This window comes from Lactococcus sp., assembly GCF_036648155.1.
Taxonomy (GTDB): domain Bacteria; phylum Bacillota; class Bacilli; order Lactobacillales; family Streptococcaceae; genus Lactococcus; species Lactococcus cremoris.
In genome coordinates this window covers 1-100806 of the sequence record NZ_JAVXIY010000002.1, presented here as the reverse complement: position 1 = coordinate 100806, position 100806 = coordinate 1, and the positions used below count along the sequence as shown (strand labels likewise).

At 33.1% G+C, this 100806-nt stretch carries 100 protein-coding genes and 5 pseudogenes; 90 read left to right on the top strand and 15 right to left on the bottom strand.

Features of this window, described 5'->3' with window-relative positions; translation table 11 throughout:
* The 8 genes and pseudogenes from RSC39_RS02375 to RSC39_RS02340 all read left to right on the top strand — a co-directional run.
* Positions 1 to 1606, top strand: a pseudogene (locus tag RSC39_RS02375) (cell wall anchor protein); the annotation flags it as partial.
* Positions 1594 to 2190, top strand: a complete 597-nt coding sequence (locus tag RSC39_RS02370; protein ID WP_332534839.1) for a hypothetical protein — start codon at positions 1594 to 1596, stop codon at positions 2188 to 2190. The pseudogene RSC39_RS02375 and the gene RSC39_RS02370, both read left to right, overlap by 13 nt.
* A pseudogene (locus tag RSC39_RS02365) lies at positions 2190 to 3079 on the top strand (cell wall anchor protein); the annotation flags it as partial. The gene RSC39_RS02370 and the pseudogene RSC39_RS02365, both read left to right, overlap by 1 nt.
* A complete protein-coding gene (locus tag RSC39_RS02360) occupies positions 3066 to 3566 on the top strand; it encodes a hypothetical protein (protein ID WP_332534837.1) in 501 nt (166 codons plus the stop codon). The pseudogene RSC39_RS02365 and the gene RSC39_RS02360, both read left to right, overlap by 14 nt.
* A gap of 16 nt (positions 3567 to 3582) precedes the next feature.
* The gene (locus RSC39_RS02355) at positions 3583 to 3825 is read left to right on the top strand and encodes a hypothetical protein (RefSeq protein WP_332534835.1); all 243 of its coding nucleotides are present in this window, start codon (positions 3583 to 3585) and stop codon (positions 3823 to 3825) included.
* Positions 3826 to 4074, top strand: coding sequence for a hypothetical protein (locus RSC39_RS02350; RefSeq protein WP_021211068.1), 249 nt, complete (start codon positions 3826 to 3828; stop codon positions 4072 to 4074).
* A 9-nt stretch (positions 4075 to 4083) separates the two neighbouring features.
* Positions 4084 to 4461: a hypothetical protein gene (locus tag RSC39_RS02345; RefSeq protein WP_310835479.1), complete on the top strand. Its 378-nt coding sequence runs from the start codon at positions 4084 to 4086 to the stop codon at positions 4459 to 4461.
* Between the two features lie 15 nt (positions 4462 to 4476).
* The gene (locus RSC39_RS02340; RefSeq protein ID WP_332534829.1) at positions 4477 to 5034 is read left to right on the top strand and encodes a DNA repair protein; all 558 of its coding nucleotides are present in this window, start codon (positions 4477 to 4479) and stop codon (positions 5032 to 5034) included.
* Positions 5035 to 5109: 75 nt separating this feature from the next.
* Here the strand turns inward: RSC39_RS02340 and RSC39_RS02335 are convergent, their stop codons facing one another.
* Positions 5110 to 7170, bottom strand: coding sequence for a heavy metal translocating P-type ATPase (locus RSC39_RS02335; protein ID WP_332534827.1), 2061 nt, complete (start codon positions 7168 to 7170; stop codon positions 5110 to 5112).
* A 201-nt stretch (positions 7171 to 7371) separates the two neighbouring features.
* Between RSC39_RS02335 and RSC39_RS02330 the strand changes: the two genes are divergently transcribed.
* From RSC39_RS02330 to RSC39_RS02235, 20 genes are all read left to right on the top strand, one after another.
* Positions 7372 to 10692: a KxYKxGKxW signal peptide domain-containing protein gene (locus RSC39_RS02330; protein ID WP_332534825.1), complete on the top strand. Its 3321-nt coding sequence runs from the start codon at positions 7372 to 7374 to the stop codon at positions 10690 to 10692.
* Between the two features lie 141 nt (positions 10693 to 10833).
* Positions 10834 to 11691 (top strand): bifunctional methylenetetrahydrofolate dehydrogenase/methenyltetrahydrofolate cyclohydrolase, encoded by an 858-nt coding sequence (locus RSC39_RS02325; protein ID WP_332534823.1) that lies wholly within the window; start codon positions 10834 to 10836, stop codon positions 11689 to 11691.
* Positions 11692 to 11861: 170 nt separating this feature from the next.
* A complete protein-coding gene (gene xseA / locus RSC39_RS02320) occupies positions 11862 to 13115 on the top strand; it encodes an exodeoxyribonuclease VII large subunit (RefSeq protein ID WP_332534821.1) in 1254 nt (417 codons plus the stop codon).
* Positions 13116 to 13117: 2 nt separating this feature from the next.
* Entirely contained in the window at positions 13118 to 13357 is a 240-nt protein-coding gene (locus tag RSC39_RS02315; protein ID WP_011835497.1) for an exodeoxyribonuclease VII small subunit, read from the top strand.
* 168 nt (positions 13358 to 13525) lie between these two features.
* Positions 13526 to 14671, top strand: a complete 1146-nt coding sequence (locus tag RSC39_RS02310; protein ID WP_332534818.1) for a glycerate kinase — start codon at positions 13526 to 13528, stop codon at positions 14669 to 14671.
* Positions 14672 to 14889: 218 nt separating this feature from the next.
* Positions 14890 to 15747, top strand: a complete 858-nt coding sequence (locus RSC39_RS02305; RefSeq protein WP_332534816.1) for a farnesyl diphosphate synthase — start codon at positions 14890 to 14892, stop codon at positions 15745 to 15747.
* Positions 15748 to 16248, top strand: coding sequence for a GNAT family N-acetyltransferase (locus RSC39_RS02300; protein ID WP_332534814.1), 501 nt, complete (start codon positions 15748 to 15750; stop codon positions 16246 to 16248).
* A 75-nt stretch (positions 16249 to 16323) separates the two neighbouring features.
* Positions 16324 to 17130: a TlyA family RNA methyltransferase gene (locus tag RSC39_RS02295; RefSeq protein ID WP_063281374.1), complete on the top strand. Its 807-nt coding sequence runs from the start codon at positions 16324 to 16326 to the stop codon at positions 17128 to 17130.
* The gene (locus RSC39_RS02290; RefSeq protein ID WP_063281373.1) at positions 17127 to 17573 is read left to right on the top strand and encodes a transcriptional regulator; all 447 of its coding nucleotides are present in this window, start codon (positions 17127 to 17129) and stop codon (positions 17571 to 17573) included. The genes RSC39_RS02295 and RSC39_RS02290 overlap by 4 nt, the downstream gene beginning before the upstream one ends.
* Positions 17574 to 17752: 179 nt before the next feature.
* Complete coding sequence (gene recN / locus RSC39_RS02285) at positions 17753 to 19420, top strand: DNA repair protein RecN (RefSeq protein WP_332534811.1); 1668 nt, start codon at positions 17753 to 17755, stop codon at positions 19418 to 19420.
* Positions 19421 to 20029: 609 nt separating this feature from the next.
* Positions 20030 to 20596, top strand: a complete 567-nt coding sequence (locus RSC39_RS02280; RefSeq protein ID WP_063281370.1) for a TMEM175 family protein — start codon at positions 20030 to 20032, stop codon at positions 20594 to 20596.
* Positions 20597 to 20691: 95 nt separating this feature from the next.
* Positions 20692 to 21213 carry a DUF805 domain-containing protein gene (locus RSC39_RS02275; RefSeq protein ID WP_332534808.1) on the top strand — a complete coding sequence of 174 codons (522 nt, stop codon included), beginning with the start codon at positions 20692 to 20694 and terminating at the stop codon, positions 21211 to 21213.
* 22 nt (positions 21214 to 21235) lie between these two features.
* Positions 21236 to 22162: a DUF805 domain-containing protein gene (locus RSC39_RS02270; RefSeq protein ID WP_332534806.1), complete on the top strand. Its 927-nt coding sequence runs from the start codon at positions 21236 to 21238 to the stop codon at positions 22160 to 22162.
* Between the two features lie 231 nt (positions 22163 to 22393).
* Positions 22394 to 23347, top strand: coding sequence for a 16S rRNA (cytosine(1402)-N(4))-methyltransferase RsmH (gene rsmH / locus RSC39_RS02265; RefSeq protein ID WP_332534804.1), 954 nt, complete (start codon positions 22394 to 22396; stop codon positions 23345 to 23347).
* Between the two features lie 154 nt (positions 23348 to 23501).
* Complete coding sequence (locus RSC39_RS02260) at positions 23502 to 23882, top strand: cell division protein FtsL (RefSeq protein ID WP_063281367.1); 381 nt, start codon at positions 23502 to 23504, stop codon at positions 23880 to 23882.
* Positions 23879 to 26176 (top strand): penicillin-binding protein, encoded by a 2298-nt coding sequence (locus tag RSC39_RS02255; protein WP_332534800.1) that lies wholly within the window; start codon positions 23879 to 23881, stop codon positions 26174 to 26176. Before RSC39_RS02260 ends, RSC39_RS02255 begins: the two co-directional genes overlap by 4 nt.
* A 74-nt stretch (positions 26177 to 26250) precedes the next feature.
* Entirely contained in the window at positions 26251 to 27240 is a 990-nt protein-coding gene (gene mraY, locus RSC39_RS02250) for a phospho-N-acetylmuramoyl-pentapeptide-transferase (RefSeq protein WP_011835486.1), read from the top strand.
* A gap of 199 nt (positions 27241 to 27439) precedes the next feature.
* Positions 27440 to 27724, top strand: a complete 285-nt coding sequence (locus RSC39_RS02245) for a hypothetical protein (RefSeq protein ID WP_011675833.1) — start codon at positions 27440 to 27442, stop codon at positions 27722 to 27724.
* Positions 27725 to 27874: 150 nt separating this feature from the next.
* Positions 27875 to 29386 (top strand): ABC transporter permease, encoded by a 1512-nt coding sequence (locus RSC39_RS02240; protein WP_332534797.1) that lies wholly within the window; start codon positions 27875 to 27877, stop codon positions 29384 to 29386.
* 107 nt (positions 29387 to 29493) lie between these two features.
* Positions 29494 to 30156, top strand: coding sequence for an ABC transporter ATP-binding protein (locus tag RSC39_RS02235; RefSeq protein ID WP_332534795.1), 663 nt, complete (start codon positions 29494 to 29496; stop codon positions 30154 to 30156).
* A gap of 107 nt (positions 30157 to 30263) precedes the next feature.
* On the opposite strand, the gene RSC39_RS02230 is transcribed toward RSC39_RS02235, so the two are convergent.
* Complete coding sequence (locus tag RSC39_RS02230) at positions 30264 to 30392, bottom strand: hypothetical protein (RefSeq protein WP_332534793.1); 129 nt, start codon at positions 30390 to 30392, stop codon at positions 30264 to 30266.
* 125 nt (positions 30393 to 30517) lie between these two features.
* On the opposite strand from RSC39_RS02230, the gene RSC39_RS02225 reads away from it, so the two are divergent.
* The 3 genes from RSC39_RS02225 (at position 30518) to rplS (ending at position 32812) form a co-directional block, all read left to right on the top strand.
* On the top strand, positions 30518 to 31405 hold the full coding sequence (locus tag RSC39_RS02225) for a LysR family transcriptional regulator (protein WP_332534791.1): 888 nt from the start codon (positions 30518 to 30520) through the stop codon (positions 31403 to 31405).
* A 228-nt stretch (positions 31406 to 31633) separates the two neighbouring features.
* Positions 31634 to 32308 carry a GTP pyrophosphokinase family protein gene (locus tag RSC39_RS02220; protein ID WP_011675837.1) on the top strand — a complete coding sequence of 225 codons (675 nt, stop codon included), beginning with the start codon at positions 31634 to 31636 and terminating at the stop codon, positions 32306 to 32308.
* Between the two features lie 159 nt (positions 32309 to 32467).
* Positions 32468 to 32812, top strand: coding sequence for a 50S ribosomal protein L19 (rplS, locus tag RSC39_RS02215; RefSeq protein ID WP_011675838.1), 345 nt, complete (start codon positions 32468 to 32470; stop codon positions 32810 to 32812).
* A gap of 174 nt (positions 32813 to 32986) precedes the next feature.
* On the opposite strand, the gene RSC39_RS02210 is transcribed toward rplS, so the two are convergent.
* Both RSC39_RS02210 and RSC39_RS02205 read right to left on the bottom strand, forming a co-directional pair.
* Complete coding sequence (locus RSC39_RS02210; protein WP_332534788.1) at positions 32987 to 33220, bottom strand: hypothetical protein; 234 nt, start codon at positions 33218 to 33220, stop codon at positions 32987 to 32989.
* Positions 33221 to 33558: 338 nt separating this feature from the next.
* Entirely contained in the window at positions 33559 to 34020 is a 462-nt protein-coding gene (locus RSC39_RS02205; protein WP_332534786.1) for a GNAT family N-acetyltransferase, read from the bottom strand.
* Between the two features lie 253 nt (positions 34021 to 34273).
* On the opposite strand from RSC39_RS02205, the gene RSC39_RS02200 reads away from it, so the two are divergent.
* From RSC39_RS02200 to RSC39_RS02190, 3 genes are all read left to right on the top strand, one after another.
* Positions 34274 to 34783, top strand: a complete 510-nt coding sequence (locus RSC39_RS02200; protein WP_332534784.1) for a cell division protein — start codon at positions 34274 to 34276, stop codon at positions 34781 to 34783.
* The gene (locus tag RSC39_RS02195; protein WP_021037018.1) at positions 34776 to 36104 is read left to right on the top strand and encodes a glycosyltransferase family 2 protein; all 1329 of its coding nucleotides are present in this window, start codon (positions 34776 to 34778) and stop codon (positions 36102 to 36104) included. Before RSC39_RS02200 ends, RSC39_RS02195 begins: the two co-directional genes overlap by 8 nt.
* Before the next feature lie 230 nt (positions 36105 to 36334).
* The gene (locus tag RSC39_RS02190) at positions 36335 to 36871 is read left to right on the top strand and encodes an HdeD family acid-resistance protein (RefSeq protein WP_021037019.1); all 537 of its coding nucleotides are present in this window, start codon (positions 36335 to 36337) and stop codon (positions 36869 to 36871) included.
* 75 nt (positions 36872 to 36946) lie between these two features.
* Here RSC39_RS02190 and RSC39_RS02185 read toward each other — a convergent pair whose 3' ends face one another.
* On the bottom strand, positions 36947 to 37192 hold the full coding sequence (locus tag RSC39_RS02185; protein ID WP_063281360.1) for a hypothetical protein: 246 nt from the start codon (positions 37190 to 37192) through the stop codon (positions 36947 to 36949).
* Between the two features lie 272 nt (positions 37193 to 37464).
* Between RSC39_RS02185 and pnuC the strand changes: the two genes are divergently transcribed.
* Entirely contained in the window at positions 37465 to 38190 is a 726-nt protein-coding gene (pnuC, locus tag RSC39_RS02180; RefSeq protein ID WP_011675845.1) for a nicotinamide riboside transporter PnuC, read from the top strand.
* Between the two features lie 142 nt (positions 38191 to 38332).
* Here the strand turns inward: pnuC and RSC39_RS02175 are convergent, their stop codons facing one another.
* On the bottom strand, positions 38333 to 38488 hold the full coding sequence (locus RSC39_RS02175; protein ID WP_011675846.1) for a hypothetical protein: 156 nt from the start codon (positions 38486 to 38488) through the stop codon (positions 38333 to 38335).
* A 254-nt stretch (positions 38489 to 38742) separates the two neighbouring features.
* Here RSC39_RS02175 and RSC39_RS02170 point away from each other — a divergent pair, with 254 nt between their 5' ends.
* The gene (locus tag RSC39_RS02170) at positions 38743 to 39168 is read left to right on the top strand and encodes a universal stress protein (protein ID WP_332534779.1); all 426 of its coding nucleotides are present in this window, start codon (positions 38743 to 38745) and stop codon (positions 39166 to 39168) included.
* Positions 39169 to 39334: 166 nt separating this feature from the next.
* The gene (locus RSC39_RS02165) at positions 39335 to 39697 is read left to right on the top strand and encodes an HU family DNA-binding protein (protein WP_021037021.1); all 363 of its coding nucleotides are present in this window, start codon (positions 39335 to 39337) and stop codon (positions 39695 to 39697) included.
* A 61-nt stretch (positions 39698 to 39758) separates the two neighbouring features.
* On the opposite strand, the gene RSC39_RS02160 is transcribed toward RSC39_RS02165, so the two are convergent.
* Positions 39759 to 40292, bottom strand: a complete 534-nt coding sequence (locus tag RSC39_RS02160) for a TetR/AcrR family transcriptional regulator (protein WP_011675849.1) — start codon at positions 40290 to 40292, stop codon at positions 39759 to 39761.
* 161 nt (positions 40293 to 40453) lie between these two features.
* Between RSC39_RS02160 and RSC39_RS02155 the strand changes: the two genes are divergently transcribed.
* The 3 genes from RSC39_RS02155 (at position 40454) to RSC39_RS02145 (ending at position 44484) form a co-directional block, all read left to right on the top strand.
* The gene (locus RSC39_RS02155) at positions 40454 to 42853 is read left to right on the top strand and encodes a YhgE/Pip domain-containing protein (protein ID WP_332534776.1); all 2400 of its coding nucleotides are present in this window, start codon (positions 40454 to 40456) and stop codon (positions 42851 to 42853) included.
* Positions 42854 to 43041: 188 nt separating this feature from the next.
* Entirely contained in the window at positions 43042 to 43374 is a 333-nt protein-coding gene (locus tag RSC39_RS02150; RefSeq protein ID WP_332534773.1) for a metal-sulfur cluster assembly factor, read from the top strand.
* 135 nt (positions 43375 to 43509) lie between these two features.
* Positions 43510 to 44484: a tyrosine-type recombinase/integrase gene (locus tag RSC39_RS02145; RefSeq protein WP_332534771.1), complete on the top strand. Its 975-nt coding sequence runs from the start codon at positions 43510 to 43512 to the stop codon at positions 44482 to 44484.
* 187 nt (positions 44485 to 44671) lie between these two features.
* Here RSC39_RS02145 and RSC39_RS02140 read toward each other — a convergent pair whose 3' ends face one another.
* Both RSC39_RS02140 and RSC39_RS02135 read right to left on the bottom strand, forming a co-directional pair.
* A complete protein-coding gene (locus RSC39_RS02140) occupies positions 44672 to 45493 on the bottom strand; it encodes an AbiH family protein (RefSeq protein ID WP_332534769.1) in 822 nt (273 codons plus the stop codon).
* Between the two features lie 2 nt (positions 45494 to 45495).
* Positions 45496 to 45951 (bottom strand): AbiH family protein, encoded by a 456-nt coding sequence (locus tag RSC39_RS02135; RefSeq protein ID WP_332534767.1) that lies wholly within the window; start codon positions 45949 to 45951, stop codon positions 45496 to 45498.
* A gap of 431 nt (positions 45952 to 46382) precedes the next feature.
* Here RSC39_RS02135 and RSC39_RS02130 point away from each other — a divergent pair, with 431 nt between their 5' ends.
* From RSC39_RS02130 to RSC39_RS02120, 3 genes are all read left to right on the top strand, one after another.
* Entirely contained in the window at positions 46383 to 46634 is a 252-nt protein-coding gene (locus RSC39_RS02130) for a hypothetical protein (RefSeq protein ID WP_332534765.1), read from the top strand.
* Between the two features lie 30 nt (positions 46635 to 46664).
* On the top strand, positions 46665 to 46823 hold the full coding sequence (locus RSC39_RS02125; RefSeq protein ID WP_332534763.1) for a hypothetical protein: 159 nt from the start codon (positions 46665 to 46667) through the stop codon (positions 46821 to 46823).
* A 559-nt stretch (positions 46824 to 47382) separates the two neighbouring features.
* The gene (locus RSC39_RS02120; RefSeq protein WP_332534760.1) at positions 47383 to 48663 is read left to right on the top strand and encodes a hypothetical protein; all 1281 of its coding nucleotides are present in this window, start codon (positions 47383 to 47385) and stop codon (positions 48661 to 48663) included.
* A 674-nt stretch (positions 48664 to 49337) separates the two neighbouring features.
* On the opposite strand, the gene RSC39_RS02115 is transcribed toward RSC39_RS02120, so the two are convergent.
* On the bottom strand, positions 49338 to 49637 hold the full coding sequence (locus RSC39_RS02115; protein ID WP_031560987.1) for a helix-turn-helix transcriptional regulator: 300 nt from the start codon (positions 49635 to 49637) through the stop codon (positions 49338 to 49340).
* 155 nt (positions 49638 to 49792) lie between these two features.
* Here RSC39_RS02115 and RSC39_RS02110 point away from each other — a divergent pair, with 155 nt between their 5' ends.
* From RSC39_RS02110 to RSC39_RS02050, 13 genes and pseudogenes are all read left to right on the top strand, one after another.
* Complete coding sequence (locus RSC39_RS02110; RefSeq protein WP_058219688.1) at positions 49793 to 50140, top strand: hypothetical protein; 348 nt, start codon at positions 49793 to 49795, stop codon at positions 50138 to 50140.
* Positions 50141 to 50174: 34 nt separating this feature from the next.
* Positions 50175 to 50789: a hypothetical protein gene (locus RSC39_RS02105; protein WP_332534757.1), complete on the top strand. Its 615-nt coding sequence runs from the start codon at positions 50175 to 50177 to the stop codon at positions 50787 to 50789.
* Between the two features lie 270 nt (positions 50790 to 51059).
* Positions 51060 to 51269, top strand: a complete 210-nt coding sequence (locus RSC39_RS02100) for a restriction endonuclease subunit S (protein ID WP_332534755.1) — start codon at positions 51060 to 51062, stop codon at positions 51267 to 51269.
* 61 nt (positions 51270 to 51330) lie between these two features.
* Positions 51331 to 52236, top strand: a complete 906-nt coding sequence (locus RSC39_RS02095) for a hypothetical protein (RefSeq protein ID WP_332534753.1) — start codon at positions 51331 to 51333, stop codon at positions 52234 to 52236.
* A 265-nt stretch (positions 52237 to 52501) separates the two neighbouring features.
* Positions 52502 to 53272: a hypothetical protein gene (locus tag RSC39_RS02090; protein WP_332534751.1), complete on the top strand. Its 771-nt coding sequence runs from the start codon at positions 52502 to 52504 to the stop codon at positions 53270 to 53272.
* A gap of 856 nt (positions 53273 to 54128) precedes the next feature.
* Positions 54129 to 55169 (top strand): S66 peptidase family protein, encoded by a 1041-nt coding sequence (locus tag RSC39_RS02085; RefSeq protein WP_332534749.1) that lies wholly within the window; start codon positions 54129 to 54131, stop codon positions 55167 to 55169.
* 238 nt (positions 55170 to 55407) lie between these two features.
* Positions 55408 to 55647: a hypothetical protein gene (locus RSC39_RS02080; RefSeq protein ID WP_058220274.1), complete on the top strand. Its 240-nt coding sequence runs from the start codon at positions 55408 to 55410 to the stop codon at positions 55645 to 55647.
* A 228-nt stretch (positions 55648 to 55875) separates the two neighbouring features.
* A complete protein-coding gene (locus RSC39_RS02075) occupies positions 55876 to 55998 on the top strand; it encodes a hypothetical protein (protein ID WP_332535135.1) in 123 nt (40 codons plus the stop codon).
* A 187-nt stretch (positions 55999 to 56185) separates the two neighbouring features.
* Entirely contained in the window at positions 56186 to 56557 is a 372-nt protein-coding gene (locus tag RSC39_RS02070; RefSeq protein WP_058220273.1) for a tyrosine-type recombinase/integrase, read from the top strand.
* Between the two features lie 109 nt (positions 56558 to 56666).
* Entirely contained in the window at positions 56667 to 58568 is a 1902-nt protein-coding gene (locus tag RSC39_RS02065) for a hypothetical protein (protein ID WP_332534743.1), read from the top strand.
* A gap of 736 nt (positions 58569 to 59304) precedes the next feature.
* Positions 59305 to 59490, top strand: coding sequence for a restriction endonuclease subunit R (locus RSC39_RS02060; protein ID WP_332534741.1), 186 nt, complete (start codon positions 59305 to 59307; stop codon positions 59488 to 59490).
* 322 nt (positions 59491 to 59812) lie between these two features.
* Complete coding sequence (locus RSC39_RS02055) at positions 59813 to 60685, top strand: hypothetical protein (RefSeq protein ID WP_332534739.1); 873 nt, start codon at positions 59813 to 59815, stop codon at positions 60683 to 60685.
* A 646-nt stretch (positions 60686 to 61331) separates the two neighbouring features.
* A pseudogene (locus RSC39_RS02050) lies at positions 61332 to 61424 on the top strand (aromatic ring hydroxylase); the annotation flags it as partial.
* A 479-nt stretch (positions 61425 to 61903) separates the two neighbouring features.
* On the opposite strand, the gene RSC39_RS02045 reads toward RSC39_RS02050, so the two are convergent.
* Genes RSC39_RS02045 through RSC39_RS02025 form a run of 5 tightly spaced genes read right to left on the bottom strand, consistent with a single transcriptional unit; the run spans position 61904 to position 66257 of the window.
* Positions 61904 to 62683, bottom strand: coding sequence for an ABC transporter ATP-binding protein (locus RSC39_RS02045; RefSeq protein ID WP_332534737.1), 780 nt, complete (start codon positions 62681 to 62683; stop codon positions 61904 to 61906).
* A gap of 18 nt (positions 62684 to 62701) precedes the next feature.
* The gene (locus RSC39_RS02040) at positions 62702 to 63451 is read right to left on the bottom strand and encodes an alpha/beta hydrolase-fold protein (protein WP_017864373.1); all 750 of its coding nucleotides are present in this window, start codon (positions 63449 to 63451) and stop codon (positions 62702 to 62704) included.
* On the bottom strand, positions 63435 to 64472 hold the full coding sequence (locus RSC39_RS02035) for an iron ABC transporter permease (RefSeq protein WP_332534734.1): 1038 nt from the start codon (positions 64470 to 64472) through the stop codon (positions 63435 to 63437). The genes RSC39_RS02040 and RSC39_RS02035 overlap by 17 nt, the downstream gene beginning before the upstream one ends.
* Entirely contained in the window at positions 64473 to 65459 is a 987-nt protein-coding gene (locus RSC39_RS02030) for an iron ABC transporter permease (RefSeq protein ID WP_017864375.1), read from the bottom strand.
* Positions 65460 to 65477: 18 nt separating this feature from the next.
* Positions 65478 to 66257 (bottom strand): iron-siderophore ABC transporter substrate-binding protein, encoded by a 780-nt coding sequence (locus RSC39_RS02025; RefSeq protein ID WP_332535133.1) that lies wholly within the window; start codon positions 66255 to 66257, stop codon positions 65478 to 65480.
* 845 nt (positions 66258 to 67102) lie between these two features.
* On the opposite strand from RSC39_RS02025, the gene RSC39_RS02020 reads away from it, so the two are divergent.
* From RSC39_RS02020 to RSC39_RS01855, 34 genes and pseudogenes are all read left to right on the top strand, one after another.
* Positions 67103 to 67678, top strand: coding sequence for an NADPH-dependent F420 reductase (locus RSC39_RS02020; RefSeq protein WP_332534731.1), 576 nt, complete (start codon positions 67103 to 67105; stop codon positions 67676 to 67678).
* A 216-nt stretch (positions 67679 to 67894) separates the two neighbouring features.
* Complete coding sequence (locus RSC39_RS02015; RefSeq protein WP_332534729.1) at positions 67895 to 69169, top strand: CHAP domain-containing protein; 1275 nt, start codon at positions 67895 to 67897, stop codon at positions 69167 to 69169.
* 331 nt (positions 69170 to 69500) lie between these two features.
* Positions 69501 to 70334: a VOC family protein gene (locus tag RSC39_RS02010; RefSeq protein ID WP_011835471.1), complete on the top strand. Its 834-nt coding sequence runs from the start codon at positions 69501 to 69503 to the stop codon at positions 70332 to 70334.
* Between the two features lie 391 nt (positions 70335 to 70725).
* Positions 70726 to 70893, top strand: a complete 168-nt coding sequence (locus tag RSC39_RS02005; protein ID WP_017864379.1) for a hypothetical protein — start codon at positions 70726 to 70728, stop codon at positions 70891 to 70893.
* 351 nt (positions 70894 to 71244) lie between these two features.
* A pseudogene (locus RSC39_RS02000) lies at positions 71245 to 71337 on the top strand (aromatic ring hydroxylase); the annotation flags it as partial.
* A gap of 146 nt (positions 71338 to 71483) precedes the next feature.
* Positions 71484 to 72110, top strand: a complete 627-nt coding sequence (gene liaF / locus RSC39_RS01995) for a cell wall-active antibiotics response protein LiaF (RefSeq protein WP_332534725.1) — start codon at positions 71484 to 71486, stop codon at positions 72108 to 72110.
* On the top strand, positions 72107 to 73105 hold the full coding sequence (locus tag RSC39_RS01990) for a sensor histidine kinase (protein ID WP_011835468.1): 999 nt from the start codon (positions 72107 to 72109) through the stop codon (positions 73103 to 73105). Before liaF ends, RSC39_RS01990 begins: the two co-directional genes overlap by 4 nt.
* A 27-nt stretch (positions 73106 to 73132) precedes the next feature.
* Positions 73133 to 73762 (top strand): response regulator transcription factor, encoded by a 630-nt coding sequence (locus RSC39_RS01985; RefSeq protein ID WP_332534722.1) that lies wholly within the window; start codon positions 73133 to 73135, stop codon positions 73760 to 73762.
* Between the two features lie 70 nt (positions 73763 to 73832).
* The gene (locus tag RSC39_RS01980; protein ID WP_332534720.1) at positions 73833 to 74639 is read left to right on the top strand and encodes a Cof-type HAD-IIB family hydrolase; all 807 of its coding nucleotides are present in this window, start codon (positions 73833 to 73835) and stop codon (positions 74637 to 74639) included.
* 99 nt (positions 74640 to 74738) lie between these two features.
* Positions 74739 to 75329, top strand: coding sequence for a peptidylprolyl isomerase (locus RSC39_RS01975; protein WP_021037027.1), 591 nt, complete (start codon positions 74739 to 74741; stop codon positions 75327 to 75329).
* Position 75330: 1 nt separating this feature from the next.
* Positions 75331 to 75765 carry a CvfD/Ygs/GSP13 family RNA-binding post-transcriptional regulator gene (locus tag RSC39_RS01970; RefSeq protein ID WP_332534717.1) on the top strand — a complete coding sequence of 145 codons (435 nt, stop codon included), beginning with the start codon at positions 75331 to 75333 and terminating at the stop codon, positions 75763 to 75765.
* Positions 75758 to 76363, top strand: coding sequence for a TVP38/TMEM64 family protein (locus tag RSC39_RS01965; protein ID WP_332534715.1), 606 nt, complete (start codon positions 75758 to 75760; stop codon positions 76361 to 76363). The genes RSC39_RS01970 and RSC39_RS01965 overlap by 8 nt, the downstream gene beginning before the upstream one ends.
* Positions 76364 to 76574: 211 nt before the next feature.
* A complete protein-coding gene (locus RSC39_RS01960) occupies positions 76575 to 77819 on the top strand; it encodes an FtsW/RodA/SpoVE family cell cycle protein (protein WP_011835464.1) in 1245 nt (414 codons plus the stop codon).
* Between the two features lie 226 nt (positions 77820 to 78045).
* A complete protein-coding gene (locus RSC39_RS01955) occupies positions 78046 to 79116 on the top strand; it encodes a 2,3-butanediol dehydrogenase (RefSeq protein ID WP_332534713.1) in 1071 nt (356 codons plus the stop codon).
* A 34-nt stretch (positions 79117 to 79150) separates the two neighbouring features.
* Complete coding sequence (locus RSC39_RS01950; protein ID WP_332534711.1) at positions 79151 to 79912, top strand: (S)-acetoin forming diacetyl reductase; 762 nt, start codon at positions 79151 to 79153, stop codon at positions 79910 to 79912.
* Positions 79913 to 80184: 272 nt separating this feature from the next.
* Positions 80185 to 80346: a hypothetical protein gene (locus tag RSC39_RS01945; RefSeq protein WP_011675863.1), complete on the top strand. Its 162-nt coding sequence runs from the start codon at positions 80185 to 80187 to the stop codon at positions 80344 to 80346.
* 110 nt (positions 80347 to 80456) lie between these two features.
* Positions 80457 to 82007, top strand: coding sequence for an ABC-F type ribosomal protection protein (gene abc-f, locus RSC39_RS01940; RefSeq protein ID WP_332534709.1), 1551 nt, complete (start codon positions 80457 to 80459; stop codon positions 82005 to 82007).
* Positions 82008 to 82421: 414 nt separating this feature from the next.
* Complete coding sequence (locus RSC39_RS01935) at positions 82422 to 84044, top strand: malolactic enzyme (RefSeq protein WP_332534707.1); 1623 nt, start codon at positions 82422 to 82424, stop codon at positions 84042 to 84044.
* 14 nt (positions 84045 to 84058) lie between these two features.
* Positions 84059 to 85336: a citrate:cation symporter gene (locus RSC39_RS01930; RefSeq protein ID WP_332534705.1), complete on the top strand. Its 1278-nt coding sequence runs from the start codon at positions 84059 to 84061 to the stop codon at positions 85334 to 85336.
* 184 nt (positions 85337 to 85520) lie between these two features.
* Positions 85521 to 86420 (top strand): DMT family transporter, encoded by a 900-nt coding sequence (locus RSC39_RS01925; RefSeq protein WP_011675866.1) that lies wholly within the window; start codon positions 85521 to 85523, stop codon positions 86418 to 86420.
* A gap of 122 nt (positions 86421 to 86542) precedes the next feature.
* Positions 86543 to 87307 (top strand): ABC transporter ATP-binding protein, encoded by a 765-nt coding sequence (locus RSC39_RS01920; protein ID WP_063281351.1) that lies wholly within the window; start codon positions 86543 to 86545, stop codon positions 87305 to 87307.
* Positions 87288 to 88868, top strand: coding sequence for an ABC transporter permease (locus RSC39_RS01915; protein ID WP_332534702.1), 1581 nt, complete (start codon positions 87288 to 87290; stop codon positions 88866 to 88868). The genes RSC39_RS01920 and RSC39_RS01915 overlap by 20 nt, the downstream gene beginning before the upstream one ends.
* Positions 88869 to 89042: 174 nt before the next feature.
* A complete protein-coding gene (locus RSC39_RS01910) occupies positions 89043 to 89888 on the top strand; it encodes a VOC family protein (protein WP_332534700.1) in 846 nt (281 codons plus the stop codon).
* Positions 89889 to 89953: 65 nt separating this feature from the next.
* Complete coding sequence (locus tag RSC39_RS01905) at positions 89954 to 90601, top strand: HAD family hydrolase (protein ID WP_332534698.1); 648 nt, start codon at positions 89954 to 89956, stop codon at positions 90599 to 90601.
* Between the two features lie 153 nt (positions 90602 to 90754).
* A complete protein-coding gene (gene gyrB, locus RSC39_RS01900; protein WP_011675870.1) occupies positions 90755 to 92710 on the top strand; it encodes a DNA topoisomerase (ATP-hydrolyzing) subunit B in 1956 nt (651 codons plus the stop codon).
* A gap of 99 nt (positions 92711 to 92809) precedes the next feature.
* The gene (locus RSC39_RS01895; RefSeq protein WP_063281347.1) at positions 92810 to 92995 is read left to right on the top strand and encodes a hypothetical protein; all 186 of its coding nucleotides are present in this window, start codon (positions 92810 to 92812) and stop codon (positions 92993 to 92995) included.
* 222 nt (positions 92996 to 93217) lie between these two features.
* The gene (locus RSC39_RS01890) at positions 93218 to 93955 is read left to right on the top strand and encodes a class I SAM-dependent methyltransferase (protein ID WP_332534696.1); all 738 of its coding nucleotides are present in this window, start codon (positions 93218 to 93220) and stop codon (positions 93953 to 93955) included.
* Between the two features lie 172 nt (positions 93956 to 94127).
* Complete coding sequence (locus RSC39_RS01885) at positions 94128 to 94769, top strand: DUF4767 domain-containing protein (RefSeq protein ID WP_332534694.1); 642 nt, start codon at positions 94128 to 94130, stop codon at positions 94767 to 94769.
* A gap of 157 nt (positions 94770 to 94926) precedes the next feature.
* The gene (locus RSC39_RS01880; protein WP_043734840.1) at positions 94927 to 95391 is read left to right on the top strand and encodes a MarR family transcriptional regulator; all 465 of its coding nucleotides are present in this window, start codon (positions 94927 to 94929) and stop codon (positions 95389 to 95391) included.
* Entirely contained in the window at positions 95384 to 96928 is a 1545-nt protein-coding gene (locus RSC39_RS01875; RefSeq protein ID WP_332534691.1) for an MDR family MFS transporter, read from the top strand. The genes RSC39_RS01880 and RSC39_RS01875 overlap by 8 nt, the downstream gene beginning before the upstream one ends.
* A complete protein-coding gene (locus tag RSC39_RS01870) occupies positions 96928 to 97647 on the top strand; it encodes a DUF4811 domain-containing protein (protein ID WP_332534689.1) in 720 nt (239 codons plus the stop codon). Before RSC39_RS01875 ends, RSC39_RS01870 begins: the two co-directional genes overlap by 1 nt.
* Positions 97648 to 97972: 325 nt before the next feature.
* Positions 97973 to 98881 carry a phosphodiester glycosidase family protein gene (locus tag RSC39_RS01865; RefSeq protein ID WP_332534687.1) on the top strand — a complete coding sequence of 303 codons (909 nt, stop codon included), beginning with the start codon at positions 97973 to 97975 and terminating at the stop codon, positions 98879 to 98881.
* Between the two features lie 66 nt (positions 98882 to 98947).
* Positions 98948 to 100390 carry an ATP-binding cassette domain-containing protein gene (locus RSC39_RS01860; protein WP_063281342.1) on the top strand — a complete coding sequence of 481 codons (1443 nt, stop codon included), beginning with the start codon at positions 98948 to 98950 and terminating at the stop codon, positions 100388 to 100390.
* A gap of 124 nt (positions 100391 to 100514) precedes the next feature.
* Positions 100515 to 100806: pseudogene (locus RSC39_RS01855) on the top strand (IS982 family transposase); the annotation flags it as partial.

The following is a 100806-nucleotide window of genomic DNA, read 5'->3' as shown; positions in this document are numbered from 1 at the left end:
CTATACTATGAATGCTGGAGATTCTGGACGAATTACCAATGTTGGAACAACCCTAGCCGGAACGAATCTAGATTTGATATACAAAGTCATCTCGACAGATGAATCAAGCTGGCAAGTCCCTAAAGAAAGTACGTCTGACTGTCCGATTGGATTGGCTTTTACAGGCGAGCAAAACATCGCTAACTCAGACGGAAACTCGATTGTTGCACTTTATTTTGGGGCAAACAATGTCAATATTAACTATCAAATCGTCGCACATAATACAGACTTTCAAGTCCCGGTCCTCGCTTCGTTTATCACAACGGATATTGATATGGCTCAAGGAGTCAAGACCAATCTTGCCAATCTCTTAACCGTCATTCCAAAGACAACCAACCTTGCGGCAGACACTAACAATATCATTTATGATACGACAAGTCCCGACACCGATTTGAATGGACAGGCCAGCTTGCCTTATGGCGGTTATCTGGGTGTTGGTTTTCTGTCAAACTTTGACTATGATTTTTACAGTCCAGCGCCCGCTCGTGTGGGAAATTCTTATCAATATTCGCAAGGGGTTCGCTATGACCTCTTTGGGTCGGCACTTCAAGCACATCTGACCACACAAGTCAGAGATATTGTTTATCTTAACTACTATGATGCGGACGAAAACAATCAATTGATTGTTCCTCAACATCAATTTATCTGGTTTCCAGGGCTTTCTTGGACAATACCAGCTAGTAAGTTCCCACACTATCAATACGGTTGGCAAAACCAAAGGACCAACGGAAATACAATTACCATTGGCGACTACTACCATATCCAAAGTACCGTTACCTATGATTATTACGGCACAGACGGTCTTTATCTAGGTCAAAAATCAACCACAGGACTTTATGGACATGCTTATTCAGTCAATGTGCCTTATAACTTTGGCAATTACTACATTGAAGGTAGCACCACACGGTCGGGACTTTATCCAAAACATGATGAAACACTTGATGTTTATTACAAATACGTCCCACCGATTGTTTATTACAATACGAGTAACCCTTATGCGACGACTTACTACGCTAATGGGTATGAGTATGTGCCAAATTATATTCCACCTGTGGTTTATTATGCGCCAACTTATGGCTATGACGGTGATTACTCTTCTGATAGTGGAAATTCTGATGGAGATTATAACTCCGCCAATAATGTTGCACAATCTCAATCCCCTCAACAAAACAATAATAAGAATTCATCTGTTCACTCACAAAAATCTAGCAGGAAATCTTATAAAACTAGGGCTACCCATGGTAGTTCTACATTAAAAGGTATTCTTAGCACAATAGTAGGTGACATAACTTCTAAATTAGGGACATGGGGGATTATGGCTGAACGTGCAACAAGCAAAGAAATTTCTGATACAATTTTTGGAACAGTATTTGATGCTTTTTTACAATTCTCTACAAATAATCCAAGTATAGCAGCACTAAAAACAGCGGTTCATTTGGGGATAACAATTTTGGTAAATATATTAGTTGATTTATTGAGTTTTGGGGCTGCTTTTCTATTAGGTTGGGTTATTGCATATTTCTTGGATACACTAGCTGATTGGGCAATAGATAAGTGGGTAAGGTAATGATGCAGAATCAAAAGAACCGACTTATTCCACTAACAACCCAAAATAAGGTTATTTATTTCATTGGAGAGCAAGACCATAAAATTTATAAAGGAGAATATCAAAATAAGTTTATTGCGACTCTTGTGACAACATCGCCAACAATCATTAGTCCTATTACTAGCCTGTCAGGGGTTTTACTCCAAAATTCGACTCGGACTTCAATATTAATTAACCTTTTAATAACAATAGCAATATTGGTTATCTCTGTTCTAGCAGGAGTGCTGGCAAATTTCCTTTCAAGTAAAATTAAATATAATTATTCTTTAACAGCTGTAAATTTAAAGATTAAATATTCTTTACTCAAGCGTGCGCAATTTTCATATCGAGTAATTGTTATTTTAATTATAATTTGGTTAATAGTAACGCTTTTTACGGGCTATCTTTTTATCGAAAGTTCGAATTTACAATTACTAATCATATATGCTGTTGTAGTTTTTGCTATCCCGGTTTTAATTTCTGGTTTTAATATCATTAAAGATAGAAATTGTATCGCAGAAGTTGTATTGAAAGAATTATTGGAGGAAAAGAGTTTAGATGATTAAGCAATTTTCCTCATTATCAATACGGTTGGCAAAACCAAAAGGCGAATGGGAACACGATAAATGTTGGTGATTATTATCATATCCAAGTACCGTCACTTATGATTACTATGGTACGGACGGTACCTATCTAGGACAACAATCAACCACAGGCCTCTATGGGCATGCTTATTCAGTGAACGTCCCTTATAACTTTGGAAATTACTATATTGAAGGTAGTACCACAGAGTCAGGCACTTATCCCAAACACGATGAAACGCTAGAGGTTTACTACAAATACGTGCCACCAATTGTCTATTACAACACAAGCAATCCTTATGCGACGACTTATTATGCCAATGGCTATGAGTATGTGCCAAATTATATTCCACCTGTGGTTTATTACTCACCGACTTATGGTGATTACAGTTATGATGGAGGTTATTCTTATTCTAGTGGTTATGGTTATTCATCAGGTGGATATAGTAGTTCTAGCGGAGCTTACTATCCAAATTATGTTCCGAAATCTGCTTATTATTCTAAAGAAGCCCAGCTAGTTGCAGAGGAAAATTATTCTTCAAGTACACAAACGAAAAAATCGTCTGGTGGGGGCTTTGGGTGGATATCAAACCAGTGGAATTTGGCAATGGAAAGTGAAAAACATTTTGATTGGGGGTTAGCTGGAGCGAGTGTTGCAACTGTAATGGTCGCCGGATTGGCAACTTTCTCTTCAATGGGGAATGGAGGTGACACGAATGTTATTACTCCATATGAAGAATATTATAAAAATGGGTCAGTTTCTCCTAAATCAGATAATTTATCTGATTTAGGTTCTCCCTTAGACTACGACTCTTTTGAAGATGATGAAGATGAAGAATATTCACCTTTAGGAGGCACCGGTGACCCAGAATAAAGAAAAGATTGATGTTTCTTCTATGAACGATTTTTTAGAAAGAAATAAAAAGTTAGAACAAGAGAAAACAGAAAAGCAAAAGCATTCAAATAAAATTCGACAATATGCTTTTTCAAATCAGGTAACTTTTGAAAGTCTAACGAAACAAAAACCTAGAAAGATTCATCACGGTAGGGCATTTAAAAAGATGTCGAAACTTATTTCAAGTTCATTGGATTCAGATGATTTATCTGATACGATACGCTTAATTTTGGAAAACACTAAAAAATATATGGACTTGAAGATATTTGATTTGCAAGATGCTAGGCGTTATCTTCAGGGGGGAATTTGGCAGTATTCTCAATCTGATAAGGACAATGAATTAACAGAATTAGAGAAGAATATATTATCGGAAATGAAAAAAAGTATATTTCTTAGAATACTTAGTTATCGAATTGTTATTCTGCTATTCATTTGTTCGATAATAATATATTTACTGTGGAGATAGAAGTTGGAGGCACCAAATGACCCAGAATAAAGAACCCGAAAGAAAACCGATAGACCCAAAAGATTTAAATAAATTTGTTAATGGGCTTAATGATTATCGTGATAATTGGATGTCTGAAATTAATGGTAAAGACTATCTAACACCAAATCGAAAAATTGAGGAAAATAAAAAAAGTAAAAAAGAACAAAACAATAGTACGAAAGCTTTACAAAAAATTGAGGACCTTTTAAATGATTCGAATAAATCTGTCGATTCATAGATGATTCTGCAAATAGCTAAAAAGAAATTAGAAAGTGGAGAGTTTAATTCAGAGGATGCAGAGGATTTTATTGTACATGATTTATTGTTATTGACTACAACACCGGGAAAACAAGGAATAACGAATAGGGAGAGAGATTATATTAATAGTCGACGAAAAAGAGGCGGTATGAGAACAGCCTTGATTTCTGTAATTGGTACTATCATAATTTTTCTAGCATGGGCAATTAAAATGGGTTTCTTCAAATAGGAGGGAAAAATGAAATCAATTACTTCCAAACAAACAGCTTTTGTCGGAAATATTTTAACTACTGTTATGGTAGCATTTATGGGCACGATAAATATCATAAATAATTTGTATTCTTTCGCTGGCTATTCTCCTTTTGTAATAGCACTAATGGGAATAGTTGCAATGTCAGTTTACCCTGCATTAGAATGGGTGGCATATAGTCGTATTGGGAGAAGGGGAGGGAAATGGTGGAAATTATTTCTGCTTGTGATGGGGATATTATCTATATTTCATAGTTATAGTAGTTTAGGAAATATTTTAGTATTTTCATTTAGAATCATTATAGGAATTTGCTACATCTTTACATTTTTTCTAAAGGATACTAAGCTTTCAAGTAACAGTAACTAAGAAAGAAGGGAGCTAATGAGTCAAAATAAAGAGATTGAAAATTTAGATGATATTTTTTTAACTAAAGATAAAAATAAATCTAAAAAAAATAAAGAAAAAACGGCTGAAGAAAAAGCCAGAGAAACTGAGCAGATTGTGGCTAACCTTAAAGAAATGCAAGAGCGCGGGAAGAAGTGGAATGAAGAACATAAAAGTGAAGTTTATTATGACAGGCGAGGGCTAGTCAGATTTGAAAGTCTTACTAAGCAAAAACCAAGAAAAATTAAGAGAGGAAGAAAGTATCAAGTATTTATGGAAAATATCGATAGCTATCTTGATTCTAATGAGATTAGATTAGAAATAAAAAAACTGCTTCAAGATACTAAAGATTATTTACTTCAAGGAATCTTTGATATTTTTGACGCTAATCGTTATCTTAGAGGTAATATTAATTTTCTAGTTCATCAAGGGAGTCAATTAAATGATTATGAACGAAAGATTCTTAAATCATTTAAAAATAAATCATATATAAAAAATATCATCACAATCATAAGCATCTGTGTGATAATATATTTAATGTTTAAGTATATTTAAATAATAAAAGGCTTCTATCAAATTTTCTTTTAATTATGGCTTGAAAAATAAAAAAATAGAAGAGCATATGCTCTTCTATTTTTTATCATACCTCAATCCCATCGCATTGATTGAAACAATCACAGTTGAGATTGACATAAGAACTGCTGCAATAAGAGGGTCAATATAAATCCCCGTAAATGGATAAAGGATTCCTGCTGCGACAGGGATAGCAATAATATTATAACCTGCCCCAAACCAGAGGTTTTGCTTCATTTTCTTAAGCATTCTTTTTGAGATATTTATCATATCTAAGACGTCACTTGGATTGGAGTTAACTAGAACAACATCAGCAGTGTTAATGGCAACGGAAGTACCTGCGCCAATTGCAAAACCAATCGTAGCTGTTGCAAGTGCTGGTGAATCATTGACACCATCACCAATGAAGAGAACACCTGCTTTCTTCTGATATTCTTTCACAATCTCTGCTTTATCTTCAGGCTTTAATTCCGCTCTAAATTCAGGAATATTTAGTGCGGTAGCAATTTTTTGAGCAGTTTCCTTGTTATCTCCTGTTAACATGACGGGTGTGATTCCTTGAGCTAACAGGCCGTTTATAAAATATTTGGCATCAGCTTTTGGAGTATCTCCTAAAGCGATGAACCCTAAAACCTTTTGTTGGTCATTGATTAAGAAGGATACAGTTAACCCAAGTTCTAAGTATTGGGCAATTTTTGATTCATCATAAGAAAGTTGATGTTCGCGAAGATATTTATAATTAACGATTTGATAAAAGTGTTGATTGACTTGACCTTTAATCCCAACCCCAGGGATATTTTCAATTGCTTCAACTTTTAGACTTTTCAGAGGTTGAGCTGCATTAACGATTGATTGAGCAATCGGATGAGTAGAACTTCCTTCAAGAGCTGCCATGATTTGTAGAATGTCCGTATCATCAGTAAAATCAATAACATTACGGACGACAAATTTACCATCAGTTAATGTGCCTGTTTTATCCATCAATGCATATTTAATCGTATTGATTTTTTCTAAAGAAGTTCTATTTTGAATAAGCAAACCATTTTTAGCCGAAATACTGGTTAAGCGTGAAACGACAAGTGGAACCGCAAGGCCTAAAGCATGTGGACATGCAATCACAAAAACAGAAACCGCAAGAAGTAAGGCAAAACTAAAGTTAGAACTAATCGTCCAAAAAATTAATGAAAATATACCGACAATAAGTGCAGCGTAGAAGAGGTATCCAGCTACCTTATCTGCCATATTTTCAAGATTAGATTTTTGGGATTGAGCTTTTTTGACTAGTTCGGCAACTTGATTAAGGAATGAATCTTTTCCAAGTGTTGTGACTTTCATTTCAAAAGGTTGATTTTGGTTCAGTGAACCACCATAAACAGAATCATTCATTTTTTTGCTAATCGCCCGACTTTCGCCAGTAATCATAGATTCATCAATAAGGGCTTCACCTAAAATTATTCCGTCAGCAGGTATTTTCTCATTTTCTTTTACTAAAAGTAAATCACCAACTTTTAATTCGGAAAGTTCCACATCTTCACCATTTTTTAAGTGAGCTTTTTTAGGAACAAGACTTGCTAAGTCTTTTAGTGCATCACCGGCACCCATGATTGCTTTCATTTCAATGAGGTGACCAATCAGCATAATGACAATTAAGGTTGCAAGTTCAAACCAGAAGTTCATTCCCATCTGTCCATTAAGACTCATGATTGTGGCATAGACTGAGTAAGCATAGGCAACGGTAATTCCCATTGTAATCAGCATCATCATGGCTGGCTTATGACTTTTTAGTTCGCCTTTAGCCCCGCTGAAAAAAGGAGTTCCAGAATAGAAGAAGATGATTGTTCCGAGAATGAGTTGGAGAATTTCACTACCGGGGAATTTAAGGATTGTAAATCCAGCAATTGGTGAAATGAGTAGAAGCGGAATCATTAGAACGATAGCAACTTTGAGCTTTTTACTCATATCGCCCATGTGCATCATGTGTCCGCCATGATTCATCATGTCCATATTTTCCATATCACCCATTGGATGTTTGTTATTTTCCATAGTCATCATTTCATGATTATGATGATTTTCATGCATCATTTCATCATGGTTTGATGAATGAGTTATTTTTGACATATCTTCCTCCTAATTGAATATTTTAAGTTTGCTTTTCTATATATAGTTTACAACTGTAAACTCACAAAGTCAAGGGAATAAGTTGTATTCTGTAAATGTTACAAAAAATAACCGAAAGGTTTCTTTTGTTTCTTAAATGTGTTATTATAATATGTGACGACAGCATACTTTTAGAAAAAGGTAGCGGTAAGGAGAGAATAAATGAAAAAGACACGTCCAGAAGTGACTACTGTTAATTCCAAATCTCATTTTCGGACTTGGAAATCGGGGAAAAGTTGGCTGTATGCTACATCAGCATTAGCTCTAATTATTGCTTCAGGAACAATTACTGAGCAAACTGTAAAAGCGGACACAGCAGTTGATAGTAGTCAGCAAATCATAACTACAGGTAGTATCGCTAATGAAGTAACAAGCCATTCAGATCTAGGTTCATCAATAAACAGTGACGTAGCCATTAGTCAAAACCAAGTTGTTTATGAACAACCTAGTGCCATAAGTTCTAATGCGACAGTTAGTTCAGAAACATCTAATAGTGAAACACCGACTCTTGTTTCTTCGGAAAATAGTAGCGCGAGCGATTCTTCAGTAAATCAAAATATTACGACTGCAACAACACAAAGCACTACAAATTCTAGCGCTTCATCAGAAATTTTAAGTTCAGCAAGTGATATCACCACAAGTGCAAGCATTACAAGTTCTGTTGTGAGCTCTTCAGCTTCGGCAGATAGCTCACTATTGTCAGACAGCTCTCAAAGTTCAGCCACTTCACTTCCAACTGAAGTGCAAAGCTCGACGGATTCATTAACCATAATAAGTAGTAGCTCAGCTCTTGATAATAATCTCCAAGCAAGTTCAATGAGTTCAAACATTAGTTCTATCGCAAGTAGTAGTACCGATAGTGCTGTTGTTTCTTCTTTCACAGCCTTACTTGCCGCTAATCCGTCTATGACAACAATGCTTACTCAAATGCTTGCTGCTAGCGCTCCTGCTACAAGTACGGCAAGCAATTCACCTATTCTAGACACGACATTGGGTGACCTTGTCAATCAAGCGATATCTACAGTTGGAATTAGTGGTTTAGAAAGTATTTTCAATACTCTAGCCGGTTTTAATATTCCGGGAATGAGTACGGCTGCAACTGCCTTAAGTGGTGTTGAACAAATCGTAAATATCGTAGGAAATATTCAAGAGGCCGCTGCTAACCCTGGAGGTTATCTGCTAAGTAGCCTAAAAACTGCGGGAATAGATGTTGCTCAAATTCCATTAGTTGGTGGAGCAATTGCTGACGCATTTAATTCTATTCCATCAATGAGTCCTGCTGATATGCTTACTTTTCTTGAAAATCCGACAATTCCAGGACTTTCAAGTATTCCTGGAGCCAGTCTTGTATTAAGTCCTGTACTTAATGCTATCAGTACTATCACAAGTGGAATTGTCAGTCAGCTCAATACAACCACCTCGGATGCTTTGGGTGGTGTCAATTTTGATTTAAATACGCTTGTATCGCTTCAAGGAAATGATCTTGTTAATTATCTTGCAGGTTTAGTGGTTAATTCAGCCATCAACCGAGTAGGTCAAGCGGCTTGGAGTCAATTGTCACCAATCATTAATGATGTTCCGGTTGTCGGCTCTGCCATCAGCAATGTCCTCGGACCAATTTTAAATAATCTTACGAATACTTCACTAGGTGAAGTTGCTAATTTAACAGGAATTTCTAGTGTAGTTGACCAAATAAATAATGCCTTGAGTAATTTAACAAGTCTTGGTTCTAATGCTTTATCAACTATCGAAAATGTAGTTCAAAACGGTTTAAGTTCTCTAGGGAACCTTCCATCAGATGCTGCAGATGCACTGAATCAGATCCTCAATCAAGTGCAAAATGCCATAAGCAATATTGTTAATAGTGTCACAAACATCGTCAACAGTTTACCAGGTCTTGGAGCAATCGAAAATGGAGCTTCAAATATTATCAATCAAATACAAAATGGCCTTGGTGGTTTTGTTAATAATGCGCTCAATGAAATAACGACGATTATCAATTCTTTAGAACCAGGCGCTTCTGCATCAACAACCAGTCCAAGTTCTGGTGCTAATAGTAATCAGACAAGTTCATCTTCAAGTAATTCAAGCAGTTCAAGCTCAACTTCAAATAATTCAAGCTTAAGCTCAAGTGAAGCAAGTAATTCGAGTTCAACATCAAGTGAGATGAGTAGTGTTGCTTCAAATTCAAGTGATTCAAATATTTCGAGTTCGTCTTCAAGTGAATCGAGCAGTGCTAATTCAGATTCATCTGATTCGAATATTTCAAGTTCAGCATCAAGTGAGATGAGTAGTGCTAATTCAGGTTCAAATGATTCGAATAATTCAAGTTCAGCATCAAGTGAGATGAGTAGTGCTAATTCAGATTCATCTGATTCGAATATTTCGAGTTCGTCATCAAGTGAGATGAGTAGTGTTGCTTCAAATTCAAGTGATTCAAATATTTCCAGTTCGTCTTCAAGTGAATCGAGCAGTGCTAATTCAGATTCATCTGATTCGAATATTTCAAGTTCAGCATCAAGTGAGATGAGTAGTGCTGGTTCAAATTCAAGTGATTCGAATATTTCGAGTTCGTCTTCAAGTGAATCGAGTAGCGCTAATTCCAGTTCATCTAATTCAAATAGTTCGAGCTCCAGTGAATCAAGCAGCGCTAATTCAAATTCAAATTCAAATGATTCGAATAATTCAAGTCCAGCATCAAGTGAGATGAGTAGTGCTAATTCAGATTCAAGTGATTCGAATAGTTCCAGTTTGAGTTCGAGTGAGATGAGTAGTGCTAATTCAGATTCAAGTGATTCGAATAGTTCCAGTTTGAGTTCGGGTGAGATGAGTAGTGCTAATTTAGATTCAAGTGATTCGAATAGTTCCAGTTTGAGTTCGAGTGAGATGAGTAGTGCTAGTTCCAATTCATCTGATTCGAGTATTTCGAGTTTGTCTTCAGGTGAGATGAGTAGTGTTGGTTCAAGCCCCAGTGATTCCAACAGTTCAAGTTCAACATCAAGTGAATCAAGCAATGCCAGTTTATCAGCTATAGATAATAATACTCCACCTATTTATAGTGAGACGAGTTCGTCTTCAAACCCAGCGAGTCACTCCAGTTCGGTTTCAAATAAATCAAGTAATGCTAATTCAACTTCAAATGATTCAAATAGTCCAAGTTCAACTTTAGTGGTGGGAATGACAAAACCTATTAACTATATGAATGTTAAAGGTGTAAATGTTAGTGATGTTACAAGTGGACAAGGAATAAAATCAAGTCCTCTATCTACTCAAAGTACCATAGTTTCTACTATGCCAAATCTTGAAAATCCTATTTCGATAAGTAGAGCAACTTTGCCGATGAGTGCGACAGTAACTACAAGTAGCACACTTCCTGATACAGGTTCTGATGATAGTTTAAGTGCTGAATTAGCGATATTGGGACTTGGACTGATTGCAACATTGACTATTGGGGAAGTTAAATATAAAAAAGTACGTAAGTAATATCTTAGAAGAAAAAGAAATTTTCCTCACCTATGAGAAAATTTCTTTTTTTATTAAAATTTACGAACAATTAAAACTAAAGCTGACAAATCCAATTTGAGGAGTTGAGGGTTGAAAGTCAGCTTATGGTATAATAGTTTTATGAACTTGATAGATGGAAAAGCACTTGCAGCTAAAATGCAAGCTGAGTTGAAAGTTAAAGTCGATAAATTAAAAGAAGCAGGCAGCGTTCCTGGACTTGCTGTTATCCTTGTGGGTGAAGACCCAGCAAGTCAAATCTATGTCCGAAATAAAGCCCGTCAAGCAACGGCAATTGGTTTGAATTCTAGCGTAGTCCGTCTACCAGAAACAGTTTCAGAAAAAGAGCTTTTGGAGCTGATTGAACAATATAATCAATCAGAACAGTGGCATGGTATTTTGGTTCAATTACCTTTACCAAAACATATTTCTGAAGAAAAAGTTTTATTAGCAATTGACCCTGAAAAGGATGTAGATGGTTTTCACCCAATGAATATGGGGCGTTTGTGGGCTGGAAATCCGTTGATGATTCCTTCAACACCAGCTGGAATTATGGAGATGTTCCGTGAATATAATGTCGAACTTTCGGGAAAACGTGCGGTGGTGATTGGGCGTTCAAACATTGTTGGAAAACCAATGGCACAGTTACTGATGATGGCAGATGCGACGGTGACAATTGCTCATTCAAGGACAAAAAACTTACGAGAATTAACTAAAGAAGCGGATATATTAGTGGTAGCCATTGGTCGTGACCGGATGATTAAAGCGGATGATGTTAAAGGTGGAGCAGTTGTCATTGATGTCGGCATGAATCGTGATGAAGACGGAAAATTGCATGGCGATGTTGATTTTGATGAAGTCAAAGAAGTTGCAAGTTTGATTACTCCTGTTCCTGGTGGAGTTGGTCCAATGACCATTACAATGTTGATGGAACAAACGGTGCGTGAGGCAACTAGAAAAATGAATGAAAATAGTAACTGATAAGAATAGATGAAAGAGTAATTAAGTTTATAAGCAAAGTTCTCCTCAATTATTGATAATAAATAATTTGTCAGGATATAAACTTTTTACTTTTTTTCGATTTTACAAAGTAGAGTAAAAATTGACAAGTTGTCAGTAAAATTAATTAGAGAAATATAAAGAGTGAGGGAATGACAGAATATTTATCAGTATCAACCTTAACAAAATATTTGAAAGCAAAATTTGAACGTGACCCGTATCTTGAGCGCGTGTATTTGACAGGGGAAATTTCAAATTTTAGAAGAAGACCTAATCATCAGTATTTTGCCCTTAAAGATGAAGGGGCTGTGATTCAAGCGACGATGTGGGCAGTACAATTTCGTAAGTTGGATTTTGAATTGGAAGAAGGGATGAAAGTACTTGCGGTTGGACGTATTAGCATTTATCCCCCTTCTGGGTCATATTCTATAAATATTGAGAGTTTAGTTCCTGATGGAGTTGGAGCGCTTGCCCTTAAGTTTGAACAATTGAAGAAAAAATTGGCGGCAGAAGGACTTTTTGACCAACGTTGGAAACAAAATCTACCACAATTTTCCAAAAAAATTGCGGTGGTCACGAGTCCATCAGGAGCAGTGATCAGAGATATTATTACAACCGTTCAACGCCGTTTTCCAATGAGTCAAATTGTCTTATATCCGACTAAAGTTCAAGGGGCTGGCGCGGCCGAAGAAATTTCTGGAAATATCCGACGCGCCAATGAACGTGGCGATTTTGATGTGATGATTATTGGTCGGGGTGGCGGCTCTATCGAGGATTTATGGGGATTTAATGAAGAGATTGTTGTTCGAGCAATTTTTGAATCACGTATTCCAATTATTTCATCAGTTGGACACGAAACTGATGTGACCTTGGCCGATTTTGTAGCTGATAGTCGTGCTGCTACACCAACTGCCGCCGCTGAATTAGCCACACCAAATACAAAAATTGACTTAATCAATTGGGCAAATGAGCAAGAAAGTCGTCTTTTCAATCGTTTAACTCATTTGATTAAAATTCGTAGAGAGCGACTTGAAAAATTAAGTCAGTCAGTGGTGTTTAGACAACCTGAACGCCTTTACGATGGACATGTACAAAAACTTGACCGATTGTGCGAACGATTGACAGTACTGACAGAAAATAAAGTTGCAACTATGAAGCACCGTTATGAGCTGTCAGCAAATAGATTGATTCCAACCTATAGTAAAATTGTTGAAAGTAAAAAAAATAAGACCGAGCAACTCTATCAGTCTTTGCTTTTATTAGATATTTCAAAAATAAAAGCGCGTGGTTTTTCCCTAATTACTGACGAAAATGGAAAAATCATTAAATCTGTAAGCGATGTAAAAAAAGGTCAGGCACTTGATGTGGAATTAACTGACGGACAAGTAAAAGTGGAGGTAAAATAAAAATGGCAACAAAAAAAGAAGAAGTAAAATTTGAAGATAATTTAGCAGAATTAGAAAATATCGTACGTAAGTTAGAATCTGGTGATGTTGCGTTGGAAGATGCAATTGCTGAATTTCAAAAAGGAATGAAAATTTCTGAGACATTGAAAAAAACACTCAATGAAGCCGAACAAACCTTAGTCAAAATCGTCGGAAAAGATGATAATGAAAGTGAATTTTCAGCTGAACAAAAAGAATATTAATAAGTGAAATTTGAATAAAAAGCTTTTGATTTGTCAAGAGTCTTTTTATTTTGTTTAAATAAAAGATTTTGCGGTTAAAATAGGTCAAAAATTCAAAGATAAAAAAGATTTATTATATACTAATATTAGATAGAATAAAGCAAAGTATTTTTAAGAAAGTGAGGAAAAATGAATAAGAAATTTGTATTAGCACCAGATTCTTTTAAAGAAAGTCTAAGTGCAAAAGAAGTTTGTTGGGCCATGGAAAGGGGAATTAAAAAGGTATTTCCAGAAGCTGAAATTATATTAGCACCAATGGCTGACGGAGGAGAAGGAACAATAGAAGCTTTGATTGATGCAACGGAGGGGCGCCGAGTATTTAAAAATGTAAGAGGACCTCTTGAAAATAGCGAAGTAGAAGCATATTTTGGTATCTTAGGAAATTCAGATACGGCAGTAATTGAAATGGCCAAGGCGAGTGGTTTAGAATTATTGGCCTTGAAAGATAGAAATCCATTGATAACTTCTACTTACGGAACAGGGCAACTTATTAAAGCAGCCATTGATGAAGGTGTGCACAAGATTATTATTGGAATTGGGGGAAGTGCAACTAATGACGGTGGCACTGGAATGGCCAGAGCTCTGGGGGCAAAATTTCTGGACGAGAAAGGAGAAGAAATTCCTAGTGGGGGCGGATTTCTAAAAAAGCTCAACCAGATTGACATGAGCAACTTTGATAAACATTTACAGGAAGTCGAAATTTTTATTGCCAGTGATGTTACGAATCCTTTAGTGGGAAAAAATGGCGCCTCTTATGTTTTTGGGCCACAAAAGGGAGCTTCAGCTAAAATGGTTGAAGAATTGGACGAAAACATGAACCATTATGCAAATATTATATATAGAGATTTAGGGAAAGATATAAAAAATAAAGCGGGAGCAGGTGCAGCTGGTGGTTTAGGAGCGGGATTGCTTGCTTTTACTGCTGCCGAGATGAAGTTAGGAATTGAATTGGTTGCCAACAATATTCATTTAGAAGATAAAATAAAAGAAGCCGATTATGTTTTTACGGGAGAAGGTGGAATGGATTATCAAACTAAGTTTGGCAAGGCTCCATTCGGTGTTTCTAAACTGGCGAAAAAATATAAAAAACCTTGCTTTGCTTTGGCGGGTCACATTGGTGAGGGGATTGAGGTTTTATATGAAGAAGGGATGACGGCTATTTTTGGGATTCAGGGAACAGCTCAGACTTTGCCAGAAGCTTTGAAAAGTGGGGCAAAAAATATTGAAAGAACCAGTGAAAATATTTCAAGAATTTTGTCCATAAGTGAATGGTGAGGACTAATTTAGAATTTAAAGAAGTTAAAAGGTTTGTAAACAGCTCATTTTGAGTTGTTTTTTTTATTTTATTCAAATAGAATCAAAAAGTCTTCTTTTATTTAACATTTGATTGATGCCAGTTATCATATAAAGCTCTAAAGCTTGAAAGCAAAGGCTTTCAATAATCAATGAGGCTTAACAGCAAAGAACACAAAATTTTTGGTATAATTAGGGTAATGGATACGAAGATATTAAAGCTAGAACATTTTTTAACTGAATTTTATGAAAGCGCTGAATTTCCAAAAGGATTAGCTGAGCCAGCAAAATATTCCTTAATGGCGGGCGGTAAACGAATTCGTCCTCTCCTTTTTTTGAATCTTTTGGAGGCTTTTGATTTGGAAGTTACAACGGCCCATTATCAAGTGGCCGCAGCGCTTGAAATGATTCATACGGGCTCGTTAATTCATGATGACTTGCCTGCGATGGACAATGATGATTATCGTCGTGGAAAGTTAACGAACCATAAAAAATTTGATGAAGCGACAGCAATTCTGGCTGGAGATACTTTATTTTTCGACCCTTTTTATGTTCTTTCAAGTAGCGATTTGTCGGCGCAAACAATTGTATCATTGACCCGCGAATTGGCTTATGCCTCGGGCTCGTATGGAATGGTTGCTGGTCAAATTTTGGATATGGCTGGTGAAGGTAAAGATTTAACTTTGACTCAGATTGAGCAAATTCATCGATTAAAAACGGGTCGACTTTTAACTTTTCCTTTTGTGGCTGCTGGAATCGTGGCCCAAAAAACAAATGAAGAAATCGAAAAACTTCGTGTAGTCGGACAAATTTTAGGATTAGCTTTTCAAATTCGTGATGACATTTTAGATGTGACGGCCACTTTTGCTGAACTGGGTAAGACACCTGGAAAGGATGTTTTAGAAGAAAAGTCGACTTATGTTGCGCATTTAGGACTTGAAGGAGCTAAAAAATCACTGACAGATAAGTTGTCAGAAGTAAAAACATTACTGACAGAGTTGAATGTTACTGACAGCTCCGAGATTTTCAAAATAATTGAACAACTGGAAGTGGAATAAATGTATTTTGAACTTAGAATCCTCACAGAGAATGATAAAAACATCATTGAGCATTTTTTTGAAGAAGCCAGTGATTATGCTATTCTTGAGAGCGGAGAGTCAAATCCTCAGCTTGAATGTGAGAGCCTTTTGAATGATTTACCGCCTGAAAAAACTAAATCCGACAAGTTTGTCTATGGCATTTTTAACGATAAGAGTATTTTGATTGGTCTTGTGGATTTAGTGAAAGATTTTCCAACAAAAGGTGAATTTATGCTAGGTTTGCTTGAGTTTGTTCCAGAAGTTCGGCATCAAGGCTTAGGTAAAGCAGTTCATGAAATTTTGGTCGAAAAAGTTCGTCATTTAGGTGCTAATAGTTTGAGAATAGGTGTATTAGAAGTCAATATTGCTGCTTTGAAATTTTGGAAATCATTAGGATACATAAAATTTAAAGAAACAGAACTAGAATTTGGAAGTAAAAAGCAAAAAATAGATGTGATGAGATTAAATCTAAGGGACTGAACCAATTTTTATATAAAAATTGATGATTATTGGTTACATTTTTAGAAAAAATACGTATAATAAAGAAAGATACAAATGAAAGAAAGAATTGACGTACTTGCCACAAATCAAGGACTTTTTGAAACACGGGAACAAGCCAAAAGAGGAGTAATGGCGGGTTTAGTTGTTGATAGTAAGTCTGGGGAACGTTATGATAAACCTGGTCAAAAAATTGATGATGGAACGGAACTCCGACTTAAAGGTGAAAAATTACGATATGTTAGTCGAGGAGGGTTAAAATTAGAAAAAGCGCTCAAAGAATTTAATATAAAAATTGAAGGAAAAATGTGTCTTGATATTGGATCATCGACGGGAGGATTTACTGATGTGATGCTCCAAAATGGAGCAAAATTAGTGTATGCTTTAGATGTTGGAACTAATCAATTGGCTTGGAAAATTCGCTCTGATGAACGAGTCGTTGTGATGGAACAATTTAATTTTCGTAATGCCCTTCTAAGCGATTTTGAGCAAGGAAGACCGGAATTTACAAGCATTGATGTCAGTTTTATCTCACTGGAGTTAATTCTCCCACCCCTTTATGAAATTTTAGAAGAAGGTGGAGAAGTAGCTGCACTTATTAAGCCGCAATTTGAAGCAGGACGTGAGCAAGTCGGAAAAAACGGAATTATCCGCGACCCAAAAGTTCACAAAATGACCATTGAAAAAGTTTTAGCAGCAGCGACTCGCCTTGGATTCTCAATAAAAGGCTTGACCTTTTCACCAATCAAGGGAGGAGCTGGAAACGTCGAATTTCTTGTCCATTTACTTAAAGATGGAAAAGCCGAAATATCTCAGCAGATTAATATTGAATCAGTTTTACAAGAAGAAAGCGAAGAACTATGAAAAGAGAAGAACGATTAAACTTTATTGCTCAATTTATCCGAGAAAATGAAATTAAAACTCAAGAAGAACTTGTGAATACCCTTTTAACTCATGGAATTGATGTCACTCAAGCAACCGTTTCGCGTGATATAAAATCACTGGCTTTAATTAAAGTTCCGGCTGAGTCGGGTGGTTACCGATATGACTTACCTAAAAATAAGGAAGTTTTACAATCAAGTCTTCACAAAGCTTTAGCTTTTGATGCAATTACAGGTGTAAAGATGAAAGATAACATGCTTTGGATCCTTGCAAACCCTGGAACAACCAGTCTTGTGAAAAATTATCTTCTGGAAGAATATGGAGACGATATTTTTTCAATTATCATTGATGACGATAGTGCCTTAGTTATCTTTGAAGCCGAAGAAGAAGCTAAAACACTTTATAATTTACTGACAGAGTTTTAAATTTACTGATTAAATATTTGATAAGTCGCCAGAAAAAAGAGTTGAGGCAGCTTATTCATTGTGAGCCAATTGTTCATAGCTGTCAGTAAAAAATATAATGATAGAGATGCCCAAAAGGACAAGTCAAGGTTGTTGGAGTACTGACAGCCTTGTTAATTATTTTTGAGAAAGGAAATTTGATGTTACAAGAGATTTCAATCAAAAATTTTGCAATTATTGAAGAAATTCATCTTTCATTTGAAAGTGGAATGACTATTTTAACTGGGGAAACAGGGGCTGGAAAATCAATTATTATTGATGCCATGTCCTTATTATTAGGTGGACGTGCATCAAGTGATTTCGTGCGTCATGGCGCTAGTAAAGCCGAAATTGAGGGTCTCTTTTTCTTTGAAAAAACACCAGAATTAAATTCTGCTTTATTAGAATTGGGCTTTGAAGAATTAGATTCTGAAATTATTTTGCGACGTGAAATTTTTGCAAATGGTCGCTCTGTCTGTCGAATTAATGGACAAATGGTCAATTTAACAAGACTTCGTCAAATTGGAGAATTTTTAGTAGACATTCATGGTCAACATGACAGTCAAGAACTGATGAATCCTAAAAGTCATCTTCGTTTATTGGATGAGTTTGGAGATGAAAATTTTGAAGTCATTAAAAATAATTACAAAAATAAATTTGAAAACTTCAAAAATCTTCGGCAACAATTGAATCTTCGTCAAAAAAATGAACAAGAATTTGCCCAAAGAATTGAAATTCTCCAATTTCAGGCTGAAGAAATTGAAGCAGCAGAAATTAATCTTGAAGAAGATGAGCTTTTAGTTAATCGCCGTGAAAAATTAAATAATATAAAAAATATTGCGGATTCTCTAAGTACGGCATATTTAGCACTAGATGATGAAGACAACGACTATTCAAGTCTGAATAACATTCGGACGACAATGACAGAATTGGATAGAATTGGCAATTTTGATAAGGATTATCAAGAACTTGCTGACAAAACTGCTGAAAGTTATTATATATTAGAAGAAGTTGCCAATCAAATTCAAAGCATCATGAGTGATTTGGAATTCAACCCAGCAGAACTCTTGCAGATTGAAGACCGTATTATGACACTGACAACTTTGAGAAAAAAATATGGACCAACACTTTCTGATGTCATCAATTATTTGGAAAAAGTTCAACTTGAACTTTCAGAACTCACAGGCTCAGAAAATGATTCCGTCAGTCTGGAAAAATCAGTTAAAAATGCCCAAGTTGAACTCCTTGAAGCGAGCCAAGAACTCAATAAAGCCCGTCATCAAATCGCCAAAGAAATTGAAAAAGATATCAAGCATGAACTTTCAGAACTTTATATGGAAAAGGCTGATTTTAAAGTCAGTTTTGATAGTGCGAAATTTTCAGCAAATGGTAATGAGCATGTCGAATTTTTCATTCAAACTAATCCAGGCGAGGGTTTCAAACCATTGGCAAAAACTGCATCCGGTGGTGAACTTTCACGTTTAATGCTTGCAATAAAATCAAGCTTTTCGAGACGTGAAAATAAAACAGCCATTGTTTTTGATGAAGTTGATACAGGAGTTTCTGGGCGTGTGGCTCAAGCAATTGCCAATAAAATACATAAAATTGCCAGTCATGGACAAGTTCTTGCGATTTCTCATCTACCCCAAGTAGTGGCAATTGCTGACAGACAATTTTATATTGAAAAAGCTTCGACTGATGATATTACAACCTCGACTGTGCGAAAATTGAATTTTGACGAACGAGTAAAAGAGATTGCAAAAATGCTTGCTGGTGAAGATTTAACTGAAGAAGCACTTGCTCAAGCAAAACGTTTGTTAACTAAGTAAATTGATCTTGACTTCTGTCAAGATTTTTTTACCATATCCAATGATAAATCATAAAAAATATAATTTTGCAACTACAAATGTGTATATACCAAAGTAAATAAATGATAAAATTAAATTGTGGTTACACTATTAAAAAAGATTATCTGGGGAGAATTGTGAAAGTAAATAAAGTCTGGTTTTTTATTATATTAATTTGTTTAGTTTTTTTTATTCACGGCGAATACTATAAAATTTATATTTCACTATTCATAGGTTTAGTAGGGATTTCTGCAAGTATCATTTGTATGTTATCTGATTTTATTTTGCAGTTTGTAAGAAATCAAAGAATAAAAAAATAATTTTATTCTTTAGTTCGTTAACAAATGTTACTGAAAAAAATGATGAATTAGCCTATAATAATTTTATTCTATGCGCCAACTTCCAAGTCAAACAGCCATAGTTAAAACGCCTTCTCCTATATAAGATAATGGCGTTTTTTTATTAAAGTTTTTTTATGAATCAAAATCAATATGTTATAATAAGATATCAACTAGATTGGGAAAAATGAGAGGAGGAGTGAAATTTTAATGACAATGTGAGTAAAGCGATTTTATAGTTTAGGAGCCAGAAATGAGTAAAACGCGTTTAGAGGCATTTACAGATGCTGTTATTGCAATTATCATGACCGTTTTGGTCTTGGAGTTAGTACGTCCAGATTCGGATAGTTTACAAAGCTTTATTGCCCTACTTCCGCATCTTGGGGTTTATCTTGTAAGTTTTTTTATCTTAGCAATTTATTGGGTCAATCATCATCATCTATTTCAAAGTATAAAGAAAATCAACGGAAAAGTCTTATGGATTAATATCAGTTTTCTTTTTGTTTTATCATTAATTCCTATTTTTTCTAACTGGGTTTCGATTTACCCCAACTCATTTATTCCAGAGCTGGGTTATGTTATTATCTTTTTCTTTGGAAATTTCATTTACCTTCTATTAACAAGAGAATTATTAAAAATTAATGGTCGACGTAAAACGTCTGAATCAACAGTTAGAAAAAATATCATAAGTGTGGTTTTTAATTTAATTAGTATCATCTTGGGATATTTTATTGCACCGGTAATTATGCTCATCGGTTCAGGATTGATCTTTTCAATGTGGGTCATACCAGACAAGAATATTGAAAAAATGTTTAAATAAGTCTCTTAATAAAAAAGAGCGAACACTTAAAAAATTGGCTAAAACGACTGACAAAAATACTGTCAGTGAATTAAATATTAATTAAGGAGAAAACAATGATTAAAGCATATATTAAATATTGGAAAAAAGCAGGCGATTTCAAAACATATTCTAGTCGTTCAGATTACTGGTGGGTTTTCTTAACGAATTTCATTATCTTTGCCATTTTAAGCTTTTTTAATTTTATGATAATGATACCAAAAGCTGTTAAAATTATGAATCAAGCAGGTGATTCATCTCAAACAGAAATCATTCGGCAAGTTACAGATTTATATGCCAAACCTACTGGCGGAGCATTAATGATTATTGTAATTACTGCTATCTTTGGTCTGGCTATTCTTATCCCTAATATCAGTTTGACTGCCCGACGCTTACGTGACGCTCGACTTCCATGGTGGATTTCTCTCATTTTTGGTTTGTCTGCTATTCATGGATTGTTGACGCTATTTATTCATCAAGGAATTCTTATACAATTGGGCTTCATTTTTAATCTTATTAGTTTTATTGTCTATATTTTATGCCTTTTCCCATCAAAATATGGAGTTGATGAAGAGGATGACTCAAGAACTTATGAGTAATATCTAAAAAGAAAGGTAAAATATGATTCAAGCTTATAAAAAATTTTGGCAAGGGACTTTTGTTTTCAATAAAAGGACCAATCGCAAAGATTTTTGGATGGCTTTATTCATTCATCTGATTATTTTTGTCATTTTACTAAAAGGTTATAATTTTTTCAACTTTTCAAGTTATTTTCAACTGCCACTCTTATGGCAAGCAATTTCCTCATTATTCCTTTGGCTTTTTTGGCTATATTTTTTAGGAAGTTTGTTAGCTTATTTGGCACTGACAGTTCGCCGATTAAATGATGCTGATTTACCATGGGGTCTAGTCTTTCTAAATCTAATTTTTGTTTTAGGAACAATTGTACTTTTGGTTCTTAATCTGTTTCCAAGCTCACTTAAAGGAGCTAAGTTCCAACCGTTTGAGTTAAAAAGAAAATCTGCTTTCATTGCTTCAGAAGAGCCTAAAGGTTTTTCAGAAATGTTTAAAGATTATTTTAAAAATTATTTTGAATTTCGAGGAAATGCTAGCAGAAGAAATTTTTGGTGGGTTCAAATTGGCTGGGGAGCCCTTACTTTAATTTTTATTATTCTGATTTATGCCAGTGGACAATTTGACCAAGTAATGTTTGGCCGTGATTTTATCGGAACAGTTTTATTAAAACTAGTATTTATCCTTTTCCTTATCGGTAGCTTTATGCCTGAACTGACCATACACGTACGTCGCTTAAGGGATGTAGGTTTAAGTGATTTAGGTCTTTCTATTCTTTTGGGAGTTACGGCAGGAATGACTATACTTTATCGTATCTTTGCAAATATGATTAAAATGACTTATAGCACAAGTCACTATCAATTATTTCAATATCTGATGTTTCTATTAGTAATGATTTGTTGGATTAGCCTCATTATTATTGAGCTAATGGCTAGTGGCGAATTAAAAAAAGTGAAAAAAATTCATTATTTATAAAAATAGACTGATTCATTTCAGTCTATTTTTAGTATTCATTGCTAAACTATAAAAAGGCTTCGTTTACACCACTTGTAAATTAAATTGACATTGAAAAAGGTAGAGATAGACCTAATCAATCTCAATGTAAGCGACTTCTTACAAAAAATCTTTACATAATCATGTAAACTACTACAAAAAAGGAAAAAAAGTGATATAATAAATTGTAAGTATACAAGGAGGACGGCGCTCTTGCCAAAAACAACAGCATTTAAGCACGATACAGTCCTATTACATGAGACTGTGGACATGCTTGAAGTCAAGCCAAATGGAATTTATGTTGATGCGACACTAGGTGGCGCAGGACATAGTGAGTATCTTCTTAGTAAACTAACTACTGGTCATCTTTATTCATTTGACCAAGATGATACCGCTCATGCAAACGCAAAAGTACGTTTGAGTGAGCAACTTGCAGAAGATAAAGTAACATTGATAAAAAGTAATTTTCGTAATCTAAAATCGGCGTTAGCTGAATTAGACATAACGAAAATCGACGGAATTCTTTATGATTTAGGTGTTTCTAGCCCCCAATTCGATGATAGTCAGCGTGGTTTCTCATATAAAAAAGAAGCTCGATTAGATATGCGAATGGATCAAAGTCAAACACTTTCTGCCTATGAAGTTGTAAATGATTATCCTTATGAAGCATTGGTTCGAATTTTTTTCCGCTATGGCGAAGATAAATTTTCTAAACAGATTGCTCGTAAGATTGAACAAAGTAGAAAAATTAAACCAATTGAGACAACAATTGAGCTTGCAGATTTGATTAAATCGGCATTACCTCAAAAAGAACTCAAGAAAAAAGGGCATCCAGCCAAACGTATATTCCAAGCTATTCGTATAGAAGTAAATGACGAGCTTGGGGCGGCAGAAGAATCAATTGAACAGGCCATTGACCTATTAAAAGTTGATGGACGAATTTCGGTAATCACTTTTCATTCTTTAGAAGATCGTCTGACGAAATCTATATTCAAAGAATATAGTACAGTCAATGTTCCTAAAGGATTACCGATGCTTCCTAAAGAAATGGAAGCAAAACTAAAATTGATTAATCGAAAGCCAGTGCTCGCTAGTGAAGAAGAACTGGAATTTAATAATCGAGCGCATAGTGCAAAATTACGAGTCGCACAAAAGCAAAGAGATTAATTAAAAATATGTTGGTCTAATAAACGGGTTTTTCCCACTTGAGGATTGATTTTGGATGTCTTATATAAGTGAATAATACTGTTCAGTTTCTCCAATTTTAAGGATTGAGAGAATGCTGAATTCCTTTAGTAAGATAAACGAGTGGAGGCAACAAATGGCAGCACAGCCAAAAGAATACTTCGATATAGAAACTGCGGCAAAAAAAGATAGCTATCTTATTGATACTGAGACTTTAGCGCCAGAAGTTCTAGCAAGTAAGTTTAAAAAATTTAGTGGTGTGGAAAAAGTATTCTACTTGACGATGGTAGTTGCTGCTTTAGTGTTGGCTGTTGGACTACTTTATGTAAAAACCAAAACGCTTGAAGTCCAAGGGAATACAATGGATTTGAGAACAAAAATTTCTCAAGAAACCACACGTAAATCCGAATATGATCAACAAATTTTAGATCTAACATCTGGTAATAGAGTGTTAGATGCAGCAAACAAAGCAAGTTTAAAAACAAATCCATCTAATGTATTGAAGGCAACGAAATGATAAAATTTTTAAGAAAACTAATTTTTTTTCCTTTTAGAAAAGTATCACGAAATGCCAGAAAAACGAATTGGAGTCCAGAAAGAAATCGTAAACGAGTAGGTAAGAGCCTGTTTTTCCTAGCTATTGCGCTGTTTACGGTTTTTATATTTCGTTTTGTCTGGTTAATTACCGTCAACCATGTCGGTGATACCAATCTTAAAGAGATGGCTAAGAGTAATTATCAGAGTACGGTACCCGTTCAAGCAAAGCGTGGAACGATTTATGATCGGACAGGAACGCCCATTGCGGTCGACTCTAGTACTTATACAATTTATGCCGTCATTGATAAAACGCAGGTTGATTCAAATGGAAACCCTCTCTATGTTAAGAAAGAGGATTTTGATAAAGTCGCTACATTTTTAAGTAGTAAACTTAAGATTGACCGTAGCTTAATTGAAAAACAACTTAATTCTAAGTTGAAACAAGTTCAATTTGGTGCAGAAGGAAGTAATATTTCCTTGCAACAGATGCAAGAGATTCAAAAGGCAGCAGAGAATGAAAAAATAGTTGGGCTTGGTTTTACGTCTAATGTGTCTCGTTCTTATCCATTTGGAAATTTTGCTTCTCAATTTATTGGAATTGCTCGTCCTAAAGATGAAAATGGTTTTCAAACCTTAAAAGGGGACATGGGCTTAGAAAAAGCCTTCGATAACGTTTTGAGTGGTGAAAATGGTCAAGAAACATACCAAAAAGATATTTACGGTCGTCCGATTCCGGGAACAACGAAAGTAGATAAAGCGGTTAAAAATGGTCAAGATGTTTATACAACTCTTGATGCTCAACTTCAAAGAAACCTTGAAGGTTATATGGACAAAGCCGCTACGGATACTGGAGCTCAACAGCTTTCAGGAACCTTGGTTGATGCCCATACCGGTGAGATTTTAGCCACAAGTCAACGTCCAACTTATACGGCAACTACAATCAATAGTGCAGAAAAACAAAAATATTTCACATGGAATAGTTTGCTTTCACAATCAGCTTTTGAACCGGGTTCAACATTTAAGACTTTCTTAATGGCCGGCGCATTAGATAGTGGTAAAGTTAATCTTAACGAAACTTATCAACGGAAACTTCAAGTTTATGATACAACGATTAATGACTGGGACGTCACGGAAAATAAAAGTTATACTTTGCCAGAAACCGTAACTTATGCTCAAGGTTTTGCTTTATCTTCAAATATTGGGATGAGTAAGATTGAAATGAATATGGGTGATGCTTTATGGGGAAGTTACCTTAATAAATTTAAATTCGGTCTAAAAGTACGGGCTGGTTTAGATGGTGAAAATCCAGGGGCGCTTCCTTCATCAAATGCGGTTTCACAAATTCAATCTTCATTTGGTCAAGGGGTTGCAGTCACGCCGCTTCAATTGATAAGAGGCTGGACTGCCATTGCTGGAAACGGAACAATGCTTGAACCGCATATTGTCAGCAAAGTAGTCGACACGAACACCAAAACAAGCTTAACTTCTAAAGCAGAAGTAGTTGGACATCCTGTTTCCAATGAAGCTGCAAGTGGGGTACGAGACTTGATGCTTACTGTAAATACTGACCCAGTTTACGGAACTTCTTATTCAACAGCAGGAGATCCTGAGCAAGATCTTGCGGCGGGACCATTGTTTATGGTAAATGGAGAACCAGCTGCAGTGAAAACGGGGACTGCCCAAATCGCAGCGACTACTGGTGGATATATGACTGGTTCTCAGGATTATCTTTATTCAGCTGTAGTGATGTATCCTGCTAAGAATCCTGATTTTATCTTTTATATGAATGTCAAAATTCCTTCAGAACCTTGGACGCTTAAATATATTGCTCGGGTAGCAAATCCTTTGTTAACAAGTGCAGAAGCAATGAAGGGTGATTTAGCGGCTACTTCTAGTACTGATTCTGATATTAAAGCAGGAAAAGTGACGATTGAGAATTACAAAGGTAAGGATTCAGGTGATACGGCGGATAACTTACGTCGTACGGTCATCAGTCCAGTTATCATTGGAACAGGTGCTAAAGTTACAGCTCAATCAATTGCTGAGGGTGAAAAGGTTGCGGCGAATACACGAATTTTACTTTTAACTAATGATAAAGATCAGGTGATGCCTGATATGTATGATTGGTCTAAAAAAGAAGTTGAACAGTTAGCAAATTGGTTTGGGATTAAAGTGACTTATGAAGGTTCAGGAAATAAAGTCTTGACCCAAAGTATTGAAACTTCAACTAATGTCAAAAAAGGTCAAACGCTCACTGTAAAAATGGGTAATTAAGTAGAATTTAAATTTATCAATTTGGGGCTCCACAAAGTTGGTCTTTGTGGAGCTTCAAAAATTAGGAGAAGAAAATGTTATTGAATGGAATAGTGGCGGCGGTAATTACAATGATTATAACAATCATTGGTATTCCTCGCTTCATTATGTTCTTCCACAAGAAAAAATTGGGTGGACAGCCAACACTTGAAGATGTGAAGCAACATGCTAGTAAAGCCGGAACTCCCACGATGGGTGGATTTGTCTTTGTGGTTGTCAGCTTGGTTGTTTCATTGGTTGCGGCTTTGGTTTTTGGAAAATTTAGTCCAGCTTTTATTACCGCTTGGTGGGTTTTTGCCATGTATGCTGTCATTGGTTTCTTGGATGACTTTTTGAAAGTCTTCAAACAAATTAATGAAGGTTTGACAGCTAAACAAAAAATGCTCGCTCAAATTTTAATTGGGATTGTTTCATATTTTATTTACAGTCATGGTGAAAAATCACATATCATTCATATTTTGAGTTGGCAAGTTAATATTGGGATTTTCTTCTCTATTTTCATTATTATTTGGCTAGTGGGCTGGTCAAATGCGGTCAATCTTACTGATGGAATTGATGGATTGGCTTCAATTACTGTCGCGATTTCACTGACAGCTTATGCAGTTATTGCTGTTGTTCATCAGCAGTATGATGTTTTACTGATTATTCTGTCAGTAATTGGTGGTCTACTTGGATTCTTCGTTTTCAATCACAAACCGGCAAAAATTTTCATGGGTGATGTGGGTTCATTAGCCTTAGGTGGATTTCTTGCTATTGTTTCAATCTTGCTTCATGCAGAATGGACCTTGCTTTTAATTGGTGCTGTCTATGTGATTGAAACACTTTCAGTGATGTTACAAGTGGCCTACTTCAAGAAAACTGGTGGTAAACGTATTTTTAGAATGACACCTATTCATCATCATTTTGAACTTGGAGGTTTTTCTGGGAAAGCTGCTGGTTGGTCAGAATGGAAAATTGACATTGTTTTCTGGCTCTTCACGGCTGTTCTGTCAGTAATCGCGCTTTGTATTTACTTCGCTTTTTAATTAATAAATTTACTGACAGAATGGTCAGTGAAAAGTCGCTCTTGTGAGCGATTTTTTTTTATTTAAAAAATCTAATAGTTTGCTGAAAGAATACTCAAGAAAATATTATTTACCTTTTAGAAAAGCTTAAGCTTGACTTGGGTTGAAATTAAGTTTTAACAATTATAATCAATTTATCAATAAAAGAAAGGATAAGAAAATGAAAAAGGTTTTTAGGCTGTTAAAGGGAAGAGAAATTATTTTTGTTTCATTATTAACATTGATTATTGGTGGAGTCGGTGGTTTTTTCATTGGTAGAAGTCAAACTAATCAGTCACAGCAAACCAATTTTCAAAAGCAAATGCAAAATCGCTTTGGACAAAATAGAGAAAATCCGGACACTAATAGTGGAGCAACGACAGGTGGCTCAAATGGTCAGTCAGGTAATACTAATAATTCAGGAACTACCCAAAATAGTGATGAGAGTGGGACAGCATCTGTTTAAAGAATTAAGTAGTTTTTAAGGACCTTGAGCCAATCATTTACACTAGTCTTTATTTTTAATCAATTGGCTGATGTGCTTAAAATCAACTTACAATAATAAAGTCTAAATCAAAATATATATTTTTAATCTAGACTTAGAAATGAGGAAAATATGGATTTTATAAGACGTGCTTGGCTTTTCACTAAAGCCAAAATTGGACGGACAATATTGTTAATCGTTGCTTTTTCGGCAATTTTAATTTTTGTTCTTTCAGGATTAATTATCAATAGTGCTGCCAATGTTTCTATTGATAATGCCAAAAAATCTGCTGGAGCAACCGTGTCACTCTCTGTTAATATGCAAAATGTTATCAAAGAAGCACAAAGTAGTGCGACATCAAGTTCAAGCAGCAGTTCTAGTTCAAGTGCTACCGCTACTGAGGGGAAACGATTTAATATTGATTTGCCAACTATTGATGAATCAACTGCTCAAAAGATTGCCAAACTTGACGGTGTTAAGTCAGCAAGTTTTACTTATCAAGCTTCAGCTTCTGCAAGTTCTGGCATTGAAAAAGTTTCCACGAGTAGCAATTCTTCAAGCTCAGATACACAAGCAGCTGGTGGTTTTGGTGGTCGTGAAGGAGGCATGGGTGGTGCTTCGCAAGAAGACTTCACAATCAGTGGGACAAATGATTTAGCCGCAAACACAACATTTACAAGTTCTTATAAAATGAGTTCAGGACGAGCAATCAAAGCTTCAGATGAAGGAACAAATAATGTTGTCATTGAATCAACTTTGGCCAGTCAAAATTCTTTAAAAGTTGGCTCTACTTTCGTTATTAAAGATAGCAATAGTAAAACTTATACGATGACTGTTGTTGGGATTTATACGACAACAAGTAGTTCGACTGAAAATTCTATCCAATACATGAATACCATGTATACAGCACTTTCTGTGGCAAATGCAATCAAAGGTACAACAGGTAAAGTATCTAATGCAACTTACAGCATGGAAAATCCCGCACAAGCAGATACTTTTGTAAAAGCTGCTAATAAATTAGTTAATGACAGTAATTTCCAAGTTTCTAAAAACGATCAAGCTTACCAAAATGTAAAATCATCATTGAATAATGTGGCAAGCTTTGCTAGAAATATTGTTCTTATTGTGGCTATTGCTGGTGCTATAATCTTGGCGCTCATCGTCATGCTCATGGTTCGTGAACGTCGCTTTGAAATTGGTGTGTTGATGAGCCTTGGAGAATCTAAAATTAAGATTATTGGACAATTTTTCTTTGAACTCTTTATGGTCATGATAGTTTCTGTCGGAATTGCTTCAGCAGCCGGAAATGTTGTCGGCAATGTCGTTGGACAACAACTTTTGAAACAAGAAACAACTCAAACAACGACGACAACCAACGCAGGGGCACCAAGTGAAAATGGTACGAGAACTCAAGGTCAAAGACCATCAGGAAATGCAGGTGGATTTGTAGGACGTGCAGGTGGTGCCTTCGGCTTTGGACAATCAAGTTCTGAAGCAAAAGCGCTTGAAAAATTGAATATTAAGACATCGGCTACTGAAATTCTATTGCTTGTTGCAATTGCAATTCTAATTACACTGATAGCTGTTGGTTTGGCAAGTATTGGAATTTTAAGATTGAATCCAAAACAAGTGTTAACGAATTGATATTTAAAAGAAGAAACAGTCAAATTATTTACTGACAGCTATCATTTTTAGCAAAAAAGCAGGTACCACATTCTGTCAGTAAATTTTAAAAGATGAGAGGAGCAAATATGACTCTAAAAGTTGAGAATTTAACTTATTATTATAGCAATCCCGATGATTATTTATTTAAAGAGGTGACCGAAAGTTTTGAAAAAGGAACAATGTATGCCATTCTCGGTCAATCAGGTTCGGGAAAGACAACTTTTCTTTCCTTGCTTGCCGGTCTTGATACTCCCAAATCTGGGACTATGTCTTACAATGATAAGCCAATCAAATCAAGTAATTTAACAAATTATCGGAAGAAAACAGTAAGTACCGTTTTTCAAGCTTATAATTTATTGACTTACATGAGTGCTTATGACAATGTTAAAACAGCCGTAAAAATCTCGTCAGTAAAATTTGAGAATGAGAAAGCAGCCATTGAAGAAGCCCTCAATAAAGTGGGGTTGACCCCAGATTTGATTTATAAACCTGTCAGTAAATTATCAGGAGGACAACAACAAAGGGTAGCCATTGCTAGAGCTTTGGTTTTAAACCATGATATCATTATTGCTGATGAACCAACAGGGAATCTTGATGAAGAAACAACGGCACAAATCGTTGACCTTTTTAAAGAAATTGCTCATACAGATAATAAAATTGTGATTCTTGTAACTCACGAAAATGATGTGGCTAAAGCCTCAGACACAGTTTATACATTAAAACATCGTAAATTTGAAAAAACAGCTTAGAAAAAACCCGTTACAATTAGAGTAACGGGTTTTTTTATTGTACTTATTAGATTTATTTATTAAGCAAAGAAGTGAGTGAGGCCTCTACCGAGGATGAAGATAAATGCTTAAGCCATTCGGTAAGACATTTGTAGCAAAGGAATCATTTCCACTAGGTTAGAAATGAAGAAAAATGCAAGATTCGCTATTTCACCACCAAAAGCGATTATACGAATGAGTTTGTTGATAAGAATCATCACTTAGGCAACGCTCCTTTAAGATGACTTTTCTTATATTCAAATCCAAAAGAGTTGATAAATATTACTTATGAAGCCAAGAATAATGATAAATTTATGTTAAAATATTTTTTAGGAGCATAACTATGAATTTAAATTTAAGAGATCTTGAGTATTTTTACCAATTGTCCAGATTACGATCTTTCACTAATGTCGCCAAATATTTTAGAGTAAGTCAACCCACCATTTCTTATGCCATTAAAAGGCTGGAAAGTTATTACGATTGTGACTTGTTTTATAAAGATTCCTCACATCAGGTGGTTGACTTGACGCCAGAAGGTGACCTTTTGGCGATGAGGACAAATGAAATTCTCTCAGAACTAAATCATACTAAAAAAGCAATCCATCGTTCTAGTATGAAGGACTTTAAAGTTGGTTTTCCTCCAATAATAAGTTCTTATCTATTATCAAAGATATTAAAAGAAGAAGAAAGTTTAAACTTTTTAAATGCTTTACATATGATTTATGGCGGTTCAAACGAATTACTGAGTCAGCTTTTAAATGGTGAAATAGATTCAAGCTTACTAGGAAGTTTAGAGAAAATTAAACATCCAGAACTAGAAATTGAAGAACTTTTTCAAAAAGAATTTTTCATTATCATGTCTGACCACCATCCATTAGCGAGCAAGAAAGAACTTGCCTTTAAAGATTTACTTAATGAAGATTTTATCTTGTTGGGCGAACATAATATTCATTTTACTGCTTTTAATTTATTAAATGAGAAATATAACCATTCGGCGAATGCTGTCTTGAAACTTGATGATGCTCATACGATAAAAGAACTGGTGAGAAAAAATTTAGGAATTAGCCTTATGGCAGATATTGGACTATCAGAAGATTTCAAACATCTGGTTAAGATTCCACTTATTGAAGCGGACAAACAATACTTCCATATTAATTATGCTTATCAAAAAATAGCGATTCTTTCTGAAAGTGAAAAAAACTTTTTAAAAATATTGAAAACTTTAAAATAAATTGTAGAAAAAAACATCATCAATATGATGCTTTTTTGAATTAATAAAAATAGGCAAGCGATACCAAAAAATATCAGGAAATGTTATAATTAAAGTATTATTTGTCTCTTTTATGAAGCAAATGATTTTGTCCAGTCAAAGAAAAATATAAGGAAACTATATTATAATTTATAAATATCAAAAATATTTATAAAAAATATGATAAGACTAGATAGGAATTAAAGTAAAATGGAAAAAGATTATTTAAAAACAAGATTCGAGCCAGAAGAGTTTGAAAAATTAAAAAAGAAACTTGTCAGATATGAATGTGCATTGGATGTTGTCAGAACTCAGCTTTCCAATTTAAACACCTATTATAATAACTTTGAAGCAATCAATCCTATTGAGCATATTAAACATCGTTTGAAATCTCCAGAGAGTATTGCAGGAAAACTTAAAAAGAAAGGCTTGCCAGTCACAGCAGAAGCTGCTGATGAGCACCTATCAGATATTGCAGGGATAAGGATTATCTGTTCTTATGCCAAAAATATCTATGAGATTGTCGAGATTATTAAAAGCCAAGAAGCCTATACGGTTGTCAGTGAAAAAGATTATTTAAGAAATGTAAAAAAGACAGGATATCGGTCTTATCATATGATTGTTGAAGTCCCTTTGGGCCACCTTTTTGGTGAAGAAACTTGCCGAGTTGAAATCCAGTTAAGAACTTCCGCAATGGATTTTTGGGCCACTCTAGAACATAAAGTACGTTATAAATATGACGGACAAATTCCCGAACAACTCAGTGGGGAACTTCAGAATTGTGCAGAACAAATTCATGCCCTTGATGAGAGAATGTACCTTATCCATAAAGTTGTGGACATGATTAATCAGTCAGAAGTTGATATTGAGAAGATTGGTTACTGACAGCATTAAGATAAAGAGTTATGAGCTAAAAATAAGAACTTGTCAAACTTCTGATAATCTGTTATACTTATTTAGTATGTTTTTGCATACTAATAAAACTGTTCATCCGCTGAGCTTAATTTGCTAAAAGCTGCTTATGATGGGCAAGAGGAGAAAAAAATGAACCTTATCGAATCTATCAACGCTGCGCAACTTCGCACTGATATCCCTGACTTCCGTCCTGGTGACACTGTACGTGTTCACGCAAAAGTTGTCGAAGGAACTCGCGAACGTATCCAGATTTTTGAAGGCGTTGTTATCGCTCGTAAAAACTCAGGAATTAACGAAACTTACACTGTTCGTAAAATCTCAAACGGTGTTGGTGTAGAACGTATCTTCCCAGTTCACACTCCACGTGTTGAAAAAATCGAAGTTATCCGTCACGGTAAAGTACGTCGTGCGAAACTTTACTACCTCCGTGCACTCACAGGTAAAAAAGCTCGTATCGCTGAACGTCGTCGTTAAGATACACCATGAAAACCGCTCTATTGAGCGGTTTTTTTGTTTTCTGATTATATTTAAAATTGTACGAGGATGTAAAAAATGCCTAGGGATGAAAAAGGAAGAATAAACAGATAAAATAAAAAATAATTAAAGTAAAAAACAATCTCAATGAAGTTGTAAGTATAGCTTTCTATTTTATTTTTCGTCAATAAGAGTTGTCCTATAAGAATTATCAAAGTAAGACGCAATTTTTATAAAAGCTGATTTAATTTGTTCTCGTCCATTCGCGAGCATGCCAGGTTTAATAACTAAAACGGCATCTTCAGTATAAAAGTTAACCAATTCATCAAATTTTTCTTGATGGATTAACTTGTCACAAGTATCAATTACTGTTTTGATTTCTTTTTCGATTAAATCTAAGTTTTGCATTCTATCTACCTCCGATGTTTGCTATTGAGTATTATATCAGACTATATTTGATTTGCCTATGAGAAACTGATTAGAGCAATGAAAAGGAAAACATTTAATCATCAGCCACTGACAGAAATTACGAAGAAAACAAGATGCCCAAAACAAAAAAGCTCCTACTAGACAACAAAAGAGTAGAAGTCTGTTCCAAAATGGGCCAGATTTTGGTTCTGAAAAGATAATGTGTAAATATATTGCAAATATAGTCAATAAAATGGTTTTTTTTTTGGTCATTTTCATTATAGCACTAGGGTGGGGAGTCAGCGTTAACAAATGGCAACCAAAAATGGAGTGGATATTCATAGTTCTTTTCGCATATTGATATCGGTAATTTGGAATCCCATTTTTTTATAGACATGCAAAGCTCTAGAATTACTTCCAAAAACGTGGAGTCCCAAAAAAGAGAATCCAAGTTCTTTTGCTTTATCGGCAACTAAATCAAGGGTTTTTGAGCCAAATCCTAGATTTTGAAATTCTTCATAAATTTCAAAATCATAGATAAATGCGCTCTGCTTATTTTCATCATCTCTGGCCAGCCAGATATATCCGATTTTTTCTTCTTTATTAAAAATTGAGTAAAAATAATGATTAGCAGTTTGAAGCCCGTCGGGAAGCAGAAGTGCATACTGTTTCTTTGAATTTGAAAGGGCATCTTTAGACTCCCATGTTCCATTATTTATTTTCTCATTAGCATAGTTTTTAATAGCGGACAACATATAATGGTCAAAGCCGTCTTGAGTCATTTTTAAAATTTTTATCATAATGCTCCTTTAACCTTTTTAGGTAGATCGTTCTTATCTGTAAATTATAGCATAAAGGAAAAGTTGATAAAAAATTAGAATCGACAGTTATCATTATAAATAATAAATATAAAGCAGTTTGATAGACAATCTGACTATTTTCTGTAGTTAAAAAAATACATACAAAATAGCTTTTATGGCCAAAAAATGAGATAATTAAAGAAAATGTATTTAATTAACTACACAAGGGCTGAAAAGTTCAGAAAGGTCGGAAATGAAACAAAACTTGAGCCGTGAAGAGGCGAAAAAATCTTTAGTTTATGACCCCTATTTTGAAAAAGGGCATTATGGGAGTAAAATATTTCAAACATTGGTAGCTATTCTGAGTTGGTTTGGGGTGCTTATTCCATTTTTTTGGATACTTTTTCCATTTGTTTTTCCTAATCGAGCGCAGTACAATCATATTGTCGTTTATTTGGAAGAAAAAACGACATTGCTTTTTCTGCTTATTTTTCTTTCCGTATCTTTTGTTTTTCTGACAATTTTATATATTCTTTTGACCTTTTGGAATAACTATCGTTTTAAACACTTTTTGCAAAAGGAAAAACAATATGATGATGAACGACTAAATAAACGGCGTGAATTATTAAATAAAGCTTATGATGAGCGCTTTGGTTCGGAAGAATTTCGGCATAAGGTTTGTTTTTATTCAGTCAAAGAGGAGCAGAATTTAGAAACAGATTTTGTCAAAAAACTTTATCAGGAAGGAGAAAAGAATGATTAGCTTTTTTCAAACAGGTAATGGTATTGTTGATCTTATTTTGACAATAATGTTTTTAATATTGGTCACCTATCCTATCTTGGGTGGTTTTGCTTGGTTCATTGGTGTTTTGTGTTATAGTTTTTTGTTTAAATATAAGCAAAAATCATGGGATGAAATTCCAGTAGAAGTTGAACCTTTTGTCACGATTATGGTCCCAGCCCATAATGAAGAAGTTGTCATTGAAGATACAATCAATTATTTAATGACGAAAATTAATTATGAAAACTATGAAGTTTTGGTTACTGACGACGGGTCAACAGATCGTACGCCAGAAATTTTAAAAAACTTACAGGAAAAATATGCAAAATTACGAGTGGTTCGTATTGAAAAAAATAAAGGAAAAGCACATGCTTTTAATATTGGACTGGCCTTTGCAAAAGGAAAATTGATTCTGAGTAATGACGCTGATACGGTTCCAGAACCTGATTCTCTCAATCGTTATATCAATTATTTTATTCGCCCAGACTCTACCAATATTTCAGCTGTAACGGCTAATATGGATGTTCAAAATCGGGCCAAGTTAATAGCGAAATCACAGACAGTTGAGTTCTCCAGTATTGTAGGAATTATTAAGCGCACTCAACTTGGTGTCTTGGGAAGTATTTATGCCTATAGTGGGGCAAATACAATGTATCGTAAAGATGCTCTGGTTGATGTTGGTTTATTTAGACAAGACCGAGCAACCGAAGATATTAGTATTGCTTGGGATCATCAAATGGATGGTTGGTTATCACTTTTTGCTCCTCAAATTATGTTTTTCATGGAAGTTCCTGAATCCTTAAAAATGCTGTATCGCCAAAGAAAACGTTGGGCTAAGGGTGGGACAGAAGTATGGTTGACAAATTTTAGAAAAGTTTTCTTGCATCCTTTTGACAATATCGGAAGGACTATTATGTTTATTGACCAAACTTTAAGTATTATTTGGTCCTTCTTTTTCTGGATTTCATCAGCACTATTTATCTACTCTATGGTTTATTTTGCTTTGGGTGGAAATCTAGAACGAATTTATCACATGCTGACAATGGCTTTTCTCTTTGTTTGTTTTGAAATGATTTCTGGAACTTTTCAATTAATTGCTTCTTTAATCGTTGATGATCGTGGCCGAAAGGTTAAATATTTACTTTTTGCTCCGTTATATATGCTTTTCTATTGGATGATGAATGCTTTAACAATTGTGACAACTTTTATTCCAGCAGTAAAAACGATACTTGGTTTAGGCTCTGGAACTTGGAAAAGTCCTGAACGCAAAGGAATAAAAGTGACTAATAAAAAAGATAAGTAATTTTAGTTGATAAATTAAAAGAAGCAGAGGAGTTTAACTACTCCTCTTTTTAAATTTCTAAATATTTGATTAGATATAAATCATATTTTATTTTATAAAAAGTAACAGTATTGACAGAAGGAGTGGATTCAAGAAATTGATTGTAATTTTTTAATCAACATAGCAAAGGAAATCTATTCATTATGTTATAATTAAATGAGAATCAATAGAATACTTTAGGAGGTAAACTTATGTTAACTGATTTTGAAAAACTTCGTCGTGGAGTTGGTTTTAGTGGAATCGTTTCAATTATTATTGGCTTATTAATTCTTTTTCTACCTACAAAGACAGCAGCAATCGTGGCTGCACTGGTGGGTGTTGCCCTTGTGATAATGGGTGTCATTTATATTGGAGCGAATCTTATTAGAAAAAGCGATAATAAAGGCAGTTTTTGGAGAATTTCTCATTTATTATTAGGCTTCATTTATCTTTTTGCAGGAATTTTCGTCTTTTCTGATTTAAATGCAGCAGCAGAATCCCTATTTGTTCTTATCGGAATATTTGTGGGAGTGAGTTGGATTATTGATGGAATCGTTACTCTTACTGTTTTGAGAGATTTTAATAGTAAATTCTGGGGAATTATTTTGAGTATTATCAGTATCATTGCTGGTTTTACCCTAGTTTTCTCTCCACTTTGGGGCGCCGTAACATTGTGGTTATTGCTCGGAATTGAATTTGTTGTTGTTGGACTCATCAAGATGATTCATTATTATAGATGGGATAAATAATAAAAAAGAGTTGATGGATAATCAACTCTTTTTTATTTTTCTACTTAAAAATTTTTAAAGTAAAAAATAAATCTCCTATTCTTTGTCAATGTTTTTATTCTTTTTCCAAAGATGTATCCCTAAATAAGGGACGAGGGAGGCAAGACTGCAATAAACAATTAGCCAGCCAAAAAGTGAGAGACCGTTGTCTCCATTAGTTTTTGCTTTCCGGTAAGCCGTTCCATAACCTAAGAAAGCTTGGACAACGATTAGTACATACCATACTAAAAGTATCAGTGTTCCGACAATACCAAATGAAAATAGAGTGCTTGTTTGATTCATAAAATCTTCCTTTCAGGACTATAATAGCACAAGCGTTAACTAAAAGTAAAATATGAAATGTTTTGTAATTCAAAAGAAACGAGAGTTTTTGCAGTTGTGCTATTTAATACATTAAAAAATAAATATTTTTTTACTGACGAAATTTCTGAAAAGTAAAATTTACTGATAGAAGAATAAAATTTAAAAAAGATATTTGGAAGCGTCGTACAATTTTTCATTCGTGATATAATTTTTAGTGGACGTTTTTTTACGTTCTTAGATTGGGGATGAGAATGAAAAATTATCTCATATGGCTCAAAGATGAGCTAAAATCAATTAATACAGCCGGAAGCATTATGCTTGCGTTTATTATAGGAGTACAGTTGGCCTTCTTTTTAACGTCAACGATTACCACACTGTCAGTTATCACGCTGATTGCTACATTAATGGGTTCAGCATGTACGGTCTACATGATGATTGGGAAGCCGATTAATGGTTTATTAGGATTGATAAGTGCTTTTGGGTACATTTACATCAACTGGACTGCAGGACACTATGCCTCAGTTTTAGACCAGATTGTTTTTGTATTACTGATTGACCTTCCATTAATTTTTACTTGGAAGACTTGGGGGCACCGGATTGAAAATGGCGTCAAGTTTATGAAACTTAGAGGCTGGGTGCTGACAATAATCAGTATGCTAATCCTTTGGTGGCCAATTACACTTATTTATACAAAATTAGGAGATACGAATCCTTTATGGGATGCACTAACTCTCATCATTGGAGCTGCTGCCTCTATTTTAGTAGTAAAAGGTTATGGTGATAGCTATTCATTATGGCTTTTATCTGATGCGGTCATGATTGTCTTATGGGCAACAGCATTAGTGGCTGGCTATTCTGCTAGTTCTTTGCCAATGTTATTGACCATCACCTTTTATTTAGTGACCTCTTTATATGGAAAATTTTTCTCTATTTGGAAAAACGACAAAAAAGAGGCTCAAGAAGTAGAAGTGGATTAATCATTATCTTTATAGATAGAAATATTAAAAGTTGCTTAAAGGCAGCTTTTTTATTTATAGTTTTGAGGGCATAACAAAAGCACCTACCCTCGAAATCAAGTAGATGCTCTAGTGCTTGGGATACTCGCCCATTTTTTTCTCCTTAAACTAATTGTTCTAAGTTTTGTACAGCTTCTTCAATTGTATCTCCGGCACCATAGATGCTTGAATCGTTTGCAAGCGATGCTCTAAAGATATTATGAGAAGTATCTAGAGTGACTGTATATTGGAAAAATTTATTTTTGTTAGTGAATGTCATAGTACATTCTCCTTTCTTTATATGTTGACGAAAGGGAACCATTAGGTTCATAACGAAATTCCAATCAAATTGTAGCATAAAGAAATCAAAATATCAAAAAAAGTGATTTAGATTTTCAAAATAAATAATTTTAGCCTTAATTATTAATAAAAAATGAGACTTTAAGAGGCAGAATGACATCTAAAAATATATTGAGTGTTTAGTTGGACTTCTTTATTCTTTTATCATAGAATATAGTAAAGGAGGCGTTTACAATGAGAGATGAATATAAAAAGATTTTAGTCGCAGTTGATGGTTCTGACCAGTCTAAAGAGGCCATTCATGAAGCAGTTGCCATTGCTAAAAGAAACAAAACTTCATTATTTGTTTTACATGTAAAAGATGAGACAAGACTTCGGGGAACTCCCTATGCTCTGGCAATTAATTTAGAAGATTTAGAAACAGAGTCTAAAGAAATCATTGCTGAGGTAGAGCAATTAATTAATGAAGAAGTTGAGTTTGAAGTTCATGCTTTTACAGGTAATCCTAAAAAAGAAATCGTTAATTTTGCTAAAGAATTTGAACTAGATTTGATTGTGGTTGGCTCGAACGGTAAAGGACTTTTAGACCGGATGTTAGTGGGTTCAACAACAACTTATGTTGTAAATCACGCTTCATGCAATGTGATGGTTGTAAAATAACCAGAAAATCTTAGCGTAAGCTGGGATTTTTTATGAAACTTTACAGGATTAATAGCAAATGAAAAACATCCCCTTACTTTAGGAGGTAGATTATTTTTAAGGCTTAATCTTCCTTATCATTAGTAAAAGAATATAAAGGACAAAAATAATAAGGAGGAATTAATAAATGGCGTCAAAACAGGAGTTAATTGATTATGTAGCAGATCGTACGGAACTTTCAAAGGTGAATGCAGCAAAAGCAATTAATGCTTTTGTTGAGGCGATTACTTACTATATTTCCGAAGGGGCAACCGTACATATTTCAAATTTTGGTACTTTTGAAGTTCGCAAACGTGCAGCCAGAATTAGTCATGATGTACATTCGCGCGAAAAAATTTTAGTAGGTGAACAAAATATCCCCGTTTTTAGAGCAGGTAAGGCTTTAAAATTAGCTACAAAACAAGAAATATCTGATGAGGATAAGCTTGTTGAACAATTAAATAATATTATTTTGGGAGTTCAACACCAAGATAAAATTGACAACTGTTAGTGTGCTATTTATTTTTGATTATTAATATTAAAAAACGCTTCTCTTAAAGAGAGGCGTTTTGTTAATTAATGAGTTCTATAAGTAAATCAGCTATTTGAGTTGGGGTTTCTTTTTGCTTGCGACGAATCCAAGATTGGGTTGTGCCAAAAATGGCATTGGCATAGTAAGTTGTTGCATAAATTTCTCCTAATTTCCCTAATTTTAGATGTTTAGATTGTGGGAAAAAAGAGCTTTGGATAAGTTCTTTGAGCTTTTGGAGCATAAATTGATGGATTTCTTTACTACTATTTTCTGAAAGTAGGGCAGCATAGATTTGATTCCCTTTTAAAAATTCAAAGGTTTCTAGCATGGTTGCATGAAGGTCACCATTGTTTTTTTCAAAAACATATTGGATAGTTTCAAAGAGTCGACGTTGATAAGCTTCAATCATATCGTATTTATCTTGATAATGAGTATAAAAACTACTTCGGCTGACTTTAGCTAGTTTTACAAGCTCTGTGGTTGAAATTTGATCAAAAGATTTTTCTCCTAAAAGTTGAATCATGGCATCTCGTAATTGAAGTTTTGTTCGATCTTTTCTGGTGTCATTAGACATAATAGGGGTCTCCGTTCTTTTTAGAATGAAAGTGCTTCAATTAGACAAATATTTAAATGTGTCCAAAAGCGAATGGATAATAATTGTCAATTTTTCTAAAAAGTTTATAATACATATTGTAACAGTTTTTGGACGTTGTGTCCATAAAGAAAGGGGGAATGATGTTAAAAAAGGAATGGCAGGCCATTTTAAAACACAAATTTTTTATTATTGTTATTATTGCTTTGGCGCTTGTACCAGCAATTTACAACTATATTTTCTTGGGGTCGATGTGGGACCCCTATGGTAAGCTAAATGACTTACCGGTAGCAGTTGTAAATTTGGACAAGACGTCTGAATTGAATGGTAAAAAATTCAAACTTGGTGATGATGTCATTGCTGAGATGAAAAAATCAAAGGATTTAGACTATCATTTCGTTTCCAAGGACAAAGCTTCTGAGGGAATAAAAAAAGGTGACTATTATATGGTCATTACTTTCCCAGAAAACTTTTCAGAAAATGCGACGACGCTGATGAATAAAGAGCCAAAAACAGTCCAGTTAGATTATCAAACAACGCGCGGTCACAATTATATTTCATCAAAAATGAGTGAAAGTGCGATGAATCAACTGAAATCAGAGGTTTCTAAAAACATTACCCAAACTTATACAAAAGAAATATTTGCTAAACTTGGTGATATGAAGTCGGGAATGAAAGAAGCTTCTGACGGCTCAAATAAATTAGCTGATGGGACTTCGTCAGCGCTGTCAGGTTCCAAAGAATTGACTAATAATTTGAACACTTTGTCCTCTTCTAGTGTAACTTTTAATGATGGCGCTGATAGTTTGAATTTTGGCCTAAATAAGTTTGTGTCAGGAGTGGATCAAGCTGCAAATGGAGGACAACAAGTTTCTTCAGGTGCTGACCAATTTGTCAGTGGAACTCAACAATTAGCTGAGGGGACCCAAACTTTGGCTGATAAATCTAAAGAGCTGTCAGCAGGAATTTCACAGATTTCTCAAAGTACAGAAGTGGTGAGTCAATTGCAATCGGGTGTGCAACAACTATCCGATGGTTTAAATCAAATGGCTCAAAAAACAACTTTATCCACAGCTCAACAGCAAAATATTAGTGCTGTGCAAAATGGTCTTACTGAATTAAATCAAGAGTTACAAAAAAATACGATTGACCCAAATTTGGCTGCTAATGTCCAAAAAAACTTGGGAGGTCTTGGAGCTACGGTCACAAATTTAGCTAAAGATCAAGTAGCAGCTTCTAAGGCAGCAGTTGAAAGTACAGAAACTTTTAAAACTTTAACCGAAAGTCAGAAAACAGATATAATAAACTCATTAGATAATTCTGTTAGTGCAGGAGCAGTTGAAGCTGATTTACTTTCAATTAATGATAATATTACAGAAGTTCAAAAAAGTCTTACAAGTCTACTGCCAATGTTTGGGAAAATTGCTGATCTTAAAAGATTAGTTCCAGAGGCAAGTCAAACAATCACTGACCTTTCTACAGGTTTAAATAGTGTGAATAGTAGATTGAATAGTCAAATTTTACCAGGAATGAATAAACTAGACACTGGTTTGACAACATTCAATGGTCAACTCACCTCTGGTGGACAAAAATTGAGTTCTGGCTTTACCCAATATGCTGACGGAGTAGCTAAGGCAAACGCTGGTGCTCAACAATTGGCAAGTAAATCAAAAGACTTGCAAAGTGGAACTCTACAATTAGTCTCAGGATTGACTCAACTACAAGCGAATGGTTCATCATTAACTTCTGGCTCAAACCAATTGGCAAGTGGTGCCAAGCAAATTTCAACGGGTTCACAACAATTGGCAAATGGTGGCTCAAGCTTAACTAATGGTTTGGGAACTTTAAATACAGGTGCTACTGATTTATCAACAGCTTTAACTAAGGCTGATGATAGTCTGTCAGCAACAAATTCTACTGACGAAAATGCTAAAAAAGTAGCCGCTCCACTGAAACTTAAACATACTGACCATGATAATGTGCCAGTAAATGGTGCTGGGATGACTCCTTATATGATTAATGTTGCACTCTTTATTGGGGCACTTGCCACTAATGTCGTAATTGGAGTTGGTTTCTCAGGAGAAAAATGGAAATCAGGACGCGAATTTATGTTTGCTAAGATTGGCACAAATGGTTTAGTTGCACTTTTGCAAGGAATCATTGTCTGGGGAGCAGTGGCACTTCTTGGTTTGAGTCCAAATCATTGGTGGGAAATGCTATTAGTCGTTCTTTTGATAAGTTTTGCTTACATGGCTATAAATACTTTCTTCTTAACGGCTTTAGGAAAAGTAGGTGAGTTTGTCATGATTGTCGTTCTTGTGTTGCAATTAGCGACAAGCGCTGGAACCTATCCATTACAATTAGCTCCTAAGATCTATCAAGTCATCAGTCCATGGTTACCAATGACCTATGGATTAAAGATGCTACGTGAAACAATTGGCTTGAATGGCGCGATTTTACCTGAAGCAATTCTCTTTGTGGTTATTATCGCCGTCTTTACATTCATGTTGAGTTTCTTCAAAAAATTCTCACGCTTTGCTTAATCTAAAAATTACTGACAGAAATTTTCTAGACTGAATTTTTACCTGTCAGTAATTTTTTGTCTAGAAATTTTAAAATAAATTTGGTAAAATAAAGCTGTAAAAAGAATTTGACAATTTGGAATCGTCCTAGAAAGCAAGCTCGTTCACCTATTAAAGGTTTGCTTTTTATGATAGCCTAAGGAGATAAAATGGCAGATAAATACACAGAAGAGCAAGTGAATGAAATCAAGGACAAAATTCTCTCTGCCCTTGAAAACGTCATTGACCCAGAGCTTGGGATTGATATTATCAACCTCGGATTAGTTTATGAAATTAGCTTTGAAGATAACGGATTTACTGAAATTAAAATGACACTGACCACAATGGGTTGTCCATTGGCAGATTTGTTGACGGAGCAAATCCATGATGCTTTGAAAGAAGTACCAGAAGTTGGTGAAATCAAAGTAAATTTGGTTTGGTATCCAGCTTGGACAGTTGATAAAATGAGTCGTTATGCCCGTGTTGCTTTGGGGATTCGATAGGCTTCTATCACTGAATTTAAGAGGGGGTTGATAGAGGTTTTAATATCTTAAAAAGTACATTTAGTACGGTATCCCAGCCGTTTTTGAAAAATTATTTATTGTTGTTAAATCTACTAAAAAATAGAGGAAAACAACATGGAAATTTCAATCCAATCAGCAATTCAAGAAATGCTTTTTGATAATAAAGCAAGAGGGCTTTCAAAAAATACAATTATATTCAGAGAAAAAACATTGAGGGTTTTCTCTGTTTTTTTGTGCCAAAATGATATTTTAAATATTAACGAAATCAAACCAATTCACATAAAAAAATATTTAGTTGATAGATTAGAATGTGGTTACTCTGAGACAACTGTTAATGGTCATTTAAGGGTTATTAGGGCGCTATTTTCATATTGTATTAATGAAGAATACATTAGGTATGAGAAAGCGCCTATACATCGTGTTAAATGGATTAAAGAGAAGAAGACGATTGTAAATACATTTACAGATTCAGAGATAAAAACAATGCTCCAATATACCAGAAAAAGAACCTTTAATACAATCAAGAAAACTGGTAAGGGACGAACTGGATTTTGTACAAAATTTGTGAAAGAGAGAAATTACTTGCTGTTACTTATACTTACAGATACTGGTATGAGGATAAATGAAGCATTGAGTCTAAAATTAGAAAATATTAATGATTCTCAAATTATCATAAAAAGTGGTAAAGGGAAAAAAGATAGAATTGTTCATTGTTCACCCCTTGTTTACAAACAATACCTGAAATATGCTAGAGCAAAAGAAAATTATTTTTCAAGTAATGGGATAATTCCCCTCGAAAATGTATTTGTAACTAAATTTGGAAAAAAATATGATTATAGGCTAGCAGAAAAAGAAATATATAAAATAGGAAAAGCAGTGAACATTCGTGACAGTATCCGTATCTCACCTCATACATTTAGACATTATTTTGCTCAAAAATTAGTACGTGAGAACGTTGATATATACATGATTCAAAAATTACTGGGACATGCTAGCATCAAGACTACTGAGATTTATCTTAGGAGTTTAAATATCGAGAATGAAATTAACAAAGTCATCAAATACAGTCCTTTACAGAATTTAGACTGAAAAAATTTTTAAATAGGGTGGATAGGATAACCTACTAGAAAACAGTAATTTTTGACTTATTATATCTATAAAACGAATATGAATTGGTTTTAAATCCTTTATATTTCAAGTACCATATTTTTTGTTAAAAATGATTAATTAGAGTGATAGAAAATTAAAAAATCCTAGTATTATCTAGGATTTTTAATTATACATTCAAAAACAATTCGTTCACAGGAATTTCTTCAATAGTTAGTCTATTCTCTAACAGCAATTTGGTAAATAGATTTCTTCCGTGGTCTTTATTTGAAAATGTTGTTCCATATTCTTCAATAAGATTTGTAACACCTTTAACAAAATCTTTGTGTATTTGTTCCTTTTCTTTATCTTTATAGTCTGACCAGAAAAACATAACTTTAGTTTTTCCATGATATAAGTCAACGGAATCAAAAATTGATTGATAATAAGAATAATCTGCTTTACCTAAACCATGACCATAAATTTTGATTATATCAATATCTGATGATATATCGAAAGTTGATGTCAAACCATTTTCCAGAACACGGTAAGATTTAGAAAACTCGATTGGTGCGTTTTTAAACTTATATTCATCATTACCAGTTCTATTATTATTTGAATTGCCCTCATTGATTTCAAAGTTTTTGTTTAGTTTATCATAATCAATTCCAAAAATAATATTTCCATTATCTAGGTCACCATGAATGTTTCTCACGTTTTCAACATCCCAAACCTTAGTATAATTGAATGTGAGTACTAGATTTTCATCACTATTTTTCTCCTTATAGATTTTTGAGAGAGTCTCATCGAATTTATTTACTAGAGAGTATTGGTTATATAAAGTTGTATCCTCCAGTTTTGATACCAAGTCTGAATTGTGAGATTCTGATGAATTACATAATTGAATATATTTATTGAGTACTTTGGATTTCATATAATATTTATAGTGAATCCCATCATCAGCATTATTCTTAGTTATACTAAGCAGATACTTTCTAAAGTCATCTTCCAATATTAACAATTGTTTTTTAAAGTTTTTTGAAGTTTTAATTCAGAGCAGACATAGTTGTTATTTAATAGATTAAATACATGAACTCTAGTATTAAACTGTGACTGACTGATTGATTTTCCACTTATATTTTCTAGTCTCTCTTTGGGAAAATTATGTCCTATTTGAGTTTCTATCCAATCTCCACTTTTTAAAAACCCTTCTTTATAAAGATATTCAATATTCTTTAGTTGAACAAGTATTTGTTCTTCGATGTCTGCCCAATTCTCAATAGTATCCTCTTTATAATTTTGGAAGATTTTATACCAAAAATTATTTGGACTAGTATTATTTACTATTTTTTGTCCATATATATAATCAAAAAAATCAGAATATGTGGATTTTAAGCCACAAGCTAAATCAAACCCATTACCTAAAACAATCAATTGTTTTAATGATTGATTTTCATTACTAAAACTCATAAATTATCTCCTTTAACTTTAGTCTTATTTTATCATATTTTAATTAAACAATAATTTATCCATATAATGTAAGTATCCAAAATTTATTTAAAAATATTCGGTAAATAAAAAAATTATGTAAGAAAAAGATATCATTGTTTTTTAGGCTTTGTCAAAAAGATGTATATGTCATTGCAAATTATTTCTAGCATAACAAAGCTTGACAAATGATACAAATTATGATATAATAGTAGTATAGTTAATTTAGAAGAAAAATTCGTCAATTAACTAAAAAACTAAATATTAACATAAAAAAACGTAAATAAACATAAAATAAAACATTTTTAGAAGTCCAGCCATCGTTGTTTGGATTTCATAAAAGTGGTTTTTTGGTTATTTATGTTTTTTTGTTTCTTGTAATTTCCATAAAAAAAAGAAAGTAGGTAAAAAATATGACAACTTGGACAGACGAGATGAAAGAATCAGTAAGCAAGAAAAAGCTTTATCCATTCATAGTTTTAGACTATAAAAATGAGATTATAAATGTCTACCGAAACAGTAAACAATGTGAAAGAGAAAATGAATTTGGTTTTTCTTCAATGGGAATAAGAAATTGTTTGAATAAAAAAACTCGAACACATCGAGGATTCAGATTTGAAAAAATTAGTATTGAACTCTATAAAGAATATATCGGTGAGGAATAATTAATTTAAATAATAAAGGAGTAATAACAAATGAAAAAATCAGGACTAGTTGTAAAAAGTTATACATTATATGACCCAAACAAAAATATTTTACTTTACCATTCTTTTAAATTCAATGAACAACAAAATAAAGCTGTGAATCGTCAAATTATGAAATACAGAAAAATTAATAATTTAAAAGTTGATTAATAATAAGGTTAAAAGATTGCGACTTGAAAAGCTGGGCTAAAGCCCTTGGGCGCTTTTCTGGCGTCGTCTACTCATTTCACGAGCCGAGCTCGTTCAAATCGTAGGACATGACTTTTCAGTTTTAAATATTTTTTAAGGTGTACTTGGTTATTACCTATTATTTAATACCTATAAGGAAAAAACTAAGTACACCTTTAAAATTAATATTTTTTAAAGTGTACCTATTAAACACCTATAAAGAATATATATAAGGAAATAAATAAGTACACTTTAAAATTAAATCTTATTAATTAAAAGAGTAACTATAACCGCTCAAGAAAAAGGACAATTTTTAAAGTGAATATATTAATTACCTATTATTTAATACCTATAAGGAAATTAATGTATTCACTTTAAAATAATTTAAAAACTCACAATAACCGTCCTACGAACTGGAACAGGCTCAGCCTGTGAAAGTTTGTAGAAAGCGTCAGAAAAGCGACAGAGTGAGCGATAGCTCACAGCTTTTCAAGCTTTGAAAAAGAACCAAATTTATATAAATAAAGGAGAGAAGAAATTAGTGAAAGATATTGAAAAAGGTCAAAATTTAGAAATTACAGTTAATGAATTGGTTGAAGAATATAGTTGGTTAATAGCAGAATCAAGTGTTCAATCAATTAAAAAACATGGAAAAATGCAAACCAAAACAAAAACATCAGTTAAAGCTCAATTAAAAGAAAAGTTTGATTCAGTTGAATATGTTGCAGGGGCAGGGAGAAGAAAAGCTAAGTTTACCTTAAATAATTACAATGGTAATAAGGAAGTCTATGAGAGAGAAAATAAAGGCGGTAGACCGTCTTTAGACTGGACAAATGAACTTCTTGTTATTCGTGAATTGATTAATCAAGAAGTAGCTTGGAATGATGAACAGTTTTATAAAGGTTTTACAGTATCTCAACTCTTAAATAAAATGTTAGGCTTTGATAAATATACAGTAGTTGCCATTGTTGAAGATGAAGTTCAAAATCATGATATTTTTACATCATCAGGAAATGTAAATGATGAAGATGGTCTCAAAGAGACTGTTAATTGTTTGATTTCTAATCAAAGACATATATATATGGCAAAGATTGAAGAAGAACTCTCAAAAACTAATCATAAGATTAATTATTTTGCTTCAAATAGAAATAATATAGATGTTGAAAAATATGAAGAATACATGATTTTTAAAAAAGAAGTAGAAACAAAAATTAAAGCTGAAAACGAAAAAATCAGAGATAAAAGAACCAAAGCTTATAGAGAGGGTTTGAATATTAAGAATTTGCCGAAATATAAAAATGAACATAAAGAGATTGAAATTGCAGTTAAAGAAAAATTTGGCTTTAAGTATGCTTATAGACAGTTTACTGTATTTGATGAGATTGAAGTTGAGGGAGAAGGAGATATTGATAAGGTCAGAGAAAATTATTTCAACCGTATTATGAAAAACGCTAATAGCTCACAGTCAAAGTACAAACAAACAGAAGAAATAAAATATTCTGAGAAACCTTTTTATAGATTAGTTCATGCTGGATTGTATGTAGAAGTGATGGAATCAATTTTCTCTAAACTAGTAAATTTTGAATCTAAGACTGAATCTAATACGGTTGATGTAGTTGATAATTCAGTTGGAGAAGACGATGAAGCATACCAAGAGTTTTTATTTAACGTTCAACAGTATGAATCAGTACAAGAAGAACACGATTATTTTTATAATCAAGATGATTATGTTGATGTTGAAAGAATTTTATATGAAATGGAAAATACATTGTCAGATGAGGAATATGAAGAGAGATATAACCAAATGGTAAATGATATTTAATGAGGAGTAGAGAATAGGAGAATAAATATAAAAAAAATACTCAAAAAAATGAAAAATGGATTGACGTAGAAATTAAAAAGGACAATATAAAATGGTCGTTAATAGAAAATAGATTAGGTGAATTAGACGGAAAGAATAATGAATAAGACAACAGGGAGGAAAAGACCTGAGAGGCTACACATACCTGAAAACCTGATAGATTCAACGTGACATTCAAGAGGCTGTCTGAGGGCTATCAGATGAGGATTTTAGACATTCTAAGCATAAGGTATTGTGAAATATTAATTGTATAGCCTAGTGGATGCTCACAGCGAAGCTGAGGGGGCAGTAACCGAGATACGTAAGGTTATGGCAGAGTAACATTTATTAAATAATGGATTGAATATTAAATAGGAGAAATACGATGAATAAACTAAAAAATTAAATAATTAAAAGAAAAAGCTGAAAACAAGCAGAATTTTTGTGTATACTTGAGCCAAGACTTGGACAAATAGAAAGTAAATAGATATAAAAAAATTCTTTTTTTAAATAGTATCGTTCTTTCTGATTTGGAATCAACCCATCGATTGGGGGATGGGTTTTTACCAAGTTAAGCAAATTTTATACTTCCAAATACTATTACCACTATGATAGTTCAACTATAAAAATAAGACAGGAAACATATAATCCCTGTCTTATTTTTCTCTATTTTGGGTAACTAAGGCTAGTAATTGTAAAAAAGGTTGCATTTCTTCATCAGTTAATCCACTCGTTTTTAAGGGGAGATCATCTGATAGTCCTAAAAGATAGTCTGATGAAGTGTCTAATAAGTTGCATATTCTAATTAGCACATCTACCCGAGGATAAGTTTTACCCTGTTCATATGCCGCGATAATACCTACAGATACATTTAATTTTTTAGCGAGCTCAGCCTGCGTTAGATTATGTGATTTTCTAACAGCTTTTAATTTAGTTGCAAAGTATTCCATTCCCATGTATAAGATTATAGAAAAAACAAGTGATAAAAAAACAACCATAACCCATCTTTAAATTGATAGTTTTTTGTTTTTTTTGATATACTTATTATTATAAATAGTAATTTAATTGGTGATAAAAATCATCTTTAAAATTAGCGATTTTTGGAGGAAAAATGAAAAAATTTACTTTATTGTTTATAGCAACATTCTCACTTATAACGTTAGGTGCATGCTCATCAGAAAAACAAAAAAACTCTGATACTGACTTAACATCTTCTAGCACTACCGTGAGTAATAGTGATTATAGTAAAAATGATAGTTCAGAAAATAATGAATTATCAAACGAGGAAAAATATTACTCCTCTACAACTGAAAGTTCGAATGAGGATTCAATCAAAGATCATGATTGGAGAGAAGATTACAATTCTAAAGGAGAGTACAAGCCAGTTGATGAAATGACGCAAGAAGAGATAAAAAAAGAACTTGAGGAAACATTGAATGATGCTTTAGGATTGGAATAAAATACCGATCTCAAAGGATAGAAAGTAAAAAGAGATGATAATATTTGTGATTGTAGTTGCTTTAGGAGCAATATTTTTTATACCTCTGATTGATTTATCTAATAATATGAACTCATTAAGACCTGAGTACAACAATATGACTCATAAAGATTTAGATAGTATATATGTAAATACAAATAGTAATATATTTTCAGTAGATACTAGTTTTAGAGAACAAGTGGGATTTGATCTTCAGAAGAAAAGATTTTTTTCAAGTACGTTTAATGGATATATTTTGGTTAATGGTTTTAAGGAACCTAGTTATAGACTAGTTAATATAATAGATTTAAACAAAGTTATTGATATTGAATTGAGAGAAGATAATGACATAGTTACCAAAGTTTCGACGGCGAGTGTTGTGGCGCGTGGAGTAGTTGGAGGAGTAGTAGCTGGTGGAATTGGAACGCTTGTTGGTGGTGCAACTGCAAAGTCTAAATCATCCAGTAATTTAAAAGAAATTTCAATAAGATTTAAATTGAGCGATATGAATAATCCCTATCAAGAAATATTAGTTGCCTTTAGTAAAGACGGGATTAGTAAAGAAAAACAACAAGAAGTTTATAAATTATTTAGCCAGTTAGAGTTATTGTTAAATGATATGAAGAAATAGTGTCAAGGGGTTGTAAATGTATAGTTTATGTTTAATTTGTTTTTAATGTGTAGTTAAATTGATATAAAGTCATAAGAGAAAAAAGTGGATTATTTATTAAATAATCCACTTTTTTGTTACAGAGTTAGTTTAAAACTATAGAAAAAGAAAAGTAGAATTTTTTTGAACATGGAGATATGTATGAATTTTGGTATAATGATGGTGATATAAACATTTAGAAAGCCCAAAGGGGATAATTTTTATTTTACTGATAGCTACATTTATAAAACTTTGAAAAAAATCAATTATGTTCCTCAAAGCCATGAACGTTATTGGATTTTAAAATTTTCAGAGTTCAAAGTTTCAGTCCCAACAATTGATGAGCAAGTCAAAATTGGAACGTTTTTTAAGAATTTAGATTCTCTTATCACCCTTCATCAGTGTAAGTTAGATTTGTTGAAAGAACAGAAAAAAGGCTACTTACAAAAAATGTTTATTTAGGCTTTAGAAAATTTACATATTGTTTTAAAAAATGATTTTAAAAGATATGAGGAGAGGGTTTATGAGATTATACTCAGAAAGAAACGGTATTAGAGCGCCACACGAAAAGACATATTCAATTAATATAGATGTTTATGCTTTGCTCTTGTATTGCTGCAAAAGATATCAAAAGAATTTAACACATATTTTTATTAAAAATTCTCATCACGATTTTACTGATAGTGACTATATTACATTTGATGAAAGTGGATTTATAACAAGAATCAAGGTGAAAATACCACTCCTCTTTCGAGATGAATATGGAAGAATTAGCATACCACAGTATGGAGATGAATACGATCAATATTCACTTTTAGACCTCATTGAGTTCTTTGCACAAAATGTTAAGGATATTTCAGAACGATGGAATAATGAGAGGTACCGAAACTATCAAACAATAGATTGCTATGATTCTTCAGATGTGTTTACAGATTTCCAAGAGGCAATAAATGAAATTTTTTTTGAGTCTGGGTTATTATATGAACTTACTGACAAAAAGATCATTGAAAGAATTGCTAATAATAGTTCATTGACAATGGAAATGGAAAATTCTTTTAAATTAGTACATGAGCAAGGCACAAAAGACTTGTTGAATGATGCAGTAGCATTATATAAAACTCCAAACCCTGCAGCTCGACAAGATTCAGTCGAAAAAATATGGGATGCATTTGAGCGATTAAAAACTTATTACACAATGCTAGACAAGAAACGATCATCAGAAAAAATTGTGAATGTCATGGCAAAAGGGGATGACAATTTTGTGGAATTGTTTAATCTTGAATTTAGAGCGCTGACAGATATTGGAAATAAATTCCGTATTCGTCACCATGAAACTAATAAGGTTGATATTGCTGATATCAGGTACTGCGATTATCTTTTTAATCGATGTCTATCACTCATCAATTTAGCAATACAATATTTAGATTAAGAACATTAGATACTTAGATAAGAAAACAATAAAAGAATAATTTTATTGTAAAGTTAAAAAATCTACGGATTCTGTGCTAAAATATTTATATAATAGCAGTTATAAGTAGGATAAATATGAATTTAATAATTATTTATTGCAAGGATTTTGATAAAAATTAAGACTTAATACAACCTATCACTATTTTTATAACTGGTTAAGTGATATTCTAAACGGCTTAAATTAAATGGGGAGATAGATATAGTAGGTACTATATCTTTATATTATGAAAAGCAGAAATAAAGTTATTGTTGTAGTGATTGTAGTTGTTATAAGTTTTGGCATATTTTTTATAAAAAAAAATATTGATCATCAAAAAGAACTTCGTGCTCAAAAATTCTATGAGAACAAAGTTACTACTGAAAAGAAAAAAATCAATGAATTGCAAAACTCAATTTCAATCAATAGTGAAAGTGCTAGTAATACTATTGTTAAAATTAAAAATTTAACTCTGACAACTAAAGAAGCACAATTGTTGAAATCAAAATATATTGAAAAAGACGTTAAAGCAATTTATGAATACCTCGAAAGTAATATAAATAAGAAAGATATTCCTAATAATGACGTACGGTTTAATAATATAAACGAACTTCAGTCAAATATTTCTACTCTTGAGAACAATGCGAAGAGTTACCAAGAGATGGAAAATATTTTTAATAAAAATAAAATAGAGTTCTTAATTAATAAAGTTAGTGAAATAACCCAAAAAGAAAAAAATCAAATCGTAAAATTACAAGCGGAAGAAACTGAAAAAGCAAGACTATTGGCTGAGGAGGAAATGGCTAAAAAAGAACAAGAACTGCTTTTGGAACAATCAGTGTCAGATCAGTTTACTCCTTCTCAAAATGCAAGCACAAATAACAACCTAAACCAAACAATAGATCCTGTTGCAGAAGCAGACGAATTTAGAAAAAACTTTAAGGAACAATACGGTAGAGAACCATCTTCAGGTGAGCTTCAAATGGATTGGCTTCGTAAGCAAGGTATTGTGAAATAAAGTAAAAGGATGTTAAAAATTTTTTGTAACTAACGGGAGCTATAAAAAGACTTAGCGCCAGAAGAAAACAAAAAAGAAAAACATAAAAAGTAATTTGAACACTTTAAATTAATTAAAAATGGCAAAAAGATTTTTTATAAACATACTCTAAACATTGTCTTCAAACATCAATTAATTTAGAATATACTACGCGCTTTTTCCCATTATATTCATTTAGTTGTAAATAACAATCTATCTCTCAACTATTCAAGGAAATATAATAAAAAGTAGTCGAAAATAATACTATGTGGTACATGGTATTTTTTATATATTTATTTATCCATATGATAATTTTTTTAATAAAAAACTGATAAAAAAAGTATGTAGCACATAGCTTTTTTTGATAACAATTTATTGAATCAAAAAAAAATTTAAAAAGTATTAGTATTTGGTAGGACTAGTAATTTTGTAGCCAGAGTTAATCAATTATTATAATGACAGATTTAACCTACAATATAATCCACCTTGAGTTAAATAGTGTTTATGTAAATATAACTAGCAATATATTTTCAGTAGATACTAGTTGTAGAGAATCCAGTTGTAAGCTGGCTAATGCAATAGATCTAAATAAAGTTATAGGTACTGGTTTAAAAGAAGAAAATGATAAAGTTACTGACATTTCTACTTCGAATGTTTGGTAGCTTGTAGTGTCTAGAAGAGGGTTATATTTTGATAATTTTTAAAAATTGTTACTCTGAGATCTTGACTTAATATCATATAGCTTTTATTCTAATTTTTTGTTAAAATTAAATATTGATAAAAAGTTAATAATATTATAGAATAGTATATAAAAATCTTAAAAATGTATAGGAGAGTTATGCAAGTAAAAAAAATTGCTATTGTTAGTCTATCTAGTGGGATACTAGGAGAAGATTTTATCCAACATGAATTTAAGTTAGGACTTGAACGGTTAAGAAATTATAATATTGATGTAAAATTTATGGATAATTCCTTAAAGGGAATAGATTTTTTAAAGAAACATCCTGAGGCTAGAGCTGATGATTTAATAGATGCTTTTAGTGATGATACAGTTGATATGATCTTGTGTGCAATTGGAGGAGATGATACCTATCGGTTGCTCCCATACTTATTTGAAAATGATAGATTAAGAAAAGCGGCTAAACAAAAAGTTTTCTTAGGATTTTCAGATACAACCATGAATCACTTTATGCTTAATAAAATAGGCATCCCTTCTTATTATGGACAAGCTTTTATACCAGATGTCTGTGAACTATCAAAAGAGATGCTTCCTTATACGAAGTTGTATTTTGAAGAATTACTAGACAAACAAATCATACAAAAGGTACAGCCGAGTAGTGAATGGTATGAAGAAAGATTAGATTATAGTAAAGAGGCTATTGGAACTCCACTAAAAAAACATATCAACAATGGATTTGAATTAATAAGAGGAGTTTCTGAATTTGAAGGAAAAATATTAGGAGGTTGCCTAGAATCTATCTTCGATATTTTTGATAATTCAAGATATGAAGATACAATTAGTTTATGTGATAAATATGAATTATTTCCTAGTCTTGAAGAATGGAAGGGGAAAATATTGCTTCTTGAGACTAGTGAAGAAAAGCCAAAACCAAACTATTTTAGAGAGATGATTATTAAACTAGAAAATTATGGATTATTTGATGTTATATCTGGAATGCTCATTGGAAAACCTCAAGACGAACTTTATTATGAGGAATATAAAGAAATCTTACTAGAAGAAATAACTAATAACAATCTGCCTATTGTCTATAATGTTAATGTGGGTCATTCTACCCCTAGGTGTATTATCCCATTTGGAATTAATGCACATGTAAACTCAAGAGAACAAAAAATAGATTTTGATTATAATAGTATATAATTTCAGTATTGAACTAGACTCAATAATTATACAGTATCTTCTATGGTTTGCATGTGTAATTATCTTTGAACAAAATTTTAATTAAAAAAATATTAATAGATATTGCATATCTATTGTTCTCACTATCTTTGCGTTTCATTATAAGCAAAAATATAATTATCAAAAACTTTGGAGCAGTTTTGTAAATGGAGTTATAAGTTATTTAACAGGAACACTTTTAACAGGGGAAAAAGGAATAATGAATAGTAATGAGATAATAAGAAATATAATAGTGTCGGTTGTAGGGGGGGGAGTAATTTTGTCGTTATTTATTTTTGAAATATTTTCTTGTGGCTTAGACATAGATTTTTATCAGATCATAATAATGGGATTTGGTTTTATTATTTTTAGCCTTCTCTTGATAGCCTCTCTTAAAGAAAGAAAAAAGAACAAGAAACTTCTTCAAGAACTTGATGTTGAATTGAAAAGTGATAACTAAACTCAAATGTTATAAAGAAATTTCGTAATAGATGATATTAAATAAGATATTTAAGTTTTAATAGATAGTAAGGGTGTTTTAGACTTTTTACAAACTTTCTTCTATTTATAATTGTATGTAAAAATACAATTACTTTTTATCTGGTCTCTGCTTTAACATACTAGACAAATATTTTTTATTTTGCTAGACTATTTTTAAACATAGAACAGGCTTTGAACGTAGTTCAGAATCTATTTAAAACCCGATACAAACCTTATCAGCAAGTATAATCAACTTTTGAGAATTGAAGACCAACTTGGGGGAATCGCTGTATATAAAGGATTGGCAGCCTTTTATAACCTTAAAAAATAAGGTTTAGGTGTTCTATTTAGTAATATTTACTAAAAACGTTCTTTCTAGTGCTAGTAGAAAGGGCGTTTTTCTTATGCAATTAGATACAATATTAAAAGAGTATTTTTTAGACTTAAAGATAAAAAATTACTCTGACAAAACTATAAGGCTCACTTAAGCAAATTTAAAGCCATTCTGAGACCTCAAATTGATATATATATCACCAAGAGATTATAAAACGTTCATTAACAAGCTGTTAAATGACGATTTAAAGCCTTCTTATATCAATGCTATATTAAAATCTCATAAAGCGTTTTGGAACTATGTTTTAGATGAAGAACTAATACATAAATCACCTATTGAAAAAATCAAGTTCTTAAAAGAAACTAAAGATGTATTGATTCATTTTAATGATGCTGAGGTTAAGAGAATGCTGAGAGTGTGGAACACTAATAAATATCTTTCTTTCCGTAATCGTGCAATCATTGCTTTACTTTTTGATACAGGAATAAGGGCAAATGAATTGATTTCAATCACAGATGATGATATATCTGACAAATATTTAGCTTGTATATTATAATAATGAGTTTGACACATTTGATTTCTCGCCATTGCAGACATTATAGAAGTACAATTTTCATTAAAACTTGGTATACTAAAACTATAGACTATGAAGGGTGATTTAAAGAATGAAAAATAATTGGATTAAGTTCTATGGCGAAAATGATTTATCAACTGAATTAAATTTAAGTAACGTAGAGACTTTTATCAATGACTTTATTTTAAATCCTATAATCAATACTCTTAATGAAGCAATTGAGATATATAATGTGTTAAAGTTTTTGGATTTGGAATTTTTTAAGAAAAGGACATCAGAAAAAATTTCTGAATGTAGAAAAAGTTGTCACCGACTATTAAACGAATATTTCGGTAAAAGAGAATTATCAGAATATATGACAGAATATAGTGATTTGTACTTCCAATATCAATCAGATTTCTGGGATATATTTGTTTGGTTCAACATAATAAAGAGGACAGAATATGTTGATTTCGAGAAAATAATTGATGGATATAAAATACCGTTTCACTTATTATTAGAACAGCAAAAAATATGTGAAAAGTATAAATTGTTTTTTAAGAAGAAACTATTGTCAAATCCTGTTTACTTTGAGGTTTTTCTTGATAAATATGATTCTCCTAATATTCAAAACATTTATTTACCAGATAACTTATCTGATGAAGAAATAAATGACTGGGCTAGGAGATATTGTGAACTTGATGAAGCCAATATTAATTACTTAGAGCGAATTTCATATTGGAGCTTACATCATGAACATAAACTTGATTCAAGAATAATTTCAAAAGCAAGAAAGAAAAGAATAGAACAAACTGAAAAGACGATGTCTCTAAAAAATGGAGTATCTTGGAAAATGGCAGTAGGTCTTAAAGAGGGCTTAAAAACAGACTTTGAAATTGTGCGAGAAGGTTCTAGAGATTTACAATTTTTGTTATCTAAAGATTGGATTGATGAAGAACATGATTACCCTACAATTTTGAATAATTTTATTTATTTTTTTGGTTTTTTTAACCAATTTTTTCAATTTTCTATGATTGATTCACCTTATGAACATGGTGGTTTGTTAGAGATATTTCAAACTAAATCAAATTATGCGTATAAGCAAACACTCATATCTGAATACCAAAAAAATTTTTATATGCTTTCTTTATTAGCGTATTTTGATTATTTAACTTTCCTAAAAATTGATTTGGAAGAAGTTTTCGCTTTTTATTACAATGAACATTTAAAGTCTGAGTATGGCTTTCCTGATTTTTTCTTTAACGCAAGTTCAAAAAACTATACTTATTATGAAAGATGTAAACTATTAATTCCAGAGCTAGATAGTTTATTAAAACAATTTGATTTTATTCAGAGATATGGTGAAATTGATTCTGATGTTTTTGAATTGGATTCAAAAAATACTAATTATCAAGAAATTAAATCATTGAGTGAAAAAAAATTTGTCTATTTTGATTCAGAAGAAAAGCTAAATTTTTGTAAATTAATATTTAACAGCCAATCGAATTTATCATTCCCAGAAAAGAAAAAAGATAGGAAGAATTTCTATGAGTATGTTGAATATGGAATTTCGATTAATGACTTCTATGAGTATCAGAAGAAAGTGATAGATTCTCTTATAGAGAATAAAGTTTTGTATATTAATTTGGTTAACCAAATAAGATTTACAAATCCTACAAGTATAAGTTTTTATTACTTGTTGTGGGAGAAAGGTTATTTATCTACCCTATACCTGTCTGAATCAGATTTAAAAGTTATTGAGGAAGAAAGTATGACAGGAAATGTTAAATATAGCAACACTTTATTTTCTGAACAAGAGAGTGATTATATTTCATATATAATGGATAATAAAAAATTTAGCAATGCATTGGCAATTCGAAACAAGATTACTCATGGTAGCTACGGGAAAAAACAAGACAGTGATTATAAGAGTTATTACTTGGAACTGCTTATGATTCTGATATTATTTACTGTTAGAATAAATGAAGAATTGGACTGTTACAAGAGAAATTAAACTTAAAATAATAAAATAACAATTATAAATTTATAAGTTATATTTTAAATGGTCTACAAATCTTCCTTCTTATATTGATGATGCTATAAAGTTCATTGTCAGACAGATACTTTTGTAATAAATATCAATCACGGACGTTGATTTATCATTATCCAAATAGACCAATATTATTAAAAGGATACTTTATGTTCAAAATTAAACAAAGTATCTTTTTTGGACTAATGTCAAATAATTAGACAGAAGGTGAGATATTTTTGGGGTTTTCTACATTTTGATCACTAAGACGTTTTGGATTATTAGTCTTGTAAGAATACTCTAAACATTGTCTTCAAACATCAATTAATTTAGAATATTGCACGCGTTTTTGTCCATTTATATTCAATTGTTTGTAAATAACCATGTTTCGCCCAACTATTTAAAAAATATAAAAAAAGTAGTCGAAAAAAAATACTATATGGTACATGGTATTTTTTATATATTTGTTTATCCATATGATAATTTTTTTAATTAAAAAACTGATAAAAACGTATGTATTACATAGGTTTTTTTGATAACTTATTTATTATTATATATAAAAGACAAATAGCATAAAAAAATGATTTAATATTATTTATTATTTTATATCATATATTATCAATTATAAAGTTATCATCTAATAAAATTTCACATAAAATTCATATAAACTGGTAAAATAAAGATAACAAAAATCGTGCATTATTGAGAGGGAGAAAATGGAATGGCAGAAGCAAAATTTGAAGCTGCTTTGATCAAAAAACTAGAAGCAGAAGGATGGAGCTATCGTAAAGATTTATCTTATGTCCCTATTAAGGTTTTAGAAGGACACTGGCGTGAGGTTCTTAATGAAATTAATGCTTATAAATTAACATTGAATACAATGGTGCAATTAACCAAGCTATGTTAGTAATTAAGCCATGTGACGGATATGATTCTCATTTTATAATGCAGTGGTTAAAGTTATAAAAGCAAAATATAAATGATAAATATTTACAAGGTGGACAAGGAAATTTATCTGGCTCAATAGTAAATAATCTAGTTTTAAATGTTCCAAATTTTGATGAACAGAAAAATTGGTGCTTTGTTCAATCAACTTGATGATGCTATCACACTTCATCAGCGACAGTTGAATTTGTTGTAAGAGCAGAAAAAAGGGTACTTACAAAAAAATTTTATATAAGGTATGTTTTCATATTAAATAATATAATAAATATAAAGTGGAGGACTATATGTCTAAACAGAAACTATCAAAAAAAGAAAAACAAAAAAAATTAGATACTCAGATAAAATTACTTCGTGAGTATGCAAAAAGTTTTGACTCTGGAATGGCTGAGATGGCTCTACCAATGGCTACACAAGTTCGTGTTTTAATACACCAAACCCAAAATTCAAACTCTTTACTAAATCAACTGGATTTAGTAAAAAAATTCAAAGTTTGGCACTCACCCACCGGTATCTTCTCTCCCAATAATTTACTAACTTCGTGGGATTTATTGGTGTTGTCAACTAACAGTAAAGGATCTTCTTACATGCCATTAGGGAGTAAGGGAGTGTTTAACAAGCGCCGAGATAGTTCTTATAATGTTATTTCAGAAGTTTTTTTACCTTTACAACAATGGTGGCAGCAAATTGTTTTTTCACGACCAAAAGAATACATTTCTCGTAGAGATATTGTATTATTCATAGCTAATAAAGATGGCGGATCTCATATAGATGAATACAATTGGCCAATTGCTTCTTATAAAGAATCGCAAATACTCGGTTTTTACGATCAAAACGGGATTTCTCCTAATGGTAATCCATTATATTCTGCTATGCGTCAGATCGTAGAAGAACTATTAGTATCATTCGAAGTGTTTCAAACTCGTAGCTCCTTAATAATTCCTGGTGGTAAATCAAAAATTCAGTTTTTAAATCTATCTGAAGATGGAATTAATGATCATTTATATTATAATTTCCTGAAAAGAATAAGCGATAAGTCAAAAGGAGAAAAAGGTTGTCAAATTAAAGAATTTGTATTTAAATATTATTATATTAGTAATTGGTCATTCCTTGAAAATGAAATGCCAAATGAAGGTATTCAGATCATTGAGGTTAAATAAATATTTAGAAAAGCATTTCAACTATCAAATATACCAGTGTATTAAAAAATGCTTAAAATGTATAATCATAGCTGCAACATTTTTAAGTTAGCAAAGTGGATCTTGATACGATCCTAAGATATGTACTTTTCAAAAATATAAAATGTTCACTTGAATTAAAATAAGAATTGTAAAAAATTTTTTCGAGTAGAGCAGTTTCATATTTAAAATAAAGCATAATTTTCCAAATTTGATATCAAGGGATACTCAGCTGGCAAGTAATTATTTTTTGTAGGTCTTATATTTTTATAACATTAGAGATTATTTCACTGGCTATTAACAAAAATACCCCAAAATAATACAACTAAAATTGGCTTGTAAATATTAATAATATAAATACAAGAATTTTACTTTATTTTTGAGCGAGTTGTAAATCTGATTTTGTTTTAAAAAAAATGGCAATGGTGAAAGTTAAAAAGACGAAATCGGATATTACTTATTACATGACACAGGTTTACTTTGATAGATAATCATAAAAATTTCCTAGAGCCAGTTACATTGCAACGATTGAAGGTATTTTATAGGTTGATTTATAGTACATTTAGTAGATGGTCCAAGCCACATATTACTTGACTTTTAAAGTTTACTAGCCTATAATCATTGGTATAACAACAAATAAAAAATAACTTTCAAAAACCATCCGGCATGGACAGTTGATAAAATGAGTCGTTATGCCCGTATTGCTTTAGGGATTCGATAGGATTTCTATCACTGAATTTATGGCTGTTTTGATAGGGGTAGTAAAGACTGGACTAATGTCAAATATTTGTATATAAAAAGATTTGGGTGGATTAATACATCCTTTATATAAATGTATTCTAAACTTTGTCTTCAAATATCAATTAATTTAGGGTGTGGCACGCGCTTTTGTCCATCTATCTCTCAACTATTCAAGGGAATATAATAAAAAGTAGTCTAAAAAAAATACTATGTGGTACATGGTATTTTTTATATATTTGTTTATACATATGATACTTTTTTTAATAAAAAAGTATGTAGCGCATAGGTTGTTTATTAATAATTAATTGAATCAAAAATAAAAAGTTTAAAAAGTACTACTCTTTGGTATGATTAGCATTTAAAAATTTTTTGTATAGCTATTAATTAAGAACAAAGTTCTATTTTTTAGAAAAATTAAGATATCACAACACTATATAGCAATAGTAACTTCAAAATAATTTATTCAAATCTTAAACAAATTGGAGTTTTATCAATAGGGTCCTTACCCATGAAAGCCTTAATTCCAAAAAGGTCTGCTAAAATTTCGGGAGTCATTACGTCGTTGGGTTTTCCTTGATAAATAACTGCTCCAGATTTCATCGCAATCATATAATCTGAGAATCTTGCGGCTAAGTTTAAATCATGTAATACCATAATGATGGTTATCCCCTTCTTTATATTTAACTCTTTTAGGAGATTTAGTATCTCTAGCTGATGACCTAAATCTAAATAAGTTGTTGGTTCGTCTAATAATATTACTTGTGTCTGTTGGCATAATGCCATGGCAATCCAAACTCTTTGTTTTTGTCCTCCTGATAATGTTTGAATGTTTTCATTAGCAATTGATTTTAAACCAGTTTCATTTAAAACATTATCAATTATTTCCTCATCTGCTTCAGTCTTTTTTTGAAATATTCCTTGATAAGGATAGCGACCTAATGCAACAATTTCTCTAACTGTTGAATCTTCTGGTGATATAGAATCTTGTGGGAGAAAAGCTAATTGTTTTGCAATTTCTTTAGTTGATAGTTCTAATATATTTTTGTTGTTTAAGAGAATATCACCATCATGTTTTAATATTCTCCCTAAACCCTTGAGTAAAGTAGACTTTCCACAACCATTAGGGCCAATGATAACTGATATATGGTTTTTCAGAAATGAAATATCTAGTGAATCTATAATTATTTTTTTTTGATAACTTAACGTCAAATTATGTGCTAAAAGTGCTTCGTCTTTCAAAATGAATCCCCCTAAATTTTAAAATGTAGCTGAGAACCACCGGAGGTAGCGACTGATTACAGTAAATACAACGGACATATGGTTTTCATCTTCTATGATATAGTGTTCACAAGATTTAATAAAATTAGATGAAGTAACTAACTTGAAAGCTTGTTTTGACAGTTCTACCATATCTCCCTCATCAGACCCAACACTTATTATCACTCTTTTTTTACATAACCTAGATTTATCATACAGGCTAATCTTATTAAAATATTCATTTTTATCCCACCATAATGAGGGACTAACGGCTAAAAAATCAGTTAAAAATGATATCTTTTCTCTTAAAAGTAACTCTAAAACACAAAGGCCTCCTAATGAATGACCAAAAATACCTACATGTTTTTTATCAATAAAAAAGTCATTCTTTATTACTTCATGAATTTGTATGAATGTGTTTATGAAACTATCGATTCCTCCACCTTTAGGCATACCAAACCTGATGTCAGCAGGATTATCCTCGTGGATTTTAGGTGGTGTAAAATCAATAAATCTTTTCTCTCTATCAAAAGGAGAAGAGTTATGGTAACCAATTCCAACAATAACCATTGGTTTAACACCTGTTTTTTTAGAATTTCTAGTTTGTAACTTGACGGCTTCTGAAATTGTTAATGCAAAAGCATCACCATCTAAAACATATAAAATAGGTAGTTTAGTTCCTTCAGCTATAACTGTTGGATAGTAAATGTCTAAATAATATTCTCCTATTTTTTTAATAACTTTTTTCAAATTTTTTTCCTCCGACTCTGTTAGAGTTATTTATAAAAATTAAAATTAAATAGGGAATCCCGATTAATCCTATCATTGAGTTTAAAGGTAATTCATTTGGTGCAAATATATTTTTTACAAATGTATCACAAAGGGTAACTAAGCTCATTCCATTGATAAATATAGCAGGAATGAGTAATTTAGAGCTACGCTTGAAAAATTTTAATGTTATATAAGGAACGATTAGCCCTACAAAAGCTACATTACCAGCGGATAGTACGCTGACACATATAAGAATTGACGCAAGTATTATAAAAAATAAGCGCCAATAACTTATTGAAAAACCAATATTTCGCAAGTGAGAGTCTGAATAGCGTAGTAATTCTAAATGCTTTTGAGAGAATAAAAGCAAAATAAAAGCTATTAAGATCCAGGGAAAAATCTGGCGAATTGATGCCCAATTTGATTGACTAATTGATCCTTGTAGCCAGTCATTTACACGAGAATAGTCATCATTACTAATTTTTAAAGAAAAATATGTAGTCATGGCAGAGAAACCCATGTTAATTCCGATGCCATTTAGAATAAATCTAGAGATACTAATTCCTGAAGTGCTCATAGAAAGTGAAAAATTTAGTAAAAGTGCAGATAGTGCTCCTAAAATTCCAAATATAATTAAAGATATATTTTGCAGCTCTTTTCCGTCAATAAAATAGCTTCCAACAATGAAATAGTAAAACACACTTCCAAAAGCTGCGCCAGAGTTAATTCCTAATAATCCAGCATCAGCAATAGGATTTCTAGTTAATGTTTGTAAAATATAACCAGCAATAGCTAATGAACCTCCAACTAATGCGGATACCACTAGTCTAGGTATTCTAAAATTCCACAAAATTAACAATGTTTGTGAGTCTGTATTTTGCTCAAATAATGACCCTATTAACTGATCATTTGAGATATGGTAAGTTCCGGAAATAAGGGAATAGTAGCAAGACATAATCAAAATTCCTATTATACAAAATAATACAAAATACTTTTTCATTTAATGAACCGTTGCTCCTCTCCTAATCAGATATAAAAATATTGGGACTCCTACTAAAGCAATAACAACACCAATTGGAGTTTCAAAAGGATAATTTATATATCTTGAAAGGTAATCGCTCATGAGTACAAATATTCCTCCAGTAAGTGGGACAAAGAAAACGGATGCAGCATATTTTTTGCCAATTGATAACTTGACTATATGGGGAATAACTAATCCTACAAAAGCAATTCTTCCTACAATAGCGACACTTACTCCTGTTAATATTACAACACAGACACTATAAAAATTTTCCCAGTGTATCCTTTCCATTCCTATGGACGTTGTAATTGAATGGCCATAAGAATAAATATCCATCTGCTTTCTCAGTAAAACTATTAAAAAAATTAGAAGTAACAGTATTGGCCAAAAATAGACAACGTCAGAAAATGAAACGCGATAAAGCCGGCTATTATACCAAGAGTTCACGGATTGAGCTATATTATAATAACTTACCAAGAATGTAGTCATACTACTTAACAGCATACTAATCACAATCCCAATCAGAGGAAAAGTTAGACGAGACTGACCTAAAAATACTATTTTATAAATATACGATATGATGATATAAGCCAAAAAAGAACCAATGACCGAAAAAATGATGCGTCCTAGCATTGTTAAATTAGGCATAAAAATCATTCCAATAACAATAGCCAACGCTGATCCATCACTTACTCCCATCAAAGTAGGATCGGCTAAATCATTTTTATATTGTAATTGCATTATAAAGCCTGCAAGTGCTAAGCTTGCCCCAACCGAAACAGCAACTAAGACACGAGCGAGGTGGGAAATGAAAATAATATGCTCTGGATTGGTCTTATCATAATTTACTATAACTTCTAAAAAAACTACTAGTGAATTTTTCATTCCAAAGGTAAGCGAAAGAAATCCGAAGATTATTAGTAAAATTAGAGCAGTTACAGTCCATAATACATACTTAAACTTCATATCTAATATTTTTTCTTTCTATTTAAAAACTTTTTCATTAAGAGCTTTTAGCATCACTTCCTTACTTAAGTATGTACCGCCCTGATAACCACCATCAACAACATTATAAAATACATTATCTTTAGCTACTGCAGGAATATTTTTCCACAAGGTGTCATTTTTTAAATCTTTTAAGGCATTTGGGAAGCCTTTATTTTCAGAAGCCATAAATTGCACAAGAATAATATCACTATTAATTTTTGAAAGCTGCTCTTTAGAAATCGTTGTTTGACCTTTAACAGCATCAAGTTCTTTAGGCATTGAGAACCCTAAGTCTTTATAAAGCATAGGATTATAGTAAAAATCTTCTCCATAGATACATAATTCACCTTCCCTTATCCGAATAATCATTATTTTTTTATTAGTTATTTCAGGATTATTTTTTTTGAAATCTTTTAGATCCTTCTCATAATTTGAAATTAAATTTTTAGCTTTTTCAAGTTTACCTGTTAAAGTTCCCATCAGCATCAAGTTTTTTTCCCAATCATCAGATTTATGTGAAACATTAATTGTAGGTGCAATTTTGGTCAAATTACTAGTTACTTTTTCATCAAATTTAGTACTCCCTAATATAATATCAGGTTTTAATGCAGCAACTGATTCAACATTTGGGCCAAATTTATCTCCGATATTAGCAACGCCTTTTCCTAATTTATTCTTTAGATACCCTGGCATTTCTTCAGATATTGTTACAGCTCCAATAGGATGAAAATTGAGGGCAACAGCATCCTCCATTGATTCAAAACTTGCTGTTACAATTTTTGAAGTTGGCGCTTTAACAGTATAATTTTTATTTAGATAATTAATAATGTTTGAAGTCGTTTTTGTTTGAGAAGTATTTTTAGATTTATTATCTGTATTTTTGGTCTGAGAGCAGCCAGATAGGAATACAGATAATAAAAGAATACTAAAAATAAAAAATTTTTTTTCATAGAAACCTCCTAATGTTTCCGATTTTGAAACTATTCCAAAAAAATATATATAAATAAAATAGTTTTGTTAATGTATAGCAGAGTAAAAAGTATAAATAATTATAAGAGTTTTAATTAGTGACAACTGTTTTAATTTTTCATACTTTCCACATGATATTATTATATCTATTTAAGTATAGCTATTTTTTTATAAAATGTAAATAGTTTTTGACATTTTTTCTTTGGTTATTAAAGGTAATAATTTTTAATATAATAGCGTATTCATTATAAATGAGCTAAAATTTTAATCATTTTTATAATTACATATAGCTTTTTAATAAATGCAGAGTAGTATTTAATGCATAACAATATATTCTTAAGTTATAGATAGTAAAACATAAATTATATATCATTTACTCTATAAAAAAACAGCCAAATCATGATAATTTGTATTCTATGAAAACAATTATGTAATGCATGATGCAACAGAAGTTCTCTATAACATATCATAGTACCGTTATAAAATTTTCCTTAATATAAGAAATGAAGATTTTGAAATTTAATTTACACTTGTAAACATATCCTTTTACATCTATTTATTATATTGTTATACTGATTATCATTAAAAATAAAAAAATTCTATTAATATTATAAAAAATAGATAAAATCTTTTCTTATACAAAGGAGACTAATATGGTAAATATAACGATTTTTGGCAAAGAAAATATGGGACAAGCTATAGGAGGAAATTTTGCCGAGACTGGTAATGTTGTGAATTACATTACAACAAAAACTACGAAACAATATTTAGGAGAAATTATTATTTTTGCTGTACCTTATTCAGCAGTCTCTAGCATTGTTGAGTTATATAAAGATGAGCTTAGAGGTAAAACTATTATTGACATAACAAACCCTGTTAATTTTGAAACTTTTGATGATTTAGTCGTGCCATCGGATTCTTCTGCAGCGGGGATTATATCTACTTTACTACCAGAATCTTTCGTCATCAAGGGATTTAACACTAATTTTGCTAATACATTATCTACTAAAAACGTTGGTGGAGAACACCCAACAACAGTATTATTAGCAGGAGATAATGAAGAAGCTAAAGAAAAAGTAATTAAAACGCTTGATGGAAGTAATTTAAATCTTTTAGATGTCGGTTCACTCAAACGAGCTCGTGAGCTAGAGTCGTTAGGTTTCTTACAAATTTCATTAGCTGGTTCAGATAAAATTTCATGGCAAAACGGTTTTGGTTTATTCGAATAGTATCTTTAAAAAATTAAAATGATAGATAAACTTATATTATAAAAGTCTGATGAGTGAAAGTTATGAAAGACATAAAAATAACTCTTATTGTAATAGTTAAGCAACACGCTGTTGGTTAAATGATAGTATAATACTTTTATTCAACCGAACTATTATCATAAAGTTAAAGAAAGAAAAAAACATATGATGAAAAAAAATATATTGTCCGCTATTCTAATGTCTACAGTCATTTTGTCTGCAGTAGCTCCTATTTCAGGTGTTAATGCTGATACTAACTCGGATATAGCAAAGCAGGATGCAACGATTTCTAGTGCCCAATCCGCACAAGCTCAGGCTCAGAAACAAGTTGATAACATTCAATCAAAAATTGGTTCTATTCAAGCAAAACAAGCTGATCTAAAGAACAAAATGGAGAAGCTCAAGGTAGAAGGAAAAAAACTCAATGCCCAAGTTTCCACGTTACGCCAAAATATTAACGAACGTAATTCTTCGCTACAAGCTCAAGCACGTAGCGCACAAGTAAATAGTTCAACTACTGGTTACTTAGATGCAGTTGTTAATTCAAAATCATTATCTGATGCGATCCAAAAAGTAACTGCTATGGCTACAGTGACATCCGCTAATAAAAATATGCTTGATCAGCAACAAAAAGATATCCAAGCTGTTCAAGCTAAATTAGCAGAAAATCAAAAAAATGATGGCATAATGGTCGCCGCGGAAAATGATTTAACCAAACAAACTAATGATCTTGCTGGGCAGGAAGCTCAACTTAAAGTTGCTCAGTTAAACTATCAATTGACCATCACAACTGCACAAGATAAAAAGCAAGAATTAGAAGCTCAAAAAGTAGCAGCGGAAAAAGCGGCAACTGAACAAGCTAATAAAACAAAGGCAGCAGCAGCAGCTGTAGCAAAAGCTAATGCAGCTCCAATCATTCAAATGCCGAAGACGGCAGTGTCTTCAAGTGTTTCAACAGCTAGTGCGGAAGATAAGACCGTTTCTTCAAGTTCAACACCTAATGTAAACCCAGCTACGCCATCAAAAGAGGTGAGTTCAACTGACACAGATATCAACAAAAATAGTACACCTACACCTAGTCCTAGTATCAATATTTCTAGCGGATATACTATCCCATCAACACACTATGGAACCAATCCTGGAACTTATGTAGCACCAACTTGTACTTTTTATGTTAAATCCGTAATGGGGAGCCGTGTCGGAGATTACTGGGGTAATGGTGAAGACTGGGCGGCTTCAGCAAGTGCAGATGGATTTACAGTTGATAATAATCCTGTAGCAGGATCTACCATAGCAGTATTTGGACCGAATGTTCGAGGTGGAAGCTATGGGCATGTGGCAGTCGTTGAGAGTGTAAACAAAGCAGCAGGAACAATGGTGATCGGAGAGGCTATTGACCTAGGGAATGGTTATTTCAACACAACCAGTACAGTAAAAATAAGTGATGCAAACTATGGCTTTATACATGTTTAAGATTAATATTTAAATAAAAAACATTTAGGATATGGAATTTATCTCACATCCTAAATGTTTTTTTCTATTCAAAGAATTATAGGTATTGCTTAAATTAATTTGCAAGTGTAACTAGAATACTTATTAAACGGCAATAATCCTCCTAAATAACAAAATGAAACAAATAAGAAGGTGAAATCAGATAATATGCTTTGTACACTTTGTTGTTATAAAAATAAGCGTTCTCAGGTTGGAAAGGCTTTTACGTTTACGGTTGTAAACGATTTTCTTTACTTAAAAAAATTTAATTGATATACTTATAAATAATAGATAAAGAATTGAAGGACTTGATATGGATACAAAACCATTTATTATAAAGAAAATAACACTGAGAGCTTCTAATATTTCTGTAATGCGAAATTTTTATGAGAATCTACTACAATTTCATGTGATAAGTGAGACTGATAGTAGTGTTTCTTACGCTTTCAGGGAAAATGAAGAAGCTTTTCTCACTCTGGAATTTGGAGGTAGACTTAGAAAGAAAAATACAGCAGGTTTATTTCACTATGCAATATTGTTTCCTGATGTATCGTCAAAGGCGACAATAGTAGATAGAATTATTAAAAACAATTATCCAATAGGAGCTGGAGATCATTTAGTAAGTGAATCATTTTATATTAATGATCCAGAGGGAAATGGCATAGAGCTATATCACGATAGAGACTCTACTGAGTGGATTTGGGAAGATGGTAAAGTTAAAATGGGGACTTTACCAGTTGATGTTCAAGCTTTATTAGATCAAAAAAATAACCATTTAGATTATCCTAAAAATATGAAAATTGGTCATCTGCATTTCACGGGTAATTCAATTGCTAAATCAGATGAATTTTTTAATGAGCTATTAAATACCGATTTGGTATCATTTGTCGGGGATACGGCTCACTTTTATTCTCAGAATCACTATCATCATCATTTTGCCACAAATATTTGGGAGGGTGAAAATATAAATAAAAGAAATTTATTAGAAAATGGTATATTAAAATGGGAATTAGAAGTATCTAAAGATTACTATGACTCAATTTCACAAAGAATAATAGAGAAAGGTATTCCATTTAAAGATGATGAAAACTCAATCTCTATAGAAGATCATGTTGGATCGAAACTTATTCTATTTAAAAAAATATAGTATATTTATCATTCAAAAAAATTATTTATTGAACTTCTTATTTTATCTCTCTTATACAACAGTGGTGAATCCAAAACTTAACTATGAAAAAGTAGCACTAACTATATAGTGCCTCAATAGCCATGCTGAACAAGAAGAGGCTAAGCATAGCAATGACATAACAAAATACAATGATTGATCCTATATCAATAAAGATTTCATAAAATATTCCTACTTCAAAAGTGCTATTAAGTCATAATTAAATCTATTAAAATAAAAACTAAATAATAAGACAATCTAAACAAAATTTATTTTTGAATAATACGAGATAATTAGGGTTTGCACGTTTGGCTTTTAGTGAATTTTGTTATAATATATTACATTATAGTCTGACATTTGAAGGAGATGATTTATGAAAGATAAACAGTTATATCAAATAGCAAGTATTTGTTTTTTTATTGCAGGTCTTATATTTTTGATATTTGGACAAAGTCAACACACTATTTTCTTATTAGGTATATTATTTATAATTTTATCCATTAGTTTTATGGTTATTAGCAGAAATACACCAAAATTATAGGAATAAAATTGGAAGGCGCGTGCAAATATTAATAATATAAATACAAGAATTTTACTTTATTTTTGAGCGAGTTATAAATCTGATTTTGTTTTAAAATAAATGGTGAAAGTAGAAAGACGAAGTCGGATATTACTTATTACATGACACAGGTTTACTTTGATAGATAGTCAAAAAGAATTTCCTAGAGCTGGTTATATTGCAATGATTGAAGGTGTTTTACATGAAAAACTTAAACCAATTTTAGGTAAAAAGTAAGAGTGTTTTATAATCTGATTTATAGTACATTCAGTAGACAGTCCATACCACATATTGCTTGACTTTTAAAGTTTACTAGCCTATAATCATTGGTATAACAACAAATAAAAAATAACTTTCAAAAACCATCCAGCTTGGACAGTAGATAAAATGAGCCGCTACGCCCGTATTGCTTTGGGGATTCGATAAACATAAATAAAGCTTTCTTTAGTAATTTTACTAAGGAAAGTTTTTTTCTGATAAAATGACTGACAGATATTCCGTCACTAATAATTAAGTAAAAATTAAGTCTTAAGTCCGATAAAAATTGCTATATTTTTTGATACAATAGACTTATGAATAAAAAATTGAAAGCAATCTTTATTATAGAAATTTTTATTGTATTAGGATTGATTTTTCATGTGATTAGTACACCGCGGATGTGGGTAGTGCTTGCCTTAGCTATCCTCTTTACGATATTGGCGACTCGTTCACGTGCGCGTGTATTACGTATCATAAGTTTCATTTTTTGGGCAATATCGGTAATGATTCTCTTCACAGTTGGCTGGTTTTGGTTAGCCATTGTTTTTCCGGCAATTGTTTGCATCGTTTTTTGGAAAAATAATCCACGAGAAGGAGGAGGAAGTTTTTCTTACGAAGATATTTCTCAAGATGAACCTGAGTCAGTCATGAATGAAAATCAAAATGATATCATTGATTTGGATGATGTTACGTTTAAACCTTCTGGCAATAGCCTTTCTATTAAAAAAATGACAGGGAATACCAAAATTATTGTCCCAGAAAATGTAGGTGTATCGCTTGATTTGACAACGAATGCTGGTTTGATTAAGATTTTTGATGAGGCAGCACAAATTAATGCAGGTAACATCCATTATTTTAGTGACAATTTAGATCAGGCAGAAAAACGGATAAAAATAACTATTCGTGTTGGTTCAGGAAATATTGAGGTGATTAGAGGATGAAAAAATCGCTTTTCACAACCTTTTTAGCAGTTTTTAGTATCATCCTTATTATGTATCTTCTTCTATTCATAATGATGAATAGTGGACAACCTTTAGGTGGTCTAAATACCGCTAATATTATTAGAGAACTTCGTGATAATTTCTATGGTTTATGGATATTTATATCAGTTGCAGGATTACTTGCGCTGATTTTTACCTTGTTTAATCATGTTGAAAACATGAGTATTCAACAAAAGTTTCAAGATGACATCAAGCTATTAGAAGAAAATCAGCAGCCCGAATCTCCTGAATTACAAGCTGTTCATGATAAAATTATGAATATGTCGGCAGAACTCCAAGAACTCTCGAAGCAAAAATCTGCTGACAAGGCTGAAATTATTGAATTAGAAAGAAAAAGGATTTCACGAGAACTCCATGATTCTGTCAGTCAGGAACTATTTGCAGCAACGATGATTTTATCTTCGGTGGCTGGTTCCACCCAAAGCTTGAGTAAAGAGCAAATCGAAACACAAACTCAATTAGTTTTGAAAGTCCTTCATTCGGCTCAAAACGAAATGCGGGCGCTCTTATTGCATCTTAGACCTGTAGAATTAGATGGTAAGAGTTTAGCAGAAGGCTTGTCAGCACTGACAGACGAATTGCAAGCAAAAATATCAGCAAATATTACTGTTAAATTAGCTGATATTGAAGCAACAAGTAATATTGAGGACAACCTTTTTCGAATGGCTCAGGAGATTTTATCGAATACTTTGCGTCATTCGCAAGCCGAACACATTGAAGTATCTTTAAGAGAAACCCAAGAAAATATTTTCTTGAAAATTGCTGACGATGGAGTTGGATTTGATGTTTCAACGAGTGATAAAACAGCGAGCTATGGTTTAGCGAATATTAAAGAGCGAGCGCTTTTAATTGGTGGAGATGCTAAAGTGATTTCAGCGCCTGGTTCGGGAACCACTGTTGAGATTATTATTCCCAAAGCTAAGCCGAGTCTTTAAAAATGAAAGATATTTAGAAAGAACAAAATGGAAAAAATCAAACTTTTAATTGTAGATGACCACCAGATGGTGCGCCTTGGTTTATCAAGTTTTATGAATATCCAACCCGATATTGAAGTGGTTGGTGAAGCTGCCGATGGCGAGTCAGGTTTTTTAAAAACAGAATTGCTTGACCCAGATGTCATTCTCATGGATTTGGTAATGGACAGACTTGATGGCATTGGGGCAACTCAGAAGATTTTAGCCAAAAATCCTGATCGAAAAATTTTGATTTTGACAAGTTTTATTGATGATGAAAAAGTTTTTCCAGCTCTGGCTGCAGGAGCAAAAGGATATATTCTTAAAACTTCACAAGCCGCAGAAATTGCAATGGCAATCAGAAAAGTTGCCAATGGCGAAGACGTTTTGTCTGACGCGGTCAAAGAAAAAATTGCCCAACAAAAGCATCGCAAGCATGAACTCTATGATGACTTATCTAAAAGAGAATTAGAAGTACTCAAAGTTCTTGCCACAGGACTTTCCAATCAAGAAATTGCTGACGAACTTTTTATCAGTTTAAAAACAGTAAAAACACATGTTTCAAATATATTCAATAAACTTGAAGTTTCGGACCGCACGCAAGCTACTATTTACGCCATTCAACATCATTTAGTTTGAACTTGAGGAAAAACAAGTTGGTTTTATGATATAATTAAAAATGAACAAATAAATCTAGAGTGAAAAATAAATGGAAAAAATATTAGAAAAAGCCCAAAAAATAAAAATCATTTTTTTTGATATTGATGATACTTTGAGGGTCAAAAATTCAGGATTTATGCCTGAATCAATCAATGAAGTATTTAAAAAACTTCATGAAAAAGGAATCATGACCGGAATTGCAACGGGAAGAAATCTTTTTGGCGTTGTTCCAGAAGTTCGTGCCTTGAAACCTGATTATTATGTCGCCATTAATGGCGCTTATGTTGAAAATGCACGTACTCAAAAAGTTTTATATAAAAATACTTTTTCCAAGGAATTAATAGAGGAAATCATTGCTTGGTTAAAAGCTGAACAAAGTGAATATTCATTTGTGTCAGCTGACAGCTTACGCGTTTCAAAATGGGATAAAATTGCAAGTGATGCCATTAGTCCAGTTTATGCTGAACTGAAAGAAAATCCTGATTATTATCAAACGGAAGAAATTTATCAAATGCTGACCATTTCGGTTCATGATGATCAGCTGAAATTACCAGAAAACTTAGCTGACAAAATTCGGCTTGTACGTTGGCATCCAAATAGCTCAGATATTGTACTGACTGGAGGCTCAAAAGCAATTGGCTGTCAGCAAGTTTTGCAAGAACTTGGTTTGAAAGCTGAAAATATGTTGAATTTTGGTGACGGACTCAATGACCGTGAACTTTTTGATTTTGCTGGCTTGTCAGTTGCGATGAAAGTTTCTCATCCAGAAATTTTGGAAAAAGCTGATTATATTACGGATTCGGTCGAAAATGATGGAATCTTAAAAGCGCTGCAAGCCTTAAAAATTATTGATTGACAAATCTGTCAGGAAAAAATAAAACTGACAGATCCGTCAGTAACTTAAACTATGAAGAAAGGAAGGCATTTTTTAAATAGAAATGCCGACTAAAAAATGATGACTTACCCACAACTTGATCTTGAAAACTACAAAGGTACCACAGCAATTATTAATACCAATCATGGTAAAATGACTGTCAAATTATTTGATAGTCTTGCTCCTAAAACAGTAAAAAACTTTATTGAGCTCAGTAAAGAAGGCTATTATGATGGTGTGATTTTCCACCGAATCATCAAAGATTTTATGATTCAAGGAGGAGATCCAACAGGAACTGGGATGGGTGGTTCTTCAATTTACGGTGAAAAATTTGAGGATGAGTTCTCAATGGATCTCTTTAACCTTCGTGGGGCTTTGTCAATGGCAAATGCCGGTCCTAATACGAACGGTAGTCAATTTTTCATCGTTCAAAATAAAAACTTGCCTTATCCAAAGGACTCTCTTATTCAAGGGGGGTGGCCTGAAGAAGTAGCAGAAACATATACTGATGGTGGAACTCCGCATCTTGACGGTCGACATACTGTTTTTGGTCAATTAGTTGATGAAGAAAGCTACAAAGTCCTTGATAAAATCGCAGCTGTACGTGTGGGTGCACAAGATAAACCAGTTGACGATGTTGTCATTGAATCAGTTGAGATTATCGAGCCATAAAATGGATAAAAAAAGTCCTAAAATCGGAGATATTGTTGAAGTTGAAATCATTGGAATGCAGGATTATGGTGCATTTGTAAAGTTTTTCCTGCAAAATCCAGAAACCAATGAGAAAATTGAACAAAAAGGTTTGATTCATATTTCTGAAATTCAATCCGGATATGTCAAGAGCATCCATGATATTGCTAAAATTGGGCAAAAAATAATGGCCCAAATCATCGATATTGATGAATACAATAGCAAAATTAGCTTGTCAATCCGAAGTCTTGAAAAAAATCCACAAGTTCATCATATCTACCGAAAAAAACATTTTACTGATTCACGAGACAAGATTGGCTTTAAAACCCTTGCTCACTCTCTACCTAGTTGGATTGAAGAAAATGAGGCCTATCTTAAAGCAAAAAAAATGCCCAAAGTGAGGATTTTCTTTGAATGATAACGTATTAAGATATGTCAAACGAGTTTTTAATGTCATTACCATCTTAGGTTTTGTGGCTACAATTGTCGGCGGAGTTTATCTGTGGCGACTGGGTGCTTTTCAAAATCAAGCCGTCTTGCAACAATTGATTGTCGCCCACCGTTTTTTGGGGCCGCTGATTTTCCTTTGTATGCAAGTTTTACAAGTAATCGTCCCAATCATACCTGGCGGAATCACAATGGCCGCCGGTGTCATGATTTTTGGGCCCGTTTGGGGATTTATTTATAATTACTTTGGAATTGTTGCGGGTTCGTTTTTGCTTTTCCACTTTGGGAAAAAATATGGCTCCTCGCTAGCTAAGACTTTCGTCAAAGAAAAAACATATAATAAATACATGGCTTGGTTAGATAAAGGACAAAAGCGCTTTAATATCGTATTTGCGCTCCTTATTTTATCACCGATTGCCCCAGACGACGCTCTAGTTTTGATTGCTAGTCAAACAAAAATGAGTTGGAAATTCTTCACTTGGATTATCTTATTATGTAAACCATTACCAATTCTTCTCTATTCATATCTTCTTATTTTTGGAGGAGATGTTCTTGGGCACTTTTTATAAAATGCTGAAAGTGTTTTCAGCGTTTTTTTGTCGAAATTTTGATAAAGAACGCCCAAATCATTCGAAAAAATTGTATAATAGAATGGATTTATGATTTTAAAAGAGAAGTCACCTCAATAATAAAGTTGTTTTAGCAGATTAAAAGGGATTTGTGATTTTTTGAAATAAATTTTTTAAGGCTAAAACAATATTAAACTGACTGGAGCTAGTTTTGAACAAAAAGAAAGTAAATAGATTTACATTTGATTCAAGAATTGATTATGGGCTGATATTACCAGCCTTTATGTTAATTTTAATTGGTCTTTACGCACTTTATGTGGCAGTAAGTCACGATCATCCGGCACAAGCCACAACTCTGGTAGTTCAACAAGGAACCTGGGTAATCGTTGGGCTTTTCGTTGCCTTAATAGTCATGCACATGGATTCAAGATTTTTATGGAATTTAACCCCATTTTTCTATCTTTTAGGTCTGATTTTGATGATTTTGCCGATATTCTTCTATGATAGAGCGACTTATGCCTCAACAGGTGCAAAAAACTGGCTTGCTTTTGGTGGACGGAATTTATTTCAGCCCTCAGAGTTTATGAAGCTTTCCTACATTCTATTTTCAGCCCGAATTGTAGTAACTTTCCAAAACAATTTGAAAAAGAGAGTCCTCAAAGACGATTTTCGCTTAATTGGACTTTTGATTCTTGAAACAATTCCTGTCGCAATCTTGTCAGTATTTCAAAAGGACTTTGGGACTTTCTTGGTATTTGCGGCAATCTTTGCTGGGATTGTCTTAGTATCTGGAGTTTCTTGGAAAATACTGGCGCCAGCTTTTCTTTTTGTAGCAGCAGTCGCAGGTGGGATTGTGGCTTTAGTTGCTTCTCCAGAAGGACAGAAGTTTCTTGAAAGTACAAGTTTTGCAAAATATCAAGTCAATCGTTTTATTGCTTGGTTACATCCCTTTGAGTATTCGCAAACCTTCAGTCTTCAACAAGCACGTTCTTTGATTTCTGTCGGAGTGGGAGGACTTTGGGGTAAAGGAATTGGCGTTGCCAATGTTAATGTTCCTGTCCGTGAATCAGATATGATTTTTACAGTTATTGCTGAGGATTTCGGATTTGTTGGTTCAGCATTCTTGATTTTCCTTTACTTCATGTTGATTTATCGAATGATTCGAGTGACTTTTAACTCAAATAATCAGTTCTATACTTATATTTCAACCGGTATTATCATGATGATTCTTTTCCACGTCTTTGAAAATATTGGAGCTGCTATTGGGGTTGTTCCATTAACGGGTATCCCTCTACCATTTATTTCCCAAGGGGGTTCGGCTTTGATGTCCAATATCATTGGATTAGGACTTGTTCTATCGATGAAATATAATCAACTCCCAGAATTCGTCAGAGAACAAAGACAGATTCCAGTCAAGGGAGATAGTCGTAAAAATCGTCGTAGAAATAGAACTTAAAAAATTCTTAGCTTTTTATAAAAAATGAAGATTACTAGCAGAAATGTTAGTAGTTTTTTTATTACCTTAAATATGTCTATAAGTCATATATAGCAAGGTGGAAAACGCTTTAATTTTTTGTAAATTTTTAAAATAAATGATAAAATAAATTTGTGAGAGAAATCTCAAAATTAAATACTATTGATTGCCTGAAACGACAACCATCCTATTCAGAGGAGGCGCTTTTATGCGCGCAGCACGTTTTTATGATCGCGGAGATATTCGCGTTGAAGAAATTAATGAACCAGCAGTAAAAGCTGGTCAAGTAGGTATAGATGTGGCTTGGTGTGGAATCTGTGGTACAGATCTGCACGAATTTTTAGATGGACCAATTTTTTGTCCATCAGCAGAACATCCCAATCCTATTACAGGTGAAGTTCCACCAGTTACTCTCGGACACGAAATGTCTGGTATTGTAAACTTTGTAGGTCAAGGGGTAAGTGGGCTCAAAGTAGGTGACCATGTCGTTGTTGAACCTTATATCGTTCCCGAAGGTACTGATACAAGTGAAACTGGACATTACAATCTCTCAGAAGGATCAAACTTTATTGGTTTGGGCGGAAATGGCGGCGGTCTGGCTGAAAAAATTTCAGTTGATGAACGTTGGGTACATAAAATTCCTGACGATTTACCATTAGATGAAGCAGCACTAATTGAACCACTTTCTGTGGGATATCATGCTGTTGAACGTGCTAATTTGAGTGAAAAGAGTACGGTACTCGTTGTTGGAGCTGGTCCAATCGGACTTTTGACAGCTGCAGTTGCCAAAGCTCAAGGGCATACAGTAATTATTAGTGAGCCTAGTGGTTTGCGTCGTAAAAAAGCTCAAGAAGCAGAAGTTGCTGATTATTTCTTTAATCCAATTGAAGATGATATTCAGGCAAAAGTTCATCAAATTAATGAAAAAGGAGTCGATGCAGCTTTTGAATGTACTTCTGTTCAACCAGGATTTGATGCGTGTTTAGATTCTATTCGCATGGGTGGAACAGTTGTTATCGTTGCAATTTGGGGTAAACCAGCTAGTGTTGACATGGCAAAATTAGTCATTAAAGAAGCTAATCTTTTAGGGACTATTGCTTATAATAATACTCATCCTAAAACAATTGATTTAGTTGCAACTGGTAAGATTAAATTGAATCAATTTATTACAGGTAAAATTGGCTTAGATGACCTGATTGATAAAGGTTTTGATACTTTGATTCATCACAATGAAACAGCAGTTAAGATTTTAGTTTCACCAACTGGAAAAGGTCTATAAATATAAATTTCACTCATTTAAAGGAGAAATAAAGATGTCTAAAGTTGCAGCAGTTACTGGGGCAGGTCAAGGAATTGGCTTTGCTATCGCAAAACGTTTATATAATGATGGGTTTAAAGTCGCAATCATTGATTACAATGAAGAAACAGCTCAACAAGCAGCTAAGGAACTTGGAGGCGAATCATTTGCTCTTAAAGCAGATGTTTCTGACCGTGACCAAGTAGTTGCCGCTTTAGAAGCTGTTGTTGAAAAATTTGGTGATTTGAATGTAGTAGTAAATAATGCAGGAATCGCCCCAACCACTCCGATTGAAACAATTACTCCTGAACAATTTCATCAAGTTTATAATATTAATGTTGGTGGAGTTTTGTGGGGAACACAGACAGCCACAGCACTTTTCCGTAAATTAGGTCATGGTGGTAAGATTATTAATGCAACTTCGCAAGCAGGTGTTGTTGGGAATCCTAACCTAATGCTTTATTCTTCTTCAAAATTCGCTGTTCGTGGAATGACACAAATTGCCGCTCGCGATCTAGCAGAAGAAGGAATTACAGTTAATGCCTATGCACCAGGGATTGTTAAAACACCAATGATGTTTGATATTGCACATCAAGTGGGGAAAAATGCAGGTAAAGATGACGAATGGGGCATGCAAACTTTTGCCAAAGATATTGCGATGAAACGTTTATCTGAGCCTGAGGACGTGGCCAACGTGGTTTCTTTCCTTGCTGGTCCTGATTCTAATTATATTACGGGTCAAACAATTATTGTTGATGGTGGAATGCAATTTCATTAATCAAAAAAGAACTGTCAAGTTTATATCTTGACAGTTCTTTTTGTTTTATGTTATAATTATCTTAAATAAATGAACGAGGTAAGGTCTATTGAAAATCTAAGTTTGGAACTTTAAAAAATATTCGTCAAATCGAGTGTTTTTGTTGCGTTCACAACTTAGAGAAAATAGGCTTTTATTATGCTTCAAATTTGGGCGTTTTGCCAGAATTTGTGTCTTTTAAAGCTCTTTTCACCTAAGTTGTGAGAAGAGCTTTTTATATAAAAGGAGAAAAAATGAATCAAAAACAAAAAGAAATGCAAGCTAGACTAGAACAAATTAAGAAAAATAAACCGCAATTTGCTGAAAAAAATACAAATGGACTGACAGCCGTAAAAGCAACCAAGCAAAATCAGCATGGAGCAAAAATTAATGCTCCACGAAAAGCGGGAATTTGAGATTCAGAGAAATAAGAGAAATTCTCAGCAATACAAATAAATATCTGTTTTACTGAGACATTTCTCCTCAAATTCAATTTCTTAATTCTCACAGATGAGAGGAGAATTAAATGTCAAATATTGAATTTAAAGATTTAACTTTTGGTTATGGAGAAAACCTAATTTTTGACCATGCCCAAATAAATATTGATGACCGCTGGAAATTAGGATTAGTTGGACGAAATGGCCGCGGGAAATCAACACTTTTAAAGCTATTAGAGGGGAAAATAATTACTGATGGCTCGATTATTACTGATAAAAATTTTGTTTACTTTCCACAACTACTGACAGAAGAAGATTTAAATGATGAAAAAATATCATCTGAATCAAGGAATCAAGAGACACTTAAGGGGGATTTTGTAGAAAGTCTGTCAGTAAATATTACTGACAGAAAGTCACAATTAACCTTTTATCTCTTAAATGAATTGGCCGAATTTGAACAATGGGAATTAGAACGTGAATTATCTCTTTTAAAAGTTGATTTAGAGGTATTATGGCGTCCTTTTGAAAGTTTATCTGGTGGAGAGCAAACAAAATGTCTATTGGCAATCTTATTTTTGGACGAAACGAATTTTCCTTTGATTGATGAGCCAACCAATCATTTGGATATGGCTAGTCGAAAAGTCGTTGCTCAGTATCTTAATAAAAAATCAGGATTCATTGTTGTTTCACACGACCGAAATTTTCTTGATGAGGTTTGTGACCATACTTTGGCGATTGAACGTCAACAAGTTATTCTCTATCAAGGAAATTATTCAACTTATGAGCAAGAAAAAAAACTGCGTGATGATTTTGAACTTGCTGAAGATGAAAGATTACGTAAAGATATTTCAAGGCTGAAAAGGACTTCGTTGGAAAAACGAGATTGGTCCAATCAACGTGAAAATGTTGCTGGTGCAACTTTTGTGGATAAAAAAGTTGCCAAGAAACAAAATCAACGAGCAAAAGCAATTGAAAAACGAATGGGACAGGAAGTTGAGAATAAAGAGAAATTACTCAAAAATATCGAAAAAACTGACCCCCTAGTCATGGATTTTCAACCCTCACACCATAGAAGGCTGATACAGTTTGAAAAATTTTCCTTGGCGTTTGACAAAAAAATACTATTTCAACCAATTGATTTTTCCTTGAAAGTAGGAGAAATTGCAGCAATTGTCGGACCAAACGGTCAAGGGAAATCAAGTATTATCAAATATTTATCTGGAAATTTTTCTGGAGAGTACAACGGATTTGTTCAACTTCCGCAAGGAATAAAAATATCATTTGTTCGTCAGATTTATGATAATCGTGGCTATCTAAAAGATTTTGCTACCGAAAATCAATTGGATTATGAATTATTTCTTTCCAACCTCAGAAAGCTAGGCATGGAGCGTAAGCAGTTTACGCAAAAAATAGAAACAATGAGTCAAGGACAACAGAAAAAAGTTGAATTAGCTCGCAGTTTGTCGCAAGAAGCAGAGCTTTATCTTTGGGATGAACCTCTTAATTATCTTGATGTTTTTAATCATGAACAGATTGTCCAACTTCTGGAAAATAGTCAGCCGACAACGCTTTTAGTTGAACATGACCAAGCCTTTGTTGAAAAAGTTTCTAATCAAATTATTAATCTAAAAGATACCTAATTTTAAAAAACAAAAGTAGAGTGATTTTACTCTACTTTTTTAGAATACTATCATATAATAGGAAATGGTAATTTAAAAAATAGGACGATTTTTCTTTAATTTAAAAAATAGGTACTTCAGATAGACAAAAATTTGCTTGACAAAAATTGTTAGTTAACTTCCGTTTGATGCCCATAAAACCTGATGATAAAGCGGTTAGGAGGAAATCATAGTTTAACGATTATAAGCTGAGTATTACTAAAAACTTTGACTAGAAATCAAATATTTTTTCATAGAACTTTTTATGTAGTCAGTTACATTATTGGTTTGTTATAAATGAAATTTATCAACACTTGGGTATTTGACTATAACGATAAAAGAAGTTTATAGTAATAAAGTAATAACATTAATTATAATTTTTATGGAGGTTGTACGATGCGTGCACATGAAATTTTAAACAATCCTTTTTTAAATAAAGGAACAGCTTTTACTATGAAAGAACGTCAAGAATTGGGGTTGATTGGTCTTCTTCCACCAACTGTTCAAACAATTGAGGAACAAGCTGAACAAACTTACGAACAATATTTGACAAAACCATCTGATTTAGAAAAACGTCATTTTTTGATGGAAATTTTCAATACAAACCGTACTTTGTTTTACTACTTATTTAATAAACATATTGTAGAATTTAATCCAGTTGTTTATGATCCAACAATTGCTGATACAATTGAAAACTACAGTCATTTATTTGTAGATCCACAATATGCTGCTTATCTTGATATTAACCACCCTGAAAACATTACTGAAACATTGAAAAATGCAGCGGGTGATAGAGATATTCGCCTTATTGTTGTAACTGATGCTGAAGGAATCCTTGGTATCGGAGACTGGGGAACTCAAGGTGTTGATATCTCAGTTGGTAAATTAATGATTTATACAGCTGCAGCAGGTATTGATCCAGCGTCTGTACTTCCAGTTGTTATTGATGCAGGAACAAATAGAAAAGAACTTTTGGAAGATCATTTGTATCTTGGAAATCACCAAGAACGTATTTACGGTGACCAATACTACAGTTTCGTTGATCAATTTGTAGAAACTGCAGAATCAATTTTCCCTAAATTGTACCTTCACTGGGAAGATTTCGGTCGTTCAAATGCTGCCACAATTTTAAATAACTACAAAACAAAAATCCCTACATTCAATGATGACATTCAAGGAACTGGTATTGTTGTTTTAGGTGGTATTTTTGGATCACTTGACATTACAGGTGAAAAATTAACTGACCAAGTATACCTTTGCTATGGTGGTGGTTCAGCCGGTGCAGGTATTGCTGGTCGTGTTCATGCAGAAATGGTTAGTGAAGGTCTTTCTGAAGAAGAAGCTTACAAACATTTCTTCATGATTGATCAACAAGGTCTACTTTTTGATGATATGGATGACCTTACACCAGCTCAAAAACCATTTGCTAAAAAACGTGCTGATTATAAAGATGCTGGAGATATGACTGATCTTCTTAATATTGTTAAGACAGTAAAACCAACTATTTTAGTAGGAACTTCAACTAATCCAGGTGCCTTTACAAAAGAAGTTGTTGAAGCGATGTGTGCTAATACAGAGCGCCCAGTAATCTTCCCTATCTCAAATCCAACTAAAAAAATGGAAGCTACTGCTGAACAAGTTATTGAGTGGTCTGATGGGAAAGCATTTGTCGCTACTGGTGTTCCTTCAGGAACAATCAACTACAAAGGTGTTGATTATCAAATCGGTCAAGCAAACAACTCACTTATCTACCCAGGTTTGGGCTTAGGAATGTTGGCATCTGAAGCAAAACTTTTGACAGATGAAATGATCGGAGCTGCTGCACACTCATTGAGCGGTTTAGTAGACCCAGGTAAACCAGGAGCTCCTGTTCTTCCTCCTTTTGAATTTGTTGCCGATGTATCAATTAAAGTTGCAGAAGCAGTTGCTAAGAAAGCACAAGAACAAGGTCTTACTGAATCTAAAGAAACTGATATGCCTAAAGCGGTTCGTGATCTTAAATGGTATCCAGAGTACTAAGGGGAATATCTTAAATGAAAAAACTTAAAGAAACGAAAATATCGGGAATTAGTCTTCCCTTGTATGCCTTTTTCGTAGCTGTCATCATAGTCGTAACACTATTGGGAAAACTTCCACTTGATATGGTAGGATTGACTCTCCTACTTGTAACATTAGGTCACCTATTATACTTCATAGGAGAAAAACTACCTATTATGAATTCATACTTAGGTGGGGGCTCTGTTTTCACATTAATTGGTGCCACTTTATTATCTTTCTTCCATATTGTTCCATCTAATGTTATTGGAGCAGTTTCAAATTTTATGGGTGGAAAATTTGGTTTTCTTGATTTCTATATAGCTGCACTTATTTGTGGATCTATTTTAGGCATGAACAGAAATCTATTAGTTAAAGCTTCGAAAAAATTTATTCCAATTGCGTTAATCACAATGGTTATTGGCTTTTTCTCAGTAGGTCTCGTAGGAATGCTCATTGGTAATGGTTTTGCAGATTCTGTAATGTATGTTTCTATGCCAATGATGTCAGGTGGTATGGGAGCCGGAATTACTCCGCTTTCTCAAATCTATGCGGCTGGTTTGGCTCATGGAAATCAGGCAGCTATCTTCTCTCAACTTGCTCCAGCAGTTACTTTTGGTAACATCCTTGCGATTATTGGTGCCTTATCTATCGCTAAAGTATTCAACAAATCTAAATATAACGGACATGGTACCCTTGTTGCAGCAACTAAAGAAGAATTAGCTAAACCTAAAATAAAATTAGATGCTCAACAAATCGGAACAGGAATGCTCTTTGCCTTTGCCCTTCTGATGGCTGGTGACATCTTGAATAAATTCTTCCCTAATATTCATCAATATGCATTTATGATTATTATTGTATTTATCTTAAAAGCTACAAATACTGTTCCTAAAGATTTAGAAGAATCTGTTGTAATGTTTAACCAAGTGATTATGACAAACCTTACTCATGCTGTTTTGGCAGGGATTGGTCTTGCTTTGATTGACTTGAATACTCTTGCTTCAGCATTTACATGGCAATTTGTAGTACTATGTTTGACTAGTGTCGTTGTAATGGGACTTGCTAGTTGGTTCTTGGCTCGTCTCTTTGGACTTTATCCGGTCGAAACTGCCATTGGTGCAGGGATGATCAATAATTCTATGGGGGGGACAGGTAACATTGCTGTCTTGTCTGCTTCAGATCGAATGGAAATGATTGCTTTTGCTCAGATGGCTAATAGACTCTGTGGTGCAATTGTCCTCATATTAGGTGGAATTCTTATACGATTCTTTTATTAAAATAACCATAACCTAAAAAAACATTTTATTTAAAATGTTTTTTTTATATATTTTCACCATAATATTTAGTTTGTATTTAACTTAGTTTTGCTTGAAACTCCTTTAGGGTTAACAATGTAATATATAAAAATATAATGATGATTGAACCCCGTGAAACCCGCTTGATATATGCTATAATATAAAAATGAATGTAAAAAAACAAATTTTTAAAGGCACGCTCTATGCAGTTGTTGCCGGTTGTATGTGGGGAATTTCTGGCATTTTTGGTCAGCTTTTTTTCCGTGACTATCATGGTAGCCCACTTTGGATTACATCAACACGTTTAACGATTGCTGGTATTATTTTACTGGCTATGTCTTATTCGCGAGACCATAAGCGTTTTTTTGATGTCTGGAAATCAAAAAAGAACATGCCAACGCTTTTTTTGTATGTTTTTGGTGGAGTTTTCTCTGTTCAGTATTTTTATTATGTTGCCATTCAATTGTCTAACAGTGCCACGGCGACAATTTTACAATATACAGCACCCGTTTTTATTATGCTTTATTTATTCATTTTCCAAAGACAAGTGCCAAAACCTAAATCGGTCTTATTTGTCATTTTAGCAATGATAGGTGTTTTTTTATTGATTACTAATGGAAATATCAAACATCTTTCAATTAGTCCACTTGCCCTTGTGACAGGCCTTCTTGCGGGTGTTGCGGTCGTAATTTATTCTATCATTCCACGTCCTTTATTGGATAAGTATGGGGCGCTAAATATGACTGGATGGGGAATGATGCTTGCGGGAATTGCTTGCAATATCTTTTATCCAGTTTGGCGGATTAATTTCCGAATTGAACCCCTCTCAATTTTTTACGTTTTGACGATTTCTATTGTGGGAACAGCATTGGCTTTTTTGTTGCTTTTAAGAGCATTCCAGCTAATATCACCTCTTGTTGTTTCGGTTGCAACGGCCACTGAACCACTAACCTCTGTCTTTTTAAGTATTCCCTTATTTGGCTTAAAATTAACACTACTAGAAATGGTGGGGATTGTTATGGTTATTGTTTCAGTTATTCTTTTATCAAAATCAGAACAAGCTTAAAAGAAACCAGTAGGTTTCTTTTTCTTATATACAAGATTTTGACTTTTTTCAGAATATTCTATGATATAATAAATTCAAAGATAGCATTTAACTTCAAAAATAAAATGAATTGAGGAAAATTTATGATTGAGATTAGAGAATTAACAAAGATGTATGGCAAGCAGTATGCTCTAAATCATCTAAGTTTAACAATTCCAGAAGGTCAAATATTCGGTTTTTTAGGGCATAATGGGGCAGGGAAATCCACAACAATAAAATGTCTGACGAGTATTATTGAACCGACAAGTGGACAAGTTTTAGTTGATGGTTTAAATCTTGCTGAACATCATTCAGAAATCAAAAAAAGAATTGGCTATGTTCCTGATACTCCGGATATCTTTTTACAATTATCTCCTAAAGAATATTGGAATTTAATTGCCTCAGCTTTTGCACTTGAAACCTCTGAAAAAGAAAGACAACTAGAAACTCTTACACGACTTTTCGATATTGAAGGGAAAGAATATCAAACAATTGAAAGCTTTTCTCATGGAATGCGTCAAAAAGTAATTGTCATTGGGGCTCTCTTATCGACTCCTGATATTTGGATACTTGACGAACCCTTGCAAGGATTGGACCCTCAAGCAGCTTTTGATTTAAAAAATCTGATGAAAGCACACGCTGCCCAAGGAAAAACGGTTATTTTTTCTACACATGCTTTAGAAGTAGCGCAACAGCTCTGTGATCAACTAGCCATTTTAAAATCTGGCGAACTAATTTATTCGGGAACAGTTGATGCTTTATTAGATTCAGCAAAAGATCAATCTTTGGAATCGGTTTATCTCAAAATGGTAGGTCGTCAGCAAGAAGCGCTAAATAGAGGAGACGATGATGAATCTTCAACAAATTAAAAGTCTTTTTAGTGTCAACCTCCTATATGCCAATCCTCAAGCTACCCAACGTCAAAGAGAAAAAGGTAAAACAAAAAATTTAACCAAATCACTTTTGATTCAATATGGGCTTGTCTCGCTCATCATGTTGCCATTTTTCGGACTGATGATGTTAGCAATTGACTTTCCAAAATATCCGGGATTTTTTACTTTTTATTGTGCTCTGTTTGCCCTGATGACTTTTTCTCAAGCCTTGTCAGCAATTTTAAATATTTTTTATGAGAGCAAAGACTTTCGAGATTATCTGCCTCTCCCTTTTGAAAATGTTAATATTTTTGCTGCTAAATTTTTAGTCGTAATTTTTGTTATCTTACCTTATTTAATGCCTCTTTTGGTGCTTTTTGGAATAACAGGTTTTAGGGCAAACGGAGTGATTGGCCTCTTTCTCGGATTAGTTGGATTTTTTCTGTTTGCTCTATTATTCTTACTGCTTAGTACATGGTTGATTACTTTTTTGGTTCAATCTAAAATATTTCAACGCTATAAAAAGGTTTCCCAGACCATACTATTATTGATTTCAATGGTTGGAATTTTTGCTGGGATTATGTATCTAAATCATACTCAAACGACGATTAGTGCGACAGGTCAGTTGTTGGATAGAGGAACTTTTCTGCCATTTTTACCTTTTTGGAAATGGTTAGTAAATCCGCTCTCTTTCTATAGTTTATTTAGTTTTCTCTTTTTTATAATCTTATTGATTGCTCTTTACTATGTTTTTACACTTCTAGTGGTTCCAAAAATGTTTAAAATTCTCTTGGAAGAGTCAAAAGAAACGAGAATTGTTCAAAAAAGGAAAATAAGAAGAACGAGAAATTTTACCTCACAATTAAGAATTTATAATCTAAGACTAATTAAAAATCCTACCTTATGGATTCAAATGCTGACAGGATCCTTTATTTTTCCGCTTGCTATGCTGCCCGGTCTTTTATCTAGTGGTCTAAATTTGTCAAAATTGGATTTGAAATTTTTTGCTATTTTTCCTATCATCGGAATTAGTTTAGCTTTTCTGACCATTAACAATAGTTCTCTTCCTTCAATGATTATCTCACTTGATCGGGAAAATTTTAATTATTTTAAAAGCTTACCCATGAAGTTGAATTTCTATCTCAGAGTGAAATTTCATTTTGCCTTTTTTATTCAACTAGTTCTTGATTTAATCTTATCTTTAGTGATTGGTATTTTACTGAAAGTTCCTGTTACCTTGCTCTTTGGGCTGTTAATTGGGAATGTTATTGGGGTATATCTGATTTCACTTCATTATTTTGTCAGAGATTGGCATCTCTTAAATTTAAATTGGACTGCGTTGACTCAACTTTTTACAAGAGGTTCTGGGGGATTTCGGGTTTTTATCATTTTCTTTGCTACGCTTTTGGGAGCAGGAGCACTCATTGGAGCAATTATTGCCCTGATTATCTTTATTCCATATCCTTTAGTTGTTAACCTTGCCCTAGTCCTCCTTTTAGGATTTTCGGTAGAAGTGATACTTCATTTTTATCAGAAAAATTTTTGGAATAATCTCTGATAAAAATTAACAATAAAATTACTCTGCTTTAGGAGTAATTTTTTTATAAAAAAAATTAAGAAAGGAAATAAGTGTGTTTTCTTGTTCAGATTAATAAATAAAGTTATAATATAATTAGGGTTTACGAATGTAAACGCACATTTGAACGTGAAATAACAATAGAAAAGAGGCTCTATGTACCAATATCAATCAAAAGTAAGATTAGGTTCAGTCACATTAAATGTTGTTAATTTAGAATTAGAAACACAATATTATCAAGAAGTTTTGGGAATGGATATTTTAAATCAAGATGAAACAGGTGTTGATTTAGGGAGTGAAAAAGCCCAGACTAAACTTATTCGTTTAGAAAAAGTCAAGAGTGATGATACAAAAGCTTATGGTTTATATCATTTGGCATTAGTTTTACCGAGTCGCTCTGATTTGGGAAATTTTTTAAAGCACCTACTAGAGAACGAATTTCCAATTGTTGGTGCTGCAAATCACGGTTACAGCGAGGCAATTTATTTAGAAGACCTAGAGGGAAATGGAATCGAAGTCTATCAGGATAATGACGAGAAGCTTTGGGATAAACAGGCAGATAAAATTATCGGTATAACGGAAAACCTTGATGCAGAAAATCTTTTGACGATAGCTACAGAAAGTGAAAACAAATATAAACTTCCAGCTCAAACTAGAATGGGCCATCTTCATTTGACTGTTGAAAATGTCGTAGAGGCGACAAATTTTTATCAGCAGCTTTTTGAGATGACAGAGAAGTTTGCGGTTCATTCGGCAAGTTGGATTTCTTCGGGAAACTATCATCATCATTTTGCCTTCAATAATTGGGCTGGAGTCAATTTGAATAACCGCACGACAGACTTGCCTGGATTGCTAGAATTCATCATATATGTTGATGATGAAGCATTCTTTAATCAGATAAAAGAGCATGCTAAGCAGATGGCGCGTTTACAATCTGCTGACGAAAATAAACTTATTATTGAAGATTTGAGTGGCAATGAAATAATTGTTAAATTAGAATGAATTCAATAATAAATACATTTATTTAACAGATACATCAGTTCGGTAGGTGTGGTATAATATTTTACATGGACTACGAAAATTATATCTGGGATTTAGGCGGAACTTTGCTAGACAATTATGAAAGTTCTAGCCATGCCTTTGCTGCCACACTATGGTCGATGGCAGAGCGTGTTGTTTTGCGTACTGACGTATATGATGCACTGAAAGTTTCAACTGCTTATGCTGTTGAAAAATTTGCGAGTGATTTACCGGGATTTTTAGAGGAATATAAAAAATTAGAGGCCGAAGAATTAGAGAAGCCAATTCTCTTTTCTGGTGCAAAAAAAGTACTGACAAGTCTGTCAGTAAATGGTAAGAAAAATTTTATGATTTCACATCGTAATCATCAAGTGCTGACAATTCTGTCAGCAGCAGAGATTGACTCATATTTTACAGAAGTCGTTACAGCTGATAATGGTTTTAAACGAAAACCGGCGCCAGAATCAATTAACTATTTGTTGAGCAAGTATAAGCTTAATCCAAAGAAGACAGTGATGATTGGTGACCGCTCATTAGATATTGAAGCTGGAAATGCTGCTGGAGTAGGAACCATTTATTTTGATAGCTCTAATGATTCAATTCAGTCAGTAAAAACATCTAACGCTACAAAGAATGTCTTACTTACTAATGAACCGACCCATATTATTCATGAACTGACAGAGATTCTTTTGTAATCTTTAAAAAATCAATTGATTGTAAGCAAATTTCAGTGGAAATTTGCTTATTTATATCTGAAGAGTTAGAGATGAAAATACCTTAGAAAAGTGCTAAAATCGCCGATTTGTGGTATAATGGTAATAAGTTTTTCATAGAAATGAGAGTTAACTTTGAACGAAGAAAATAAAAATTTAGAAATGCTTGCAGACGAATATGATGCCAGCCAGATTCAGGTCCTTGAAGGTCTTGAAGCTGTACGTATGCGCCCTGGGATGTATATCGGTTCAACATCAAAAGAAGGTTTGCACCATTTGGTCTGGGAGATTGTTGACAATTCAATTGACGAAGCACTTGCTGGATTTGCAAGCCATATTGAGGTTTTTATTGAACCTGATAATTCAATTACAGTTGTTGATGATGGACGGGGAATTCCTGTTGATATTCAAGAAAAAACAGGTCGTCCAGCGGTAGAAACCGTCTTTACCGTTCTACATGCCGGAGGTAAATTTGGCGGAGGCGGTTATAAGGTTTCTGGTGGATTACACGGCGTGGGTTCTTCTGTTGTTAACGCCTTGTCAACGACTTTAGATGTTACCGTCCATAAAGATGGTCAAAAATATTTTCAAGAGTATCACCGCGGTCTCGTTAGAGATGATTTGAAAATTATTGGTGAAACTGATCTTAGAGGAACAACTGTTCACTTTGTACCAGACCCAGAAATTTTTACAGAAACTGTTGAATTTGACTTTGACAAACTCGCAACGCGTGTTCGTGAACTTGCCTTCTTGAATCGTGGTCTTCGTATTTCATTAACAGATAAACGTGAAGGAAATGAAAAAAATGAAGTTCACTTCCATTATGAAGGTGGGATTCAGTCTTATGTTGAATATTTGAATGAAAATAAGACAGTTATTTTTGAACCAGCTATTTTTACTGAAGGTGAAATGGATGGAATCGCTGTTGAAGTTGCTATGCAATATACAGATACCTATCATTCAGTAGTGATGTCTTTTGCGAATAATATCAATACTCATGAAGGTGGAACACATGAACAAGGCTTTAGAACTGCTCTAACTCGTGTCATTAACAACTACGCCAAACAAAATAAAATTCTTAAAGAAAATGAAGACAATTTGACTGGTGACGATGTGCGTGAAGGATTGACTGCCGTTATCTCAGTTAAACACCCTAATCCACAGTTTGAAGGACAAACCAAAACAAAACTCGGAAACTCAGAAGTAACAGGAATTGTCAACAAACTTTTTGCCGAAGCACTGACAACATTTATGTTGGAAAATCCACAAGTTGCTCGTAAAATTGTAGAAAAAGGGATTTTAGCAAGTAAAGCCAGAATTGCAGCTAAACGTGCGCGTGAAGTGACACGTAAAAAATCAGGTCTTGAAATTTCAAATCTTCCTGGTAAATTAGCAGACTGTTCATCGAATAATCCTGAACAAACAGAATTATTTATTGTCGAAGGAGATTCAGCCGGAGGATCTGCTAAATCGGGACGTAATCGTGAATTCCAAGCCATTCTCCCAATTCGTGGTAAGATTTTGAACGTTGAAAAAGCAACAATGGATAAAATTTTAGCCAATGAAGAAATCCGTTCATTATTTACTGCCATGGGAACAGGGTTTGGAGGAGATTATGATTTGTCCAAAGCACGTTATCATAAACTCGTGATCATGACCGATGCCGACGTTGATGGGGCTCATATCCGAACACTACTGCTCACGCTATTCTATCGTTACATGCGTCCAGTTGTAGAAGCAGGCTACGTTTATATTGCTCAACCACCAATTTATGGTATAAAAGTAGGTTCTGAAACTAAAGAATACATTCAACCAGGTGAAAATCAAGAAAAAGATTTACAAGAAGCTTTAGCACGCTGGGCGCAAGGGAGAACAAAACCTACGGTCCAACGTTATAAAGGTCTTGGTGAAATGGACGACCATCAACTTTGGGAAACAACAATGGATCCTGAACATCGTTTGATGGCACGTGTTTCTGTCGAAGATGCAGCAGAAGCAGATAAAATATTTGATATGCTCATGGGAGACCGTGTTGAACCTCGCCGTGAATTTATTGAAAATAATGCTCAATACTCAACGATTGATGCTTAATAAAAAAAATCCAGTTTTATCTGGATTTTTTTTATTAAGCATAATGTTAGCGCTTTAAATTGGTTTGTAATATAATGATTTTAAGAAGGAGGAATGCCTATGCCTGAAATGAATCCAAAATTGAGTGATGAGCAAATGAAGGAACTCGAAGAAGAAACCCTTCGAAATGCAACTGTTGGAACTCAAACAGGAATTCAAGATACATTTGAGAAGACAACAAGTAAAGCAGAAGAACTATTTGGCGAAGCTTCAAAAGCGCTCAAAGAAGTTGAAGAAAAGGAATAGTTATTCTTAAAAGTAGGAAACCCTACTTTTTTTATTAAACTTTATTTTGAATTTTGAGTGACTTTTTATAAGGCATGTGATAGAATGTGTTTATAAATTACAAAATCTTACTTAAACAATTATAAAAGGAGACAAATGAATCAAGGAATTATTGCTCAAAAAATTGTATTTTCCATGTAAATATCTATAAAATCACTAACTATATTTACATGGAGAAAAAAAATGCAACAAAATAAATATGACGATGACCAGTTTTTTAAAAATTATGCAGCAATGCCAAGGTCTAAAGAAGGTTTGAGAGCCGCTGGAGAGTGGTCTGAATTAGAAAAAATACTACCAAACTTTCAAGGAAAGAAAGTTTTAGATTTAGGATGTGGCTATGGTTGGCATTGTAAATATGCGGCTAACCATGGAGCGCTAGAAGTAGTAGGAATAGACCTTTCTCATAAGATGCTCGAAGTGGCAAATAAAATGAATCATGATGCCCGAATTAAATATCAACAGTCTGCAATAGAAGAGATAGATTTTTCAACTGATACTTTTGATATTGTTTTTAGTTCTTTAGCCTTTCATTATATTTCAAATTTTGAGGAGCTAGTGAAGAAAATTTCAAAATGTCTTAAAAAGAATGGTGAATTAATTTTTTCAGTCGAACACCCCTTGTTTACTTCTTCTGGAGAACAAGATTGGTCTTATGATGAGAACGGTAATATCCGTCATTTTCCAGTTGATAATTATTATTATGAAGGTGCGAGGGAAGTCAGTTTTCTAGGAGAGTCAGTGATTAAATATCATAGAACAGTGACAACCTATTTGATGACTTTATTAAATGCAGGATTTGAACTTACTAATGTTATTGAACCTAAACCTCCGATTGAAATGAGAGAACTTGAGGAAATGAAAAATGAAATGAGGCGTCCGATGATGCTTATCATTTCGGCTAAAAAAATTAGTCGCTAATTTCTTGATGTTAAAAGCTCCTAACTGAATCTAGGGGCTTTTATTTATTATATATAGTATTATTAAGATTTGACGATACTTGGCTTTAGTAATCTATAAAAATTAATACTTTTTTATGATATAAATAGTTTTTTTATTACTTTTGAGGTAGAATAAAATTAGGAGAAAATAAATGAAAAGTATATATATGGTTACGATTCTTTTAGTAACGGTATTTGGAATGTCAGCTTGCAGTTCAAAACAATCTAAAGAAGTTTCAAAAACGACTTCTGAAGGTAGCTTCATCTCTCAGCAAAGTTCTACCTCTCAAAATAATTCAAGTACCAAAAGTCAAACTAGTAGTTCAAAAGCAACAACAACTGACGAATCAAGTTCAACGATTCAAACAGAAATAAAATGGAATTCAGAAAAGAAGTTCCGACTTGCAGAGTTTATGAGTGCATGGGGAAAAGAAATGAATCAAAACTATAGTCAATATGATCCTACGCATAACGTTGACTTTTATGGACTCTCTCTTCCATTTTCAGTATTAAATGATAATACAGCTTGGAAAGCGACCATTAATAATCAACCGATTGATTTAAGATGGTCAGAGACAGGAGAAGGAGAAGGAGATTATTTATTAGTTGATGTTTACTCGGATTTTGGGACAAAGAATACATTTGAAAATCATGTCTATTTCTTTGTGCTTAAAGTTGGCCGTCCTCTTGTGCTCTACACTGGTCAAAATCAAGGAAATACCAATCATTATTTACACTTAAAAGAAACAGAGAATAATGAATTAAAGAATGCCTTTGCTCGAATTGTTGGATAAATTTATAAAATTAAAAGTAAGTCTGCAAGCTATTGCAGGCTTTTTTAGAACTCAAAAAATTTTTTTCCTTAAAGAATTTTTATTCTTGACAAAAGATAGCGAACGGATTATAATAGTTAACGTCGTTAATAAATATTACCGTTAGGGAGGAGTGAAAATGGACTACAATAAGGCAGCGGAGGTTTTCCTCACAACTGTTATAAAAAGAGGAAAAGCAGAGATGATGCACCGCTTTAATACCTACTCCCAGGGGGAGCATTTGGTGTTAGGCTATCTTTATAAGGAAGCTGGTAAGCAAATTGTTCCAAGTAAGATTGCAAAATTCACGCATACAAGTACGGCGAGAATAGCAACAATCTTAAATAATCTTGAAAGTAAAAACTTGATTACTCGTGAGATTTCAAGAACAGATCGTCGAAAAATTTTGGTTGCAATTACTGACAAAGGTCGACGTGTCGCAGAAGAAATTAGAGTAGAAGCTTGCTCAAATTTGGCGCGAGTTTTTGAAGAAATGGGTGAAGAACGAACAGAAAGTTTCATTGAAAATTTCAAAATGTTTTTAGAAATTGGCATGAAACTTGCAGAAGAAGATAAAGGTAAAGAGGAGGAAAAAAATGCCTGATACTTATGAAAAAGATTACCATTTAGATATACATGGTAAACACTATAGCCGAATCGGAATGCTTATTTTGATTCTGGTTGGTACATTTGGTGCCATGTTGATGCAAACATCACTTGGAACAGCGATTCCAACATTGATGAATGACTTCAACATCACAATGTCAACAGCACAACAAGCAACAACTTGGTTCTTATTAGCAAACGGGATTATGGTTCCTATTTCAGCTTATTTAGCAACAAAATTTCCTACTCGCTGGCTTTACGTGACAGCATACGCAATTTTATTTTTAGGAATGTTTGTTGCTTACTCTGCACCAACATCAAGTTGGTGGATTTTCCTTGCTGGTCGTATTCTTCAAGCCATTGCGGTTGGGATTACGATGCCATTGATGCAAGTGGCCTTGGTTAATATGTTCCCAGCGAAACAAATGGGAGCGATCATGGGGGTTGCTGGGGTTGTACTCGTTCTTGCTCCAGCTTTAGGACCAACATTTGCAGGCTGGTTAATCACTCATGATTTTAATCTTATCTTCTGGACTTTTGATGCAGGTTGGAGAACTATTTTCCTTATTCCAATGATTGTCGTCGGAATTGTCTTCCTCGTTTCAATTTTTGCCATGCGAGATGTTATTCCAAACCGTCCAATGAAATTAGACTTCTTTTCAGTTATCCTTTCAGTTGCCGGTTTTGGTGCATTCCTTTGGGGATTCACAAACGTTGCAACTGATGGATGGGGTAAATTTAATACTGTAATTGCCCCAATTGTTGGTGGTTTAATTATCATCCTTCTCTTTGGATTGCGTCAACTTAAGATGGACGACCCCTTCCTTGATATCCGTGTCTTTAAGATTCGACAATTTACTCTAGTCACTCTCGCCCTTGCTTTAAGTACAATGGCAATGATGGGTGTTGAAATGATGCTTCCTCTCTATCTTCAAGATGTTCACGGACTTTCTGCCTTCAATTCAGGACTTGTCCTCTTACCTGGTTCATTGATGATGGCTGTTGTAGCACCACTTGCTGGTGGTGTTTATGACCGTATTGGTTCAAAACGTCTCGCCGTTATTGGTTTCCTTGTTTTAGCATTGGGTACTGTACCATTTATGTTCTTCACAGCTACAACTCCTGATCATTTTGTTACTCTTCTTTACGGTTTACGTATGGTTGGTGTAGGTATGGTTATGATGCCATTGACAACAAGCGCAATGAATGCAGTGCCAGTAAATGAAGTTGCTCAAGCTACAGCTTCAAATAATACAGCACGTCAAGTTGCCTCATCAGTTGTCGTTGCCCTCCTTTCTTCAGTAGCCCAAAACGTAATTACGAATAATATGCCTGCTTCATCATTGAAGGCAGCCAATCCATTGCAATTTGCAAATAAAGCTATTGAAGCAATGTTGCAAGGTTACCATGCCTCATTTGCAATTGGACTTGTCTTTGCAATCATCGGTATTTTTGTAGCTCTTTCTTTGAAGAGTGGTCGAATGATTGCTGGCCTACCAGTTGAAGAACAAGAAGTGAAAGGAGAAAATAAATAATGCTGATTATATTATTATTGGTAGTGTTTATGATTGGAACCTTCTTTGGTTTCATGTTCATAAAGAATACAATTGCTCATTGGTTAGTTGGTGGAATCTCCTTTCTATTATTAGCGGGTTCTGTTGCTATGTTGACCATGCATATCAAAGATAACTGGGGAATGAAAGAAGTAACAACTTCAAGTACTCACCAAATCTATACTGCTGGAGATAAAACAGCTCCTTATGGCATGATGATTAAAGCAGAAATCGGAAAAAATACGGACAACTATGTTTTGGTATATCGAAATAGTGAAAAATCTGAAAAAGCTGATACTAATTTCAAACCAAATCAAAAGAATATCGTTGAAGCTGTTAAAAAATCTGCTACTTATAAATTAGTAGACGATACTAAAGCAACAGTTACGACTAAAACAACTAGACGTGTTTGGTCATCTGATTTTTATAAATTACTGTTTAGCGTCGGTGGAGAACAAAATGAATTGGTTAAACAACAATCTGTTGTGTCAGTTCCGAAAGATACTTGGCTCGTTTTAACTCAAGACCAAGTTAAAAAACTAAGTCAAGAAGCTCCAGCTATGCAAAAACAAATGGAAGCACAGCTTAAAGCTGACCCACAAAAAGCAGCACAACTTGCTGCCCTCCAAAAATCAAATCCAACAGAATATGCTAAAATGCAAGTCAAACAAATTAAGCAACTTCTTGGAATTACAGAATAATAATAAAAAGACTTCAAAATTATTTGGAGTCTTTTTATTACATGTAAATTAAGTAAATATAAATAACGTAAAGTAAATGACTTTACGTTATTTTTCTTGACAATAATTAAAGTAAATAATACAATTGACAAATAAAAGAAATTTAATTTTCATACATCACAAAATATCCTTTAAAAGATAACGAATAAAAAATTTAAGCGTTGTAAGGTAAGCCGTTTTTACTAAATATTTAAAATTTTCTTAGATATCTCAAATTTAGAGTGATATAATATGAAAGATTTAATCCAAATTAGACTAGAAAATCATTATAAAGAAAGAGGGGCAAATGTTAAAGAATAATTTTCCAAAAAAAATAATGGTTTCATCACTCATCCTAATCTTTTTTATTTTATTAATAATGGTAGGAAAATACATTTTTGATAAAGAAACTTATGTTCCTCCAACGACCAGTCAACAGGTTACAAAAACTTCTGAATCCAATGGTTATCTTTCTTCAAGTTCTCAGGTATCAAAAAGCCAAAGTTCTACAGAAAAGGCTCAAGCGATTGTTCCAGTAGAAAGTACCGGCGTATCAGATTGGCTTCAAGTAAAATCTCAAGGAAGTGGAGAAAAATTTACAGATCTTTCAACAGGAGATTTTAAAATTTATAAAGTTCATAGTCCGCAAGTTCTAAAAACTGGAACTTCGACTGATAGTCCTGTATTGAGCATGACAGAAGTGGTCAGTAAGTATCCAGATAGCTTAATTATGAATGCTTCTGGCTTTAACATGACAACTGGAAAAATCACGGGTTTTCAAATTAACAACGGAAAGCTGTTCAAAGATTGGAACTCTGACCAAAGAGCCAAATATGCTTTTGTATTCAATAAGGATGGTTCATCAGAGGTTTATGATTCAACTACACCAGCAAGTGAAATATTGAAAAAAGGCGCTGATATGAGTTTTAGTTTTGGCTCCATTCTAATAAAAAATGGGAAAAGTTTACCAAGCGATGGAACTGTTAATTGGGAAATTCATTCTTTTTTAGGAAATGATAAAGACAATAACATCTATCTTATTATCTCAGATACCAATACAGGTTATCCGGCAATTATGTCAGAACTTGAAAGTCTTCATTTAGAAAATGCTCTAGTAATGGATGGGGGCGGCTCCAGTCAAATGTCATTAGACGGGCAAGCAATTTATCCAAGCCAAGATAATCGGTCAGTCAATGACTATATTGTTTTGAAATGACGAAACTAAGCGGCAGTATAATCGTTAAATAATTGTCTGAATAAAATAGATTGGAAATTAAGACAAATGACAAATAATGAAAATAAAAAACTCAAGATAAGAGCTACCAATTTGACCAAAAGGTTTGAAATGCTTGAGACAACTAGTAATAAAATGAAAACTTTATTTGGTTTAAATCGAAGTAAGGGACAAGAATTTTGGGCTTTGAGAAATGTAAGTTTTGAAGTTCGTGATGGTGAAACAATTGGAATCATAGGGCTAAATGGTTCTGGAAAATCTACGATATCAACGCTCATCAGTGGAACAATGACTCCAACAACGGGGGCATTAGAGGTTAATGGAAATGTAAGCATTATTGCTCTAGGAACTGGTCTCATTCCCAATCTTACAGGAAGAGAAAATATTCATGTGGTTGGTCTCATGATGGGGATGACTAAAAAAGAAATAGAAAATAAGCTTGATGACATTATTAACTTTTCAGAACTCGGACCATTTATTGACCAACCATTAAAAACCTATTCTTCTGGGATGAAAGCAAAATTAAGTTTTTCAATTGCTGCTTATCAAAATCCTGATATTCTTATTATTGATGAAGTACTTTCAGTTGGAGATGGAACTTTTGGACAAAAATCAGCAGATAAAATGTTTGAGTTTCGTGAGCAAGGTAAAACGATTTTACTTATTTCTCACGACATGATGGCAATTGAAAAATGGTGTGACAAGGTGCTTTGGTTGCATTATGGTGAAGTTAAAGGATACGGACCTACGGAAGAAATATTACCTCAATATATTAATTTCGTTCAGTGGTTTATTCGTCTTACCCCAGAGGAACAAGATGAGTATAAAGAAAAAGTAAGAAGAGAACAACTGACTTATTCTATTGAAATGCTTAAAGAGGAACTTGAAGAAGAATATAATAAAAGCCCGAATAGTTACTCTCGAAAGGGTCCCCAAGATCAATTGGACTTTGTGAGAAATAATAAATTATCAATAACGACAAAAGTATTTCTTGTTTTACTTGCATTTATTTGTTTTATTGGCATAGTTTTTTATACAAGCAGTGCTACAAGTATCGAAGCATTAACTAATCCACGAAATTTTTTAACTCAGCACCTTTTTCAAGCTAGGCCCTCTTTCTCAGAGAAACTTAATAATGAAGTAATTAGTATGAGTATAAGTGAAAGAGAGAAAGAAGAGGAAAAAATTGCTAAAAATATGCACAAATCTACAACGACTAAATCATCCAACAAGTTGACAAGTAGTGAAAGCAAGCTGAAAAAAAAGTCACTTCCCACCAAATCTTCTCAAAGTAGCACAGAGCAATCTTCTTCAAATGCGGGAACTCAAACTTATACAGTTAAATCAGGAGATACTTTAGGAGAAATCGCAGAATTTTATAATACGACAACCACAGAGATTCAAGAGCTAAACCCAGGGATAAACCTTAGTCTAATTAGTCCAGGGCAAATCATTAACCTCCCCTCTAATAATAGTACGGAAAGTCAATAAAACAATAAATGAAAGATTTATACCAATATTTAAAACCCGAATTGCTAGTTAATTTCATTGGAAAATAAATAAGTCGTGCTATCCTAATCTTAAACCACTAAGCATTAGAAAGCGCACGACTTATATGACTTATAATAGCACACTTCCAAAAGTTTTTGTTTATTTACTGACAACCATTGAGACGCTTTATCAAACGAGTGTTCCCCTTGAGGTTCAAAACCGAAAGAACGTCCATCTCGCAACATCAGATTGCTTAGTTATCGCTTGTTACCTCTGGGGCGTACTGCATTTTAGTGAAACGCTTAAAGCTAAGCACCAATTGGCTCAAAGTTTATTTCCTAATTTCCTAGAATATTCTCGCTTTGTCCGCCGTTGTAATGCCCTCTTACCGAGTATCCAAGTCATTCGCCAAGCAC

Coding starts and splice junctions, on each gene's coding strand:
- RSC39_RS02355 (WP_332534835.1), top strand. CDS start 3,583: ATGACCCAGAATAAAGAACCCGAAAGAAAACCGATAGACCCAAAAGAT.
- RSC39_RS02350 (WP_021211068.1), top strand. CDS start 3,826: ATGATTCTGCAAATAGCTAAAAAGAAATTAGAAAGTGGAGAGTTTAAT.
- RSC39_RS02345 (WP_310835479.1), top strand. CDS start 4,084: ATGAAATCAATTACTTCCAAACAAACAGCTTTTGTCGGAAATATTTTA.
- RSC39_RS02340 (WP_332534829.1), top strand. CDS start 4,477: ATGAGTCAAAATAAAGAGATTGAAAATTTAGATGATATTTTTTTAACT.
- RSC39_RS02335 (WP_332534827.1), bottom strand. CDS start 7,170: ATGTCAAAAATAACTCATTCATCAAACCATGATGAAATGATGCATGAA.
- RSC39_RS02330 (WP_332534825.1), top strand. CDS start 7,372: ATGAAAAAGACACGTCCAGAAGTGACTACTGTTAATTCCAAATCTCAT.
- RSC39_RS02325 (WP_332534823.1), top strand. CDS start 10,834: ATGAACTTGATAGATGGAAAAGCACTTGCAGCTAAAATGCAAGCTGAG.
- xseA (WP_332534821.1), top strand. CDS start 11,862: ATGACAGAATATTTATCAGTATCAACCTTAACAAAATATTTGAAAGCA.
- RSC39_RS02315 (WP_011835497.1), top strand. CDS start 13,118: ATGGCAACAAAAAAAGAAGAAGTAAAATTTGAAGATAATTTAGCAGAA.
- RSC39_RS02310 (WP_332534818.1), top strand. CDS start 13,526: ATGAATAAGAAATTTGTATTAGCACCAGATTCTTTTAAAGAAAGTCTA.
- RSC39_RS02305 (WP_332534816.1), top strand. CDS start 14,890: ATGGATACGAAGATATTAAAGCTAGAACATTTTTTAACTGAATTTTAT.
- RSC39_RS02300 (WP_332534814.1), top strand. CDS start 15,748: ATGTATTTTGAACTTAGAATCCTCACAGAGAATGATAAAAACATCATT.
- RSC39_RS02295 (WP_063281374.1), top strand. CDS start 16,324: ATGAAAGAAAGAATTGACGTACTTGCCACAAATCAAGGACTTTTTGAA.
- RSC39_RS02290 (WP_063281373.1), top strand. CDS start 17,127: ATGAAAAGAGAAGAACGATTAAACTTTATTGCTCAATTTATCCGAGAA.
- recN (WP_332534811.1), top strand. CDS start 17,753: ATGTTACAAGAGATTTCAATCAAAAATTTTGCAATTATTGAAGAAATT.
- RSC39_RS02280 (WP_063281370.1), top strand. CDS start 20,030: ATGAGTAAAACGCGTTTAGAGGCATTTACAGATGCTGTTATTGCAATT.
- RSC39_RS02275 (WP_332534808.1), top strand. CDS start 20,692: ATGATTAAAGCATATATTAAATATTGGAAAAAAGCAGGCGATTTCAAA.
- RSC39_RS02270 (WP_332534806.1), top strand. CDS start 21,236: ATGATTCAAGCTTATAAAAAATTTTGGCAAGGGACTTTTGTTTTCAAT.
- RSC39_RS02260 (WP_063281367.1), top strand. CDS start 23,502: ATGGCAGCACAGCCAAAAGAATACTTCGATATAGAAACTGCGGCAAAA.
- RSC39_RS02255 (WP_332534800.1), top strand. CDS start 23,879: ATGATAAAATTTTTAAGAAAACTAATTTTTTTTCCTTTTAGAAAAGTA.
- mraY (WP_011835486.1), top strand. CDS start 26,251: ATGTTATTGAATGGAATAGTGGCGGCGGTAATTACAATGATTATAACA.
- RSC39_RS02245 (WP_011675833.1), top strand. CDS start 27,440: ATGAAAAAGGTTTTTAGGCTGTTAAAGGGAAGAGAAATTATTTTTGTT.
- RSC39_RS02240 (WP_332534797.1), top strand. CDS start 27,875: ATGGATTTTATAAGACGTGCTTGGCTTTTCACTAAAGCCAAAATTGGA.
- RSC39_RS02235 (WP_332534795.1), top strand. CDS start 29,494: ATGACTCTAAAAGTTGAGAATTTAACTTATTATTATAGCAATCCCGAT.
- RSC39_RS02230 (WP_332534793.1), bottom strand. CDS start 30,392: ATGATTCTTATCAACAAACTCATTCGTATAATCGCTTTTGGTGGTGAA.
- RSC39_RS02225 (WP_332534791.1), top strand. CDS start 30,518: ATGAATTTAAATTTAAGAGATCTTGAGTATTTTTACCAATTGTCCAGA.
- RSC39_RS02220 (WP_011675837.1), top strand. CDS start 31,634: ATGGAAAAAGATTATTTAAAAACAAGATTCGAGCCAGAAGAGTTTGAA.
- rplS (WP_011675838.1), top strand. CDS start 32,468: ATGAACCTTATCGAATCTATCAACGCTGCGCAACTTCGCACTGATATC.
- RSC39_RS02210 (WP_332534788.1), bottom strand. CDS start 33,220: ATGCAAAACTTAGATTTAATCGAAAAAGAAATCAAAACAGTAATTGAT.
- RSC39_RS02205 (WP_332534786.1), bottom strand. CDS start 34,020: ATGATAAAAATTTTAAAAATGACTCAAGACGGCTTTGACCATTATATG.
- RSC39_RS02200 (WP_332534784.1), top strand. CDS start 34,274: ATGAAACAAAACTTGAGCCGTGAAGAGGCGAAAAAATCTTTAGTTTAT.
- RSC39_RS02195 (WP_021037018.1), top strand. CDS start 34,776: ATGATTAGCTTTTTTCAAACAGGTAATGGTATTGTTGATCTTATTTTG.
- RSC39_RS02190 (WP_021037019.1), top strand. CDS start 36,335: ATGTTAACTGATTTTGAAAAACTTCGTCGTGGAGTTGGTTTTAGTGGA.
- RSC39_RS02185 (WP_063281360.1), bottom strand. CDS start 37,192: ATGAATCAAACAAGCACTCTATTTTCATTTGGTATTGTCGGAACACTG.
- pnuC (WP_011675845.1), top strand. CDS start 37,465: ATGAAAAATTATCTCATATGGCTCAAAGATGAGCTAAAATCAATTAAT.
- RSC39_RS02175 (WP_011675846.1), bottom strand. CDS start 38,488: ATGACATTCACTAACAAAAATAAATTTTTCCAATATACAGTCACTCTA.
- RSC39_RS02170 (WP_332534779.1), top strand. CDS start 38,743: ATGAGAGATGAATATAAAAAGATTTTAGTCGCAGTTGATGGTTCTGAC.
- RSC39_RS02165 (WP_021037021.1), top strand. CDS start 39,335: ATGGCGTCAAAACAGGAGTTAATTGATTATGTAGCAGATCGTACGGAA.
- RSC39_RS02160 (WP_011675849.1), bottom strand. CDS start 40,292: ATGTCTAATGACACCAGAAAAGATCGAACAAAACTTCAATTACGAGAT.
- RSC39_RS02155 (WP_332534776.1), top strand. CDS start 40,454: ATGTTAAAAAAGGAATGGCAGGCCATTTTAAAACACAAATTTTTTATT.
- RSC39_RS02150 (WP_332534773.1), top strand. CDS start 43,042: ATGGCAGATAAATACACAGAAGAGCAAGTGAATGAAATCAAGGACAAA.
- RSC39_RS02145 (WP_332534771.1), top strand. CDS start 43,510: ATGGAAATTTCAATCCAATCAGCAATTCAAGAAATGCTTTTTGATAAT.
- RSC39_RS02135 (WP_332534767.1), bottom strand. CDS start 45,951: ATGAGTTTTAGTAATGAAAATCAATCATTAAAACAATTGATTGTTTTA.
- RSC39_RS02130 (WP_332534765.1), top strand. CDS start 46,383: ATGACAACTTGGACAGACGAGATGAAAGAATCAGTAAGCAAGAAAAAG.
- RSC39_RS02125 (WP_332534763.1), top strand. CDS start 46,665: ATGAAAAAATCAGGACTAGTTGTAAAAAGTTATACATTATATGACCCA.
- RSC39_RS02115 (WP_031560987.1), bottom strand. CDS start 49,637: ATGGGAATGGAATACTTTGCAACTAAATTAAAAGCTGTTAGAAAATCA.
- RSC39_RS02110 (WP_058219688.1), top strand. CDS start 49,793: ATGAAAAAATTTACTTTATTGTTTATAGCAACATTCTCACTTATAACG.
- RSC39_RS02105 (WP_332534757.1), top strand. CDS start 50,175: ATGATAATATTTGTGATTGTAGTTGCTTTAGGAGCAATATTTTTTATA.
- RSC39_RS02095 (WP_332534753.1), top strand. CDS start 51,331: ATGAGATTATACTCAGAAAGAAACGGTATTAGAGCGCCACACGAAAAG.
- RSC39_RS02090 (WP_332534751.1), top strand. CDS start 52,502: ATGAAAAGCAGAAATAAAGTTATTGTTGTAGTGATTGTAGTTGTTATA.
- RSC39_RS02085 (WP_332534749.1), top strand. CDS start 54,129: ATGCAAGTAAAAAAAATTGCTATTGTTAGTCTATCTAGTGGGATACTA.
- RSC39_RS02080 (WP_058220274.1), top strand. CDS start 55,408: ATGAATAGTAATGAGATAATAAGAAATATAATAGTGTCGGTTGTAGGG.
- RSC39_RS02065 (WP_332534743.1), top strand. CDS start 56,667: ATGAAAAATAATTGGATTAAGTTCTATGGCGAAAATGATTTATCAACT.
- RSC39_RS02060 (WP_332534741.1), top strand. CDS start 59,305: ATGGCAGAAGCAAAATTTGAAGCTGCTTTGATCAAAAAACTAGAAGCA.
- RSC39_RS02055 (WP_332534739.1), top strand. CDS start 59,813: ATGTCTAAACAGAAACTATCAAAAAAAGAAAAACAAAAAAAATTAGAT.
- RSC39_RS02035 (WP_332534734.1), bottom strand. CDS start 64,472: ATGAAAAAGTATTTTGTATTATTTTGTATAATAGGAATTTTGATTATG.
- RSC39_RS02030 (WP_017864375.1), bottom strand. CDS start 65,459: ATGAAGTTTAAGTATGTATTATGGACTGTAACTGCTCTAATTTTACTA.
- RSC39_RS02020 (WP_332534731.1), top strand. CDS start 67,103: ATGGTAAATATAACGATTTTTGGCAAAGAAAATATGGGACAAGCTATA.
- RSC39_RS02015 (WP_332534729.1), top strand. CDS start 67,895: ATGTCTACAGTCATTTTGTCTGCAGTAGCTCCTATTTCAGGTGTTAAT.
- RSC39_RS02010 (WP_011835471.1), top strand. CDS start 69,501: ATGGATACAAAACCATTTATTATAAAGAAAATAACACTGAGAGCTTCT.
- RSC39_RS02005 (WP_017864379.1), top strand. CDS start 70,726: ATGAAAGATAAACAGTTATATCAAATAGCAAGTATTTGTTTTTTTATT.
- liaF (WP_332534725.1), top strand. CDS start 71,484: ATGAATAAAAAATTGAAAGCAATCTTTATTATAGAAATTTTTATTGTA.
- RSC39_RS01990 (WP_011835468.1), top strand. CDS start 72,107: ATGAAAAAATCGCTTTTCACAACCTTTTTAGCAGTTTTTAGTATCATC.
- RSC39_RS01985 (WP_332534722.1), top strand. CDS start 73,133: ATGGAAAAAATCAAACTTTTAATTGTAGATGACCACCAGATGGTGCGC.
- RSC39_RS01980 (WP_332534720.1), top strand. CDS start 73,833: ATGGAAAAAATATTAGAAAAAGCCCAAAAAATAAAAATCATTTTTTTT.
- RSC39_RS01975 (WP_021037027.1), top strand. CDS start 74,739: ATGACTTACCCACAACTTGATCTTGAAAACTACAAAGGTACCACAGCA.
- RSC39_RS01970 (WP_332534717.1), top strand. CDS start 75,331: ATGGATAAAAAAAGTCCTAAAATCGGAGATATTGTTGAAGTTGAAATC.
- RSC39_RS01955 (WP_332534713.1), top strand. CDS start 78,046: ATGCGCGCAGCACGTTTTTATGATCGCGGAGATATTCGCGTTGAAGAA.
- RSC39_RS01950 (WP_332534711.1), top strand. CDS start 79,151: ATGTCTAAAGTTGCAGCAGTTACTGGGGCAGGTCAAGGAATTGGCTTT.
- RSC39_RS01945 (WP_011675863.1), top strand. CDS start 80,185: ATGAATCAAAAACAAAAAGAAATGCAAGCTAGACTAGAACAAATTAAG.
- abc-f (WP_332534709.1), top strand. CDS start 80,457: ATGTCAAATATTGAATTTAAAGATTTAACTTTTGGTTATGGAGAAAAC.
- RSC39_RS01935 (WP_332534707.1), top strand. CDS start 82,422: ATGCGTGCACATGAAATTTTAAACAATCCTTTTTTAAATAAAGGAACA.
- RSC39_RS01930 (WP_332534705.1), top strand. CDS start 84,059: ATGAAAAAACTTAAAGAAACGAAAATATCGGGAATTAGTCTTCCCTTG.
- RSC39_RS01925 (WP_011675866.1), top strand. CDS start 85,521: ATGAATGTAAAAAAACAAATTTTTAAAGGCACGCTCTATGCAGTTGTT.
- RSC39_RS01920 (WP_063281351.1), top strand. CDS start 86,543: ATGATTGAGATTAGAGAATTAACAAAGATGTATGGCAAGCAGTATGCT.
- RSC39_RS01915 (WP_332534702.1), top strand. CDS start 87,288: ATGAATCTTCAACAAATTAAAAGTCTTTTTAGTGTCAACCTCCTATAT.
- RSC39_RS01910 (WP_332534700.1), top strand. CDS start 89,043: ATGTACCAATATCAATCAAAAGTAAGATTAGGTTCAGTCACATTAAAT.
- RSC39_RS01905 (WP_332534698.1), top strand. CDS start 89,954: ATGGACTACGAAAATTATATCTGGGATTTAGGCGGAACTTTGCTAGAC.
- RSC39_RS01895 (WP_063281347.1), top strand. CDS start 92,810: ATGCCTGAAATGAATCCAAAATTGAGTGATGAGCAAATGAAGGAACTC.
- RSC39_RS01890 (WP_332534696.1), top strand. CDS start 93,218: ATGCAACAAAATAAATATGACGATGACCAGTTTTTTAAAAATTATGCA.
- RSC39_RS01885 (WP_332534694.1), top strand. CDS start 94,128: ATGAAAAGTATATATATGGTTACGATTCTTTTAGTAACGGTATTTGGA.
- RSC39_RS01880 (WP_043734840.1), top strand. CDS start 94,927: ATGGACTACAATAAGGCAGCGGAGGTTTTCCTCACAACTGTTATAAAA.
- RSC39_RS01875 (WP_332534691.1), top strand. CDS start 95,384: ATGCCTGATACTTATGAAAAAGATTACCATTTAGATATACATGGTAAA.
- RSC39_RS01870 (WP_332534689.1), top strand. CDS start 96,928: ATGCTGATTATATTATTATTGGTAGTGTTTATGATTGGAACCTTCTTT.
- RSC39_RS01865 (WP_332534687.1), top strand. CDS start 97,973: ATGTTAAAGAATAATTTTCCAAAAAAAATAATGGTTTCATCACTCATC.
- RSC39_RS01860 (WP_063281342.1), top strand. CDS start 98,948: ATGACAAATAATGAAAATAAAAAACTCAAGATAAGAGCTACCAATTTG.